The organism is Undibacterium sp. SXout7W (assembly GCF_049339385.1).
GTDB lineage: Bacteria > Pseudomonadota > Gammaproteobacteria > Burkholderiales > Burkholderiaceae_D > Undibacterium.
The window spans coordinates 1-115,343 of record NZ_JBMPPF010000004.1 but is presented as its reverse complement, the minus strand read 5'-3'; the positions used below and the strand labels follow the sequence as shown (position 1 = coordinate 115,343).

Sequence of the window (115,343 nt, the reverse complement as noted above, 5' to 3'; positions counted from 1 at the left end):
GTCCAACTTCAACAATTTTGCATAGGAACGGACAAATCCTCTCACTATCACCATTGCTGGCAAATCATCAAACTGACTTGACTCTATTGCCGCCACCTGACGCTGCGAAAGCTTCAATTGATCAGCTACTTGCTGAATACTCAAACCAGAACGAATACGCGCTGCCGCCAATTGAGCACCTGCGGCAGAGGCGAGTAAAGACATATCAGAACTATCCTCAACATCAACAGCCGCAGCCGCAGCCGCATCAACAGAACTCAAACCAGATTCACTCATTAAATTCCCCTCGCTGAAATAGGGAATACTCTCTTGAACTAGGATGACGACGGCGCAATTGTGTAGCTAACCCATTGACCGCTGCTTCATCCCCCATTTTCTTTTCTATCTTGATCGCCAGCCACAACACGTCCGCTGCCATTACTTCAAATTTATTAACAACACGGTTGATATAAAACCTAGCCTGCACATAATCTCCGCGGTCATACATAATCTTAGCCAGATTCGCATTGACCGCAGGATTCGCCGGATCCGCACGAAAACCCAACATAAAATATCGCTCAGAAGAGGCGACATCTTTCATGCGCAAACTGCATAACCCAGCATTATTCAGCACCTTACCGGGCGACTGATATGCAGGATCCTTCAATACTTTTTCCAGATAACTTAAACCTTGCTTTTCGCGTCCGTTTTGACACAAAAACCAACCATAGTTATTGGAAACATCAGAGTTATTCGGCGCCAGCTTCAACGCATGCAAAAAGTTATCTTCCGCCAACTGCTTCTCACCCATATCCATAAAAATCAGGGCACGAACAGCATAAGCATCGACCAAATCCGGAGATACCAGTATGGCCTGACGAATTTCCTCAAGCGCAACCTTATACTGTCCTTGTTGATAATAACCAATAGCAAGCTGCATACGGATGGATGCACGTTTTTGCACCTCCACCACTTCAGTCGTACCAGAACCCTCAGTTCGCTCCCCCTCCAGTCGTTTGGATGCACAAGCAGAGAGAACAAAAATCAGGGGTAGTATTACGCCAATTCCAAACCGCAAGTGCACGCCAAAAATTTTCACTGATTGATCTCCACGATCTTGCCAAAATTTTCACCAAACTTCTTTTGATACTCCGTCATTTTCTGCATCCGCTCTTGCACACGGGTACGATCCTGAACCTCACCTGCAAGCTGACCGCATGCAGCATCTATATCATCACCCCGAGTTTTTCGGGTTGTCGTCACTATACCTGCATCTAACAATATTTGAGCAAATGCCTTGATGCGCGGATTAGCGGAGCGTTTCAAGCCGGACTCAGGGAAAGGGTTAAATGGAATCAAATTAAACTTACAAGGAACATCCTTAACCAACTGTATCAACTCTCTCGCATGCGCATCGGTGTCATTCACCCCATCAAGCATGCAATATTCAAAAGTAATAAAATCACGCGGCGCAAATTCAAGATAACGCTTGCAAGCGGCCTTTAATTCAACCAAAGGGTATTTCTTATTCAGAGGGATCAGACCATCCCGCAACACATCATTTGACGCATGCAAAGACACCGCCAAAGCCACAGGACACTCCTGCGACAGCTTATCAATCATGGGAACGACACCACTTGTTGATACCGTCACGCGACGACGTGATAAGCCGTAAGCATTATCATCAAGCATCAATCTAAGCGCGGTCACCGTTGGTTCAAAATTCAGTAACGGCTCACCCATCCCCATCATCACAACATTCGTAATTTGACGCTCGCCTTTAGGACCAGGCACAATGCCTTTTGTTTTACGAAGCTCAAACTCAGCCATCCACAACTGACCAACAATCTCACTCACGCTCAAATTGCGATTAAAGCCCTGCTTCCCAGTCGAGCAAAATCTACAATTGACGGCACAACCTGCCTGCGTCGATATGCACAAAGTGCCGCGATTTTCTTCAGGAATAAATACCGTCTCAACAGCATTTCCTTGCCCGACATCAACCAACCACTTCCGCGTACCATCTGACGACGTGTGATCACTAATCACTGCCGGAGCCACAATCACCGCACGAGTAGATAGTTTTTCACGCAAAGATTTTGCAAGATCACTCATATCCTCGAATGAGCTTGCGCCAAACTGATGTATCCACCGCTGCAACTGCTTAGCACGAAACGGCTTCTCACCCAACTCGCCACAATATGCAACAAGCTGCGCTGGATCCAAATCCAATAAATTAGTGAGTACCGTCATTTACTTCTCTCTCGCACTCCATGCAACCACACGGCAACATGGAGCGATAATGTATTACTTTGATTACTTTACAATGAAACTCTGCGTTAATTAACGAGAGTAAACATTCAATGCAGGGAAGAAGTAAGCAATTTCAACAGCTGCAGTTTCAGCCGCATCGGAACCGTGAACTGCGTTTGCATCGATAGATTCTGCGAAATCAGCGCGAATCGTGCCTTTTTCTGCTTTTTTAGGATCTGTCGCACCCATCAGATCACGATTTTTCAAAATCGCGCCTTCGCCTTCCAGAACTTGTACAAATACTGGGCCAGAGATCATGAAATCAACCAGATCCTTAAAGAAAGGACGTGCTGCGTGAACCGCATAAAAACCTTCTGCTTCAGCGCGGGACAATTGTGTCAAACGAGCAGCAACAACTTTCAAGCCTGCTGTTTCAAAACGACTGACGATTTGACCAATGACGTTTTTTGCAACTGCGTCAGGCTTAATAATAGACAATGTACGTTCGATAGCCATCTAAAAACTCCAATAAAAAGAAAGGGTTAAACAAAAAATCAATAATTCGCCTAACCCTAGATTTTAGCATGAAATGGAATGCCCAGACATGTCTATCAAGAAATACAATAAAGATCAGCCAGACAAAATCAAAGTAAGTCAAACACCGCCATTGACTCCACATGTGACGTATGGGGAAACATATTCACCACACCCGCATAACTCAACCGATAGCCTGCCTGATTCACCAACATACCCGCATCACGTGCAAGCGTGGACGGACTACAGGAAACGTAGACCAATCTTTTTGGCTTGAACTCTGGAGCAACATCCCCCAAGTCAATCAACGCCTGACACAGCGCCATCGCACCATCTCGCGGAGGATCAATCAAAAACCGATCAAAACGCCCTAACTTTTTCAAGTCATCTGCAGTAATTTCAAACAGATTGCGCGTACTAAACGAAGTTTTATCACTCAAACCATTGCAACGCGCATTCTCGAGAGCGCGATCAGTTAAAGCTGAGCTCCCCTCAATTCCCACAACCTCTTTGGCAATGGTAGCAATCGGCAACGTGAAATTCCCGAGACCGCAGAACAGATCGGCAATACGCTCATTCGCCTGCACATCCAATAGCCGCAATGCCCTCGCTACCAAAACACGATTGATATGATGATTCACCTGAGTAAAATCAGTCGGCTTAAATGGCATCTTGATGTCGAACTCAGGCAACAAATAATGCAGGTCACTGACTGATGGATAATAAGGCTCTGCCGAATCCGGCCCCTTCGTCTGCAACCACCATTGCACCTGATACTGATCTGCAAATGCCTTTAATTTCACCTCATCATCAGCACTTAGTGGCTGCATGATGCGCAACACCATGGCAGTCACTCCTTCACCAATGGCCAATTCAATTTGGGGTAACGCCTCAATAATAGACAGAGATGCAATTAAGTCACGCAAAGGCAATAACATGGCAGACACATGCGCCGGCAGTATCTGGCAAGTCTCCATATTGGCAACATAGCGGGATTTTTTTTCATGAAATCCCACCAACACCGTACCTTTTTTTATCACGTGCCTCACAGACAGACGGGCACGATATCGATAACCCCAAGTTGGCCCGTAAATCGGCCGCATCATGGTGTCAGCCTTTACTTTACCAATATGCCAAAGGTTATCCTCAAGAATGCGCTGCTTCATTGCCACCTGCGCTTCAGGCTGCAAATGCTGCATAGAACAGCCTCCACAAGTGCCAAAGAACTCACATTTTGGCTTTACCCGCTGCGATGACTCACGATATACACCAGTCATCGTCGCCACTTCCCAACTGGTTTTTTTCTTGTACGTACTAAAGCCAACCAACTCACCAGGCAATGCACCCTCAACAAAAACAACCTTACCCTGCGTACCATCTTCATTTGCAAGATGCCCGATACCGCGCGCATCCATATCGAAAGAACGAATTTCTAATTTATTCATAAGAACGACAGGGCAACAGTTTAGCTACCCTGATTAAAGATTGAAAAAAACGGAATTATAAAAGAAGTGCGATGCGCCACCATCATCCAGAATATAACAGGACGAAATACTCTCAAATCAAGGAGTCTTTACCAACACCACGGGATATGAATGAGCGCTTCAATTTAATTAATGCTTCTTGCTGTATCTGACGGACACGCTCGCGGGTGATGCCCATTTCATCCGCCAGCATCTCCAGGGTCGCAGGATCATCGTTATCAAGTCCAAAGCGCCGGACAATCACGATCCTCTGCTTATCTGGCAACTTAGATAACCAATCACGTACCAGCACTGTCATTTCATGATGCTCAGCCAACAAATCAGGGGCATCATCACCATCACTTGGTAGCATATCCATCAGACTGGACTGCGGGTCATTGTCGAGCGGAGTATCAAGAGAAGTTGCATGTTCAGATAACGCCAGAATATCCTGCACCTCATCCACTGGCCGATCAACCAATAACGCAATATCTTCAACGGCAGCATCCCTACCATCCCGCCGCTGCGATTCCAGATGATATTTAGCACGAAGAATCTGATTCAACTCCCTGACCATATGCACAGGCAAACGTATCGTTCTGGCCTGATTCATGATGGAGCGTTCTATGCTCTGTCGTATCCACCACGTAGCGTAAGTAGAAAAGCGAAATCCACGCTCTGGTTCAAATTTATCAATCGCATGCATCAGACCAAGATTACCTTCCTCTATCATATCCAGCAAAGCAACACCTCTATTGATGTAGTGCTTGGCGATGGACACAACAAGACGAAGATTGTGCTCAATCATTTTTTGTCTGGCATCAAAATTCCCTTGCTTTGCAAGAGTCGCGTAATGCAACTCCTCAGCCAGATTAAACAAAGGCCTGGTACCAATTTGATTCAGATAAAACTGCGTGGTGTCAGTCGATAATTCTGCTGCAAGAACCGTTTTCAGCTCATCAATAGGCGCAATAACAGTGGTAGGCGAATCAACATCCTGAGCAACTGCATCAGTAGCAACATCTTCCCTATCATCCTGCACCCCATCCGACAAACCATCTACCAACGCATCAGCGTCGCCATCAGCGAGATCCGATACAGAGTCAGCCCGGCGATCGGTAGCAGAGGCATCCAGTTCGTATCGATTCAAATTGTTACTCATGGTCTGTGCTTCTGCCTGTTGGGACTACGTAAAATGTGAACACTGGCATGCGTTATACGCTGACGAGTGGCGCTTATCGTTTCAAAGATACATCCAATCTGCGAGCAAACCAATTTAACGTGAAGGCAAATATTTTGATGGATCAACCGGCTTACCTTGCAATCTGATTTCAAAATGCAACTTCACTGCATCACTATCAGAATTACCCATTTCCGCAATCTTCTGCCCCTTTGTGATCGACTGACCCTCTTTGACAAGTATTGTTTTGTTGTGCGCATAAGCAGATAACAGAGCACTTGTATGCTTGATAATCACAAGATTACCATAGCCACGAATACCACTACCTGCATACATCACCTTACCTGAGCCAGCCGCAAAGATATCCTGCCCCATTTTGCCGCCAATATCCAAACCTTTATTTTTAGCATCATCAAATGAAGCAACAACCCTACCATCAACTGGCCACATCCACTCAACTCCATCACTCTCTACAGGGGCATCATGGGGCTTTTCTGCAGGTTTAGCGACCGGAACAACATCAGTTTTAACCGGAGCAGCAGGAACAACTGCTGCTCCGACCATATCTGGCTTTTGCAGCTCGTTCAAATTTGCTTCTGAATAAGAGCGCTTATCCCCTCTTGGAGCATTTTTATTGACCGGGGCACTGGCAACGATAGGCTTTACCTCGATCGCAGATTGCGTCACCGTCGAGGTCTGCGCGACGGCGCCTGAACCAGACTCTGGCGGAGCAACGCGCAATACCTGATCAACTTTGATGTCATTCGGATTTTTCAAACTATTCCACGCAACGATGTCGCTATAGCTCTGCCCATGATCAAGCGCAATCCGGTACAGCGTATCACCACGTTTAACAACGTAGGTGCCACGACTGCTTTCTGGCGCTTTCACCACTGGTTTCGCTGGCGCGACATGACTTGATTCAGGTTGAGTACGATCGACGCCACGCTCCACCACCGGCGCTTTATTTGGAGTAGTGCTACAAGCCGATATACCGACAACGACCACTCCCATCAACATGACATTCAAATGCTGCTGTATTTTTTTCATTCTCATTACTAAACTAAATTGGTATTAAATTCTGAGGCACCCGGCAATCAGATAACGCCTGAGTGCAAGGGGACGAAATGGCAGTCTTCTATAACGACACTACTCCACTCGTGATTGGACATACGCTCAACCAGTTGTAACACCTGATGCCGCCCACCGACTGGCGCAACGAGTCTTCCGCCAATGCGCAGTTGCTGCAGTAGCGCCTGAGGCACCTCCATCCCAGCAGCAGCCAGTATGATACCGTCAAACGGTGCGACCTGAGGCAATCCCAGCATCCCATCACCATAATGCAAGCGGATATTCGCAATGCGCATTGGACGCAAATTATTTTTAGCCAACTCATGCAAGGCCTTGATGCGCTCAATAGAGTAGACCTCTTTCGCCACCAAAGACAACACTGCCGCCTGATAACCACAACCAGTGCCGATCTCCAGGACGCGTGACATGCTGGAGCCATTCCTCATGATCTCCACCATTCTTGCGACAATGTAAGGCTGAGAAATCGTCTGATGATGCCCAATCGGCAGAGAGGCATCAACATATGCCTGACCAGACAAGCCAGAATCCAGGAACAAGTGACGTTGCACCGCTTCCATTGCAGCCAATACCAACTCATCAGCGACCCCTTGCTGACGAACTCTCGCGACCATTGCTTTGCGTACAGCATCTGGCACCAAAGGTTGCGTATAAGTGGATGATGGAGACTGAAAAGGCGATTGCGTCTGCACTGGCACGTTGAACATTAACGCTGTTTTAGGCTTAGAAGATCCAGAATCCCTAACCGGCGATGCAGACTTATTTACCGTATCAAAAGTAACGTTTTTCATCGCGGTTTGTGGTGTAACAGTACGCTGAATATGCTGTCTGTTTACACCATCCTTCTGATCAACGACAGAAGACAAATTTAATGGAAAACGCTTCTCTTTTGAATTCATGCAAAATCCAGGTTTAACTGCGTTAATTGCGATATATTGGTCAAGTCAATCTGTAGCGGTGTCACCGAAATATAGCCCTTAGATACCGCATCAAAATCAGTACCAGCACTCGCGTCTTTTACCGCTCCGGGAGGACCTATCCAGTAGATATTCCTCCCATGCGGATCAAGCATATGTATCACCGGCTCCGATGCATGGCGCTTTCCGAGTCGCGTTTTTCGCAAACCCTTCAGTTCCGTATACGGCAAATTGGGAATATTCACGTTCAACAAAAATGGTGCTGGCAATTCTTTAAATCCGTTCACGATCATGTCACGAGCCATTTGCGCTGCGACATCAACATACTCCCATCCTTTTTCGACCTGAGAGAACGCTATCGCAGGTATGCCAAACAAAAATCCCTCCGTCGCCGCCGCAACCGTACCAGAATACAGAGTATCGTCACCCATGTTTTGCCCCTGATTGATGCCAGATACAATCAGATCAGGCTTATCCTTCATGATCGCAGTCAGTGCAATATGTACGCAATCGGAGGGAGTGCCATTCACAAAATAAAATCCGTTTTCAGCACGCTGCACCGACAACGGCCTATCGAGCGTTAAGGCATTCGAGGCACCAGAGCGATTACTATCGGGCGCCACCACTATTACTTCCGCGATCGGCGCCAATGCAGCGGCTAAAGCAACTATGCCGGGAGCAAGATAACCATCGTCGTTACTGATCAGGATTTTCATACCGATCATTCTACATGATGCTGAAATATAAATTTCTACCGCAGATACTTTTTTACGGCATAATTACAAAAACTAACGGTCGTACTATTTATAAAAAAGGAGACAAAATATGAAAGCTGTACTTTGCAAAGCGTGGGGTCTGCCAGACACCTTAGTCGTCGAAGAATGTCCTGATTTATCGCCTGCACTGGGTCAAGTCGTCATTGATGTAAAAGCAGCCGGCGTCAACTTTCCGGACGTACTGATCATTCAGAACAAATATCAATTCAAACCAGAATTGCCATTCACACCCGGCAGTGAGCTGTCAGGTATTGTCACAGCGGTCGGAGAAGGCGTCTCTAACGTCAAGATAGGCGACAAAGTTATCGCTTTTATCGGCAATGGTGCATTTGCCCAGCAAGTCGCAGTTCCCGCAAACGCCATCATGCCTATGCCTCCGGGCATGGATTTCGATACTGCTGCGGCAATTACATTGACCTATGGTACATCCCACCATGCGGTTGTTGATCGTGCGGGACTGAAGGCTGGAGAGACCATGCTGGTACTTGGCGCTGCTGGTGGAGTCGGTCTGGCTGCAATTGAGATTGGCAAAGCGCTAGGCGCTCGCGTGATTGCCGCTGCTTCCTCTGATGAAAAATTAGATATCTGCAAACAGCATGGCGCTGATCTGACGATTAACTACAGCACTGAAGATTTGCGCGAAGCAATCAAAAAAGCAACCGACGGTAAAGGACCGGACGTCATTTACGATCCAGTCGGTGGTGTGTACGCAGAACCCGCTTTCCGTTCTATTGCATGGCGCGGTCGCTATCTGGTGATTGGCTTTGCAAATGGCGAAATACCTAAATTACCATTGAATCTGACTTTATTAAAAGGCGCATCTCTGGTGGGAGTCTTCTGGGGTGAGTTTGCAAAACGTGAACCGAAAGCCAATCTGGCTGCAATGCGTGAGCTGATTGGCTGGCTGGCAGAAGGTAAAATAAAACCGCATATTTCAGGACGATATGCACTAGAAGATACGGCAAAAGCCCTGAACGACATCGCAGCCCGCAAAGTTACCGGAAAAGTCGTGATTCAGCCTGGCAAATAAGTAACCTGGCTCTCGCTATATGAGATCGGCATAACACCCAATAAAAAAGCTCTGTAACGTACAGAGCTTTTTTATACATACTCAGCAACATGAGTGGCGCAACGCCATTTAACTCGCGGGCGCTGCTTCTCCCAGCCAATAACGATTAATATCCTTTAATCCCCATTTCGCCGCATCTTCACGCGTGACAATCTTGTCTCTGATGCCTGGTGCAGCCAAATCAATCAGATCAGGTACGATGTACACCATTGATTTGATAGAGAAGAATACCCTGACCTTCGGTAGCAATAATGATTTCCCAACCTGCTGCTCAACCACAACACCAAGCTTTCCAGACTCCAGACGAACTAATGTGCCAACGGGATAAATACCAATACTTTTGACAAATGCCTGAAATACTTTTTCGTCAAAATGTCCGTTACTCCATTCCGCCATTTTGCGCAGCGACTCGGCAGGACACCAGCCTTGCTTATAAGGACGATTAGAAGTAATTGCGTCATAGACATCGCATACCGCTCCCATGCGTGCGTACAAACTGATCTGCTCACCCTTGAGGCGATTGGGATAGCCTGAACCGTCCATTTTCTCATGATGATGCAAGCAGACATCCAGTGCCACTTTGCTGACATCTTTAGATTCGAGCAACATCTTGTAACCTGCAGCAGGATGCGCCTTGACAGAAACAAACTCATCGTCGGTCAATTTGCCTGGCTTATTCAAAATTTCGTCGGACACCATCATTTTGCCAATATCGTGCAACAAACCGGCCAAACCAGCTTCTCTGGTCTGCTCATCATTGAGTCCGAGTTGCTTAGACAACGCCACCATCAATGCACAAACAGCAACAGAATGCATATAAGTGTAATCATCTTTGGTTTTCAGTCGCGCCAAGCCAATTAATGCCCCTGGATTTCGCATCACAGAGTCAGCAATTTCTTCCACCATTTCCTGGGCATTACCAACATCAACAGCACGTCCCATGCGTGCTTCGTTGAACATACTGAACACTGCTTCTTTGGATTTATTCACTATCCGCGAAGCACGTCCCAATTCTTCATCCATAGAAACGGCGGCAATTTCACGTACTGCAGGCTTTGGCGGTTCAACGACAGGAACCGGTTCAGGAGCTGCGGCGGGCACATTTTCTTTTATCAATACATCCAGTCCTTTAGATGTATCAATCCAGACCTCGCGGATTTTTGCTTCTTTGATCTTCTGTAAAACATCCATTTCAGACAACATAAAAGATTTTTGCCAGAAGGGAGAGTCCATCCACGAACTGCACAACTCTTGTATGTACATACCAACTCTGAGCTGGTCAATTTCAATTTTTTTTAGCATAACAATGACATAGGTATTCCGACCTGTACGCAGCAGCACCAGGCAATCTTTGATTATTCTACAAAGTAAGGCTTACAGCCACAGAATATATGGAATTCTTACAAAAATTTTCTTTGTGGAAATTTTTTCAGTAACTCCATCGGTCTGAAAAAATCCTGCATGTGCTGATTCGCAATAAAAGACAAATTATACGGGTGCTCTGCTGCTATATGAGGAAACAATCCAGTTGCGGGAATCTGCTTCAGTTGTTCTGCGATTTTCCCCCACAACACCAGCAGCGCCATGCTTTGTTGTCGTCGCTGTTGGTACTCCTGCAACTCGGCAAAAATGACTTGCAAGAATGGCTGCCACGCCCGTGCATCTTTGATGGGAGCCACCTCTTGACGAAAAACGGGAGATGCATTCAGCAGTAAAAAACCTTTTGCCAGCATATTGGACTGCAACTCCGACAAACTGGTAATGTAATCCAAGTCCGATTGGCGTACTTTTTCTGCCACACCTGACAATGCCGCCACACCGGTGTCTTCTATACTCAGATCTCTTGATGCTACCAACAACATTTTCATGAAATTGCGCAAGGAAGTTGCCCGATTCACTTTTTTCGACAAACCTCCACCGGATTCGTCCGACCATAAGCTCTGCACGGCACCATCCATAAAACAATAACCCGTTGCACTTTCCTCACGTGGATAAGGACCTTCGCCAACCAGCACAAAACGTACATCATCCATAGGCAACGAGAAGGCGGCAAATAAACGATCCTGCGTTGGTAAAAACTCGGTTTTGACCAAAGAATTCAGATAATGAGCATCCGCCTGCTGTACCGCCCTGATCGCGGCATTTAATGCAGCATGCCATGATGGATGTGCACGCTGCACCGCGTTTTCAATCTCTGTCGGCAAACTCATGAAGGTGTTCCTGTGATCGTTGCCGGCAATGAAGCGGCAGGCAAACCCGGCGTCACCATTGGCGGCGCTGGTGGAACTGGTGAACCAGAAGGAACAGGTGCTGCCTGATGCGCAGGAAATGCGACAGGTGCAATCTGTGGCGCTATCCGGCCATCGCCCGGGGCATTGACTTTGATCATATTACCCGCGACAACTGCCGGAAGCTCAACACGCCGTATGACTCCCGCTTCGGAAATAAGCACATACTGCTCATGCACTTCTTTTAAAACAACTCCACTGGCAATCGACCGATTGATCGCAATGGCATTTGCCGGTTTCCCATTGGTACTGATGATTGCCAGACTCTCGTCGGATCGTTTGGCGAGCACTACACCTTGCAACTGGTAATTACTGGCAACTTGTACTGCCTGTGCATTGCCAAACAAAGCTCCCCAGCCTCCGGCCGATGGCTCTGGCTGCTGAATTGCAGGCATGGAAACAGCCCTTGCCGCCGGCTTAAACAAATGCAGTCCCCAAAAACTCAGGGACATGCATAACAAAATAAACGTCAATACACTCAACAATATAGGCAAACGCTTCATTTCATTCCTTATCAACGTACCAGCTGATTAATTTCAATAATTGGCATCAATACTGCCAATACAATCAGCAACACCACTACACCCATGGCCAGAATCAAGGCTGGTTCAAGCAAACCTGCGATCGTCAGTGCCCTACGCTCAAGATCCTGCTCCTGCGCATTCGATGCTCTCTCCAGCATGGCGGGTAATTCACCGGTCACTTCACCGGCACGTATCATGTGAATCAACATCGGTGGAAAGTGCTTATGTGCCGATAATGCTCTTGCCAGCGCGACACCTTCACGTACACTGGCCGTTGCATCTTCTACTTGCGCCCGCATCGCTACATTCGACAATGTCTCCCGACTTGTCTGTAAGGCACGCAAAATAGGAACACCGGAACCTGTGGTAATCGCTAATGTGCTGGCGAATCTGGCGGTATTCAGGCTGCGCTCGAATTTGCCATACAGCGGTGCCGTTAACAACCAGGTATGCCAACGCATTTTAATCTGGGGATTCTTCAGCGCTGAACGCCATACAAAAAAAACACTGAGCAAAACAAGTGCAAGCAAGATGCCGTAATTGCGCACAAAGTCGGAAATCGCCAGCATCATCACTGTCAATAATGGCAATTTTTGTTTTGTATTGGCAAACACGGAGACAATTTGCGGAACCACATACGTCAGTAAAAATATGACGATGGCAAATGCCACTACGGTGACAATAGCGGGATAGGTAAATGCCAGTTTCACTTTTTGAACCAAAGCATTGCGCCGTTCAATATAGTCTGCAAGGCGTGACAATACACGTGACAAATGTCCAATTTGCTCGCCAGAAGCAACCAAGGCGCAGTAAATATCGGCGAAGTCATTCGGATGCTGTTTCAGCGCATCCGACAAGGCAATGCCTGCGGTCACTTCAGAACGAATGGAAGCAATCAGATCGCGAATAAACGGACGCTCAGACTGCTCCAGCAATGCGGACAGGGATTGCTCCAGCGGCAAACCCGCCTCCAGCAAACTGGCCAGCTGTCTGGTAAACAGAGCCAGCTCAACCGTCGACAACTTATCCCCAAACAAGCCGCGAGATTTTTTCTTACCAGCCGCGTCCATTTGCGTACTGATCACATCAACGCTGACTGGCACCAATCCCTGCGCACGCAGCTCGCTACGCGCAGCTCTGGCACTATCGGCACTCAATACGCCTCTGGTGGCAAGACCTGAGGTGTCAATGGCTTCATATCGAAATGCTGGCACGATGCTTATTCCTTCGTCACACGCAGGAGTTCTTCAGCCGTCGTCACGCCCGAAGCAAGCCAGCGTTCACCATCTTCACGCATCGTTCTCATTCCGTTATGTTGAGCCGCATGGCGAATCTCTGCCTCGGCTGCCTGATGATGAATTTGCGCGCGGATTTCTTCCGTGGTCAGCAAGAGCTCATATACACCAACCCTCCCCTGATAGCCAGTATGACCACAATGCTCACACCCTACCGCATGCCAGCGTCCACGCTCTTCGCGTCGACAATGTGTGCACAATTTACGTACCAGCCGCTGTGCCACGACACCAAGCAACGAGGAAGACAGCAGAAATGGCTCGATACCCATGTCCAGCAAACGGGTGACTGCTGCGGCAGAATCATTGGTATGCAAGGTTGCGAGCACCAGATGTCCGGTCAGCGATGCTTGCACCGCGATCTGTGCCGTTTCGAGATCACGGATTTCACCAATCATAATGACATCAGGGTCCTGCCGCAAAATAGCACGCAGTGCTTTGGCAAACGTCATATCAATCCGTGGATTCACCTGAGTCTGCCCCACACCTGCGAGTTCATACTCAATCGGATCTTCGACTGTCAGAATATTGGTTGTTCCTGCGTTCACTCTTGATAGTGCGGCATACAACGTCGTGGTTTTACCTGAACCTGTCGGCCCAGTTACCAGCACAATGCCGTGCGGTTGAGAAATCAACTGATCAAACTGCTCCAGCACATCATCGCTCATCCCCAACTTCGCCAAATCCAGTCTGCCAGCCTCCTTATCCAGCAAGCGCAATACGGCGCGCTCACCATGCCCTGTTGGCAAGGTCGATACACGCACATCAACAGGCTTGCCACCGATACGTAAAGTAATACGACCATCCTGCGGTAGACGTTTTTCAGCGATGTCGAGTTGTGCCATGATTTTGATACGCGAAATCAAGGATGCGTGAATCGCTTTTTTAGGCCTGACCACATCCCGCAAGGAACCGTCGACACGAAAACGCACAACAGAAATCTGCTCAAACGGTTCGATATGGATATCCGAAGCACCGTCGCGCAATGCCTGCGTCAGCAAGGCATTAATCATGCGAATGACCGGAGCATCATCAGCAGACTCCAGCAAATCCTCGACGGCCGGCATGTCCAGCATCAGTTTTGCCAGATCGAGATCCGATTCAACCTCGCCGACGACATCTGCCGCATCACCACCGGAACCAGCATAGGCGCGTGCAATAGCCTGATCCAGGTCATCTGGCTTCATCAATTTCAAACTGACTTTACCAAAACGACGACCTACTTCGGCAATCGCCGCCGGTGTCGTCTTCGCAGAGATACTCAGTTCAACGCCAGCATGCTCTTTGCTTGTATCACGGCTTGCCAGTACCAGAAAATCACGGGCAAAGCCGTAAGGCAGTAAACGGTTTTCAAGCATGTTTTATTTGCCTTCTTTTCCAGCTGGATTCTGTCTTTCCGCTGTTTTTTCTTTTTCTGACGGAATGGTCAATGGCGTCGTCATCAATTTGCCTTTTTCCATGGTAGGCAGCAGACTCTGGGCTCCAGCGTCCTTGCCAGGCACAATCTGGGTACGCATGTAATCATAACGGTCGACCGATAAGGTATTACTCTGATCAGGATTGCGAATCACCGTCGGACGCAGGAACACCATCAGATTCGTCTTGCCGCGTTTGCTGTTCTGATATTTAAACAAGTTACCAATCACAGGTAAATCGCCAAGACCCGTGACTTTTTCAACGCCATCCGATGTACTGTCCTCCATCAAACCACCAAGTGCAATGATTTGCCCGTCATCCACCAGTACGTTGGTAGAAATGGAGCGCTGTTTAGTAATAATGCCGGAAACATTCGTCGCGTCATCAACACTCGAACTTTCCTGATAAATCGCTAACTTGACTGTGCCACCTTCAGAAATCTGTGGTTTGACTGTGAGCTTCAAACCCACGTCCTTACGCTCTATCGTCTGGAAAGGATTAACGCTGGCGGTGCTGCTGGTACCGGTAGAAGTAAATTGCCCGGTAATGAAAGGCACATTTTTACCGACAATAATTTTTGCTTCTTCATTATCAAGCGTGACCAGATTTGGCATAGACAAAATGTTGGCATTGCCACCTGTTTCCAGGACATGTGCGAGCGCCCCTAACCCCAGTTGCCCATTAATCTGGCGGAAAATACCGATCGACAAACCATTGCCAGGCAACACAGCGCCTGTCGTTGTGGCATTACCTGCAGCAAGACTCAGCAGATTATTTCCGGCGGTAGAAAATGAAGTACCACCACCTACGCGATAATTACTGTTCTGATTGCCAGATAAGCCCATCCACTGAATACCAAATTCGTTTGCCTTATCCGCAGTAACCTCGACGATCAGCGCTTCAACGTATACTTGTGCACGACGTGCATCCAACTGATCAATCACCGCCCGCAAATTGCGGTACACGGTTTCACTGGCGGTAATAATCAGAGTATTCGTAGCCGCATCCGCTTGTATAAATCCTGCTGCGCCACCACCTGCATTTGAACTGCTCAGACTGGAAGAGCTGGCATTTTGAGTCGCAGTATTATTACTGGCATTGGAGGTCACGGGATTATTCGTCCCATTGGCGCTATTGCCGATGTTTGATAATCCCGTACTTGGTGTCGCTGCCGATGTTTCACCGGTAATGATGGAACGCAAGGTCGCTGCCAACTTCACTGCTTCTGCATTTTTCAGATACACCACATGCACATTGCCTTTGGCAGAAGTTGGCTGATCCAGTTTGGCGATCAGCGATTTCATGAGGTTGGCACGAGCGACGGATGGTGCTCTGAGCAAAAGGGAATTGGTGCGCGGATCAGACATCAATACTGCACGACTGGGATCATTGGCTCCGCCGCCACTGTCCGTCAGCTTAGTCACCATCGCGGCCACATCCGCAGCGATAGCATATTTGACCGGAATAACATCCATGTCCATCGATGCGGGTACATCGAGCGCAGCAATGATTTTGTTCAGACGTTTAATGTTGTCTGCATAATCGGTAATCACGACCGTACTGTTACCCGGATTACCATTAATCGTATTATTCGGTGAGATCAACGGACGCAATATCGTGACGACATTGGCAGGTGATTCGTAGTTCAGCTTGTAGACCTGCGTCACAATCTGATCACCTTTGGTTGCCAGCGTTTTGTCTTGCGTGACCGATTGCGTTGGCCCCGGCTGTAATTTAGCGTCAGCCTCAGGCACCACTTTTGCGTACCCGTCAGCAGTCACCACCGCATACCCTTGCAGGCGCAAGGACGAAGTCAGTAATTTAAATGCCTGATCTTTGGTCAAGGGCTTTTCAGACACCAGATTAATCTGACCTTTGACGCGGGGATCAATGATAAAAGTCGTGCCCGTATAATGACCAATCGCCTTGACGACAGATTCTATGTCCGCACCGACAAAATTCAGTTCTGCTGTGTTTTGTGCCGGTGTCTGCGCAATACTGACCGGTGCCAGCAGGCAGCCTGCTGTCACGAGTGCCGCACCCGTCATGGCTGACAAATGCTGCATCGGCTTGCGTAAAGAAGTGCTGATCATAGCTGCCTTGTATTTTGATGGATATGTTTTCATTTGAACTCTAACGCGATTACGTCTTTATCACCGCCCTTGCTACTTTCTTTGCGGCGTTGTCCCAGTAAATTCAATAAATTAGCCAGTTTATCTTCCTGCCCCTGCTGCGCTCGGGCCGTTCCGGAAAATTGAAACCGTCCCTGATGTATTTGCCCTGTTCCGCCCAGCATCATCGGTCCTTGTAAGGTATTCAATTGCATGTCTGCATCGCTTCCGTGCAGATGGAAAATCATCTGATAACTGCCTAAAGGCTTAATGGGGGATAACCTCGATGCCATTTCTGTCAGATCAAAGAAAACCTGACCCTGTACATTCACCTTGCTTTGTTCACGCGTCATTTGCAGATTGTTCCAGGACAAGCGGCATTCGCCCGTCGGCCCTATCGTATTCAACGGTGCGCCCAATCCCTCAAGACGCTCAGGAGGCAAACTCAGCCTGGCAGGACTGACATTCCACTGCGATAAATTGCCAGTGATATTCACTGCGGGCGTCAACGATGCCGGATTATCCAGCTTCACGTCCAGTTGTCCAAGCAACAGCAAAGGGGAAATCTTCCACGAAAAACGGCCTGCAAACAAAGGGGTAAGGGGCCCATTCATATCGGCGGCAACACCCACAAAAGCAGAGCCATTCCAGAAACTTCCTTGTACGTCACCAAGACTGAGACGTCCCCGACTCTGCTTTTCCAGCGCAAAGGCAAGCCAGCTGGCCGGTAAAAATACAAGAATGGTCAGCATGACACTGGCCAATGCGAGTATTCCCCAACTCAGTTTACTAGACAAAAACTTCGGCATCATTGTCCATTTTTCTGCTGTTTTAACGTCAGGCTGGCGCTGACCATCCCCACTTCAGGCAATGCTGCAAGACGTGCTTCTTCCACTGTCAGGCGGGATGCTTTTTGCCATTCTGTCAGCAACTCCATCAGGGACTGATAAGCAACGGTCGATATCTGCAAACGCACAGTGCCATCGGTAACCGCAAGTGACTGTGCCTTCACACCTCGACGAGCTAAGGCAAGCTCCAGCTGTTCTTTACTGATTGCCGGAACCTGTTCAGCCAAGCCTGCTGCCAGTGCCGCCTGCTGGCTGCTCAATAGGTTCATTTGTGCGAGTTGCTGCCGTAGCTGCGGTATTTTTTCTTGCAACTGCGCTCGTCCAGATAAAGCTGGATTGAGCAGCAACAGATATATCAGCATCAATGCCAGCGCCAGACCACCTGCGATCAAGGTTTTACGTTCACGCGGCTCTCGTTGCTGCCAAAACAGCATCCACTGTGCGAGAAGTAGTTGCATCAGCGTTTACCTCCATTGCTACTCACCTGTATCTGTAACACACCATCCGCCGATGATGACATCATCAGCGACTGCGCACTCAGTGCTGCGCGTAATTGTTCTAAAGGAATATCAGATGACGATCTGGGCTTCACGTACAAACTTCTTTCTTTATAATCGATGGACATCACGGTCCCGGCTTTACCTGCCATGACTCCATCCCAGACCTGCGCAAAACGCGAAGTCAGCATAATAAAATCGTTCGGCGCCAACTGACCGGCCATGCGTTGCGACAATGCTACTTTTTGCTGCATTTGCGCCAGAGGGTCGAGAATAATGGTTTCGCCCGGATAAGTACTACGGTATATCTGCGTCAGGGAATCATTCAGATTTTTAGCTTCTCGCTTCAAGCTGAACCACTGAATATTCAATCCCAGCACATTCACCAACACCAGCATGACTACCAGACGTAAAGGCCAGCGCCACGGTCCCCACTCAAAACTGGCTTTATGAACAGACCCCAGCCCTTCCATCAAATCCAATGCTGCCTTATTCAGTCCCGAGTGCCCCAGTCCAGCAACACGATTCTGCCAACTGACAGGCAGCAGGCGAATGCGTTCACTCAATTTTTGCTGGTCCAGTGCGCGCTGCCAATCCTCTTGACCATTGCCGGGAACATGCAACTCTACATTGCGACCATCGGTCAGTACCGCCAGCATTTGCAGGAACTGACTCTTGTCAGACTGATCTAGCTGATCCAGTACCAACCCGAGACCAGCATAAGCTCCCGTGCGTAATACCAGCTCCTGTGTGGCATGGTACTGTTCTGCCAATGCCACAACGAAGGACTCTTCAGCGTTTTCTGATTCTTTAACACCAGAATCAGACACAGGGATTACCAAGCCTAATTGCGCGGGAAATGCCGCAATTTTTTTGACCGGAAAATCCTTCACCTGCTTTGCCAGCGCCTCCAGCCATACCCGATCGGCTACAGCAACAGTCGCCTCGCCGTTCACCACGGCTGTTGCCACCATCACGACATCCGCCGGATCACAGGCAATTTGCTCTTCAAATAAATTGGGCAAAGCTGTTTTGAATTTTGCCGCAGACATCGGCGGCACTTTGCTGGTCAGCAAGCTGATGTCGCTGGCAGCTAACAGCAAACTGAGCTGACGGGCATTCATGGCGATTTCTCTGAGCTCACTGAGACGCCGCTGTCCTTGCTGCTGGACATGCCCTTCCTCTGACATCAACGCAAATGGCAATACCTGAGACGACCAATCTGCATTCGCCGGAATGGTTGCCCTGGGTGGAATAGAAATATACAGTGTGCTTGCCATATCATATGTAGTTAAACAGAAACGACTGCTGGCAACCTGATGCCGGCAACGATTTCTTTAATTCTCTCTGATCCACAATACCGATGTGGATGCATCTTCAGCCCGCTCCAACAGCGCACTGACATCCAGCGCAGATCGTTGCATCTTGACCTTGCCATTCACCAAAAAAAAATGGGTAGCAACAGACAAATCCTTATCAGCAACCGTCGTTGCTTTATCCTGAAACCGATGTTTAAAATCTGTCAGGCTTAAAAAATACGCACGCTCACGGCTGGCAATCATCATTGCAGCATCACCCATACTCACACCGTCAATCCTTGCCGATAACACTTCCGGCGATGCAGTATTGACATTGATTTCAGTCTTACGCGGCAAGACCGTGACAAAATTCTTTAACCGCAACAACATTTCAGGTGTAAAACCGTTCACTGCGAGCAAGTCATCTGTCTGGATGAAGCGCAGAAATTGTACTGTATCAGCACTGACTTCCGTTGCAGAATTTGCAGAATTAGCATCACTTTGCGACGCTGCAGCATCAGTAGCAGAAGCGACAGAACCAGAAGATACCGTGGCTGCGCCAGGCGAGCTGCTTACCACCGTTTTTACTTTTGCCTGAGACTTGGCAATCATGGTCGCGGTGGATTCTGCCAGCTCCGGAGGCATACGCAAATTACTCAGCAACCTTGAAAATACGGCAACTTCGCGTGGATCCGGCACACCGTTTGTCGCCAGATTCGTCAGGTTGTACAGGGATTGCGCATCGACAATCTGACCAGACAACGTAGCATTGGCTTCATCCCCTTCTGCTTTGCCATTCTCAACATACTGATCCAGTTGGGTATCTGCCAGACGAACTGCCCACGGCTCGCCGAGATGATCTACATTACGGGTCAGTCTGGCATCTTCCCGCAAAATCAGTCTGGCCCAGTCGATAGCGCCACGTAAAATCCACTGCTTTTGCAATTGCATACGTTGATTTTCAATGGACCGCACCTGCACCTGCTGCTGCCAGAACAGACTGGCAACGATGGTGATCGCCAGCGTCGTCAGCAGCAGTGCCGTAATGACCGCCACGCCCCCTTGCGTCTTGCGCCTGATAACTCTCATCATCAGACCGCCCCTAACAAAAACACTTTGGTCATTGCCTGAGCACGTCCTTGCAATTGCAGCGACATCTCCAGACCTGTTCTTTTGGCGAGCCTGATCTGTGCCGCAATACCAGTGGTAGGACTCTCCGTCCCGCCAATGCGCCAGCCGGATTCACCATTGGTCCAGGTGCGCAAAGACAGACCACTGACGCCGGTTTGCAAGGTAATTGCTCCTGCGATAATTGGATTACTGGCGGCGGTTTGCCAGTCACTATCAAGCACAGATAAGTCGCGTGTCGCAACGGACTGATAGCGCGTCAGAACACCATCATTGACACGATATGTCACCACCTGCAAACGGGTTGGCTGGTTTTCATCAAAAACGGTACGGATCAATAACACCTGACTACCAACCGCCTGCAGCGACTCACGCCCGGCCAGCATGGTTGTATCCGCCAGATGCGCGCAATCATTCTCAATCTGGGCAAAGGCAAGCTGGATGCCGCGCGTCTGTTCCATTTCCGCAGTCAAGGCAACTCTTGAGCGGATAATGCTATCCAGACCACGCCAGCCAAGCACGGCAATTACACCGAGAATGGTGATGGCAACTAATAGTTCAATCAGCGTAAATCCGACAGCGCGCGCGTGAAGTCCGAAAGAGCCGCTTTTAATTGAAGGTCGTCTGACGAGCTGACTTCGGGTTGAGTCATGTGCACGATCAAAGCGCATTGGGCACCACCTGCGTCAGTTTGATAATACGGCGTTCGGGATTATCCACTTCATAGACAAACACTTCGACACGACGAAATGAAGGATTTGGGGTGGCAATCACATGTTCTTCGCAGATCAGTTGCAAATCCCCCTGAGGGCAAGCGAAAGTACGGTCGCCAAAGGCTGGCCATTCGTGTGCAAGACGAATCTGCGCCAGACGGTTTTCAGCCGACCAGGTTGCCATCATCGACGTACGTAATTGCTGGCTGTTTTGGGTCAGACTACCCACTGCCCGCAAACTGGCGCCAAGTGCGGTGCCCACAATCACCAGTGCGACAAGTACTTCGAGTAAGGTAAAACCCGCATTCCGGGAGCGACATGAATCCATCTTATTCAACATCGAAATGCCCGATGCCATCGGCACTCAGGCGCACAGCCTGATCCGCTGCCCGCAAGGTGAGTACAAAAGGTTTATCAACCGGTTCACGGCCAAACACAATGCGTATCTGCGCGTCGGCGGCAACATTGACTAATGCTGGCTCAACTTCCAACTGCACAGGCGACAGCTGGAACCCGCGCTCGCGCAACATGTCGTCTTTGATCGGCGTCCATACCCTGTCTTCTCTGACCAGAAAACGATAGCCAGTCTGATCCGCTTCAAAAGCCACCGGCAGGTTGCGGACAATCGCTTCTTCTCTTGCCAATTGCAGCAACAGCGCAATCCGGCGGCTGTCATTTTGCAGGCGCTGCAAGTCGCTTGGCATGGCGTTCAAACTGATCGCACCCAGCATCAGACCGACAATGACCAGCACCACCAGCAACTCCAGCAAGGTAAAGCCGCGCTGATTACGCATTTGCATCATCGGAGCGCTTATAAATCCCAGGAACCGATATCGGCATCGTTCCCAGCGCCGCCCGGCTGCCCATCCGCACCCAGCGAAAATACATCGACCTCACCCTTAATACCGGGAGAAAGATACTGGTACGCATTGCCCCAAGGATCTTTTGGCAGTTTTTCAATATATCCACCTGTCTTCCAGCCATTGGCTACCGGACCGGTTGCTGGCTTGACGATCAATGCCTGCAATCCTTGTTCTGTGGTCGGATAACGTTGATTATCAAGACGATATAGTTTCAGTGCTTGCATTAAGGTAGAGATATCCTGCTTGGCAGCAGCAATCCGCGCATCATCTGTTCTACCCATTAATTTGGGAACAACCAGCGCAGCAAGAATTCCCATGATCACGACCACGACCATAATTTCGATCAATGTAAAGCCACGGGAACGGCGAGAGTCACGATTTATTAAGCGAGTAGGCAGCATAAAATATTTCTAAATAAAATTTCTTAAAATCTGGTGTGCGGTATCTGGCACCTGATCAGGTCCAATGCCAGAACAACCATTTACGACAGTGTGGCAGTATAAAGCGGGATAGTATTTTCATGAATATTTTTGGTATCTGAATGTCACCGGCTCAAGTCTTACACCCTCACAAGGGTTTCATCAACGTCACTTAAACACATACTCCCCCGATAATTTCAGAAAACTACCCTGGCGTCCATATAACTAAAGCACGCTTCAAAGATACTACCACCAGTATATTTACAGCATATGTCAGCTTTGTTTCAATGTTCACGCCAATGTCAGTGGCAGACTGCGTAAGCGCTGCCCGGTCAGTGCAAAGACAGCATTTGCCACAGCAGGAGCTATCGGCGGCACACCAGGTTCACCAATACCCTCAGGATGTTCAGCGCTCTTGATAATCACCGTTTCTACCACCGGCGCCTCATTCATTCTCAGCACAGGATAATCATGGAAATTCGTCTGCTGTACTTTGCCGTCCTTGATCGTAATTTCTCCATACAAAGCAGCACTCAGACCGAAAATCACCGCTGACTCCATTTGCTGGGTAATGATGTTCGGATTCACAGCAATCCCACAGTCCACCGCACACACCACTTTATGCACACGGATATGCCCATCCTTTACCGACACTTCGGCCACCTGCGCCACGATACTGCCAAATGACTGGTGCAAGGCAAGACCATGTGCACGCCCTGCGGGGGCTTTACCGGCCTTATTCATGGCGGCATCCAGTACCGCCAGATGACGAGGGTGACGACCGAGCAAATCACGCCGGAAATCTGCTGGTGATTTGCCGGCAGCATGCGCCAGCTCATCAATGAAGCTCTCTTTAAAAAATGCATTATGCGAATGTCCGACCGAACGCCAGTTACCAAGCGGCACCGGCGTTGGCACAATCACATGTGCGGTGTGCTGATGCTCAAATTCATAGGACATATCAAACTCGCCCTCGGCAGTGGTCTTGTCTGGTCCTGCACCCGGCAACCCCAGTAAGCGCTTTAAAAACTGATGCGCAACAGAACCAGATGCCGATTTATTATCATAGGCCAACACTTTACCGCTGGCATCAAGACCCGCTGTGAAACGCGCCAGTGCTGCGGGGCGGTAAACATCATGGGTTGTATCTTCCTCACGACTCCAGACCAGTTTGACAGGCAAGCCTTTGGTCTGCATCGCGATCAGCACCGCCTGCACTACCATGTCAGACTCCAGACGACGACCAAAGCCTCCGCCCAGGTAAGACATATGCAAGTTGACTTGCTCGACATTGATTTTCGCCGTCTTTGCTGCGGTACTGACAGCGACATCCGGTACTTGCGTAGATACCCAAAGATCGAGCTTGTCATCTTTGAGTTGCGCGGTGCAATTGATCGGCTCCATCGCCGCATGCGCCAGAAATGGCGCCCGATATTCTGCTTTAACGGTCTTAACGACTGCCTGATTACCCATCATCGCCTCAGGGTCGCCATGCTTGTAATAGGTAAAACCCGGTTCGGTATTAAGCTTATCTGCCAACTCCTTGAATACCGACGCCGTTGACAATCCAGCATGTGGGCCGACATCCCAATCAATATTCAAAGCTGCACTTGCTTTCTTTGCGAGCCAGTAACTATCCGCTACCACCGCTACGCCGGACACACCTTCTTTCGCAGAAATATCGACGACATGGCGAACGCCCTTCATCTGCAATACCGCCTGGCTGTCTATTTTTTTGATACGTCCACCAATCGTCGGACTCTGCCGGATGGCGGCATACAACAAGCCATCGGGCCTGGCATCCAACCCGAACTCGGCACTGCCATTCACTTTTGCAGCGGAATCTGTTCTCGCTGCGGGCGTACCGATCAGACTGAATTCATGCGGTTTCTTGAGTCGAATATCCGCAGGATGCGCCGTTACTGCATAGGCAGCAAGCTCGCCATAACTCATTTTCTTACCGGAATGATGGGTGACCATGCCATCTTGCGCCTTGCACTCACTGAAGGCGACATTCCAACGTCTGGCCGCTGCCGCAACCAGCATGGCTCTGGCGGTGGCGCCGGCCTCGCGCATCGGCAGCCAGGCGTCTTTGACACTGGAAGACCCACCGGTAATCTGCAAACCAAGCTCACGGGCCGCCTTCATCACCAGCCACTGCGCAGTGTGTTTAACAACACCATCGTCATCAGGATGGAACGGCAATCCATCTGCCAATACGCTGACATTGCCATAAATCTTATCGATAGGTGCATGAATAGGACGCACCATATATAACGGCACATCCAGTTCTTCCGCAACGATCATTTGCAACGCAGTATGTATTCCCTGCCCCATTTCACTTCTGTGCATCACGATGCCAACCTGACCGTCCTTGGCAATCGTAATCCAGCCATTCAGGGCAACATCTCCGGCATTCATCGGCAAGGCATGGTCTACCGTAAGACGCTGGCGCGGCGGCGTAAAACCCCAGCCAACAATCAAGGCACCCGCCACACCAAGTCCACCCAGCAAGAAACGGCGCCGGGGTTTTTGTACAGTATTTACCATGCTCATTGCGATGTCTCCGGATTTTTATATAGTAAGAATGCGCGCAATATTGACAGAATTAACACAATTAGTCAGCTCTCCGAACCGAGGCTTCAGCTGTTTCTACGTGGATATCCTTCTGCCAAAATCCTTGTCCAGACGACTTCTTTTTGATCTTCGTTCATGAATACCCATTCAGCCACTTCGGCGACTGTGCGCCCGCAGCCACGACAAACATCATCAAATGTTGTCGAGCAAACAGCAACACAAGGTGTATCAGGACGTTCTTTTTTTTCAGTCATATTGGAACAAAATTGGGAAATTATGAAGGGCAGACGATCATGATGGGCATGATGGACATGCAGCACCCTTCTCAAACTTGCGTAATAGTAAGCTATTCCAGCCAAGCCCGCGTGGTACGAACAGTCTAATCAGATTATTTCCCGCCAGGCGGAACGTCAGGTTGACATTATTGCAGCCGAGGCAGCAGAATTGACTGTTTATATCCTTACCTAGTCCCCTATTGCATCAAAGGCATATCATGAAAGTAGCATTAGTTTTATCAGGTTGCGGCGTTTTTGACGGCACCGAAATTCACGAAGCAGTACTGACGCTGCTGGCACTGGTACGTGCTGGCGCCGAAGTCGAGTTTCTGGCTCCCGACATCAATCAGAGCCGCGTGATCAATCATGTTACCGGTCAAGTCAGCGAGGGCGAGACACGCAATGTTCTGGTGGAAGCCGCCAGAATCGCCCGCGGAAAGGTCAAAAATATCGCCGAGGCAGTCAGCAGTGACTATGCGGCTATATTTTTCCCGGGTGGATTTGGTGCCGCCACCAATCTGTCTGATTTTGCCAGCAAAGGTGCTGATTGCCGTATTCAGGAAGATGTGATGCGATTTGCAAAAAGTGCTGCAGACGCCAGCATCCCGGCATGCTATATCTGCATTGCTCCAACAATGATTCCCCTTGTTTACGGGCCTGCGACCAGAGTAACAATAGGCACGGACGAAGATACTGCCAATGCCATCACCTCCATGGGCGGCTTGCATGTTCCCTGCCCTGTGAATGACTATGTCATAGATGAAGTCAGAAAAGTCGTCAGCACACCCGCCTATATGCTGGCGCAACATATCGCAGAAGCAGCAACAGGTATCGATGCTGCCGTTGCGGCCACGCTGGCGCTGATCAGATAACATCGGATAACGTCAGCAGACATCTTTCCGGCGCTTTCTGCCGATCACATCTAACAACTATCTACATGACACAAGATTTTTTCCAGTCACTGATCCTGCTGATTCTGGTGACAGATCCGTTTGGCAATGTTCCGATTTTCGTCAGCGCTCTGGCGCATGTATCTCCGGAGCGACGCTGGCGAGTGGTCGTGCGTGAATGTGCGATTGCGTTTGGCTTGCTGTTGCTTTTCATGTTCTTTGGCAAGCACTTCCTGACGGCATTGCAGCTATCTGAGGTTTCTCTCAGAATAGGAGGAGGCGTAATTTTGTTCCTGATTGCTTTACGGATGGTATTTCCTCAGGAAGGTGGCATATTTGGCGACGTGGAAGATGGGCATGAACCCTTCATCGTTCCGCTGGCCATCCCTGCGTTGGCGGGTCCTTCCGCACTGGCAACCGTGTTACTGTTTTCATCAGATAACAAACAGGATATGGCGATTCATCTCGCAGCACTGACATCCGTTGCTGTCGTGTGGCTGATCGTGCTGTTAAGCGCAGAACGTATGCAACGGGTACTTGGCGTGCGCGTGATGACGGCTTTTGAACGTTTGATGGGGTTGATATTGACGGCAATGTCAGTCGAGATGTTGCTGGCTGGCATACGTGATTATTTGAAAACTTTAGGCTGAATACCGCCAGTGCTCGCTTTTTGCATCACTTTAAGAGTGGTATCGGACAACATCATATCTACATTCGGTTAATGTAATGTTGATATGATTGACGATACCAGCCGACTGATTAGCTAAATACTGAATTCTCAGCTGGTGCCAGCTTCGCCGCATCGTACACGACGAGCTGCGGTGTCGACATACTGATCGCCGCCACAGAATCTCCAGCAAATATGCTTCGATTAAAACTGAAATATCCCAATAAAAACAAAACCAGGGCAATCAGGAACTGTTTTAAAAATGAACGGTTCATCGCTATCTCCTATTTCACATCTATTCAGATGATTTTGTTATTTTCCATTTGCGCAATATCTTCGGCGCTATAACCCAAGTCGAGTAACACCTCATGATTATGCTGCCCCAGCGTTGGCCCCAGCCATTGCGTGCCGCCCGGCGTTTCAGACATTTTAGGGCTGACCGCAGGAAGTTTGACAGGCGTTCCATCAGCAAACTGATGCTGTTCAAACATCTGGCGTGCCAGAAATTGCGGGTCGCTCATCATGTCCCGTACCGAATAAATTTTGCCCACCGGCACATCGGCCTGTTTGAGTTTATCCAATGCGGTATCAATCGTTTGCGTAGTGCACCATGCCTGAATCGCAGCATCAATTTCTGCAGTGCGTGGAACACGTCCGTCATTTCTGGTTAACTCTGCATCAGCAGCAAGATCATCGCGATCAATCGCCTTCATCAGACGATGAAAAATGGCATCACCATTACCCGCAATGACAATATTTTCCCCATCGCCTGTCGTGTAGGTATTCGAGGGTACGATACCGGGCAAGGCACCGCCGGTTCTTTCTCTGATCACACCAGCATGATCGTATTCTGGCACCAGCGACTCCATCAGGTTAAAGACGGACTCATACAAAGCCACGTCCACCATTTGCCCCTGCCCGCCGCTGCTGGCAGCACCAACTTGACCATTCCAGCGCCCGCCAGTCACGTCCCGATGGCGCAACGCCATCATCGCACCGATCACACCATGCAAAGCAGCGACTGAATCCCCTATAGAAATACCGACACGTACCGGCGGGCGGTCAGGATGCCCTGACACATAACGCAATCCGCCCATAGACTCGCCGATAGCGCCAAATCCAGGCAATTCTTTCATCGGACCACTCTGACCATAACCAGACAAGCGCACCATGATCGTTGAAGGATTCAGCGCCTTCAACTCCTGATATCCGAGCTGCCATTTTTCGAGCACACCAGGACGATAATTTTCAATGATAACGTCGGCCTCCAACGCCAGACGACGCGCAACATCTCTGGCTTGCGGCTCTTTCATATTCAACGTGATGCTTTTTTTATTACGTGCCTGTACGCTCCACCAAAGCGAGGTACCGTCTTTCAACACACGCCATTGACGCAGTGGGTCACCGCCATCAGGGGACTCCACCTTGATGACTTCTGCGCCAAATTCAGCAAACATACGGGAACAGAAAGGGCCGGCGATCAGCGTCCCGAGTTCCAGCACTTTGATACCAGCAAGTGGGCCGGGCTTTTTTTCTTGTGTCGTCATATGATCAATATATCGCGATGGTTATTCAAGTCGCCCTCGCTACGTGATGCTCAGGTAGTACGCCTGTCAAGCATAGCACGGGCAATCGTACCGGCATCCACATACTCCAGCTCACCGCCCACCGGCACCCCGCGTGCGAGGCGACTGACTCTGAGTCCACGGGCTTTTAATGTCTCGCTGATGTAATGCGCTGTTGCTTCGCCTTCATTCGTGAAATTGGTCGCCAGCACCACTTCCTGCACCACACCGTCTGTTGCACGGGCAATCAGCTTTTCTAAATGGATGTCTTTTGGACCTATCCCATCAAGCGGAGACAAACGCCCCATTAAGACAAAGTACAACCCCTTGAAGGTCAAGGTCTGCTCTATCATTAACTGATCGGAAGGCGTTTCCACGACGCACAACAAACTTCTGTCGCGCGCCGTATCTGCACAGGTTTCACACACCTGCGTTTCGGTAAAGGTATTGCAAGAAGTGCAGTGCTGAATCAACTCAACAGCATTCAATAAGGCATCCCCAAGAATGGTGGCTCCTTCCCTGTCATGCTGCAACAAGTGATAAGCAATACGCTGCGCCGACTTTGGCCCGACACCGGGCAAGCGGCGCAGTGCTTCTGCCAGCGACTCCAGACTGCCTGGTTTTTTCACACTCAGAATGGCATCTTAAAGCCTGGTGGCAAAGGCATGCCAGCAGTCAGACCAGCCATTTTTTCTTGCGAAGTCGCTTCTGCTTTACGCACAGCATCATTAAATGCTGCGGCAACCAGATCTTCCAACATGTCTTTATCGTCTGCCAATAAGGACGGATCAATGGTAACGCGCTTAACATCGTTTTTACATGTCATTACTACCTTCACCATGCCAGCACCGGACTGCCCTTCCACTTCAATCAAGGCCAGTTGATCCTGGGCTTTTTTCATATTGTCTTGCATTGCCTGTGCCTGCTTCATCAGGCCAGCGATTTGGTTTTTCATCATAAGAATTACTCCGGAAAATAAAGGAATGAAATATAAATTAAAGAATTAATCATAGAGGCAAAAGCATCAGTACGTGATGACTGCCAGATCAGACTGGACGCACACTGCCGGTAATAATGCTGGCACCAAAATCACGTATCAGAGTCTGGACAAAGTGATCATCCTGTATCGACTGTTCAGCTCTGCGTTGAAGCAACTCTCGCTCAGCAATTGCTTGTGCATTTGCCGTTTGTTCCACGGCACCAATTTTGGCATCGACGCGAATCATTCGTCCGAATTTCTCAGACAACGCCGTCTGCAATTTATCCACACTGCCAGCAGATAATAGCGTCGTCAAAGGAACGCGCAATTCGAATAAAAAAACATTTCCATCGGGACGACAATGAATCAACTCGCTTTGCTGGGCCAATTGCTGCGCAACACCGCGCACTGGCAAACCAGACGCTAAAGTAGGCCACTGCCCATCCCAGTTGAGTTCAGGTACGGGTGCACTCCAGATAGTTCTGTCTGCCTGCGGTGATGAGGCTACCGTGACGGATGCAAGCGTTGTCGCTGATAGTGACAATGCTGCTGGTGCAGCTAATTCTGACGTTCCCGCCACAAGAGCAGTCGCCTCTTTACCCCTGCCAGATGAGGGAGTTTGTATCGCAGGTAAGTCTCTTTTAGTTGGTTCATCAACAAGTGCAGGCATACCTGCCGGTAATGAAGACATTAATATATCGTCATCCCAAGGCGGTGGCATATCGTCCATACCGGCAGGGACAGACTGCATTTCTGGTGGTAACTGTACAGGCGAAATGGCTCTTGCAGTGGGCACAGCCTTCGGCGTCGGTGCCGTAACTGGCGCTGATGCCAATGGCATGGGTGGCACTGACGAGGATACTGGCGAAGGTGCTGGTGCTGGTGCTGGTGCTGGTGCTGGTGCTGCGGTTGTAGCAGACTCAGAAGCAGATCGGGTAATGGCAGGTGATTTTTTATCACTGGCAGCCCGGGCTGCGGCTAATGCCGCCATTGCCGGACTGATACGCGTTGCAGGTGCTGCTGAAACAGTATCCTTTACAGGAGCAGAAATCGGACTGACAGACACCTGAGCATCGGGCGTTGCAGCCAAACTTGCATTGCTACGATGAGAGACGTTAGCAACATTAGCGGCAGGGTTCTGCGCCGATCTTTCAACACCAGTCACTGATGGTGTTGATGCAGGTGACGGCGGCACGCCCCGCCCCGCCGGAGATGGCAAACGCACAGGAGCAGATGCGGCCCGAGTCAAGTCATTATCATCAAGGGGGCGAAATGCCAGCATGCGCAATAGCGTCATGCTAAACCCTGCATATTCATCAGGTGCCAGCGCCAGTTCATTGCGGCCATGTACGGCAATCTGATAAAACAACTGTACTTCTTCTTTACCAAAATCGTTAGCCAATCGCATGATCTGCTCGCGTTCAGGCAAATCATCGGCAACTGCATCAGGAACCAGCTGCGCAACCGCAATCTGGTGCAATAGGGTTCCTAAATCCTGCAAGGCAGATTTGTATGACAGACTGCGGGCGGCCATCTCATCGGCCACGTCCAGCAAGGCTTTACCGTTACGGGCAAGCAACGCGTCAAGTAAACGGATCAGATAGGATTGATCCAGCGCCCCCAGCATTCCTTGCACAGCGTCCAGAGTTACTTTACCTGCGGCATAGGCAATCGCCTGATCTGTCAATGACAAAGCATCGCGCATGGAACCATGCGCTCCTTGTGCCAGCAAACGCAAAGCCAGGGTTTCAAATTCTATCTGTTCTTGTCCGAGAATATTTTCCAGATGCCCAATGATATGTCCTGGGGGCATCTGCTTCAGATTAAACTGCAAACAACGCGATAACACAGTAACAGGAATTTTTTGAGGATCTGTGGTTGCCAGAATAAACTTCACATGCTCCGGTGGTTCTTCCAGCGTTTTTAACATGGCGTTAAACGCATGATTGGTCAGCATGTGCACCTCGTCGATCATATACACTTTAAAGCGTGCATTCGACGGCGCATAAATCGCCTGCTCCAGCAAAGATGCCATTTCATCTACACCACGATTCGATGCAGCATCCATTTCTATGTAATCAACAAAACGACCAGCATCAATGGCGGTACAAGTATTGCAAACGCCACATGGCTTTGCCGTGATACCTGTTTCGCAATTAAACGACTTGGCTAAGATGCGCGACAGCGTCGTTTTACCGACACCGCGAGTACCGGTGAACAGATAGGCGTGATGCAACCTCTGCTGTTCGAGAGCATGGGATAAGGCACGGACAACGTGCTCCTGACCGACAAGTGTTTCAAAACTTTTCGGGCGATATTTACGGGCGAGAACTTGATAGGACATCCTGCGATTTTACCTTATTCAGACAGCATCATTTGCATTGATCCGCGGGGAGTTGCAAATATCCCAGCACCAGAGTTTTGACATTTTGTTGAAATTCTTCATCCGACAAGCTGTGCGGCAACAACATCAGTCGCTGATATAACAAGCCATACACAGCAGCGTGGACGACTTCGGCGCTCTTGCCTGCATATAATGCCGCATCACACCCTGCTTCAATTGCCTGCCCCCAGATACTCACAATATGCGCATACAGGCTGCGGTAAGACTGTATATCCGAAATCTGTCGCTCTAATAAGATCAATGCGGACCATTCTTCTGCCTCCCTGGCATGCAGCCCAATGATGCGATCGATCAGAATGTCAGTCATCTGAATGACTGGCAACCCACGCAATTCCTCAATCCACATCTGCATGGAGGTGCCAATGTTTTTGAATCGCTCATGTATGCAGTGTGCAGCAATTGATTTTTTACCCGGAAAATACTCGTACAAAGTACCCAGACCGACTCCGGCAACCAATGCAATATCCCGCATTGTCAATTTTGTATAAGTTTTTTCTACCAAAAGCCGAACAAAGGCATCCAGAATCGATGCCTGCGTCATTTTCGAACGTTGCTGTACCGGCTTGCGCCTCAGCTTCAATGGACTATCACTCTTCATCATCCGCTTATTATCTCATGCGGCAAAAGCGAACACCTGATGTTCCGCGTGGCACTACACTGTTTGAACCCCTATTCATTCCTCGGAGACACGCATGCAATGGATTACCCACGAGATTCTCAATCAGGTACCAGATTTATATAATTACAATATTTTTTCCAGCGACATTGCGCTCATGGAAGCGATAAGCGCTCACGGCGCTGAGTGGCACTCGGACACACTGCAAAAATCAGGAGAAATGCTGGGCAGTAAAGATATCTTGCAGCTCGGCGAGCTAGCCAACCATCACCTACCTGAACTACAGACGCATGACCGCGTTGGCCGCAGGATTGATCAGGTTCATTTCCATCCCAGTTGGCACCAGTTATTATCGCTACTGAGAAAAGAAGGTTTGCAGGCCATGCCCTGGATGGAGCCGCGTCCGGGAGCGCATGTCGCCAGAGCAGCGGGATATTTTTTACAATCACAGGTGGAATCAGGCTCTCTTTGCCCTACCACAATGACATTTGCTTCTATTCCCGTACTGGCAAACGAACCGGCTTTATTCTCACAAATCAAAACAGCACTTTTTTCAAGAGAACACGACCCTCGCGATCTACCTATAGCACAAAAAAAATCCATCATGATAGGGATGGGAATGACGGAAAAACAAGGTGGCTCCGATGTTCGTACCAACACGACCATCGCACGACCAATCGAGAATGAGGGGCGAGGTGAAGCCTACTCCCTGACGGGTCATAAATGGTTTTTTTCCGCCCCAATGTGCGATGCACATCTGGTACTGGCAAAAACAAAAGTGGGATTATCCTGCTTTTTTGTACCCCGCTGGAAACCGGACGGTATCAAAAATACTATATTAGTACAAAGGCTCAAGGACAAACTGGGCAATAAATCAAACTCCAGTAGCGAAGTCGAATTTCAGGACGCTTACGGGATTATGGTCGGTGAAGAAGGCCGGGGCATCCCTACCATTATTGATATGGCGAACCTGACAAGGCTGGATTGCGTCATCGGCAGCGCCGCATTGATGCGACAAGGATTAGTGCAAGCAGTACATCACGCCAAGAACAGGCATGCTTTTGGCACCACCCTCGATAAACAGCCTCTGATGTGCAATGTTCTCGCAGATCTGGCACTGGAAAGCGAGGCAGCAACGCATCTGATGCTCAAACTTGCTGCAACGCTGGACGCACCAGAAGATCCTTTGCAAAAAGCATGGAAACGTATCATCACACCTGCAGCAAAATTCTGGATTTGCAAGCGGGCATTGGAGTTCACAGGCGAATGCATGGAAGTATGGGGTGGCAACGGCTATGTAGAAAATGGCCCTATGGCACGTCTGTATCGCGAAGCACCCGTGAATTCCATCTGGGAAGGCTCAGGTAATGTGATGTGCCTTGACGTACTCAGAGCCATTGACCGCGACCCATCCGGTACAAAGCTACTGCTGAAACAGCTATCAGGATCACGTTCCGCAACAGTACGGAAAATGACTGCTGAATTGGAGCTGGCATTACAGGCATCCACCGCCAACCAAGAAGCTGGCGCACGTCGTTTTGTGCAAAAATTGGTGCTGGTAGTGCAAGGTTTTCTAATGCAAGAACATGCACCTGAAGAGATAGCCAATGCTTTTATCAGCAGCAGATTAGATGCAGACCACGGTCGTGTTTATGGCACATTGGAAAATATGATTGAGACAGAACTGCAACAACGAATTATTTCGCGCTGTTTCCAGTCATAAGTAATCAGGAAAAAGGGAAATCAAAAGGCGTAATCCATAAAATATAGTGATATTGATTATGCCTGCTCTTCTTTCGTTTTATTTCTGAGCATGAGTTCCTTCTCCATTTGTACAAATAATTTTTCGCGACTACGCAATTCCTCGCGTAATGCCGACACCTCTCTGGTCAGAGAGCGAATGTCGGCATGTAATTCACGTTCAAACATTTCCTCCTCCTCCCCCACAAATAAAGCAGCAATATTCGCCGTTACTATCGAAAACATGGCGTAACCGAGCAATACGATAAACACAGCGAATATTTTTGATGCAGGCGTTGAAGGCACGATATCACCATAACCCACGGTAGCAATAGTCGTAAATGCGAGCCAAACGCCGTTCGGATAATTTGTCACGTTCGGCTCCAGCCAATAAAATCCAGCACCGGCGGCGCTGAGCATTAACAAAGCGAGTCCAATTATCTGCACCAAATGACTGGGCTTCATGTGCTGCAAAACCAAGGTGGCGATTCTCATCAAAATGGCAGCACACAATCCCAACCTGAGCAACCATTCCAAAGCCCCCCACTCTGCAGCCGAAGGAAAACTGCTGGCAAGCGAACCTACGATGATCAAAATATCCAGCAACATTTTTCCACTACGTCGCTTCTGGTAACGATTAATACGCCAATGCAGATAAGTATCGAGAGCAATAGTCAAGGCCGCCAGCAAGTACAAAAGGTGTCCGGCACGACGAACGTTGTCTGTATTTCCGCTCAATAAAAAGTAAAAAGCCGGGATCGTCAGCACAAGGCCAGATAACAACAGTGGACGCGATAACCATGCAAAGAAACGCTGGGTAATCGGATAAATACCAGAACCAGACTTGTTCTGACGATGCCTTTTTTTAGTCACATTTATTCCTTATATCTGGTTTTGTGATGCCATATCTGACGTATCACATACACATCACCATTCAACCTGGTGAGCAGCACAGACTTACATTGTCATATGGGAACAACCGGAGAATCAAGTGATATACCATTTTTCAACATCACAAAACAAAAGCCATTCCCGTTTTACGTGGAATGGCTTTGAGAGAAGCAACAGTAAAATATTACAAAGACAACAATTGGAAAATATTATTTATAAGCACCGCAACCGACAAAGTAGTTATCAACTTTTTCAAGATACGTCGATTTTGTTTCCAGTACTTTTGTCACTGGATTAGGCCATTGATAATCAACCCAACCTTTACCCTTAGTGCTTGCCAAGGCAATCATGTCTTTGACAACAAATTTATCACCGACCTTCAGATCAATGAGATTTTTGCCATTCATTTTAGGGTTATTGCCATGACTCAGATTCACACCATTTAAGTCATAGACAAACAGATACAAATCACGATCATGAAAATCTTTATTGGAAATATTAGCAAATTCAGCAAACGCTTTTTCTTTGCCATGCTCTTTAATATAAGCGATACCTTTTTTTACCATTGCAGTCGCCTGCTCCGTAGTTCCGCGATCATCAGCAGCAAAACCAAATGGGATTAATCCCCACATCAGTACACTTGCGATCAACCATTTTTTCATTGTATTCATGTTCATCTCCTTATTATTCATCGTTATTCATGCACATCGGATATCTGACGCCAAAGTAGTACAGCGACAATAGATATTGTTGCATAGAGTATTTGAAGTAAATGTGAAATAAGTTACCGCTGCATGCAAAATAATATTCACGTTTATGCGCGAACAATGCAGAAAAACTTGGAAGTTGGAGTGAAGATAAATACTGGAAGGAAGTTGGCGAGCCTGATCTGCGGCACTTGCAGGAAATGACTGTGGCTGCTTCGTTCCCGACCTGACCAGATTGGCCATGCCGCAATGCGCAGGGGCCCGCCAACGAACATTATAGCAGGATCATAAATACTGCGCAGACATTTATCCTGGCCTCTGCATGAGATTGATATTTCAGGCAAAAATAACCTAATAAAACAATGACAATCCGACTGAGTACCAGCACCCTGTCATTATGCATAAGATAAAATCAATATTTCTATTTTCTATATTTGAAGGTGTAATGTGACACTCAGCCCGGAACAACTCGTCAGCTTTTTGTTTGCAGCAGTCCTGATTACGGCATCGCCCGGCCCAGATAATCTGATGGTGCTGGGAGTGGGGATTTCAAAAGGCAGGAAACAAGGCGTAGCATTTGGATTAGGCTGCGCGTTAGGCTGCATTAGCCACACAATATTAGCCAGCCTTGGTATCAGTGCGTTAATTGCAGCCTCACCTATGGCATTTACTGCATTAAAACTCAGCGGCGGTCTGTATTTGATTTATCTCGGAGTTAATGCCCTGCGCAGCAGCGGCAACACACAGATCAGCGGCAATGCACTGCCAGATCAATCACTGAAAACCTTATTCGCCAAAGGCTTGTTTGCTAACAGTATCAATCCTAAGGTAGTACTCTTCTTTCTGTCTTTTTTGCCACAATTTGTGATCGCAGAGCATGGCGCAGTGCAGTGGCAAACAGCACAACTAGGCTTGGTTTTCACTTTGCAAGCAGCCATTCTATTCGGCTTACTTGGCTACTTCTCTGGTAGCGCCGGAAGCTGGCTTAATCGCAATCCACGCACAGGATTATGGCTTGACCGTATTGCTGGCAGCATTTTTATTGGCCTGGGTACGAAACTGATCATCACTCGTTGATTGAAAATATCAATCAATAATGTCAAACCCACGTTCAACCATCAGCAAGCATTTCCATGCTCTGTTAAACCTCAGATTCATACTGACATACTGACTATCTGAATCAGGCACGGAGCATGGACTTGTCACAAAATGGATGTTCACAAACGACATATAAACATTACAAACTATATATTTAAGCGACAAGCACGTTCACAGAACTGACGCAAAACCACCCCAAGACGTTTTAGTTTCCTGTAATGCAGCCACCTACAAGCACATGTACTACCTTCGTTGTCATGCCTTGCCGGAACAATATTGCATCAGTCCTGATTCATATAAGAACGCCGCTGAACAATGACATTGATCCTGATTAGTTTCTTGCGGCGCTTATTTCTGCATTACCGCCTCAAACAGTTCTGAAGTCAGAATTTCACTCAACCAGGAGTGTAGCAATGGAAATGGTGCGGAATTAAACCACTCCATATCGACCCCGGCGCACTGGCGCACAAAAGAAACCAGTGCCAGATCAGCAATACCAATCTGTTCACCACATAAATAACGATGGCGAGCAAGCCGCTCATTCAGATCGCGCAACTGCAGACGAATCTGCTCTTGATAATATTCACGGCCGGCATCCGGATATCGCTCCGGATATTTATATTGATCCAGCGCTTTTTTAAACACGGTGTCATTGTGAACGATCAGTGCATGTGCCTCACTGTCAAGACGACCATCCGCTGTGAACCAGGCTACATCAGGCATCTGACGTAAAGCCCAGCACATAATGTCAAGACTTTGGTCAATCACACGTCCTTCCGGCAATACCAAAACAGGTACAGTACCTTTAGGTGAAGCTTCGAGCATCGCCGGTGGTTTATTTCTTAAACTAACCTCCTGCAACTCCACATCAACCCCCACCAGCCATATCGCCAATCTGGCTCTGATCGCGTAAGGGCAACGGCGAAAGCTGTAGAGTAAGGGACGAACTGCTTGAGTATGAGTTTTTCTACTCAACCGCGGTGGCAACTTCAAACTGATCATTCGATACCCAATTCTTTCCAGATACCGTCAACGCGCTGCACCACATCAGCAGACATACTTATAGTAGTCCCCCACTCACGATTAGTTTCGCCAGGCCACTTGTTCGTTGCATCGATCCCCATTTTGCTTCCGAGTCCACTGACAGGTGAGGCAAAATCGAGATAATCAATCGGCGTGTTATCAACCAAGGTCGTATCCCGCAAAGGATCAACTCTGGTCGTGATAGCCCAGATCACTTCTTTCCAGTCACGGACATTCACATCCTCATCCACCACAACGATGAATTTGGTATACATAAATTGCCGCAAAAAGCTCCACACCCCAAACATCACGCGCTTTGCATGACCTGCATAAGATTTTTTCATCTGCACAACGGCCATACGATAACTACAACCTTCCGGTGGCAAATAAAAATCCGTAATTTCACTGAACTGTTTTTGCAGAAGTGGAATAAAGACCTCATTTAAAGCAACTCCAAGTACCGCAGGCTCATCCGGTGGTTTGCCGGTATACGTTGAGTGATAAATAGGATCACGACGCATCGTGATCCTGTCGATCGTGAAAACCGGAAACCAGTCTTGCTCATTGTAATAGCCTGTATGATCGCCATACGGACCTTCGAGCGCATGCTCGTAACCACTGGCGTGCGATTCGTCCGGATAAATATGCCCTTCCAATACGATTTCTGCCGATGCAGGCACCCGCAACTCGCTACCGATGGCCTTTACCAACTCTGTTCGACTACCGCGCAACAGTCCTGCAAACTGATATTCAGACAAACTGTCCGGAACTGGCGTAACCGCACCTAAAATAGTGGCTGGATCTGCCCCCAGCGCCACAGCGACCGGATAGGGCTTACCTTTATTAACAATGCCATGCTCGCGAAAATCCAGAGCCCCTCCCCTATGCGCCAGCCAACGCATAATGACTTTGTTCCGACCAAGAACCTGCTGACGATAAATGCCAAGATTTTGACGTTTTTTATTTGGCCCCTTGGTAATCACCAGTCCCCACGTAATCAAAGGAGCGACATCACCTGGCCAACAATGCTGGATAGGCAAACGCGCCAGATCGACATCATTTCCTTCCCAAACGATCTCCTGGCATTTCGCACCACGAACCTCTTTGGGAGCCATATCCCATACCGCTTTCACCAGCGATCCCATACCCATCAGATCCTTAAAACCTTTTGGTGGCTCTGGTTCTTTTAATGCAGAAAGCACATGGCCGATTTGCCGTAACTCACTCACATCATTCGCGCCCATGCCCAGCGCCACACGGCGAGGAGTACCAAACAAATTACCCAATACCGGAATCTGGTGCCCTGTCGGCTGATTGAATAAAAGTGCCGGGCCTGCTGATCTGAGAGTACGGTCACAGATTTCCGTCATTTCTAAATGAGGCGACACCTGAATGTCAATCTGTTTTAATTCATTTATTTGTTGCAATTGAGAAATAAAGTCTCTCAAATCGGAATATTTAATCATTTTTCTCTTTTTTGTATCTCTGAACTAGTTAGTCAAGCAAAATATGATAAGTACTTGATTTTATTCATTTTTGCTGCAATGCAGCAGTTTTCTTTATATTCAAAAGTTATCAAAATCAATTTTGATAGTATTGACTTGATATAAAACCGCCCCTACAATTCGCCCAACTTGATGAAGAAGTAAAACTTCCGCCGCTTTTGAAACATCGAAAGCCTCGCCTTAACGGTAACATCATTCACGGGGATCGGGCCCCATATAACATTGTAAGGATTGTTTTCGAAAGGCGTCTGCCTTCTCCCGAAAAAAGTTGTTTGTCACTGGATGCTCCATGACCAAGTCTGACGGACTTGAATTGACAAACAACTCCGGCGTCTTTGGATCGCAACTTGCGACGAAGGCGATGTTTCTGATTCGCGGAAGTATTGATTGTTACGCTATCAGCTTGATATTGAGCATGGATAGCTTCGCGAAGATTCAGGAGGTAATATGATTCAACGTTTTATTTTAGCTGTACAAGAAAGTAATTTTTCCGACTCTGCCAAGCACAATGTGCTGAGTTCTGTAGCACGAGATACCACCAGTGGCTTTCTCACTACAGCAAAACACCTGTTTGTAATCTCTGGCCTGATCGCCATGACTATTCTGGCACTGATGTTTATCAAACCAGAACTGACAGATAAATTCAGAGACTTATCTCCGTTTGCCGAACAGGAAGAAGCTTCACAGGAAGAAGTTGCTCCACCAAGCCTGGCAACGTTAATGCAGGCACCAGGACAAGTCAGCACAAACAACACCGCCAACAACGCGGCTCCGTCTGATGAAGAGATCAAGATGCTGGGAAATCAACGCCAGCAACAATGGGTTACCCACTGGCTCGCCAAACGCTATCGCGTTGCGAGTGATGCAACAAATATGCTGGTCTCTGCAGCTTATCTGACAGCAAAAGAAATTAAACTTGATCCACTGTTGATTTTATCCGTCATGGCGATTGAATCAGGACTGAATCCATTTGCTGAAAGTCCGGTTGGCGCACAGGGTCTGATGCAGGTGATGTCCAAGGTACATCATGATAAATTTCAGGAGTTGGGAGGCGTCAAAGCAGCATTGAATCCTGTCGCCAATATCAAAGTAGGCGCACTGATTCTGAAAGACTATGTATCACGTGCTGGTTCTGTTGAAGCGGGATTAAAGTTGTATGTAGGCGCAGCCGCATTTGACAATGACTCTGGCTACGGCTCGCGCGTCATGAGTGAATACAAACGCCTGAAAGATGTGTCTGCCGGTAAAAATGTACCGACCTTCTTTACAGCGCCGCCAGCACCAGCGTCAGTCAAGCCAGTTGAAGCAGCCACTTCGCATAAAACAGACAGCAATGAAGCAAAAACTGTCCCTGTAGATGCAAAGAAAGAACAGGTTGCCGCACTGTAACAAGAACCACATCTGAAAAAAACCGCCTCAGTTCACAAACTCGGGCGGTTTTTTATTTTTATGCTTGCAGCAACTTCCTTAATCTGGACATCGCTTCCTGTAAATTTTCCAGCGAATTGGCATAAGAAATTCTGACATAAGTCTTCGCAGTTGCAGGTCCAAAATCCAAACCTGGCACGATCACGACACCAGCTTCATTCAACACCGTTTTTGCAAACATATCGGCATCATCAGAAAAACGAGAACAATCGGCATAGACATAAAATGCGCCGTCCGGCGTCACTGGAACGCCAAAACCCAATTCGCGTAATGCAGGCACAATATAATCCCGGCGTCTGCGGAACTCTGCTTTACGCTGCTCATAAATCGCTATCGTTTCTGGGTCAAAGCACGCTAACGCTGCATGTTGCGCAACCGAGGAGGCACAAATGAATAAATTTTGCGCCAGTTTTTCTAATTGAGGAACGATCCGTTCAGGCACAACCAGCCACCCCAGACGCCATCCTGTCATATTGAAATATTTGCTGAAACTATTGATCACGACAACATCATCATCTAACGACAACGCTGAAAATGGCGCCTGGTCGTAAGTCAATCCCTGATAAATTTCATCGACAATCGTAAAACCGCCGCGCTCTTTGACTTTAGCAATAATTCCGGATAACTCATCCGGCGAAATCGACGTACCAGTAGGATTTGAGGGGGAAGCGAGTAAAACCCCTATAGTATCTTCGTCCCATTGCTGCGCCACCATTTCTGTCGTTAATTGAAAACGATGCTCAGGCCCACTCGCAATCAGCGTCGCCTTCCCTTCAAATGCGGCCACAAAATGGCGATTGCATGGATAGCAGGGATCAGGCATCAGTACTTTCTTACCAGGAGTCACCAGTGCAGCGCATGCCAGCAATAACGCCGCAGATGCTCCTGCGGTTACAACGATACGCGAAGAGGGAATGTGCAATCCATACGTTTGCTGATAATAATCAGAGATCGCCTGACGTAATGCGGGCACACCTAATGCCGAAGTGTACTGCAGGCGACCATCCGCCATTGCCCTGGTTGCGGCATCAATCACGGGTTGTGGCGCAGTAAAATCTGGCTCTCCAATACCCATATGAATCAGATGACGCCCTTGGGACTCCAGATTGGCAGCCATTTTCATCAGTTCCATCACATGAAATGGTGCGATATGATCCAGCCGACTTGCGAGATTATGTTCCATAGCTAACCTAAAAAAAAAACGCCTTATTTTCCTTTTGGGAAATAAGGCGAAAGAATGTATTTGAATCTGTTTAAACCTGTTTAAATTTGTTTAAATCTGTATCAACTATCTATCAATCAATTACTATTTACCAGCAGCGATCTCAGTCGTCCGCAATTTTGCAGCCAGTTTATCCAGCACGCCATTCACATATTTATGTCCATCCAGACCACCGAATGATTTCGTCAGCTCTACCGCCTCGTTAATCACGACACGGTATGGAATTTCGATATGATTTTTCAGCTCGAAAGTACCAATCAATAAAGCAGCGTGCTCAATTGGCGATAATTCTGCAATGGTACGATCAATGAAGGGAGCAATTTCTTCACGCAAAGCAATCGAGTCCCTGATGCTGCCGTGTAATAACGCATCAAAATGAGCCTGATCTGCCTTATCAAAACCATGCGCCTGACGAATATGTGCATCAATCACACCAGAATCTTCGTTATTCAATAGCCATTGATACAGTCCCTGCAAAGCGAATTCACGGGCACGATGGCGCGGAGAGCGGTTTTTGCTTGGATTGGCGTGTTGTGGTTTGTTATTCATTATTTTCTCTTACCTGATCGTGCTCGATCTTACTTGGTTCTTGCTGGGTACTTATTTGGTGTCTGCTTGATACTTTTCTGGCATTGACTGATTTCGCCCTCTGACAACAAGGGCATTCAAACCTGATCAGGCGTCGTAATGCACGTCTTCGGTTGCTTCCGCTAACTCTTCCAGTGCCAACGTCAGATTTGCCATTTCCACAGCGACTCTGGCAGCATCTGCGCCTTTTTCCTGCATGCGGACTTCGGCCTGTTCATCATTCTCAGTGGTGAGTATAGCGTTAGCGATCGGAATGCCCGCATCCAGACCAACGCGCGTAATGCCAGCACCTGATTCGTTCGATACCAACTCGAAATGGTAAGTTTCTCCGCGAATAACAGCACCTAACGCGATCAACGCATCAAACTGATTCGTTTCAGCCAGTTTTTGCAATGCCAGCGGCACTTCCAATGCGCCCGGAACGGTGACGTGCAAAATATCTTCGTTCATTACACCCAGGCGGCTCAGCTCTGCCAGGCAAGCAGACAATAAACCATTGCCAACCCTGTCATTAAAACGCGCCTGAACGATACCAATTCTTACACCGGCACCATCTAAATTTGATTCGTAATGTCCTACAGTCATGATGTTCTTTCTTGCGCTTGGCGCCTGAATAATGTTGTTCGACGGTTTGTCAGATCTGCTGCCGCAATTATTTGTCAGTACAAGGCTTATCGAGATAACCGACGACTTCGAGGTCAAAACCAGTCATAGACGGCATCTTTCTTGGGCTTGCCAGTAATTTCATTTTACCAACGCCGACATCTTTCAGAATCTGTGCACCAATACCGTAATTGCGTAAATCCATACGTGCAGCGCGCCCGACGGGACGGGCTCCTGTTGTTTGCAAAGCCTTGAACTGATCAAACATCTGCTCCGCAGTTTCTTCACAATTCAACAATACGATGACACCAGAATCGGATGCCTTGACTGTAGACATCGCTGCAGCAATGTTCCATGTATGCGTTGTCGCCTTGCTTTCCAGCAAATCGAGAATCGACACAGGCTGATGTACACGCACCAGCGCTTCTTTACTCTTGTCCAGCTCACCATGTATCAACGCCAGATGGGCGGAACCGCTTGGCTTGTCGCGATAAACAACCGCCTGGAAACTGCCATGCACTGTATGCATTTCACGCTCAGCAACACGCTCAACAATACTCTCCGTCTGACTGCGGTAATGAATCAAATCTGCAATGGTACCGATTTTCAGCTGATGTTCTTTGGCGAACTCAAATAAATCCGGAAGACGCGCCATCGTGCCGTCGTCTTTCATGATTTCGCAGATAACAGAAGCCGGTGTGAGGCCAGCCAGTTCTGCCAGATCACAGCCAGCTTCCGTATGACCGGCACGCATCAGTACGCCGCCCTTCTGAGCCTTCAGGGGAAATATATGACCAGGCTGGACAATATCATGTGCTGTCGAGTTTTTATCAACGGCCACCTGTACGGTACGCGCGCGGTCGGCAGCTGAAATACCCGTTGTCACGCCTTCAGCCGCTTCAATAGATACCGTAAAATTCGTGCCGAATGAAGTACCATTGCGACTGGTCATCATCGCCAGATTCAAATGATCGCAACGCTCTTCTGTCAGCGTCAGGCAAATCAGGCCACGGCCAAACTTTGCCATAAAATTAATTGCTTCTGGCGTCACAAACTCTGCCGCCATAATCAAATCGCCTTCGTTTTCGCGATCTTCCTCGTCAACCAAAATTACCATGCGACCAGCGCGTAATTCTTCGACGATTTCCAGGGTAGTAGACATGCTCATATGGAATATCCTATGCGGGCATTTTCGCCATGAGGCGAAAGACCCACAAGCTGCTTTTGAATGAAGCCGCTATTTTAAAGGATTTACGCCGACTCTTCCCGTGCTTTCTACGGAAAGCTGGTCAATTTATCTAAATTGACCAGTCAGCCTGCCGATTCAATGTTTACTGTGATGTTAATTAGATGTCCATTTGGACTCAGGACATCGTCATGATCCTGCATTCACTGCGGTTAAAGGTGGTGAAATACGATGCCGCATAAGCAATCACGACTGACAGCATTCCGAATGCTCATCCTCTGCCACTGAGGCACGAAGTAATTTTGCAGCCTCAACCATGTGCTTCAACGCGGCGATCGTTTCTGGCCAGTCACGCGTTTTCAGACCGCAGTCGGGATTCACCCACAAACGACGATCCGGAATCACGCTCCGTGCTTTTTGTAGTAGTTTTTGCATTTCACTTACCCTGGGTATGCGCGGAGAATGAATGTCGTAAACACCGGGACCAATCTGATTAGGATAAGCAAAATCGCCAAATCCATCCAGCAGCTTCATATCCGAACGTGATGTTTCTATTGTGATGACATCGGCATCCATCGCTGCAATCCAGGGCAAAATATCGTTAAACTCGGAATAACACATATGTGTGTGAATTTGCGTCTGATCCTGCACACCCGCTGAACTGAGCTTAAACGCATGCACTGCCCAATCAAGATATTCAGCCCATTGGCTGCGCTTGAGTGGCAACCCCTCCCTGAACGCCGGTTCGTCTATCTGTATCATCCCGATGCCTGCCTTTTCAAGATCGCCAACCTCGTCCCGAAGCGCCAACGAAATTTGCAATGCCGTCGTCGCACGAGGCTGATCATCGCGCACAAACGACCATTGCAACATCGTCACTGGCCCGGTCAGCATTCCTTTCATGGGTCTATCCGTCAGACTTTGTGCATAACAACTCCAGCTGACAGTCATTTCTTCGGGACGATAGACATCTCCATAAATAAAGGGCGGCTTCACACAGCGTGAACCATAGCTCTGCACCCATCCATACTCAGTAAAACCATAGCCCCACAACTGCTCACCAAAATACTCAACCATGTCGTTACGCTCCGGCTCGCCATGTACTAGCACATCAATATCCAGCGCCAGTTGCTGATCGACCACATGCCGTATTTCTGAACGCATCGCCTCCAGATACTCCAGATGTGGAAGTTCGCCACGTTTATAGGCAGCGCGCGCCTGCCGTATGGCCATCGTCTGTGGAAATGATCCTATGCTGGTCGTTGGAAACAATGGCAACTGAAAGCGCTGTTGCTGTTGTACGATGCGCTGGGAAAACACATGGCTACGTTGCGCATCAGCTGCCGTCGTTTGCGCCAGACGCTTCTGAACCAAAGGATTATGGATGCGGGATGATAAGCGGCGATCACGAATTGCCTTATCTGCGGCATCAAATTGGGAAGCTATCGCCTGCCTGTCACCATCCAAGGCTTTCTTTAAAGCATTAATTTCTGCCATTTTCTGTACCGCAAATGCAAGCCAATCCTTGATCTCTGCATCCATCAGGCATTCAGATGCAAGATCAACCGGCACATGGAGCAAAGAACAACTGGCAGACACCCACAGTCGATCACCCAACGATACGTGAGCCACCTGCACCGATTCCAACAATGAAGACAAATCGGCACGCCAGATATTCCGGCCGTCAATCAATCCTGCGGACAAAACACGATTGATTGGCCAGTCTTTCAATAGTGCAGGAAGCTGTTGCGGCGCACGCACCAGATCGATATGCACACCCGCAACCGGTAGCGCATGCAACAACGCAGCACGCTCCTGAACCGACTCAAAATACGTTGCCAGTAAGATGTCCGGTGCCTGAGATGCCAATCTGGTATAGACAGGAACAAATGCTTCTAACCACTCTTGCTCCAAATCCAAGGCCAATATGGGCTCATCTATCTGCACCCACGCCACCCCAGCTGCCTGCAAACGCTGCAACACCGCCTGATAAGCAGGAAGCAACTTCTCCAACAGCTCCAGTTTATGTTGCAAACCCTGCTTCGCCTTACCTAGATATAACAAACTCAAAGGTCCGAGCAATACCACTTTCGCTATGTACCCTGCCGATTGCGCTTCTGACAACTCATCGAATAACCAGTCTATTCCTCCATCAAACCGCGTGGTGTTCGTCCATTCCGGCACCAAATAATGGTAGTTGGTATCAAACCACTTCGTCATCTCCATAGCTACATGTTGAGTGCTTCCACGTGCAGCGGTAAAGTAATCATTGAGACTCAGATGCTTGGCATCAAACCCGAATCTTTCGGGCAGCGCTCCCAATAGTGCGAGAGTATTCAGCACCTGATCGTACCAGGCAAAATCACCGACCGTGACCATATCTAACCCTGCCGCAGCTTGTTGTTGCCAGTGGCAGGCGCGTAATTCCTTGCCTGTCTCCTGCAATGTCCCGGCACTCACATCACCTCGCCAGTAAGCCTCTTGTGCAAATTTTAATTCGCGTTGCGCTCCGATGCGCGGAAATCCCAAAATATGTGCTTTTGTCATGTTGTTCTCTATGATGATTCTTCGTACTTCCATCATGAAAGAAACTAGACTATTATTCAAACGACATATTTTAAGAATTAACTTGAATTTAACTCATAATGCAATCCATCCTTGAACTTCGTCATCTGAAAACTCTTTTAGCATTGAGAGAAGCAGGCAATCTGCTGCGGGCAGCGACCTTGCTGAACGTTACTCAATCCGCCCTATCGCATCAAATTAAGTTACTGGAAGATCATCATGGCGTTGCCTTATTCGAGCGAAAATCAACACCAATACGTTTCACACCTGCCGGTGAACGTTTATTACAACTCGCAGATTACGTACTTCCGCAGGTAGCAACGACAGAGCGCGATCTGGCACGATTAGCACAAGGTGTGGCCGGGCAATTACGGATTGCCGTTGAATGTCACACCTGTTTTGACTGGTTGATGCCAGCAATGGATGTATTCCGTCAACGCTGGCCAGAAGTGGAGCTCGATATCGTGTCAGGCTTTCAAGCAGATCCGGTCGGCTTGCTGTATCAACACAAAGCAGATGTCGCCATTGTGTCTGATATCGACCATGCTGAAAGCGTCGCCTATCATCCACTATTCCGCTTTGAGATCGTGGCATTGCTTGCAAAAGACCATGCTTTAGCACAAAAAGACTATCTACAAGCGGAAGACTTTGCCACCGAGACGCTGATTACTTATCCGGTGCCGGATGACATGCTGGATGTTGTGCGTCAGGTTCTGAAACCAGCTGGTATCAACGCAGCGGCACGGCGCACCACGGAGCTAACCGTCGCCATGTTGCAGTTAGTCGCCAGCAAACGTGGCATCGCCACCCTGCCCGTCTGGGCGGCACAGAATTACCTGAACCGGAATTATGTCGTCAGCAAACGAATTACATCAGAAGGATTAACTGGCAGACTATATGCTGCCTGCCAGCCAGAATTATCAGAAAAAGCCTATCTCACTGACTTTGTTGAGACCATACGTCAAAGCAGCTATCTGAATCTGCAAAGTATCGAACTGCTCTAAGAGCGGATATCAAATGGATATAAACCAGATACAAAACACACAACACAGGCATCAGGATTGATGCAGGGCTGTTTTAGCGACGACAACGCCATCGGCATCAGCATAGACCCAGTCTCCTGGTGCGATACGGACATTGGCAATCGAAATGATCAGATCGCGCTCACCACCGCCACGCTTAATGCTCTTGACAGGCATCGTTGCCAATGCGCGAACACCGATATGACAATCATTGATTTCTTCAATATCCCGGATACAACCGTGTACGACAATACCGGACCAGCCATTCTTTTCGGCCAGCACAGCAAGATTGCCGCCCACTAAAGCACAACGCAGACTGCCTCCGCCATCAATCACCAGCACATGTCCGTTGCCCGATGTTTCCAGCACGGCTCTTACCATGCCATTATCTTCAAATACTTTTAATGTCGTTGCCGGCCCACTGAACTTCTCTACTCCGCCAAACTGCCTGAAAATTGGTGGCAATGCCGCCATTTCACCGGAAATTAATTTATCTTCGTGAGCATCGCAAAGATCACAAGTTGCAAATGACATCGTGTTTCCTTATTCAGTAAGAGTGAAAAATGGTGAGCAGAGATTGAAAGGTGAGAAAAATCTTACTCACCTGACAAGATGAAAGCCCCATTTTAACGGCCAAATCTCACGCCGCCAACGCCCTTGTCTTTGTACCGACATTCACCGCAGTCAAAATCGCCAATACCTGAAAAAATCCGACGCAGACAAATAACCACGCTGGATGATGCGCATCCATGATGGCACCAAACAGCAACGGCGCCAAAGCGAGCCCGGAATCCAGTCCGGAATACACCACACCATAGACGCGGCCTGTCGCATTTTTAGGGGCAGCTGCGCGAATCAGCAAATCCCGCGATGGCCCGGCAACACCAGAGCCAAATCCAATCGCTGCCATTAATATAATTGCCACGGGTGCAGTTGCCCATCCAGCTGCCAGTAACAAAGAAAAGACGCCTGCAAAACTGAAAGCCAGCGTAATGGTACGGTCGTGATTGCTGGTTTTCGAGGCCAGATACCCGCCCCACAGCATTCCCCCTGCCGAGGCCAGCATATACATCGTGTAAGCCATCGTTGCCGACGACAATGACATGCCGTACAAATCACGCAGGCTGGCAGAAGAAAAACTCTGTATGCCACCCAGTGCCATGGAAATCATAAAAAAGAAACCAAAACACATCCAAACGGCAGGGATTTTCATGAAATCCATAGAGCCTTCTGCTGGCTTATCCGCATGATCAGTGCCATGTGCAGGATGCACTTCGGTCTGCAACACGTCGCGATAGATGAACAAAATCAGCAATACGATCAATGGCAAAAAAGCGGCACAAAATAAAGCCGTGCGCCAGCTGGCCAGTTGCGCAATGGTCACCAAAAACACCGGTGCGGCTGCCCAGCCTAGATTACCGCTAATGCCATGAACAGAAAAAGCATAGCCCAGTCTTTGCATCGACACTCGCTTGTTTAATAAGGTGTAGTCAGATGGATGAAACACGCTATTGCCCACGCCTGCCAATGCAGAACCAGACAACAACATGACATAATTTTGCGCCATGGAAAGCGTCAGTGCCGATATGCCAAGACAGGCGATACCAAAAAACAAGACCGTACGCGCGCCCAGCTTATCCACGATAAAGCCAGACAAAGCCTGACCGATGCCAGAAATAACAAAAAATACGGTCATTAACAAACCCAGTTCTGCATACGATAATTCGAAAGCATCCTTAATCCATGGGAATAGCGGTGCCAGAATCATATGAAAAAAATGTGAGATGCCATGTGCCACACCAACCAGACTGATGACCATCACATCTTGTTTAAAATTCGCCGGCGTGGCGTTCATTGTCGTCATACAGACTCCCGTTCGTGTCAGTTATGTAAATTGATCGCATCATCAGCTGCATCAAATAGATGTTGTCATCTGATGATAGTGTATGAAAAATCAGTAAGTCAGTTTTAAGATAATGGGACAATATTTATCTCCGTTACGCCATTTCATTCATTAACCGACGAGATGCTATGCCAGTACACATTTGTCATCACACAAATCCTCATCCACCCGAAAGCGACCCGACACCCGCCAGACCCATACGGCTGGTCGCGCGCAATTTGCAGTTGGCACAAAATCTGATTCCACATGAACACGATTGGGGGCAGCTGACCTATACCCCGCAGGGCATGCTGCAAGTAGTCGCAGAGGGCTCCATCTGGTTTGTTCCTCCTATGCGGGCAATATGGATACCGCCCAATGTCACGCACGAAGTCAGAACTCTGGCTGACTCTCAGCTACGCGTCATTCACATTCATGCGGACCGCAATCCTTTTAGCGGGAAACACTGCCTGGTTCTTGAAGTCTCCAGACTGCTAAAGGAGTTAATTGCCAGTCTTGAAATACTGGACACGCCAGGCCCAAGAGAAAACCATATGACGCAGGTCATCATTGATGAGCTACAAACAGCCAAGACCTTGCCAATTCACCTGCCCATGCCGACAGATAAACGATTAAAGGGACTTTGTGAAATTTTGCTGGCAAATCCAGCATCGAATGACACGCTGGATGTACTTGCCAAACAAGTGGGGGCATCGTCCAGAACATTAACCAGGCTGTTTGAACAAGATCTGAATATGAGTTTTGGCACATGGCGACAACAAATGCGCCTGGCAAGAGTGACTCCATTGATATCACGTGGACTACCACTATCTCAGGTAGCGACCGAACTGGGCTATGCCAGCCAATCAGCATTCTCTGCCATGTTTAAAAAAACCTTCGGCGAATCTCCCTCCGCATTTTTCTCAAAAAAATAGCCTCTGAAATGCAAAATGCCGTTCAATTCACATTGAACGGCATTGATTCCTGAAGAAGACCTTTATTTCTATCAATAAAGATCAAAAACAGTCAAAAGCTTAGAAGTTCCAAAGAACTGAGACAGATGATTGTTTATTAAACTCTTTTAGCCCCCGCTAAACCCTGACCGGCTTTATCGGTTCTTATCATCTGCCTCTGACCCTGTTAAACCTTATCAAACACAAGCGCTCCGTCTTTTGCATCAATCACGATCGTGTCTTTCGGTCCGAATCTACCTTGCAAAATTTGCTTGGACAACACGTTTTCTATCTCTTGCTGAATAGCCCGTTTCAAGGGGCGCGCACCGTAGACAGGATCAAAACCCGCTTCTGCAATTTTCAGCAATGCTGCATCACTGACCTGCAAGCCCATATCCATTTGCTGCAAACGTTGCTCCAGCGTTTTAAGCTGTATCTTCGCAATTGCACCAATGTTTTTGGCATCCAGCGCATGGAACACAACGATCTCGTCAATACGATTGATAAACTCAGGACGGAAATGCGTTTTGACTTCCCCCATCACTGCCATCTTGATCACACTCGGATCACTACCCTCCATTGCCTGAATCTGATGTGAACCAAGATTGGAAGTCATGACAATCACGGTATTTTTAAAATCAACAGTACGCCCCTGACCATCCGTCATGCGGCCATCGTCCAGCACTTGCAGTAATACGTTAAACACGTCGTGATGCGCTTTCTCCACCTCATCAAGCAAGATCACACTATACGGTTTGCGGCGCACGGCTTCTGTCAGATATCCGCCTTCTTCATAGCCAACATAACCCGGAGGCGCACCAATCAGGCGGGCCACACTGTGTTTTTCCATAAATTCACTCATGTCGATACGAATCAGTGACTCTTCTGTATCGAACATAAAGCCAGCAAGGGCTTTGCACAATTCGGTTTTACCCACACCGGTTGGTCCCAAAAACAGGAAGGAGCCATAAGGACGACCAGGGTCCCCCAAACCCGCCCGCGAACGACGGATCGCATCGGACACGGCAACGATCGCCTCGTGTTGTCCTACCACACGCTCATGCAATGCCTCTTCCATGTGCAACAACTTCTCGCGCTCGCCCTGCATCATTCTGGAGACCGGGATACCCGTTGCACGAGATACAATCTCTGCAATTTCTTCAGCGCCTACCTGCGTGCGCAACAGTTTATTTTTAGGTGCACCTTCTTGTTCGGCGGAAGCAGCATCGGCTTGCTTTAGCTGCGCTTCAAGTTCGGGCAAGCGACCGTACTGTAACTGAGACATCGTCTGCCAGTCGCCTTTACGTTTGGCATCCTCCATTTGCAGGCGAATTTTTTCGATTTCCTCTTTGATATGGGTGCTTCCCTGAACAGTCGCCTTTTCTGCCTTCCAAATTTCTTCCAGATCGGCGTATTCACGTGACAGTTTTTCGATTTCCTCCTCAATCAGTCCCAAGCGCTTGTGTGATGCCTCATCTTTCTCGCGCTTAACTGCTTCGCGCTCGATTTTCAACTGGATCAGGCGCCTGTCTAATTTATCCATCACCTCTGGCTTAGAGTCGATTTCAATTTTAATTTTCGCCGCAGCTTCATCAATCAGATCAATTGCCTTGTCGGGCAAAAACCGGTCAGTGATATAGCGATGCGATAGCTCGGCCGCTGCGACAATCGCAGGATCCGTGATATCGACGCCGTGATGCACTTCGTATTTTTCCTGCAAGCCGCGCAAAATTGCAATCGTTGCTTCCACACTAGGTTCATCGACGATAATTTTCTGGAAGCGACGCTCCAGTGCAGCATCTTTCTCGATGTATTTGCGGTACTCATCCAGTGTAGTGGCTCCAACGCAATGCAACTCGCCGCGTGCCAACGCTGGCTTGAGCATATTACCGGCATCCATTGCGCCTTCGGCTTTACCTGCACCGACCATCGTGTGCAACTCATCGATGAATACGATGGTTTGACCTTCATCCATCGCGATTTCCTTCAGAACAGCCTTCAGGCGCTCTTCAAACTCGCCCCGGAACTTGGCTCCCGCCAGTAACGCCGCCATATCCAGCGACAATACACGTTTGGATTTCAGACTATCTGGCACCTCGCCATTGACGATACGTTGTGCCAATCCCTCAACAATCGCTGTTTTACCAACGCCAGGCTCACCAATCAGTACCGGATTGTTTTTACTACGACGCTGCAATACCTGTATAGCACGGCGAATTTCATCATCGCGACCGATTACGGGATCAAGCTTACCCAAACGTGCACGTTCCGTCAGGTCCAGCGTATATTTTTTCAGTGCCTCACGTTGTCCTTCTGCATCCTGAGAGTCCACGTTACCACCACCACGCACAGCAGAAATAGCGGCTTCCAAGGCTTTGCGTGTCAAACCATTTTCACGCGCAAGCTTACCTGCTTCAGACTTATCGTCCGTCAACGCCAGCAGGATCATTTCGCTGGCAAGGAACTGGTCGCCACGTTTCTGCGACTCTTTGTCGGCCAGATTGAGCAAGCCCGTTAATTCACGTCCAATCTGGACTTGGCCATCAGTGCCGCTGACTTTAGGCAAGCGGTCTAAGGCGCTTTTCAGACCATTGAGCAACGCATTAACGTTGACACCTGCACGTTGCAACAATGAACGGCTACTGCCATCCTCCTGATGAATCAAGGCCAACAAAACGTGCACAGGTTCTATGTATTGGTTATCATTGCCGACTGCTTGACTTTGAGCATCCGCCAGAGCTTCCTGCAATTTGGTAGTCAGTTTATCGAGACGCATGTCTTACTCCTGAATGTTTAATTACGTATTCAATTTGGGGCAACGAGATTGATTTCAAGAATATAAAAAACGCTGATGACAATTAGTTTGCGTTATATCAAAACAACCATGGATTTACATCAAATACAAATTTCATACCAGGATTATGAAGACCGTTTGCTGGTCAAGTTCTCTTTTGCCGAACCCAACAACAATGATGCAAAACAAGAAATTAAAGTCTGGTTTACACGACGGCTGGCATTGATGTTCTGGCCCGCCATACTGGAAGCATTGGCAAAACAAGTCAGCCTGAATAAACCAGAAGCAGCGCACGCCAGCGCAGATATTCTGCAGATGGAGCATGAAGCGTCTCTTTCCAAAGTTAAAGAAGCGGGAGGATTCAATGCCCACTACGATACGAAAGCACTCAGTTGGCCAATGGGAGAAGCGCCACTATTGCCAAACAATATTCAATTTCATTTTAGTACGAATCAACCAATGACGATTGAATTTGCGCTCAGTAATGGCAAAGGATTTGAAGTAGGTATGGCACAAAACGTTGTGCACAGTTTTTGCAAACTGTTTCAGGATGCTGTTGAAAAAGCTGATTGGGGATTTATGCTGGAAATGCCGGGAACTAAACAAGAATCTGTCCCGGCACATTTGCTGAATTAATCAGCGCTGAGTACTGAAATCAATCCTAAGAGTGACATAGTCACTATTCGACAATCAATCAGTAATTACTCAGTAATCAATTGAAGCAACGCAATTGCTTAAACTGCTCTGTGGCCTCTACCAAACAACTAGCAATCCCTGGCTCCATCGCTGCATGGCCTGCATCACCAACCATATGGAATGCGGCTTCTGGCCACGCCTGATGCAAACGATAGGCGGACACCGGCGGACAGATCACATCGTAGCGCCCTTGCACGATGACAGCAGGCAAATGACGGATTTTACCGATGTTACTGATCAGTTGATCTTCTTCCATGAAAGCACCATTCAGCATGTAGTGCGCTTCCAGCCTGCCAATTCCCAGACTGACGGTATCAGATTCAAAGTTTTCTATTGCGTCAGCCTGAGGCTTCAGAAAAAGACAAGAACCCTCATAGCGACTCCAGTGACGGGCTGCCTCGGTATAGATTGCCGGATCATCACAAAATAATCGTTTTACATAGGCTTGTAACAAGTTTCCACGCTCTGCTTCTGGCACACCTTCGGCAAAACGTTGATGCACTTCAGGATAAAACCATTTCATGCCGTTAACGAACCACTCAACCTCAGACTTTGTACACAAAAAAATTCCGCGCAACACAAACCCAAGACAATGTTCGGGAAAGGCCTGTCCGTAGGCCAGCGCCAGCGTTGATCCCCAGGACCCGCCAAAGACCAACCATTGATCGATTGCCAACATAGTACGAATTTTTTCTATATCGTCGATCAGCAATTGTGTCGTGTTCTGACGATATTCACCTAACGGCGTCGACTTACCGGCGCCACGCTGATCAAATAGTACGATGCGATAATGCGCCGGATCAAAAAACCGACGATGTAAAGGAGAGGTTCCGCCGCCAGGGCCGCCATGCAGAAACAGAACAGGCTGTCCCTCAGGATTGCCAGACTCTTCCCAATACAAAGTGTGGAGATCGTCTACCTCCAACATTCCACTACGATACGGTTCAATAGCGGGAAATAATGAATTCATGTTCATAGTCATCGACGAGATGCCTGCATGGTTAAATGATTGAGAAATTAATTGAAAAACAAGAAAGTGAAGAAGTTGATGGCAGTGGCAGATAAGCGTCTGCTCTTTAAACTTGATGGCACGACTACCTACCAAGCCCTAACCCCAACATCCATAACCAAGCGGGCTGGCATGCCAACCATGAACACGCCACATCATCACCAATAGCAGACGCAGCTCAGACAATCCGAGAGGTAAGTGCATTACTATGATGAATACCCCATTTTTGTAAGGCCACATCGTCTGCTTCACGCGCATCTACCCAGCGAGCACCTTCCGGTGTTTGCTCTTTTTTCCAAAAAGGTGCCTGCGTCTTCAGATAGTCCATGATGAACTCACAGGCAGCAAATGCATCTCCGCGATGACGAGACGCAACCGCTACCAGTACAATTTGATCCAATGGCAAAAGAGGGCCGACACGATGAATGACCAATGTATTCTGTAAAGCCCAGCGCTCAGTGGCTTGATGCACAATATCTTCCAGTGCATGCTCAGTCATACCAGGATAGTGCTCCAGCTCCATTCCACTGATGCTCTGTCCATCATTGATATCTCGGACCTGACCAACAAAGCTAACGACAGCACCGATAGCAGGGTCGCTCAGACGCATCGTTGTTACTTCCACGCCGACATCAAAGTCCTCTGTCTGTACACGGATCGCCATGACTTATCCTCCGGTAACCGGGGGGAAAAATGCGACTTCCACACCTTCCCGGAGTTGGGTATCTGCATCACACATTTGTTGCTGACATGCCGTACGCAGAGCACGTCCTTCCGCCAGCACTTCAGCCCATACTTCGCCGCGCCCGGTCAACCACTGACGCAAAGCGCCTACAGTCTGAATTTGCTCAGGAACGGATACTATCAGCTCCGTCACACCCAGTTTTTCACGCACACTGGCAAAAAAACGTAATTGAATATTCATCATGCCATCAAACCACTAAAAGGAATAAAACGAACCAACTCACCTGCCTGTATCGTCTGCCCAGGTGCAACATCTACCACGCCATCACCCCAAACGGTCGACGTCAATACACCGGAACTCTGGTTTGGAAACAGATCGAGCCCGCCTCGTTCGTTCAAACGCACGCGCAAGAACTCATTGCGCCGGTCTGGCTTGCTCCATGCGAAGTCAGCACGAACCTCAAATACTTCAGGAGCGACTTTAGAAACACCTTGCAGACGCAATAAAAATGGGCGGACAAATAATAAGAAAGTAATAAAACTGGATACAGGATTGCCTGGCAATCCAAAAAAATAGGCGTTTCCTACTTCACCAAAAGCAAGGGGCTTACCTGGTTTCATGGCAATTTGCCACATATTCAAACGCCCTTCCGCCTCCACTGCAGGCTTGATATGGTCTTCTTCCCCTACCGACACACCACCCGAAGTAATAATCAGATCATGGTTCTGCCCTGCCAGCCTCAGCGTATCCCGCGTAGCCTGCAAACTGTCGGGAACAATACCGTAATCGGTAATTTCACAGCCCATATCCTGCAACAGACCTGTCAACGTAAAGCGATTGGAATTATAAATAGCGCCGGGCTTTAATGCTTCACCCGGCATCGTCAATTCATCACCGGTAAAAAACACCGCTACACGAAGTTTGCGCAATATCGGCAAAGTTGCCAGTCCCACAGACGCCGCCAAACCTAATTCCTGCCCTCGTAAACGGGTACCAGCATCCAAAATCACAGAACCTGCCTGAATATCTTCGCCCTGACGTCGAATCCACTCGCCTTCGGCAGGTACGTGATCAATCGTCACCTCATCACCGTCTACCCGACATTGCTCCTGCATGACAACGGCATCTGCGCCGGGTGGTATCATCGCCCCTGTAAAAATGCGTGCCGCAGTCCCCGCCTCCAGAGGTTGTCCTACGTGACCTGCAGGAATACGCTGCGCAACCCTGAGACGCGCTCCGGTGCTACGACAATCAGCAGCGCGCACTGCATAGCCATCCATCTGCGTATTATCCATCGGCGGTACATGCAACAACGATGATTGCGCCTGAGCCAACCAGCGCCCATTCGCCTGCAAGGTAGGAATGATTTCAAAAGCAGTAACGGGACGCACTGCTGACAATAAAAAATTGAGCGCCTCAACGACGCTCAACATAGGTTTTTTTTCAGCCATATGATGTGTAAGGTAAAAATCTGAACGCATCTGCATAACAGATGCCGCATGAAATAAGTATGCGGCTATTGTATAACGGCTGAAGCAGGCAAATCATGGCTCCTCACAGAACCAATACTCAGGGCACCAATACCAATTGTCCTTGCTGGAAACCAACACGTATCTGGTCGCCCATACGATAATAACTTCCACTATCAACCAGCAAGGTGCGCTGCTCACCATTTTGCATACGCACTGTGAGTTCTGTTTTGTTTTTCGGCGCTGAATTGCGCTCAACTTCATTCCCCACTAACCCACCAGCGATTGCACCGCCTATGGTTGCCAGATCACGCCCTGTGCCTTTACCAACCTGATGTCCTACCACGCCACCCAATAACGCTCCGACGACCGCGCCTGCGCCAGAACCGTTGTTACCGGCACCTGCGACTTCACGCATACCAACAATCACCACAGTTTCTACATAATTGTTCTGATATTGTCCCTGATATTGATTAGGATATTGATTTTGATATTGCCCGGGATACTGCGATGGATACTGGTTAGGATAATTTGACTGCCCTTGCGCGGGATACTGTCCCGGATATTGGTTAGGGTATTGATTAGGATAGCGCTGCGTCGCGCAAGCTGTCATTAAGCCAGCAGCTATTACCACAGCCAGGATTGAATATTGTCGCATTACATACTCCAGAAAAATGAACTTAGTACTTCAACGCAGCAGTCTGCCTGATGTTGACCTGCACAGGACAAAAAATATGCAACGTAACAATCTCTCACATTGAAAAATTGCTGTGGGAGCAATACCCCATCTACAATCATATACTTATTACTTTCATGAGTATGATAATCATCCCATCGTCTTGCATCTTGAGGCTAAACAAAAAGAAAGCTCGGCCCTCAATGCGGGCCGACACCATAGATATATAATCATTCGTACAAAGTTCATTCACGAGGTTCAGATGACATTCAGCATTCTACGCTCTCGCGCTATTCACGCTCTCTCTGTCGCTATCACACTGATTGCTAGCGTATTCAGCACGATGCCTGCTGTTGCCGAGTCAAATACCTACCAGTTTTCGCCAGTCAATCAATATGATATTAATCTGACAGCAGCTTACTGGAATCCGATTATTGACTATGTTTCAGAAAAAAGTGGCGTCAAGCTGAATTTAAAAATTGGCAGGACATCCGCCGACACGACCAGTTTTGTTATCGCAAAAGAAGTAGAAATTGCTTTCACCAATCATTTGTTCAGTCCCGAACGCGAAAAATTGGGCTGGAAAGTCTTTGGCAGACGCGAACTCCCACCGGTTCACGGCCAAATTGTTGTACCAGCTGATTCCAGCATCACGGATATCGCCCAGTTACAAGGCCAGGATGTCGCTTTTCCAGGGCCAGAAGCACATATCGCTTACAAAGTGCCAATGGCGCAGCTACTGAACAAGGGAGTGAATGTGAATGTCGTTTATGGAGGCAATCAAAATGCAGCCCTGGCGCAATTATTTGCCGGAAAAGTCAAAGCTGTTGGTGGCAATTCGCAGCTGATAGAAGCATATTCGGTCCGCGAAAAGAGAAAACTACGCATACTCTGGACCTCTGAGCCTTACTACGATCTGGCGCTGATGGCTTCGCCAAAAGTCACCCCAGCAGACTTGAAAGCAATTTCTGCCGCATTTTTCAGCATGCGCACTGATCCTCGTGGAAAAGAAGTACTGCATCAGGCGTCACTCAAAGTGGGGCTGACAGGTAACGCTTACTTCATTCCATCCGATGGAAGCGAATATGCAAGCTACCGCAAGTTTTATCAGATTGCACCACCAAGTTTAAGATAACCCATAAGAAACGTATTCTGGAGAATTTATGCGCATGTTGAGATACCTGTTACCTCGCTCTTTGGTATTGCGTATCTATGCCCTATATTCAGTGACTTGGATTGCCTTCATGTGCATCGGAGGTCTGTTGTTTTATGAAACCCGCTTTACTCAGGAAATTGCCGACGCACAGGATTCTGCCGAAGCGATGCTGGAAGTCAGCTCACGAGTAGTTGCCGATAGTGCGGTGATTGGTGACTATGACACCATCAAACGTACCCTTGATGCGATTGTAGTCAGTGCCAATTTATCGACAGCCAAATTTATTCCGCTGGAGCCTGGTATTGTCACGAGCCATGACACCAATATCATCAGAAGCGCAGACATTCCAAAATGGCTGATAGACCGGATTGCACTGAAACTATATGACGTTAACCGCATCATCAAAGTGGGTGGTAAAGATTATGGTGTACTAAGACTCAGTTTTGATGCAATTACAATTGCCGACAGAATGTGGCAAGTTCTCAAGGCCGCACTGGGACTGGCGATTGCGAGTCTGGCCGGCGGTCTTTTACTCATCTGGTTTCCGTTAAAACGTTGGCTGGGAAGTCTGCAACACAGCAACGTGCTTGAAATAGGCAGAATTGACGGCAGAGATACCGAAAATCAATATCTGATCGACAGTGCTCCACTCGAAGTCCGGCAGACCTTATTAGCATTGCAGGATTCAGCGACGCAACTGCGCACCGAACTGAACAAACGCGAAAACACGCTGATCTCTCTAAAAGGTATTTTGGTACATCTGTTGCCGGAGAGTCACGATAATGCCATCGAAGAACAAGATATTGCCATCATCATCAACACCATAGAACGCTTGGTGAATGAAGGAGAATTATCGCGCCTTGAACTGCTGCGCGCAAAAGACGCTGCAGAAGCAGCCAACCGTGCAAAAAGTGCCTTTCTGGCCAATATGAGCCATGAAATCAGAACACCGATGAATGGCATTATTGGCATGTTGGATCTGACACTGGATAGCGAACTCGATCGCGACCAAAAAGAATTCCTTACTCTGGCTCGTTCTTCGGCTGATAGTCTACTGGTGATTATCAATGACATCCTCGACTTCAGTAAAATCGAAGCCGAAAAAATTGATATAGAAAATATCAGTATTCATTTTTCAGGCTTGATGAACGAAGTGGTCAAACCTTTCGAATTTGCAGCACACAAAAAATCACTGGAATTGATACTGAATATTGATGAAAAAATCCCTGAATTCATCTCTGGTGACCCCGTACGCATACGTCAGGTATTAAACAATCTGATCAACAACGCCATCAAATTCACAGACAAAGGCACAGTGACTGTTGTTGCGAAAAAAGGCAAATCCGCCATAGGTACACCTGAACTATGCATTACCGTGTCGGACACCGGCATCGGTATTCCAGAAACTGATCAGGCAAATGTATTTAATGCATTCTCTCAACAAGATGCGTCTACCACACGACGTTTTGGGGGAACAGGATTGGGTCTCACAATTTCCAGACGGTTGATTCAACTGATGGGCGGGACCATTAGCCTCGACAGCAAACTGCATCAAGGCAGCGTATTCCGTATATGCCTGCCGCTGCAAGAGGTAAAAGCGCCAACGCTCAATGCACCGACAAGGCCGATGGAATACGACAATGCGGAATCCAGATTACATATTCTGGTGGCAGAAGATAATCTGGTTAACCAGACACTGATTCTCAATTTACTGGGACGCAAAGGTCACGATGTAATTTTAGCAACCAATGGACGGGAAGCGGTAGACAATTGGGAAACGCATCACTTCGATATGATTTTGATGGATATGCAAATGCCTGTCATGGGAGGCATGGATGCAACACAGATGATCCGGCGTTTAGAAAATCAACGCAGGCACGCAAAACATACGCCTATTTATGCACTGACGGCATCGGCAATGGCTGAAGAACAAAAAGAAGCAATGCAAGCAGGAATGGATGGCTATCTGACCAAACCCATCGACAGAAAAACCCTGTTCAGCATTCTGGATGATGTCGCGCATCAAAAATCTCTGGATGCGGAGTGACGTAAAAAATCATATATTTTATCGACAAGTTTTCTTGTTAAAAAAGGGCATATTCCGCAAAGAATCTGCCCTTTTTTTTTAATTCACATACGGCTTTACATGTTTGTTATGCACCTGTCAGCACCGATCAACGGCTGTCAGTACGTATAGATAGTTTTACCAGAATTTCAATGAAGGCTATAACCATATGTCAAAGATGGCCATAGTCATCGTCATATTTCAAAATTTCATTATTTACGATAAATGCCTACACCCAGCCATGTATTGTCATCCACTTTTTCTACATACGATGCCTTAGGTTCGATTACTTTGGTCACAGGATTGACCCACTGATACTCGATCCAACCGCTTCCTTTGATCTTGGCTAAGGTTGCCATGTCTTTAGAGAAAAATTTACCATCAACATCTTTGAGACTGGATAAGTCCTTGCCATTCAATTTTGCGTTGGTTCCATGGCAAATCATTTTTGCCTGCATATCTTGTACAAAGACGTACAGTTCTCCCTGAATAAACCCCGCACCAGGATCAGCAAAATCCTTGCAAGCGGTTTCTATTCCATTTTTCTTCACATGTGAGACCGCTTTTTGTGCCAGCGCCACAGCAAATTCTTTATACGAAGTCACAGCATGAACAGAACTTGTTGCTACTAGCAACGTAAAAGATGCACCGACGAATGTTGATAGTTTCAATTTGGTCTCCTCATTTTTAGTATGATCAATAGGAAAGACATGATGTGTAATGCCTATCCCATCACGTCTTTCAGCATAAGTTATAAGCCAGACAGAGCGTAAATTCAATCTATTTTATTGCTGACAAGATATATATATTATCTGGCAAATCATTTCGCTCTGCTTATTTCACTCTGTTTTTCACTCTCTTTATTTTGGTCTGCTTATTTTCACCTGATTATGCGGGAGCCGTTTGTGCCACCTGAATATGACCGCCGCGCCCAGACAAAGAGATCGCGATGCAAGCAATGGCTCCTGGAATGGCAAATACATAAAAATTAAACTCTAGCGGCAAATTCATACTCAACAAAGAACCACCCAGAATCGGCCCGAGAATAGCGCCACTACGTCCCACGCCGGATGCCCAGCCAATACCGGTAGAACGGATACGCAATGGGTAGTATTGAGCCACATAAGCGTATAGCAAAATTTGTGAACCAATGGTTGTGGCGCCGGCAATAGCGACAAGCAAGTTCAATATCAATGTATTACTTTTGATTCCCAACAAACTGATTGAGCATGCGGCAATCACGAAGAAAATTCCTAAAATACGACGAGGTGGGAACTTATCTGCCAACCAACCACCGCCAATCGCACCAAAGATCGCGCCGATGTTCAGTACCATCAGGAACATCAGACTAGAACCCAAAGGATAGCCCGCTTTGTTCATCAATTTTGGCAGCCATGAACCCAGCGCATAGACCATTAACAGGCACATGAAAAAAGAGAGCCAGAACATGAATGTAGTCATCATGCGACCATCTTTAAACAAGGCCAGCAAAGGTGCCTGCGCTGATGTGTTTCCTGTTGCATACGTATATTGTGCGTTTGGCTCTGCGAGGTAAGAAGGCTCAATACGTTGCAGTAACTTGCCCATTTTCTCGTTACCATTGGAGCGCAGCAAGAATGCTGGAGAATCCGGTAAGAAATATAAAATCAACGGCAATAACAGAAACGGAATAATCGCGACAAAAAATACTGCAGACCAACCATATGAAGGTATCAGCCAGATACCCAAACCAGCAGACATCATGCCGCCCACCGAATAGCCACTGAACATAATCGTCACCAACAGGCTCCGGATTTTTTTAGGAGAATATTCAGTCATCAGGGCAACCACATTCGGCATCACACCACCGATACCCAAGCCTGCGATAAAGCGACAAACACCGAACTCCATGACATTGCTGGCAAAGCCGTTAATAAAAGTAAATAAACTAAATAGTGTGACGCAAATTGCGATCACTTTTTTACGGCCGATCTTGTCTGACAAAGGTCCAAAGAACATTGCTCCAAACATCATTCCGAATAAGGCATAACTTCCCAAAGCCCCCGCCTGCAAAGGCGATAAAGACCACTCAGCCATGAGTTTTGGCAACACCACACCATAAATCACCAGATCATAACCATCAAAAATGATAACCAGTGCGCACCAGAACAGCAGTGTCCAATGGAAGCGTGTGAACTTCGCTTCGTCTATCAGTTTGTGAACATCCGTTTGTTTCATCATTTGTGTCTCCTTGTGTGTACATCGTTTATTTAATTTTTTTTAAAGTGCAGAAAACCCACCGCCATGATCAACATGGCGGTTGTTTTTTTAATTATTTCTTAGGTAGCCTGAACGGTAATCAGGCGGTTAAGAATGTTGACAAAGCCTGAGTAAAGGATTGTTCATCTTCGATATTGGAAATATGCGAAGCAGAAAACAGCACAATATGTGAGCCTGCTATTTGTTGCTGCATAAAACGTGCGTCAGCTTCTGTCGTTACAAGATCATCCTGCGCCGCAATAATCAGGGTTGGAATCTGTATTCTGGAAATCTGCTCACGCAAATCTGCTTCTGCCAGTGCTTCGCAACAGCTGGCATAACCTTCGCGACTCTCATGACGCAAATGTTCTGAGAGTACAGCAACCTTCTCCGGGCAAGCCTTGATAAATGCCGGTGTAAACCATCGAGCAGCCGCCGTATCAGCAATACTATCCAGACCGTCCGCACGCACGGTAGCAGCCCTGCTCAGCCAGCCATCGCTGGTACCGACTCTGGCAGCCGTATTCGCAATCACCAGTTTATGCAGACGCTGTCCTGCATGTATACCCAACCATTGTCCGGTTACGCCTCCCATCGACAAACCACAAAAATATGCTTTCTGAATACCCAGAAAATCCAGCAAGGCAAGCACATCCTGCCCCAGTTGCGATAACTGATAAGGACCGGAGGGGCTGGCGGATTGACCATGACCACGAGTATCGTAGCGAATCACATAAAATTCTTTGCTCAATACCTGTGCCTGGGCTTGCCACATGCGATGGTCAGTACCAAGCGAATTAGAAAATACAATGGCAGGGTGTTCCGGATTTCCCTCGGCAACATAAAATAGATCCGTACCGTTGATGTGAGCGATAGGCATATGATTCCTTTAGTTTAGGTATGCAATGACGGCATATGTTCAGATGACAGCGTAAATAGAGATACAAAAAGTCAGGTCAGACACGCTCAATAATCATCGCAATTCCCTGCCCGACGCCGATGCACATGCTGCACAAGGCGTAGCGTCCCTGAGTACGATGCAGCTGATACATCGCCGTTGTCACCAAGCGTGCACCAGACGCACCCAATGGATGACCCAATGCGATGGCGCCGCCGTTAGGATTGACGTGTGCCGCATCATCCGGCAAGCCGAGATCACGCATCACCGCCAGCGCCTGCGCGGCAAAGGCTTCATTGAGCTCGATCACATCCATCTGATTCAGCGTCAGATTTGCTTTCGCCAGCACTTTACGAATTGCCGGTGCCGGGCCAAAACCCATGATGCGCGGTGCCACACCGGCAGCCGCCACTGCAACGATGCGTGCTTTAGGCGTGAGCCCAAATTGCGCAATGCCAGTATCCGAAGCCAGCAACAACGCACACGAGCCATCATTCACGCCCGAAGCATTACCCGCAGTCACGGAGCCATCGGCGCGCACGACCCCTTTCAGTTTTGCCAAGGCTTCCAGACTGGTCACGCGTGGATGCTCGTCCTGACTGAACACGACAGGATCACCTTTACGTTGCGGCAATGTAACCGGAATAATTTCATCGTGAAACACGCCCTCTTTCTGCGCGCGTAATGTACGTAACTGGCTCGATAACGCAAACTGATCCTGATCGGCGCGTGAAATGCCAAACTCCACGGCGACGTTTTCAGCTGTTTCTGGCATCGAGTCAACGCCATGTAAGGATTTCATTAAAGGATTAATAAAGCGCCAGCCGATCGTCGTATCTTCTATTTTTGCTGCGCGGGAAAAAGCGCTGTCTGCTTTGCCCATCACGAAGGGCGCACGGGACATGCTTTCTACGCCGCCGGCGATCATCAGATCGCAACTGCCGCTCTTCAATGCATTCGCTGCCACACCCAGAGCATCCAGACTGGAACCGCATAAACGGTTAATCGTGCTGCCCGGCACTTCCACCGGCAAACCCGCTAACAAGCTCGCCATACGGGCAACATTCCGATTGTCTTCACCCGCCTGATTCGCGCAGCCATAGATCACATCATCCACCCTGCTCCAATCCAAGGACGGATGACGACTGATCAGCGCCTTGATCGGCAACGCCGCCAGATCATCTGTTCTGACACCGGATAAAGCCCCCCCATAACGGCCAAACGGGGTACGTACTGCATCGCAAATAAACGCGTTTTTCATCATCTCTCCATCACGCCTGAAACCTGCCAGGTGGTTTGTATTTATATGTTTATTGATCGGTGTTATGCGTGGATGCCATTAATCAACACTGCCGATGTCAGTTTTTGCAACTCTTCAAATAGCAGCCCCGCAACGACTTCACGCACGACCAGACCGTCGCTAGTCACGTCAATGACCGCAAGGTCTGAATAAATCCGGTCAACGCAGCCTATCCCGGTCAAGGGATAACTACAGCGCTCGACAATTTTGGATTCGCCGGATTTAGTCAGATGTTCCATCGTCACAAACACTTTCTTTGCCCCGATAGCCAGATCCATTGCACCACCGACTGCAGGAATCGCATCCGGCTCGCCGGTATGCCAGTTCGCCAGATCACCGTTCGCGGCAACCTGAAATGCACCCAGCACGCAAATGTCGATATGCCCACCGCGCATCATCGTGAATGAATCCCCGTGATGAAAAAAGCAGCCACCTGTGAGTAGGGTGACATATTCTTTACCGGCATTGATCAGCTCTGGGTCACGGTCTTCCGGTGCTGGCGCTGGCCCCATACCGAGCACACCATTCTCGCTGTGCAGGAAAATTTCTTTGTCTTTTTCGAGATAATTGGCAATCTTGGTCGGCAAACCAATCCCAAGATTAACGTAAGCACCTTCTGGAATATCCTTTGCGACACGTTGCGCAATCTGATCTCTGGTTAAGCGTTGGTAAGTCATAAAATCATTCCTTGATCAAAGAGTTCATTGCATTACAAGGTGTTAAACAAACGTGTTGAATAAAAATACCCGGGGTAATAATATTTTCCGGATCCAGCTCCCCCAGCGGGACGACCTTGCTTACCTGCGCAATGGTGCAGGTCGCTGCCATTGCCATGATAGGGCCAAAGTTACGCGCGCTTTTGCGATACACCAGATTACCCCAGCGGTCACCCATGTGTGCCTTGATCAGGGCAACATCGGCAAAAATCGGATATTCGAGCACATAGTCTTTGCCATTGATGTGACGTGTTTCCTTGCCCTCTGCCAGTAAAGTGCCATAACCGGTCGGTGTGAAAATCGCCCCCAGCCCTGATCCTGCTGCCTGTATGCGGGCAGCCAGATTTCCTTGCGGCACCAGCTCCAGTTCTATCTTTTTGGCGTGATACAGTTTGTCGAATTCGTAAGAATCGGATTGCCGCGGAAAAGAGCAGATGATTTTTTTCACGCGACCAGCTTTCAGTAATGCGGCCAGACCTATGTCGCCATTGCCCGCATTGTTGTTGACGATGGTCAGCTCTTTTGCGCCATGTGCGATCAATGCGTCAATCAGTTCAGCGGGCTGACCTGCGGTTCCGAAGCCGCCGATCATGATGGTTGCGCCATCCTGTATACCGGCGATGGCATCTGCCATCGAAGTAGACGTCTTATCTATCATGCTCATACCTTTGCAGAAATTGTCATTATTGTGATTCAGGAAGTAATTGACTGGCGCTTCTGATTGAGTACCAGATAAGCAAAAGCACCAATAACGATGCCCCAGAAAGCCGAACCAAGCCCTAAGAATGTCATGCCGGAAGCTGTTGCCAGAAACGTGAGCATCGATGCTTCCCGATGTTCTTCTTCCTGCACAACAGCCAGTACATTCGTTGTGATCGCGCCCAGCAGCGCAAGCCCTGCCAGTACAGCCACAAATTCTTTTGGCAAGCTGGTGAACAGCGCGACGATAGTGCCTGCCATGATTCCGCCGATCAGATAGAAAATACCATTCGCGATACCGGCGATATAGCGCTTGTCTGCATCTTCATGCGCGTCTTTTCCGGTACACAAGGCCGCAGTAATTGCGGCAATCACAATCGTGATTCCACCGAAAAAAGCAACCAAGAGCGAAGCGATGCCCGTCACTGCCAGTATGGGTTTGGCAGGTGTCTGGTAACCGGATAATTGAAGAATCGCCATGCCTGGTAAAAATTGTCCTGTCAGACTGACGATCATTAAGGGGACCGCAAAGCTTAGCGTCGATTGCCAGGTCCATTCTGGCGCAGTCCACACCGGCGTTGCTATATGCAGCTGTACGGCACTCAGATTGACCAGACCAGTCAACGTTGCCATCAGCGCGCCAACGAGCAGCACAAGCACGATGGCATAGCGCGGTAATATTTTGCGAAAGACGATATACGTCACTATCATCACGACAGACAGTAAAGGCACGGCTGCAATCGATTTGAAGGTATTCACGCCAAACTGAAACAAGATGCCCGCCATCATGCCCGCCGCAATACCCTTAGGAATATGACGTATTAATTTATCAAAATAGCCGGATATGCCGATCAAAAAGAGAACGACTGCGGATGTCAGATAAGCCGCAATCGCCTGACTCAGTGGCATGGCCGGAAACAATGTGACCAGCAATGCCGTGCCAGGTGCAGACCAGGCTGTGACAATCGGCACTTTCAGCCACCAGCTCAATACAATTCCGGAGACGCCGGCACCGATGGAAATTGCCCATACCCAGGATGCAATCATTGTCGGGGAAGCGTGCGCCGCCGTTGCTGCCTGAAAAAAAATCACCAGCGGGCCGGAATAAGAAATCAGGACGGCAAGAAACCCGGCAACTGTTGCCGAAAACGACCAGTCATCCAATATTGCGCGCTTAGTCATGAGGCACCATCATCATTTCGCCTATCATTTCTGATAACGGGAATAGAAATCGTTGATCACGTACATCAGCCCAGATCACCGCCGCCAACAGGCAATACAGTTCCGGTAATATACGATGCCTCATCGGACGCCAGAAACAGTATCGCGTTGACCTGCTCTGTAATCGTTCCATAACGATGCATCAGACTCGATGCCACGGTCTGATCAATAATATCCTGATACCAGACCTCTTCCTGTTCGCTCAATTTTTTCGGGTTGCGTGGAATTTTTCTTGGCGGTGCTTCGGTACCGCCAGTCGCCACTGCATTCACACGGATACCATCGGCGGCATGCTCCATCGCCAGGCTGGCAGTCATGGTATTCACACCGCCCTTGGCCGCGGCATAAGGAATGCGATGAATGCTGCGGGTGGCAATCGAAGACACATTCACAATTACGCCCTGCTGACGCTCCATCATGCCCGGCAAGACGGCACGACAGCACCACAATGTCGGGAACAGCGAGCGACGGATTTCTGCCTCGATCTGCGCTTCTTCATATTCCTGGTACGGTTTGGCCCAGATCGTACCACCGACGTTATTGATCAGGATATCGACACGACCAAATCGCGCGATGGCTGCTGCAATCATCGCGCTGGCTCCGGCATAGGTTTCCAGATCCACATTGGTGACGATCGCTTCCGCGCCCAGCGCGGCAACCTCTTCGGCAACACCATCGATCAGATCCGAACGGTCTGCCAGCACCAGTTGCCCGCCTTCTTCGGCGATCGCCAAAGCAACGCCCTGCCCTATGCCTTGTGCGGCGCCAGTAACTACCACCACCTTGTTTTTGAATCGTTGAGTATCACGCATATCACGCATCATCATTTCCTCGGCTGCACTGGTTCAATTACTGGCTGAAAATTTTTCGTAAAGGAAGTTCGCCGGTTTGACGGCAACTTCATCCAGCCATTTTTTTACCGCATCCACCATGGCAACCGGACCGCACAGATACATATCGACATCGCCCGCATTCAGCCATTCAGGCTCAATATGCTGGGTAACATAACCTTTGCGAGTATGCTGACTGTCAGCTGCGGCAACGCAGGTGCGATAGGTAAATTGCGGATGTTGTGCGGCGATAGTATCGAGTTTTTCCAATGCAACCAGATCCATATCGTTAGTCACACCGAAGACCAGACGCACGGGCTGGCTAAAGCCATGGGCAGCCAATACATCCAGCATAGCCAGGAACGGCGCAATGCCTGTGCCGCCTGCCAGCATCAGGACGGGGCGCTTCACCTCACGCAAGTAGAAGCTGCCATAAGGGCCGGTGAAACTCATCGCATCACCTATCCTGGCTTGCTTACTCAGAAATTCGCTCATACGTCCGTTCGGCACATTACGTACCACAAACGACGCTTGTGCGGCACCGGGCGCCGAGCTGAAAGAATACGAGCGTGTCAGTGAAGTGCCCGGAATCGATACGTTCACATATTGACCCGGCAAAAAATCTAATGCATCAGGATTGTCCAGTTGCAGCGAAAAACTGATCGTCGAATCAGACACTGTCTGCACTTCTGCGATGGTCGTCTTGTATTCCGATACGGCAATCTTGCATGACGCAGAACTTGCCGGAATCTGCACAACGCAATCGGATGTCGGTTTCATCTGGCACGCCAGAATGTAACCTTTGGCGGCATCTGCCGGTTCCAGTGCATCTTCGATATAGCTCGATTCCGGCATATCGTATTTGCCAGATTCACAAAATCCACGACAAGTTCCGCAAGCACCATCGCGGCAATCGAGAGGGATATTAATTTTCTGACGGTAGGCCGCGTCGGACAATTTTTCATTGTCGTTACATGAAATGAAGCGGGTAATGCCGTCTTCGAATTGCAGTGCGATGTTGTAGCTCATCGACTTGTCTCCTGAATTTTATAAATGAATAACGATCTGATGCGGATGAATGCTTTGCCGCATCAGATCCAACAGCAACATCTCCAACATCAGCAGCATCAGATGTGATAAATATCGATCACCTGATTAATGTAGTCATTTTTCAGCACCACATATTTGTTCAGAATTTTCGGGCTGTCGCCTGAAAAGTCGATCACGTAGCGCGACATGCCAAAATAGCTGTAATTGGTTTTGTAGCGATGGCTCAGCGTATGCCAGTTAAAGCGTACCGTCACCACATCGCCTTCTTGTTTTTCCAGCTCAATATTCGCAAGATTGTGGCTGGTACGTGTATCCGGCATGGTGGCGCTGGAACGCTCGGTCTTGATCCGGAATACGCGGTCTTCCAGCCCTTGACGGGTCGGATAAAAGATCAGTGATATTTCACGTTGTGGATCAGTAATCAGCTTGTCGTCGTCATCCCAGGATGGCATCCAGAATTGGGCATTGTTGTCATAGCATTCCAGCCAGTCATCCCATTGCTCATCGTCGAGCAAGCGGCATTCACGGTATAAAAAACTGCTGATGTCCTGCAGGCTGATGTTTTTCATGACTGTGCTCCTTCTTTTGCCATGGCCTTTTTCATCACATCAAGCCAGTAGCGATGCTGTATGGTGTACAAGCCTTCATCTTCTGTTTTCACGCCGCTCATGACTGGTTGCAGTCCAATTTCTTTGGCGGCATCGTCAGCACCATCTATCCAGTGCTCAGAACCACGGCACATATCATTCCATTCCAGAGCGATACCTTTGAATCCTTGCTGACAGGCGCGGAACTCTTCCAGATCATCCGGCGTTGCCATGCCGCTGACATTAAAGAAATCTTCGTACTGGCGAATGCGGCGTGAACGTGCTTCATCCGACTCCCCTTTTGGCGCGATGCAGTAAATCGTGACTTCGGTTTTATCGACAGAGATCGGACGTAACAGGCGGATTTGCGAACCAAACTGATCCATCAGATACACATTCGGATACAAGCAGAGATTGCGTGAACGCTCTATCATCCAGTCCGCAGTCGGCTTGCCGAATTTTTCTGAGAACTCAGCGTGACGCGGGTAATTTGGCCTGTCTTCAGGATTTGCCCACTTAGTCCACAACACCAGATGACCGTGTTCAAACGCATAAAAGCCGCCGCCCTGCTTGCCCCACTTACCGGCGTCCATCGCGCGGATATTGTCGGCACGCATCGCTTCCTGCTCTTTGCGATGATTGGTGGTCGCAGCATAATTCCAATGCACAGCGGACACGTGATAACCATCCGCACCATTCTCGGCCTGTAATTTCCAGTTACCTTCAAAGGTATAGGTCGATGCACCGCGTAGCACTTCGAGACCATCTGCAGATTGATTGACGATCATATCGATGATCTTGCCTGCTTCACCTAAAAACTCAGGCAGCGGCAACACATCATCATTCAGGCTGCCAAACAAAAAACCTTTGTAGTTTTCAAAACGGGTGACCTTTTTCAGATCATGTGAACCTTCTTTATTGAAGCATTCGGGATAACCCGCCTCTTCCGGGTCTTTGACTTTCAGCAACTTGCCGCTGTTGTTGAAGGTCCAGCCGTGGAATGGGCATGTGTACGTCGCCTTGTTGCCGCGCTTGTGACGGCACAACATGGCACCGCGATGGCTGCAGGCATTGATAAAGGCATTCAATTCACCCTGACGATTTCGCGCAATAAAAATCGGCTGACGACCGATATGCGTCGTGTAGTAATCATTATTGTTCGGGATCTGGCTTTCGTGAGCAAGATAGATCCAGTTGCCCTCAAAGATGTGCTTCATTTCGAGTTCGAATAAAGCCTCATCGGTAAAGGCGCTGCGATGCAGACGGTAGTCGCCTTTTGCTTTATCTTCGATCAGGTAGTCGTCCAGGCTTTTCAGCTTTGGCGTATTGTCAGGATGAATCGGAATCATGATTTCTCTCTCGGATTTTCTATTTGAAAACCAGGCGGCATGGATGAATATCCGCCAGGTTTTCAGTTCATACAGTGCGTGACAGCGAAAGTGGCTTTAAGCAGCAGCGCGGTTGCGCTCAACTTCTGCCGAAGGCGCTTTTGCTGTATCAGCGTAGAGATGGAAATCAAAGTCGATTGAGGCGAAAGGCGCATTCAGGTCTTTGGCAGAAATCTGATCGGGAGCAGAAATACGTGTGACGGCCGGTACCAGACCTTCACGGCTGGCAAATGCGAAGTCATCCCACAGATATTCGTCGCCATCAATATTGATCTGCGTCGTTAATTTACGATGTCCGTCGGCTGTGACGAAGAAATGGATATGCGCAGGGCGGCGTCCATGGCGACCGAGTAAATCCAGCAGTTGCTGAGTGGTGCCATCCGGAGGACAGCCGTATCCCATAGGCATGATGCTGCGGAACTGATAACGACCATTTTCGTCTGTGATGATGGAACGACGCAGATTGAAAGAGGACTGTGTCTGGTCAAAGAAGGAATAATTACCCAGCAAATTGGCATGCCACACTTCTACCTTGGTATTTGGCAATGGCTTCCCATCTGCACCGTAGACTGTTCCCTGCATGAACAAGACTTCCGCCTTATCACTTTCAGAGCCGTCATCCAAACGCGCAAAGCCTTTGCTTTCGGGGGCGCCAGCAACATACAACGGGCCTTCAATCGTGCGAGGGGTACCGCCGGCCAGACCTGCTTTTGCTTCGGCTTCGTCAGCACGGATGTCGATAAAGCGTTCCAGACCCAGGCCTGGTGTGAGCAGACCAAGTTCATTACGGGCACCTGCAGCAGACAAATATTCCAGACCTTTCCAGAATTCAGACGCCTGAATGTCCAGGTCTTCTATCGCTTTACACAAATCACTCACGAGGCGCAGTACAACCTGTTGCACGCGAGGGTTAGCTGGACGTGTAGCGGAATCAATAATCCAGCTTTTTACAAGGGAATCAATTTCTGTATGTGTCATTTCTGTCTCCAAAAGGAATAGGTCTATATTGAAACAATCGTTACTACGGATTTCTATCAATGCAGCGTCATCGGGATCACCTGCATCATCTGTGCGCGCTCGTGCCGACTCGCTGAACTGCCATCAAACTTTTAGCGATCGTCATCCCGGATCGATGATGGATGACGGCATAAAGGCATGATCTGGATTTGCATATAAGGAAACAGTGGCAGCGTAGAAATCAGGGTATGCAGTTCATCCACACTCTCAACATCAAATACACTGATATTGGCGTACTGCCCTGCGATACGCCATAAGTGACGCCACTTGCCACTTTGCTGCAATGCCTGAGCAATTTCTTTTTCTGTTTTTTTCAACTCAGCTGCCTGTGCTTCTGGCATCGTGACCGGCAAACTGACATCCATTCTTACGTGAAACAACATGCTGCTCTCCTCGATTAACTCTGTTTCGTGATTTTTAACGGGGCTTATTGACGACGCATGAACTGTAATTTTTCCAGATCAATTTCTACGCCCAGACCAGGTTTTTTCGGCACTTCCAGCATGAAATCTTTGTAGACCAGGGGTTCGCGCAAGACTTCTTCTGTCAGCAGTAATGGCCCGAATAATTCTGTGCCAAACGATAAATCGGTAAAGGTAGAGAACACGTGGGCTGACGCAGCAGTTCCGACCGCACCTTCAAGCATGGTGCCGCCATACAGGCTGACGCCGGACAATTGCGCCACGGTTGCGACCTGTAATGCGGGTATCAGGCCACCGGATTGGGTAATCTTGACCGCGAATACATCTGCCGCGTTTTGCATTGCCACCTGATAGGCATCTTGCGGCCCATGCAATGCTTCATCCGCCATGATGGCGACAGAAAAGCGCTGAGTCAGACGTGCCATGGCGGCCATATTTTCTGCACGAACAGGCTGCTCAATCAGATCAATACCGCCAGCCTCAAGAGCCGCGATCCCATTGACTGCATCCATTTCACTCCATGCCTGATTCACATCAACACGAACACTGACCTGATCACCCAGCGCTTTTTTAATCGCCAGAACATGCGCCACGTCATCGGCAACAGAACGTAAGCCAATCTTGAGTTTGAAAATACGGTGACGGCGCAGCTCCAGCATTTTTTCTGCCTCAGCGATGTCTTTCACGGTATCGCCACTGGCGAGAGTCCAGGCAACGGGTAAGGTGTCGCGGACACGACCACCAAGCAACTCGCTGAGAGGAATATTCAGGCGACGTGCCTGAGCGTCCAGCAATGCAGTTTCAATCGCACATTTAGCAAAGCGATTGTCTTGTATGATTTTCCGAATCTTCATCATCGCTTTGGCGACTTGCGATGCGTCCATACCGATCAACAAAGGTGCGATGTGCGTATCAATATTGGTTTTGATACTTTCAGGGCTTTCACCACCGTAGTTCAAACCACCAATCGTTGTGGCCTCACCCCATCCCTCAATGCCATCGGCACAACGCACACGAACCAGCACCAGCGTTTGCGTATTCATGGTTGCAACAGACAGCTTGTGTGGCCGTATTGTGGGCACGTCAACAAGGATGGTTTCTATGCTCTGGATCATATTCAATTTATATAATTTGTTGGATGAAAGGACTATATCCCGATCAAAATAAGGAATCCAACACTGATTTAGTATGATTTCAATACCTTAAAAGTATAAATATTCTTAATAAAATACAATTAAATTTCATCCTGACAACATCAAAATCAAGCTTTAGCAGACATCAAAAAACGAAACGAACGAAGTGACTACAGCACATCACAGCAGACAAGGCAGCGCCATGAAAATGGTGCATAGAGGAGATTTGACATGCAAAACCGGGGGAGTGCCGATTAAATCGGTGAACCGAGATTGAAAGCGAGAGAGAGATCAGCGAAAAATGATCATTCGCAGTAAAAAAGTAGCTAAAACAGCTGGGAAGAAGTGCTGTAAAAGAGAAAAATGAAGAACCCTACACGCGAAGAGTCACTATCGACACATCTCTTTATCGCATAGTTGGCAAGTAAAGAAGCTATAGATCTTCTTTGATATGAGGGATGTTTTCTGCATCGTAAATGGCATAAATCAACTGTAGCAAACTAGATAGCTCGTCGGATTTGTCCATCAGTCTGGCACTGAAAATCACGGGAGAAACCGTATGACGCTCATCCAACTCTACATACAGAACATCATCCCTTTTCATTCTTTGCACACTGGCAGGAACAATCGCGATTCCTTCGCCTGCGGCAACGAGGCCGATTGCAATCTGCAGCTCACGCACTTCCAGAATTTTATTGGGTTGTATCGCACGATCAATAAAAGCGCCAAGTACCTGATCAGCAAAACTGGGGCGGGGAGATTTCGGAAAAATAATCAGTGTTTCCGTCACAAGATCCTTCAGTTTGACTGAGGATGCCAACTCTGACAAAGGATGCCCGACTGGAAAGGCAACCATCATCCGCTCTTCTCTCAATACGATCCGGCGAATGTAAGGATCTTCGTGTTTGATGCGCCCAAAACCAACATCAATCTTGCCTTCTTTCAGTGCCTTAATCTGCTCCATCGTCGTCATTTCATGTAACGTGAGTTCAATATTTTTATGCTCAAGACGAAAGCGACGGATGATTGTGGGCAACTTGCCGTATAAAGTCGACGCGACAAATCCTATCGACAAGGTGCGTTCGATATTACCCACACGCTGTGTCATTGTTTTCAGATCTGCGGCTTTGCCCAATAGTTGCTGGGCATGTGCATAGAAAAACCGACCGGCCTCGGTTAACTTCAATGGTCGTGATCCACGCTCAAACAAAGACACGCCCAGTTCCTCTTCGAGTTGCTGTATCTGGCGACTCAACGGTGGCTGAGCAATAAACAGTCGCTCAGATGCACGGGTAAAATTTCGCTCCTCGGCAACAGCGACAAAATATCTGAGATGACGGAGTTCCATGAAGTGTAGATCACTGCCTTAGATTGCTGATGGGATGATGTTGATAGGCACAACAAAAGAATACATGAGGCGACTGCCTGAGCTTTAACTGGCTGCTCTGTAGTGTCCTTCAAATTACATTAACGATAAACAATAAACAGGCATCTTTTGATTGACATGCACACCAGCTGCCAGCGGCTCGAACAAAGTTTCGTCGCATGCTATAGTTATCGGCAGAGACAGCCTTGCACGTTATACGCTTATTGAAAGAAAAACTCCAGATACGACGCTGCATCATCGTTGTGCGGCACATTACATTCACAAAGATGAAAATAAAAAATGCACGCACAAACGCTATTCATCATGCTTTGCGCGTATCTGTAATACTTCGTCCCATGTCGAGAAAAAAGCTTGTACACATGCGGGGTCAAAGTGCGTACCTGAACTATCTCTGATCAAATCACAAGCACGGTCAATATCCCATGCCGGTTTATAGGGACGTGATGAAGTCAGGGCATCAAAGACATCTGCAACAGCAACGATCCGACCAAACAAAGGGATATCATCGCCCTTCAGACCACGAGGATATCCACTACCATCATATTTCTCATGATGACTTAATGCGATTTCAGTCGCCGCCTTTAACAGCACCGACTCACTGCCATCAAGAATTTCTGCACCGATTGCGGCATGTGTTTTCATGATCGTCATTTCTTCGTCAGTCAACCTGCCTGGCTTTAATAAAATCTGATCAGGAATACCCATTTTCCCGACATCATGCATGGGAGCCGCATGCAATATCAACTCCTGATCTTTGGCTGATAGGCCGAGATTCTTCGCAATCATTTTTGAATAGTGCGCCATCCGTAAAATATGCGCACCGGTTTCGGGATCACGATACTCAGAGGCGCGCGACAAGCGGTGAATAATTTCTTTTTCCTGCAACACCATCGCTGCTGTCGCCTTACGTACCTCTTCCGCGAGCCAGTCAGCACGATTGACTTGCTCAAGCTGGAACTGCCGCAAGCTCAGCATATTCGACACGCGCGCCCGCAGTTCAAATTTATTGACCGGTTTAGTCAGGAAATCATTGGCACTCATTTCCAGCGCTTTATAACGCACGTCGTTATCAGCGTCCGCCGTCGCCATAATCAGCGGAATACTGGCCTTGCCCGGTATTTCTCTGAATGAGGCGATAAACTCCAGACCATCCATTTCCGGCATCATATAATCAACCAGAACCAGATCGGGCTCATTCACTTCCGACCATTGCAAGGCATCACGCGCTCGTTCAAAGCAAATGACTTCCACATCTGGAATCGCTTTGAGCAAATAGGAAAAAAATTTCAGATTAGTCGGATCATCATCGATGATCAGGATGTTCATTTTCCTAATTTGCGTCATGAAGTCACCTGTAAAGTAGACGAAAGTACCGACGTTACTGACGGTAAAAACATCGGTGTTTAAAAACCTAAATCTGCCAATAAATCATCAACATCGGTTTGTTCCAGCGCCACGCTGCCGGGAGCACCAGGGCCCGCCATAATCTCTTCTTTTTTCACCACGGACATCGTGCCCGGAGGTGCAGCATCAATCAGCAGACGCAACAAATCATTTTCTGTACGCGTCAGCAAGCCGACGACTTTTTTGATCAATTGCCCAGTCAAATCCTGAAAATCCTGTGCCATCATAATATCGGACAATGCGGCATACGTTGTGTCGCAATGTAATTGCGTCGCTGAGAGCATCAGACTGGTTGCTGCTTTTAATTCAGCAAAACCAGTTGCGTCCAGAGTATCAAAATCGACCGCATCCCACTTCTGCTGCACATCGTTCGCCTGACGGGACAAACGTTGCTGCATAGGACTGGTTTCTTCTACTTTGGTCAATACCTTGTTTGCAGCATTTTCGGTCAGGCTAGCAATATGGACTAACCGTTCACGTGCTGATGGAAATTCGCTGACGGCCTCTGCAAGTACGTGTCCGGCGCCAATTTCGTTCAATGCATCATGCAGCGAGCGTACGATCCCACCCAGACGACCAAACACCTCTACTTCTGGCGCCACGGCCAGCTCTTCGATTGAGATATCGTTCATGCTGCTATTCCTTTCTTACTCATGATTTTCTCCAGCTTATCACTCAACGTACCGGCATTAAACGGTTTCACGATATAACCATCAGCACCTGCTTGTGCCGCTGCAATGATGTTCTCTTTTTTTGCTTCCGCAGTCACCATCAGCACGGGCAAATGTGACAAGTCCGGCTCCTTGCGAATATTCTTCAACAAATCCAGACCATCCATCTTTGGCATATTCCAATCGGATATAACAAAATCAATAGAGTTCAGTATATCGTTATTTTTTAATAACTTTAATGCCTGTTCACCATCTTCTGCCTCGGTAATTTTGGTATATCCCAGTTCTTTGAGTAAATTGGCGACAATTCGTCGCATCGTAGAAAAATCGTCTACAAGTAAAAAATGAAGTGATGAGCTCATCGTCTATACCTCAATGTATTTGATTATTTTTTTTAAAAAAGTTGTTCGTTACTCGATGCCATCGCCCCCCCTTGTCTGATAGTCCTTAATCTGCTGATCAGCAGCATGGTGGCTTGGTCTGCGACCACTAACACCTAGCAGCTCACATTGCTCTGAAACACAATGAAAGCTTGGCAATGCCACTTACAATCAAAATGAAATCACACTTACGCCTTCGGTTACCCTGATTTCTACTCAGTTTAAAAAAGGAAAATCAGTTGATATCGCGACAACGCGCAATATGAATCAGGTACTATTCAGGCGGCGGATCGGGGCCGGTGAAGCATCAACGGTACGGTTGATTAACCGTTTTTCGTCGATGATATCTGGCGAATCACTTCAGTGACGGGGGAAGGGTCACCGGGTTTGGTAGCGCTGAAGACTATCTGATGGCCAGATAAATAAGATGGTACATCAATATTTCCCCGAGGAAATTAAATGAAACAAAGTTTAACACTCAGCTAAAAACAATCATTCGCATGGTTTGTTGCTATCATCGATTAATATCAACAGGATTGACACAAAACTCCCCAGCAGCGTTTGAGTAGGCATACCATCCCAGTGCAGACTGCGTTGTCTTCGTCGCCATTACCTGTCGGGACAATTTTGCGTAAGTTCAAATCAAATCAAAAAATAGCGTATTGGCAATCGCCCTACTCTGATTATTAGCTGAAAAAGGAAATGAATATGGTTTGGGATTATCCAAACGCATTTACACTGCGCGTCACCCCAGGAATTGCAGATATTGACGGATTAAATCATACCAATAACGCTGTATATGTCCGCTGGTGTGAAAACATAGGCTGGACACATTCTGAAAGTTTGGGATTGAGTCTGGAGGATTACCACAGACTGGATAGGGCTATGGCGATACGGCAAGCTTCTTATGATTATTTGCTGCCAACCATATTGAATGAAGAGTTGCTGCTCGCCACCTGGCTGGTAGCGAGCGATGGAAAAATCACGATGGAACGACGCTTTCAACTGATTCGTGAAAAAGACAAGGCCGTCGTCATGCGTGGCCATTGGAATTTGGTGTGCATAGAAGTGAGCAGCGGAAAAGTACGCAGAATGCCAGCTGAGTTCAGCGATCTCTACCTACCGGCCATCGTGACACACAATACCAACCTGAAAGCCCCATGAAGTTGATGAGCGGCTCACAATTCATCGCTGATTGCTAATCGCTTACGCAGGCGGCCAATTTTTCAGCTGATAACGGCCTATCTTCACCGTACCAGTGGCTGAGTTTGACCTGCAACCAAAGATGGCTTGCTGATCAAACGCCTAATATTGACCGCATCCAAAAAGCGCGATGAACTGGCTTGTGCGTTCAACAAAACTAAGGTGGCATTTTTTCCTCCATGTTTAAACCGCATGATCAAACATTTGCCAGCTTCATTGGTAAAGCCCGTTTTTGACAACAAAATATCCCAGCCCTTTTTACCCACCAGCTGATTGGTATTGCGAAACTTCACTTGCCGATGATTAATCTGTATCAGATCTGAACTATCGGTCGTGATATCAGCAATTTCAGGATAGCGCGCAGCCGCAGTCGCCATCCTGACCAGATCACTCGCGGTAGAGGTGTTATGTGGAGAAAGGCCGGTCGGTTCTTCTATCACTGTATGGCGCATACCGAGCACTTTGGCTTTTTCCTGCACTGCCCGTAAAAACGCAGTGATTCCCCCCGGATATGTGCGTGCCAGGGAGGCAGCGGCACGGTTGTCAGAGGACATCAATGCCAATTGCAGCACTTCGTGACGCGGCAATTCAGCACCAACCGGGACATGAGAAACGCTATGCTTCAGATTATCGACATCGGCAGCATCAATCGCAATTTTCTCATTCATATCTTGCTTACGATCCAGAATGACCATCGCTGTCATCAGTTTGGTCAGCGATGCTATCGGTGCGACGACATCCGCATTTTTTTCATAGAGCACTTTATTACTACCATCTTCCACCACCATCGCGTATCTTGAGTTCAGCGAAAATGCAGAAGCACTGCCAATACAAAAAAATGAGATACAAAATACAAACTTATTCAACATCGGTGTAGTCATCAAAAATAATTATGTCGCTAAAAATACTGCTGAACGGTGCGTGCCAGAGAGTATCAAATTCAAGAGTATTTCCTCAGAACGAATATGTCTCAACATCTGAAGTATTAACTAGGTGAAAGACTCTATCGGAAATACATCATATGCACGCTGATTTTGGGTTCTTTATAAAGAGCGCTGGGAGCCATGTTACCTTCCCAGATGCAGACTAAGGGCAGGATTGTACCTGTTGACACTAGTATCGCTGATGTTTTAATGAAGAAAATTTCACAGACTGACATAACAAGCTGACATTAGCGTCTGCCCAGATTTTGCAATGAGATAGATCCAACTTGGGCTAAAGTAGTCCGATTAGATCAAAATCTGATGTGATAGGTGCAGATGGAAGTATTTTTGACGTTATTGCAGCAGAATATCATCACGGACAAGAACCACTACATAACGGAATTACAGCCGACGAAGCTCTGCGAGTCGCTACGATTACCTCCAAAAAAATGCCTGCACTATTGATTAAGATGATCAATAGTGCAGGCACGACTACAAAATAAAAAAGGAGTTCGGCTACTCAAGTAAATCAAACTGACTCATCCATCCGCGCAGGAGCAAAGGGAGGATCTGCCTGGCAACAACTGCATGATATCTTTTAACAAAGTTTTTCAAATTTGGCAGAAAAGCTGACCAAAACCGATTTACTCTCTGATCAGCACTCGGGAATTTTCCTGAATCGCAATATCAACTCAACTCATCTTCAATATACGCCCGGATAATGCTGGCAAAATCCTTATCAGCAGATAACCCCATTGATACAGCACGGCTGGCATTCCAGGCAGCAGGCCAACTTTTAACGATACGTTCAATGGCCGGATCAATCTCAAAACTGATACGAGCAGCAGCATCCGCTCCAGATACCTGCTCAAGTGCCGCAATCATTTGCCCGACACTCACGGATAAACCCGGCAAATTGAGTGTTCGCTGGCTTCCCAGAGTTTCAGCAGAAAGCTCATGCCCTGCAATGAGAGCATCAACCGCTCGACGTGGTGACAGCAACCACAAGTTCAGATCAGTGGACACCGGACAAACTGCGTCAAGACCATTCAACGGCTCACGGATAATGCCACTGGCAAACGAAGAGGCCGCCTTGTTCGGCTTGCCGGGACGTACACTGATAGTTGGCAAGCGCAACACACGACCATCAATGTAGCCTTTGCGGCTATAGTCGTTGAGCAGCAATTCGCCGATCGCTTTTTGCGCACCGTATGAAGACTGTGGATTGAGTGCAGTCGTATCCTGCACCACATCAGGCAATTGGCCGCCATACACAGCGACGGAGCTGGTAAACACCACCTTGGGCTTGTGCCCTAGTTCGCGGCAAATATCCAGCAACAGACGCGGAGCATCCAGATTAATGCGCATCCCCAAATCAAAGTCTGCTTCCGCCTGACCACTGACGATCGCGGCCAGATGAAAAATAGAACTCGTCGCATGATCAAGGACCTGACGCATTAATCCGTCATCGGCAATATCACCAGTAATAACGCGTACTCGTTGATCCGAAAAATCATGCGCTGCGACAACGTCGAGCAACACCAGCTCGCTGATGTCTTGTAACTGACCATGGCTATCGCGAAGTTGACCGAGCGTAAGCAATTGCCTCGCCAGCCGCTGTCCGAGGAAACCAGCGCCACCTGTAATAAGAATTTTCATGCCTTGACTCCTTGTTCTGTAGCCGCCTTCAACCATCCCAAGCCATCTTCTGTACGACCACGTGGCCGGTATTCGCATCCTACCCAACCGTCGTAGCCTGATTCATCAAGTAATTTAAATAAGTAAGGATAATTAATCTCACCATCATCGGGTTCGTTGCGGCTTGGGACACTGGCAATCTGCACATGGCCTATCCCGTCAGCATATTTTCGGAAGCACATCGCCAGATCGCCTTCAACGATCTGCGCATGATAAAAATCCATTTGCACCTTGACGTTGGCCTCTCCTGACTCTTCCCGCAACGCGTGCGCCTGTGACTGGGAATTCAAAAAATAACCTGGCATGTCACGACCATTGATGGGTTCAATCAACAAACTGATGCCATGTGCTGCCAATGCACGGGCAGCGTATTGCAAGTTGGCGAGGTACTGCGCACGATATAACGACAGATCAGCGTCGGCAGGTACCAGACCAGCCATCATATGCACTCGCTTAGTACCAAGTGCAATTGCATATTCGATACCGCGCGCTACTCCAGCCTGAAACTCTGAGGCACGTCCAGGTAAGGAAGCAATGCCCCGCTCACCCGCAGCCCAATCGCCCGGCGGCAAATTGAATAAAACATTTTCTAATTGATTCTGATGTAACCATGAGGCTACTTCTTGCGGACTATTGTCATAAGGAAAAAGAAATTCGACAGCGCTAAAACCCGCTGCTGCTGCCGCAGCAAAGCGTTGGGGAAAAGCGAGCTCATTGAACATCATTGTCAAATTGGCGGCAAATTTTGGCACAGTGACACTCCAGTTTTAATATATGGTGTTTTGGTGACGGATTGAATGAACAATCTAAATATCAAGCTTAAAGTTCGTTTTAAGATCATCAATTTGCTGCGCATCCAGCGGTCGGACTGGTACATCCCGCAACAATAAGAATAATTTCGCGGTTTCTTCCAGTTCTTCAGCTGCATATACGGCAGCTTCAATTGAACTGCCCGATACGACGGGCCCATGATTGGCTAACAGTACTGCAGAATGTTTGCAGGCCAGCGCACCGATGGCTTCTGCCAATTCAGGATCACCGGGACGATGGTAAGGCAACAGAGGAAGTCGTCCTATCTTCATCACAAAGTAAGGGGTGAGAGGCGGGATACAATCATCATGATTCAATCCGCACATGCAAGAGACTGCTGCAGAATAAGTCGAGTGTAAATGAACAATCGCGCTGGCCTTGTCACGCTGTTGATACATTGCGCGGTGCAGGAATGCTTCCTTGGAAGGCTGTTCGCCACTGATCAACCGCCCATCCCAATCCAGTTTGGCCAATGTCGCCGGATTCAACTTTCCGAGACTGGCATTGGTTGGCGTAAGTAGCCAGCCATCCTCCAGACGCACGCTGAGATTGCCGCTGCTGCCCGAAGTAAGGCCACGTTCAAACAGAGAAAGGCCGAAAGCGGCGATCTGCTCGCGCTGACGCATTTCCTCGGGCTGCGTATGTATCGCCGTAGTCATGGTAAATACTTCCATGCTTTCAGAAAGAAATCTTCACTGCCAAAATTGCCTGACTTGAGCGCCAATGCCAATGGCGGCAATGAATGAGACGAAAGTGACGAAGTATCATCACAACGCTGCTCCGGTATTGCACTAGTCCAGGGTACACCCGGGTCAATTTCCGGCCCTATACGCAAACCAGATACGCCCAGCGCCTTGACTACGGCACCCGAAGTTTCGCCACCAGCGACAATCAATTGCCCGACACCTAATTTCACCAGTCCGAGCGCAATCGCCGCCAAGGTATGCTCCACCAGACTACCTGCCTGCTCGACGCCCAGTTTTGCCTGCACTGACTTTACTGTTTCAGGAGTAGCAGTGGCATAAAATAAGATGGGAACATTACCCAGATGCAGAGCCGCCCATTTCAACGCGGAACCGACGACATCCACATGCTCTGCCAGCAATAATGGATCAACATGAAATGCTGCAGACTGCGCACGCATCACGTCGACCTGGCGTTGTGTTGCCACTGAACAGCTACCGGAAATGACAGCACGCAATCCGCCGACTGCCGGCAATTGATGAGCAAGCGTCTTGTTGTGAGTATCCGCAGAAAGCAAGCCGCGCCGCCGAAAATTTTCTGGCAAACCGAGTGCAATACCCGATCCCCCTGTGACTAATTGCATATCAGCGCAAGCCAATCCAATTTCCAGCAAATCACGGTTGGACACAGCGTCAACAATGGCAAATTTTTTGCCTTCTTCACGCAATGAATGAAAGTGATGGGCAATCGCGGCGCTGCCCTGCTCGACGATTGCATAGTCGGTCAGACCAACCTTGCCACTCACCTGTTGTTGCAACACTCTGACCAGATTCGCATCCGTCATTGGAGTTAAGGGGTGATTGCGCATACCCGACTCATTCAGCAACTCTTTGCCTACGAATAAATTGCCTTGATAAATGGTACGTCCGTTTGCTGGAAAAGCAGGACAAGCAATCGTAAAGTCGGTATTCAACGCCTGCATCAAAGCTTCAGCCACAGGACCAATATTCCCCTGCGGAGTGGAATCAAAGGTCGAGCAATATTTAAAATAATATTGCTGACAATCCGCCTGCTGAAGCCAGTGTAACGCCGCGAGCGATTCTGCCACCGCCTCAGATGGTGAAGTCGTGCGTGATTTAAGTGCAATCACCACTGCATCAACATCTTCAAAGTATTGAGCATCAAAGGGCGTAGCCGGAACACCGATTAATTGTACGGTGCGCATGCCCGCTTTTACCAGCATGCCTGCCAGATCTGTTCCACCCGTAAAATCGTCGGCGATGCATCCAAGTAAAACTGCCATATGATTATCCTCAGAGCGTTTTATTGACTGGCAAGGTTATTCCCGGGAATACCTTGACGACAGCAGAATCATCTTGTGTACCGTAACCAGCCGCTGAGGCCTGCATGAACATCTGATGCGCGGTAGCGGACAGCGGCAAAGGAAACACATTTTTTTTCGCATAATCCAGCACGATACCGAGATCTTTAACGAAAATATTAACGGCAGACAGCGGCGTATAATCGCCCTTCAGAATATGTGGTACACGATTCTGAAACATCCATGAGCTGCCAGCGCTATTGGAAATAACTTCATAGAGCGCATCAGGATCACAACCTGCCCTCAAACCCAATGCCATTGCTTCTGCTGCGGCGGCAATATGCACACCGGCCAACAATTGATTAATCATTTTTACTTTTGAGCCTTGTCCGGGACGATCGCCAAGCCGATACAATTTGGCACAGATAGCCTTAAACAAATCAGCGCATACAGTGAAAGTCTCTGGATCGCCTGCCGCCATGACCGACATTTCACCGCTGGCAGCTTTGGCGGCGCCACCAGAAATCGGCGCATCAATAAAACGCAACCCCACAGCAGACAAACGAACGCCAAGCTCCTCAGCAAACTCCGGCGCCACTGTCGCGCTGGCAATGACCACGGTCCCTGGCGTCAGATGAGCAGCCGCTCCGTGCTCACCAAACAATACCTGCTCAGTTTGTTGAGCATTGACGACGACGATCAGTAAGGCATCGACTTTATCGCCAAATTCTGCAGGAGAAGCTGCTGCATGTGCACCCGCATCAACCAGTTTTTGTACTGCCTCTGGTCTCATGTCACAGGCATGCACTTCAAAACCTGCTCGTAATAAGGATTGAGCGATACCCATACCCATTGCGCCAAGGCCGATTACCCCAACGCGTTTGATTTGCTCTGTCATTTAATTTACTCCGGTTTCAGAAAGTACGGGAATTTCCCGCTCCCCATCCGGTAAAGCTGAACGCAACCGGACAGGGACGTAGTGATTATTTGGTGATTATTGAGTGACTAAATACATCTCGCGAGTACCTGCCTGAAAGTTGGCTGACTTGAAGGCGGCCATCTCCAGCACAAGTACTACAGAAATCCCATTACCGATTCACCAGGCGCGCCGGTACAGTCAGCACTACAGCAGCGCCAGCCAAAAGTACGGCCGCCAATACGTAGAGTGCGATGTCAGTTGATTGCGTCATATCCTTGATCGCACCGATGAGGAAGGGACTGACAAAACCAGCCAGATTACCAATGGAATTAATCGCTGCAATACCTGCCGCAGCAGCTACGCCGCTCAGAAACGAAGTTGGCAAACTCCAGAACAAGGGGGCTGACGACAAGACTCCAGCTGCGGCAATCGTCAGGAACATGATCGCGATTCCGGTATTCGTTGTACCAGCCAGTGCGCTACCGACTAGGCCGACTGCGCCGAGCAACATAGGAATGACCAAGTGCCAACGACGTTCCAGGTACTTGTCTGAGCTGCGCCCCAATACCAGCATTGCAACGACTGCTGCAGAATACGGAATGGCAGTGAACAGACCAATATTCAATACGCCTTTAATACCCGCCGTCTTAATCAATGTTGGCATCCAGAAGGTCAATCCATATTGGCCCATGACACAACAAAAATAAATCAGAGCCATGATCCAGACACGGGAATCACTAAACATGGCGCGCAATGACGGATGCTCCACTTTACTTTTTGCATCTTGCTCAATACGCTGCTCGAGCAAATCTTTCTCGGCGGTAGTCAGCCATTTCGCTGAGCGTATACCGTCGTCCAGATAGATCAATACGGCCAGACCGAGAACAATTGCTGGTATCGCTTCGATGACAAACATCCATTGCCAACCAGTTAAACCATTCACGCCAGCAAACGACTCCATAATCCAGCCCGACAAAGGGCCACCGATGACACCCGCCAGCGGAATCGCAGTCATGAAGGTACACACCATGCGCGAACGACGTGCCGCCGGATACCAGTATGTCAGGTACAAAATAATTCCCGGGAAAAATCCTGCCTCCGCCAAACCCAGGAAAAAGCGCATCACATAGAAAGTGAATGGCGTACTAACGAACATGAAAGCGCCAGAAATGACTGCCCACGTGAGCATAATGCGGGCAATCCAGACCCTCGCGCCCACCTTGTGCAAGATGACGTTACTAGGAACTTCAAATAAAAAATAACCAAAGAAAAAAACTCCGGCGCCAAGACCAAATACAGTATCACTGAACTTCAGGTCAGATAACATTTGCAATTTAGCAAATCCCACATTAACCCGGTCAAGATAGGCAACGATATAGCAAAGCATCAGGAACGGCACGATGCGCCAGGTGACTTTACGATAAATGGAGACCTCATCCAGCGAGGTCTGGGCAAACGCGGAACTGCGATCCCCGTTAGTAAACGTTTCAGAAAGTTGCATTGCTGTCTCCTGTTACTGGTTATCAATAATACTTGCCTGATTTTTAGTAGCCACAAGGTATGGCTGGCAAGTTGTTCTTTATTTGTTTGGTTGTATATTATTTGTCTAATTAATGTATGTCAAGCTGTATATTTGTATAATGCAACTGCGACATTCAGCACATTTTCAGCAAGGAAGTACCGTATGGACAACACCATCTCATTCACCATGCCAGAACCAGATTTAGAGCACGGAGGCTTCACTACTGGCACCCTGGCCTCACGCGTTGCAGATAAATTGCTGCAAAAAATTCGTAGTGACAAACTGGAGCCAGGTACTCGCCTGCCCTCAGAGCAATCAATGGCGTTGCACTTTGCTGTCAGCCGTACCGTGCTGCGCGAAGCGATTGCCTTGCTGAAGGCTGACGGCGTTCTGAATACGCGCAAAGGTAGTGGAACTTTTGTCTGCGCTTCCGAGAACGACACTGGTGATGAAATGACTGAGCAATCGGTACAGTCGCTGCTCAACCTGATCGAGGTGAGGCGCGGCCTTGAATCGGAAACGGCTGCGCTAGCCGCAGTACGCCGGACACCCGGACAACTGGCAGAAATCGAACATGCGCTGCGGCGCATTGAGGAATCTGTCGCCACTGGAATTGACGGGGTAGAAGAGGACGTGCGTTTTCACCTTTGCATTGCGGCAGCTACTGGCAATCCCTATTGGGAAAAATTTGTGGAAATGTTCGCTCAGCCTATCCGCGCGGCAGTCAAGGTAACCCGTGCTAACGAAGCGCGGCGACTCGATTTTTCTAAGCAGGTACAACAGGAGCATGAAAAAATCGTTAGCGCCATTGCCGCCGGCAATCCAGAACTGGCACGCATTGCTGCCACCGAACACATGGTTCACGCAGCAGAGCGCGTACGGCAGGCGGACAGGGAATTCTGGAGCGGGAATGGTGGTGAATTAGCACGCCACCTGAGTAGTGACCCTATTATGCAAAAATCGGATAAGTGAATTTCAGACAGGATAGACAAACGACATTGGTCAGTCGGTCAGATACAGACAAAGTGAATCTGTTCAAATCTGTCGCATACCGTCATGACAAACCTATATTCCGATGCCGCGAGCGTACTGGGAGCACACTCGTCATAGCAGCATCATTGTGAAGATAGAATGCCTGCGGCAAAGTTACTACAACGCTCTGGAATTATGGTACCCAGCATTCAGAGGGTGCCATCCAGTCAACATCAAATAAAACAATTGGCGATTACTTCGAAAAAACTTTAAGTAAAAATTTTCGACCTCACACTAACTTACGATCTTCTGATCGCAATTATCTTCTTCATCATGCCGGAATCAACTTATTCAGAGGGTGATTAATCAGCCCATTTTTTTTGAATTTCTCTGAATACGTCCTGTATCTGAATAAATTTTTCAACCGGCACAGGATCAAGTGGTCGATTTATTTGCAGCAACAGAACCGATAAATATGTTTTCTTAAAAAATTAATTTTTCCTGGCCGCCCAGAATACCGCTCCCTCGTGACCATATTTTTCGCTGTGCATGATGTTCCGTGGCACCTTGAATGCATCACCTGTCTTTAAGTGTCGTATCTGACCACCCATTGTGAGCCAGTATTCACCTTGCACCACCACGGCATCCGTGTCAAAAGGGTGTGAGTGCATTTTGTTCTCTGTATCCGGCTCCCAATGGCGAACCAACACTTCATCAAAACCCAGTCTGAGCTTTTCATCTTTGAAAGTTTCAAAATCTTTCATAAATCCTCTCTTGATTTATGTGGATTGGATATGGTTGGGGAACAGCAGGCTTTCACTGCTCATCCTCCGTCTTAGCTGACAAAAATCCAGTGAAGATAATTCATCGTCGATGAACCATCATGCTTTCAAGCTATCAGTAGCTTGTTGCAGATGATCCATCATTGGTTTTTCTTTGCTGGCGATAAGTAAAAAATACAGGCAAATTTACTTCACATCGAAACGATCAAGATTCATCACCTTGGTCCACGCGGCAACGAAGTCTCGCACGAATTTGCCAGCGTTATCGCTTTGTGCATAGACCTCAGCAATAGCACGCAACTGCGAATTCGAACCAAAAGCCAGATCAACGCGGGAAGCTGTCCATTTCAATGCACCGGTCTTACGATCACGACCTTCGTAAACGTTGTCATCAATAGGTTTCCAGGCAGTAGACATATCAACCAGGTGAGTAAAGAAGTCTGTCGTCAATTGCCCCACACGTTCGGTAAATACACCTTGCTGACTACCTCCATGATTGGCACCAAGCACACGCAGACCTCCGACCAGGACGGCCATCTCAGGGGCGGACAGAGTCAGCAATTGCGCCTTGTCTATCAACATTTCTTCGGGGGACACGCGAAAAGCCTGTTTGCGATAGTTGCGGAATCCATCCGCTTGCGGCTCAAGTACAGCAAACGATTCTGCATCTGTTTGCTCTGCCAAGGCATCAGTACGACCTGGCGTAAAAGGCACCTCTACGACGTGACCAGCGGCTTTGGCTGCAGCTTCGACACCAGCGTTACCCGCCAGAACGATCAAATCGGCCATAGAAATTTGCTTTGCTTCAGACTGGTTTGAGTTGAAGCTGTCGCGGATAGTTGCCAGCGTAGCCAGAACCCGCACCAATTGTTCAGGCTGGTTTGATTCCCAATCTTTCTGAGGTGCGAGGCGAATACGTCCACCATTTGCGCCACCACGTTTGTCGCTGTTTCGGTAAGTCGATGCCGAAGCCCAAGCAGTAGAGACCAGCTCCGCCACGGAGAGGCCACTGGCCAATACCTTTGCTTTGATCTGGATTGCGTCCCGATCATCAACCAAAGGGTGTGTGACCGCAGGCAATGGGTCTTGCCAGATCAAATCTTCAACGGGTACCTCGGGACCAAGGTACAGGCATTTGGGTCCCATATCACGATGAGTCAGCTTGAACCAGGCACGAGCATAGGCATCGGCAAACTCTTCGGGATGGTCATGAAAGTGGCGGGCAATTTTTTCATAATCAGGATCGAAACGCAGCGAAAGATCAGCTGTGGTCATCTGTGGCGGATGCTTTTTATCGGGATCGTGGGCATCAGGAATCATGTCTTCGTTTGCCACGTCTTTAGCTCGCCACTGGATGGCACCGGCTGGGCTCTTGATCTGTTCCCACTCATACTTGAACAGCACGCGAAGATAACCCATATCCCATTGGGTCGGGTTAGGTTTCCATGCACCTTCGAAACCACTCGTTGTGGTATCGCCAGCCTTTCCGCTTCCGTACTGATTGATCCAGCCAAAACCCATTTCCTCGATCGGAGCGGCTTCCGGCTCGGGACCAACAAGGGAGGGATCGCCTGCACCATGCATCTTGCCAAACGTATGGCCACCAGCCACCAATGCGACAGTTTCGTAATCATTCATCGCCATACGCGCAAAGGTCTCGCGTACATCGCGGCCAGAGGCAACGGGATCAGGCTTGCCATCGGGACCTTGTGGATTCACATAAATCAGGCCCATCTGTACGGCAGCAAGGGGATTTTCGAGTGCACGATCCCCACTGTAGCGACTATTGGGTTTGTCGCTGGTGGCCAGCCATTCCTGCTCTGCCCCCCAATAAATATCCTCTTCGGGTGCCCAGATATCAACACGACCACCACCGAAGCCAAAAGTCTTAAAGCCCATTGATTCCATTGCCACATTGCCAGCGAGAATGAACAAGTCAGCCCAAGAAATCGCATTGCCATATTTTTGCTTAATCGGCCACAACAAGCGCCGTGCTTTGTCGAGATTGCCATTGTCCGGCCAACTATTGAGAGGAGCGAAACGCTGGTTACCGGTGTTTGCACCGCCACGTCCATCTGCGGTGCGATAGGTACCTGCAACGTGCCAGGCCATACGAATCATCAAACCGCCGTAATGTCCCCAGTCGGCTGGCCACCAGTCCTGGCTATCGGTCATCAAGTTCGTCAAATCCTGCTTAAGCGCGTTGAAATCGAGTTTCTTGAAAGCCTCGGCATAGCTAAAATCTGGATCCATCGGGCTGGATTGTGGCTGATGCTGATGCAGAATAGACAGATTAAGCTGATTCGGCCACCAATCTGCATTGGACTGCGCGCCCTGTTGTGCGCGTGTGCCACCAGCGTCATGGAACGGACATTTGGCAGTTGCGGGAATTTGATTCATGTTTGATCTCCGTGTTCAATTAAAAATTGGCCAAACTATTCAATACATTTCAAAGACGCCCCCCCAAAGCGGCAGGCATTTCTTATCAATGCAACGTCGACAAAAAAGTGTTCACTTAACACTGATGTTAAATCATAGAAACTTTACATAAACTTCATGTACTTTACTTGAGCATTAATTTTCGTTCAGCTAATCAATTATGTCCAAGCGATTGTTTTAATCTATCAAATAGCGAACCGCTATCAAGAACAAATGTGTCGCCGCTACAAACATACACACCGATAACCGTACTGAGTTTGCCGGAAAAGTGCTGGATGCACGAGCCTATGAAAAAGATTTAAAGTTCCACTTTATCGAGCTGGGCAAGCTACAGCAAAATGCCTGCATTGAGCGTTTCAATGGCAAATTCAGGAATGAATGTTTAAATGAGCGTTGGTTTATATCGATGTGGTATGCCAAGGTAATCGTAGGAGAATGGCATCAGGACTACAATGAACAATGACCGTACAACGCAATTGGCTATCTGACGCCGCATCAATTTGCAGACAGTTTTTTAACCGCGGACTCTGATTTGGTTTCGTATTAATTTTTGGGGGGCAGGTCAGAGTGACATCAAATATAAGACATACCTATTTCACTCATATCTTTGTTAAAAATTTGCGCACTCTATACATCAACAGATGTTGATTCTTTATTTTGTCAGAAGTTGCTATGGGCAAGCCGCTCGGTGAAGCAGAAAACCCAACGTCGTAACTCGCAAATTATTAAGCTATACAGTAGGAATCTATCTGCGTCAGGAAGGGATGACGTTCATTAAAATCTATGTTCGTCGACAAGATGTTTGTTGAAACTGTATTTACTACCACCTTGCAGAATATCAACTAATTTTTTAGGATTGGAGGCAGAGATAAAGACATCGGCAACACCATCTTTAACCCGAAATTTAGTTGCAGGACTCAGGATTGAATTCGCCTTAATCGTTAAATGTCGAATAATTTTTGCCTTTTCACTACAGATCAGAAAGTGGATCTCTTTCTTGAAGTAAGCCAATGGTATGTTCAACCACCAGCCTTCGTCACTGACATAGCGAACGACATGAGAAAACTGCGTATTACCTTCGTTGAGTAAATTGACGCGTAAAGATTCGTTCGCAATTTGTATGGCTTCGGATTTATTCATTATGAACTTTTAGGAAATATCCATGGTTTTAGTGTGTAGACATGCTCAAAATAATTGCTTATCTACGTAATCATGATCCCTGTATGTGGATTACGAGTTGCAAAAATATTCTCAAGTCTAATCGCGCACTCATGAATTGGACATGAATTTTTGTGTGCCAAATTTACGGCCCACAAAATGGCACGAATTATTTTTCGCGCCATTTTATTTGGCGCCATGATAGCCCAATCAGTCATCAATAGAGAAGAAAATACGCAAACCAAGCTTACTTCAAGAGTCACAACTTATGACACGAAGGCGTTGGCATGAATGCACCTTACAAGCCATCAGCAGTTAAATACCACGGCGCACCTTGTAACGAAGGCAGGCCTTACTTATTAAGCAAGGTCGTACAGACTTACGGGTAAAGCGGGATTTAACGTTATTTGAGCATCCCGCGAACTATTTTATGGAAGATAAAACTTCGATATATTTTCAATGTCGAGATATACATATCTGATACCACTGATACCAGTCAATCGCGTTGCGTCGACAACAGAGCCGCTATCTGATCCGCATTCATTCTGGCGATAGACCTGAATCCCTCGCTGATACGCATATCACTTGCCGCTCTCTGCCAAAACACCACAGCAGCTTCTGCCGCACGTATCCAGGCAGTACGCTCTCTGGGTACAGGTAAAGCAGGCGTAAATTTACGTTCGACCAACGCAACCCCTCGTTGCGGGGCATATAGCATGGGAAGCATGTCATAAGCTGGTGCCAGGCTAAGACCGGGAAGGAAAGCGAGATTACCGTCATGCATACCTGTATTGGCAATTAAGCGCCCAAAATGTTCCAGAAGATGAATCTCCAGCCAAAAAAATAAAAATGCCAAGGGCTGTTGACTTTATTGAAGCTGTTTTATAAATCATTCGCACCACCCGGCCATAACAGGATGTATGGACAGAATTGAGCAATTGGCACACGACGTAGCCTGATGCAAACAATGGGACGAAGTAGGTATCTTGCAAAGAATAGTTGAAGCAATTAATTATGACGGTCGTGATAGAGACGCTGGTTACGCCCTACCCCACCACGACCGTTTAGCGTCTACTGTCGATCTATTTAATTTCGCCTTATTTAAAGCAGAGAAATGACACAAGCCGTTCGGATATCCGAACGCTGATGGAAGTCAATCTCCGGAAAACCGACCACCACCTACTCCGACAAAATTAAATTATATTTAAAAATCAATAGCTTATCGATTTTTATGGGGATTTTTTGCATTGGCATGGTCTGTGCTCTAGAAACATTAGCCTCGTACTCGCGTGGTCAACAAATAAATAACGGAGACAAACCCATGAGTGCAGTTAGAACTCGCATGGAACACGATCAGCCCGGTGACAGAAAAGTCCCAGCCGCTATCTGTTACAGCATCCAAACGCCGCATGCGCTGGAGAATCCCGATATCACAGTCATCAGTGTCCGTGGTGCCGGAGAAATCGTGCTCAAACACAAACTGATGAGCCTTGAGCAACGTGCAGAAGCTCAACGCTCCGAAGTGCTGATCAAGCCACCAATGATCCTGAATCAGATCGCCTGAAGCTCACTTCACGTCAACACAATAAGGAAGCCATTATGAAATTGAACAAATTAACGACGCTGATCATGGTTGCCATGGTACTCGGCATCATTGTCGGTTATGCGTGTAACACTCTCGCTACCAGTCCGGCGCAAGCCAAGGAGATTGCCTCTTACTTCAGCATACTGACCGATATTTTTCTACGCCTGATCAAGATGATCATTGCCCCGTTGATTTTCGCTACTCTGGTTTCCGGTCTGGCAGGCATGGGCGATTCAAAGGAAGTTGGCCGTATCGGCGCTAAAGCTATGGCCTGGTTTGTCGGCGCATCACTTTGCTCTCTGGCGCTGGGTCTGGTGTTCGCCAATCTCTTGCATCCAGGTACGAATTTGGGTATCCCTTTACCGGAAGTTGGCAGTTCCGTTGGCTTGAAGACCAGCGCACTCAATCTGAAAGATTTCATTACCCACGTTTTCCCTAAGAATATTTTTGAAGCGATGGCAGCGAACGAAATTCTGCAAATCCTTGTATTTGCGGTGTTCTTCGGCGTGGCACTTGGACATATTCATAATCAGTCCGCCCGTAGCCTGGTCAAAACACTGGAAGAGGTCGGGCATGTCATGCTCAAAGTCACAGACTACGTGATGCGTTTCGCTCCTGTCGGCGTCTTTGGTGCCGTTGCTGGCATTATTACAACTCAGGGCGTTGGCATGTTGATGGTCTTTGGAAAGCTGCTGATCAGTTTTTACATTACCCTCGCCGCCCTCTGGCTGACGCTGATTCTGGCGGGTTACTTCGTCATGGGCAAGCAAGTGTTCCGTCTGATTAAACTCATTCGCAGCCCGATGCTGCTGGGTTTTTCCACCGCCAGTAGCGAATCAGCTTATCCGAAGCTGATGGAACAACTCGAGAAATTCGGCATCCGCGACCGCATCACTGGTTTCGTGCTCCCGCTCGGTTACTCCTTTAACCTCGATGGTTCAATGATTTACACGACTTTCGCGGCGCTGTTCGTTGCCCAGGCTTACGGTATTGAGCTGAGTCTGACCACACAGATCGCCATGCTGTTGGTACTGATGATCTCCAGCAAGGGCATCGCCGGCGTACCGCGCGCCTCGCTGGTTGTGGTCGCCGCCGTGCTGCCGATGTTCAACCTGCCGGAAGCGGGATTGCTGCTGGTTCTTGGCATTGACCACTTCCTCGACATGGGACGTACTGCCACCAACGTGTTGGGCAATGCGATTGCCACCGCCGTCGTTGCCAAGTGGGAGAACGCAATCGACACAGTAGATAATGCTCTCGCTGAAGCGGACGAAGCGTTACCAATCAAGGATGATGATCTGGTGATGGCTAAAGCATCCTGATCTTTATCTGCTCAATGGTTCAGTGCGGCCTCGCGCTGAACCATTTTCCGACTTCCAGCGTCTCGTGATACCAGTTTTGTAGCATTGAGCGGTGATTGATTAACACATCCCTGCCTCCATCAGCCTCTACAACATAGTCATTAGCCTGCGAGCATTAAGAAAAATGGTGTCGGGATTTCGTTTCACCATACAGCCAATCACCAAGCCAATACCAGCCATAGAGAGCAGGCCGGTTGTCAAACAAGGTCGCGAATTCCTCTATAATAGGCCGCCGAAACCCCGCCACCATGTCTAATCATCGCCCTCTACGCTACCTGCCGATCCTGCTACTCCTCATCATCCTGATGGTGATGAGCGGATTCACCGCGTACCGCGTTGTCCAGCAACTGGGTTTGGCCGACTTGCAAACCACCGGGTTGCACCGCCTTGATCTGTACACCGCCAGCCTGGAGCGCGAAATCGGTAAGTACGCATTTCTGCCTGGCACGCTGGGTCTGGAACGTGACGTACTGACGTTGTTAGAAAAAAGTGACCGTGACAAGTCAGCTAAGCTGGTTCCACAGGTCAATGCCTACCTTGAACAACTCAACGAGCGTGCCGGTACGCTTTCCATCTACCTCATCGATACTGGAGGCCATGTCGTTGCCTCCAGCAACTGGCGTCGTGCCGACAGCTTCGTCGGCGAAGAACTCGCGTTCCGCCCCTATTTCCGCGAGGCGATGGATAGCGGCCACGGCCGCTTCTTCGGCATCGGTACAACTCGCGGCGAGCCCGGTTATTATCTGGCCTCGAAGCTGACCGACGATAACAAGACGCTGGGCGTCGCCGTTATTAAGGTCAGTCTGGAACAACTTGAAAAATCATGGACCACGGTCGAAACCCCCGCCATGGTCAGCGATGAAAATGGCGTCGTCATCCTCGGTTCGGTTGCCAACTGGAAATTCACCACTCTGCGTCCATTGGAAGAAAAAACCCGCACTGCCTTCGACCAGACGCAGCAATACAACCGGCGCGCCCTAAAGCCCTTAGGTTTGAAAGAATTACGCGAACTCGATCACGGAGCACGACTGGTCAGCATTGAGAAAGATAGTCCAGAGATCGCTTCAGTATTCCCGGTGAATGGTCGCTTCCTTGCGCAATCGCGACCATTGCCCGGTACACCATGGACACTGACCGTACTCTCGCATCTGAAACAGGTCGACGATATTGCGCAGAGCCGTGCCGCCGTTGCGGTTGTTGTCACAGCACTGCTCTTTATGTTCGGCCTGATGGCCAACGAACGTCGTCGTCACCTGAAGGACCGTCTGGCCGCCCGCGAGGCGCTGCAACAAGCACACGACGAGCTGGAACGTAAGGTAGGTGAACGCACCGCCGATTTATCCACTGCCAACCTGCAGTTACAAGACGAAATTACGGAACGTATCCGCGCAGAGCGTACATTGCGTGCCGCACAGGACGAACTGGTGCAGGCTGGAAAACTGGCGGTGATCGGTCAGCTATCGACCGGCATCGCACATGAACTCAATCAACCACTGGCCGCCCTGCGCACACTCTCGGGCAATGGCGTGCGCTTTCTTGATCGCGGTGACCTCAATACGGTGCGTTCTAATCTCGAACGGATTGCCCAACTGACTGATCGCATGGGTCTGATTACTGGCCAATTGCGCACCTTTGCCCGCAAGTCCAGCGGTCAGTTACAAGCGGTTCCACTATGTCACGCGCTCGACAATTCACTGGCACTACTAGAGCAACGCCTGATTCAGGCGAATGCCGAGGTTCGCCGCTACTGCCCGCTGCCCGAGCCAGTCGCGCTGTGTGATGTCAACCGGCTGGAGCAAGTATTGATCAACCTTATCGGTAACGCGCTTGATGCTATGGAAGGCCAGGCAACGCCTATTATTGAGCTGGGCTGCGAAGCGATAGATCAACAAGCCCGTCTGACAGTGCGCGACCACGGACCGGGGCTGGACGATACAGCAATCAGTCATTTGTTTGAGGCGTTTTTCACGACCAAGCAAGCTGGTGGCGGACTGGGGCTTGGTTTAACGATTTCTGCCGATATCATCCGCGATTTTGGTGGCACCCTGACTGGCACCAACCATCCCGAGGGCGGCGCCCTATTTACATTGGAAATCCCCCTCTTCATCCCCCTCGTTAACAAGGCCGAGCATCATGAGTGAAGTGTTGAAAGTACTGATCATCGAGGATGACCCAGACGTTGCGCTCGGTTGTGAGCAGGCGCTGCAACTCGAAGGCATTACCGTCGAATGCGTCAGCAGCGCCGAACAGGCTCGTCGCCGACTGGGGCGTGACTTTCGCGGTGTCGTCGTCAGCGACATTCGATTGCCGAAGATGGATGGTATGAGCTTCCTACGCGAGACGCTCAACATCGATCCGGAATTGCCGGTGGTGCTGATCACTGGACATGGCGATATTTTAATGGCCGTGCAGGCGATGAAGGATGGGGCACACGATTTCATCCAGAAACCTTTCGCACCGGAATACCTGGTCGAAGTCGTACGCCGGGCGCTGGAAAAGCGCCGTCTCGTACTGGAAGTACGCGACCTGCGCCGTCAACTCGATCAACGCGATCTGCTTGAAGGCAAAATGATAGGCCGCGCACCATCGATGCAAAAAATTCGCGATATGGTGGCCCGTCTCGCTGACAGCGCCGCCGACGTGCTGATTCACGGTGAAACCGGCACTGGTAAAGAGCTGGTCGCCCGCTGCCTGCATGAAGCCAGTTCCCGCCGCAACGGCAACTTCGTCGCCATTAATTGCGGTGGGCTGCCGGAAACCCTGTTTGACAGCGAAATTTTCGGCCACGAAGCAGGCGCATATACCGGTGCCGCAAAAAAACGCATCGGTAAAATTGAGCACGCCAGCGGCGGCACGCTGTTTCTCGATGAAATTGAAAGCATGCCGCTTGCCATGCAGATCAAATTACTCCGGGTATTGCAGGAACGTACCTTGGAGCGACTTGGCTCAAACACGCCGATTGCCATCGACTGCCGAGTCATTGCCGCGACCAAAACAGACTTAGTCGAACTGGCCGCTACGGGCAGTTTCCGTAACGATCTGTATTACCGTCTCAGCGTCGCCACCTTGGATCTGCCGCCACTACGCGAACGGCGTGAAGATATCCCGCTGCTGTTTGAGCATTTCCTGCTTCTGGGGGCGGCACGTCATCAACGCCCGGTACCAGAAACAACAGCCAGCCGCATCCGCCAATTGGTCGGCTACAGCTGGCCGGGTAACATCCGCGAACTCCGGAATGTCGCTGACCGTTGCGTACTTGGAATAGAGAGCGGATCGCCACCTTTTGGACAGCCACAGACAGAAGGCACAATACCGCTTGCAGAAACGGTCGAAGCTTTCGAACGAGCACTGATCGCCGATGCCCTGCAGCGCCACCGCAGCCTCGCACGCACGGCTGAAGCGCTAGGCGTCGCTAAAACGACACTACACGACAAGATCAAAAAATACGGGCTGGACGCAAACTAAAACTTGATGCAAAAACACATGGACTCAACGAAAGACAAGTTATGCTGATGGGCTATATCTGTCTTAAAATTTGCACCTAACAAAAATCCCGGCTTCTGGTCACCAGCTCCCCCAACAGATGGGACAAGTCTACGAGCCGCATCGTCATCAGATGCTTCACATTATTCTGGCTCTGCCAGCTTCCGTATACGCCGTCAGTGAAGCATCATAAATCTCGCAACGGAACCTGCTCCACAATATCTGACCAGCACATCAGCACGCGCCTTGTATGATTTAGCAGCGCAATCTGATCGCACCGATCCTGTCACTGGCAGAACATAAACCATACCGACCACAGGTTCACTCGGTGGTACATATAACGCTGGAGCTTACAATACTGCGGTTCCTGCAGCACAAGATCATGAACGAAATGATAATTTGCATATTTCAGTATCTTACTGAGACTGGAGAAGCAAATGCTAATACCCGGCACAACGTGGCATCTTTTTTCAAATGCAACTCTCTGATAATCGTGTGCGATGATTAAGAAAATTGAGAAATATGGATAAGTTATATTTAATGACTGTGTTTATCGCCGTAGCAGAGGAAGAAAGTTTTGCTGGCGCGGCACGAAAACTCGACATGTCGCCCCCGGCAGTGACCAGAGCTATCGCGTCTCTGGAAGGTCGCCTTGGTGTGAAACTACTGCACAGAACAACACGATACGTCAGAGTCACCGATGCAGGTCAACGGTATCTGGATGATGCCCGTCGAATTGTGATGGAAGTGGATGAGGCCGATGAAGTTGCTCAAGGAATTAATGCCGCGCCACGAGGCCATCTTGCGGTGACAGCACCTGTACTATTTGGAAAAATGTTTGTACTCCCCGGAGTAATCGAATTTTTACAGTGTTACCCGGAGATGCAAGTATCGACCGTATTTCTGGATCGCGTCGTTCATTTGCTGGAGGAAGGATTTGATGTTGGAATTCGTATCGGCGAATTACCCGATTCAACAATGAAAGCAAAACATGTCGGCTATGTCAGACGTGTGGTATGTGCATCAGATTCGTATCTGGCAAAAAATGGCCAGCCATTACTTCCAGCAGAATTAATACACCATACGGTTATCGCGGCAGGGTCAGTCAGTCCCTCAATCGAGTGGAAATTTGGTACTGAGAAGCGAGCCAGCATGGTTCTGGTAAAGCCCAGGCTAACCGTTTCTAATAATGATGCGGCAATTGAAGCAGCCGTTCAAGGGTTTGGTATTACACGGCTACTTTCTTACCAAATCGGACCTCATATTTCGACAGGAAAATTAAAAGTCATTTTGAGCGAATTTGAAGACGATCCTATACCTGTTCACGTCATTCATCGTGAGGGCCGCTACGCTTCAGGTAAAGTCCGCTCGTTTGTCGATTTAATGACTGAAAAACTGAAACACGATCTTGAAGAAATAGATACTCAATGCGGTGATGAAGGATGAAACGTATTTTTTATATTGTTGATGAGGTAGGTAACAGCGGCAGCTATGAGCTACCGCTCTCACAACATCGAACGTAATAGCAATTATTTTACAAATGGCGTCACAATCGGAAAATCAATCTCCGTCTGCGCCACTTCGTTAATATAGTTTGTCAATGTAGTTAATGCCACATGCAAGACAATCTCTACTATTTCAGCATCATTAAAGCCTGCCAATTTAACTGCTTGAACATCAACGTCAGATACATGACCACGAGCATGCACTACTTTCGCAGCAAAGCGAACAGCAGCATCCGCTTTCGTATCGCCTGACGTACCAGCACGATTGGCCAAGATTTCAGTATCATCGAGTTTGGCAATATGTTGTCCCAGATAGGTATGGGCTGACAGGCAATAACCGCAACTATTAATTTCAGAAACCGCAAGGGCAATACGCTCGCTGGTTTTGACACCAATCACCCCTTTAGCCAGTGCACCACTTAAACTTAAATATCCTTCCAATGCTACGGGACTGTTACCAACCAGTTTCATTAAATTAGGCGTCATACCTAATTGTTTTTGTACTGCCGCCAACAAAGGTAACGAAGCGTTGGGGGTTGATTCAGTAGATGGTATAGAGATACGGTTCATAGCAATTGGCTTTCAAATAAAGTGAAGGAAGTATTCGCAACACTATGTGCCCTGCGAATGAACATCACTTTATTCAATTCTATTGAACAATAGAATCATCATTGATTGGAATTTATTCTTTCAATTAATGGAATAATCATAGTTTCCCTGAAAATCGCTGCCTGATATAGTTGCCCTCATCGTATTGACTATTTGTCGTGTGTAACACCCCACTTTAATGCCAGTGATGCACCGGCAATGCGGTTCATCCCCATGGGTATGGGGAACACAATGCGTCAGGCATATACCGCTGCGCCAAAGACGGTTCATCCCCATGGGCATGGGGAACACATAGATATCAGCGTCAGCATTATCGGTGGGGGCGGTTCATCCCCATGGGCATGGGGAACACAATTGTGAGCCGTTGGCGCTGGTGACGACCACCGGTTCATCCCCATGGGCATGGGGAACACCACGTGGGCGCGTCCTTTAAAAACTGATAGCGCGGTTCATCCCCATGGGCATGGGGAACACCACGTGGGCGCGTCCTTTAAAAACTGATAGCGCGGTTCATCCCCATGGGCATGGGGAACACAGGCGAGAGAAACACAGATTTGTTAGAATTTACGGTTCATCCCCATGGGCATGGGGAACACATCACAAATCAGACTGAAAGAGAAATTGGCCACGGTTCATCCCCATGGGCATGGGGAACACGATGGAACTTGTATCGACGGCTATATGTGGGACGGTTCATCCCCATGGGCATGGGGAACACTTTTCCTGAACAGACTGAATTTTCTTATCGATCGGTTCATCCCCATGGGCATGGGGAACACCCGCTGAACGAGCTATACAGCGGAAAAATATCCGGTTCATCCCCATGGGCATGGGGAACACGCTGTCGTATGTCTGACCATTTTCGAGCATGCCGGTTCATCCCCATGGGCATGGGGAACACTACCTTGCCGTTCGACTCCATTAAAATATCGACGGTTCATCCCCATGGGCATGGGGAACACTTCACCAGCTTTACTCGGTTTTCTTGTGCCCCCGGTTCATCCCCATGGGCATGGGGAACACGATCTGTTAGACGCATCATTGAAATTGGTTGACGGTTCATCCCCATGGGCATGGGGAACACTGACATTGCTAACGCAATACACACCGCACGGCCGGTTCATCCCCATGGGCATGGGGAACACAGCGATAGCACGTAGCTCAATACGGACAGTTTCGGTTCATCCCCATGGGCATGGGGAACACGGATTACAGTGCTGCGCGAATCCATTTAAATACGGTTCATCCCCATGGGCATGGGGAACACCGTGTCATAAGACTGACCGTTGTCGAGTGTGCCGGTTCATCCCCATGGGCATGGGGAACACAACTATTACACGTGCTGGGGTGATGGTGCCGTCGGTTCATCCCCATGGGCATGGGGAACACGCCAATGCGCCCCGACATGATTAAGCCCCTGCCGGTTCATCCCCATGGGCATGGGGAACACCTGTGGCGAGTGCTGAAAACACCGCCTGAAAGCGGTTCATCCCCATGGGCATGGGGAACACGAACAACGATCACCTATGGCAAATACCCCGATCGGTTCATCCCCATGGGCATGGGGAACACAATGACCAAGAGAATCAGTCAGCACAACCATACGGTTCATCCCCATGGGCATGGGGAACACAGTGCAACATGAAACCTCAGTCGAAATCATGACGGTTCATCCCCATGGGCATGGGGAACACTTTTCCGGCGCCAAGGCGATATTTCAAACGAGCGGTTCATCCCCATGGGCATGGGGAACACATTCTGCAACTCCAATCACTCCGGCCACGCAGCGGTTCATCCCCATGGGCATGGGGAACACCAAATAAGAGCAGCCCGATAACGCAAAAAACACGGTTCATCCCCATGGGCATGGGGAACACCATTAGTTTCCCTGTTTTCTATTCTGCGATTCCGGTTCATCCCCATGGGCATGGGGAACACTTTTAAAAAACTCAATACAACGTCAAATTTGACGGTTCATCCCCATGGGCATGGGGAACACGGTGATGTGTTTGAAGGGCGCGCTATTTCATCCGGTTCATCCCCATGGGCATGGGGAACACTTCTTGATCTGTCAGTGTGCTGGCGCGGACTGCGGTTCATCCCCATGGGCATGGGGAACACAGAGACTGGCCATTCGATCGTCTCATCGATTTCGGTTCATCCCCATGGGCATGGGGAACACGGCGAGGGCTATGCAACGTGTGCGTCTGTGCTGCGGTTCATCCCCATGGGCATGGGGAACACAGTAGGGAGTCCTTTAGCGAATGGTACTGGATCGGTTCATCCCCATGGGCATGGGGAACACGATTGGGCGGCTGAGCGTTGGGCAGAGCGCGGCGGTTCATCCCCATGGGCATGGGGAACACTAGATAGAGCGGAACGATCAGGTCAAAAATCGCGGTTCATCCCCATGGGCATGGGGAACACTTCTGCAATACCATCACCAGCGCCCCGGAATACGGTTCATCCCCATGGGCATGGGGAACACTCATAAAACCTTGGGAATGAAACGATAAGGGACGGTTCATCCCCATGGGCATGGGGAACACTGGATCGTTAGATGCAAAACCACGGGAAATAGCGGTTCATCCCCATGGGCATGGGGAACACAGCTGCGCACTGGCGAGGTTGTTGAATGACGCCGGTTCATCCCCATGGGCATGGGGAACACGCCAGTGGATAACCCAAACACTAAAAGCATATCGGTTCATCCCCATGGGCATGGGGAACACGAGACAAATCACCGTTTATCGACTGCTGTTCGTGGTTCATCCCCATGGGCATGGGGAACACCCCCACACTAAAGCTAACCTCGGCTTTAAACTCGGTTCATCCCCATGGGCATGGGGAACACCAAGGTGCAGAAATAAGCGGCTATGTCGCCGCCGGTTCATCCCCATGGGCATGGGGAACACTGTTGGGCGCGCATTAATGGCGCTCGGCATGGCGGTTCATCCCCATGGGCATGGGGAACACTTTTGTGCCGCGATAAGTGGTTTGCTGACTGGCGGTTCATCCCCATGGGCATGGGGAACACTGTTTTTTATAGGGTGGCCGTTATGTGCCACCCGGTTCATCCCCATGGGCATGGGGAACACGATGGCAGCTACACGCCAGGCAAATCAATTTGCGGTTCATCCCCATGGGCATGGGGAACACTCTTCACCAGATTTAACTAAATCTGCGCCGAGCGGTTCATCCCCATGGGCATGGGGAACACGTCTTTGAGGAATGGGATCATTGCTGCGCCCTCGGTTCATCCCCATGGGCATGGGGAACACAGCAGCATCGACGGTGATCTGTGCCGTTTTGGTGGTTCATCCCCATGGGCATGGGGAACACACGATGATTGAATTTGCGGGGCAGTCGTACCACGGTTCATCCCCATGGGCATGGGGAACACTCACCAGAAATTGAAATGGTATAGTCACCCAGCGGTTCATCCCCATGGGCATGGGGAACACAATCAAATGGCTGGGTAATAGCATCGATATAACGGTTCATCCCCATGGGCATGGGGAACACTTCATGACGCAAGGCGGCGCAAATTTTATCGTCGGTTCATCCCCATGGGCATGGGGAACACAATCAAATGGCTGGGTAATAGCATCGATATAACGGTTCATCCCCATGGGCATGGGGAACACGTAAACGGGACGATTCTGGCGCTCTGACCATTCGGTTCATCCCCATGGGCATGGGGAACACGGAGCTACTGCCAGTGGTGCGGGTGCTACTTTAGGTTCATCCCCATGGGCATGGGGAACACACCAAATATAATCGATTGATTATTAAGGATAAAAAAGACCTCCGCAATTCTACCGAATTTTTTCTGCGTTTTTCTGAATTTTTAAAGATCGCTGACTTACTTAATTTTGACGATTTACGTCACTAAGTTCAGGTAAAAATGAAACGAGTTTCGCACCATCCATTTCGACAGGAATTCGTCTGTTGCTACCAATTGTGACAAAATCGAATCCAGCTTCATTGTTAGTACGCCATGCCATCACCGCATTCCCTTCTTCGATTCCTTCGGTGACCTGATCCCAGATGTGTTCGCGAAGACGTCGGGAGTAATTGCCAACATAGACACCGGCACGAATTTCCAGCAACCAGATAGCAAGTCTGCCACGCAAACGTGGCGGCACATTTTCAAGAACGATGACCAACATCGCCGATACTCTCTGGGTTAGGGATTGCAGGAGGAATGGATTCTTCGGGTAATTCTGGTGGAGTAAGCCCACCCGCAGAAAGAATGGTTTCTATATCAGGAATAATGCGTTCGAGTAGCCTGCTTTGTCGAAATGCATCGCGGCAACGTATCCTCACCTCACGCTCAAGATTCTGACTGGGCTTGGCAGCGACGCTAAATGCGATCGGAACTACCGTATCAAATTTATATAAATCTGCAATGTCGTAGACAAAAGAGAGTGGTTTTCCGCTATGGATAAAGCCAATTGCAGGTGCATAACCGGCAGCAAGAACCGCTGCTTCTGTCACGCCATATAAACACGAAGTCGCAGCAGAAAGGCAGCGATTGGGTATATCTGCCGCATCCCAATCCTGGCGGTCATAATTGCGTGCTTTCCAATCTACCCCATACTGCTGGGCAAGCAGTTGATACGATGCCCTTACTCTGGCACCTTCGATGCCACGCAGTTGTTCTACGCTGCGTCGTTGTGGGGGCTCTTCACCAAAACGTAATTTGTACATCGCTCTGACTACTTTCAGGCGCGCATCATCATCCAACGCTAGTTTCGCCTGATACAGCAAACGATCGGCACGTGCACCACCCGGCTGCCCCGATGAATAGACCCTGACACCCCCTTCCCCTATCCATACCAATAAGGTGCCAACACGTGCAGCCAGCGCACAGGCTGAGTGGGATACGCGGACACCAGGCTCCAGCATCAGGCAGGCAACGCCACCAACCGGGATATGCATACGCACACCGGTAACATCTACCGCCACGAAGGCTCCGTCGAGTACGTCGAGCTGACATTTTTCGACGTACAGTACAGATAGTCGCTCTTTAATCGGAATGGGCTTTAATGGAGGAAGCATCAATCAGCTTTCAGATCTTTTCACGAGAAGCAAACCACAGCCAAACGCTTTGGTATGCCCAATGCCGTTAAAAAGCGTGTGCCGAAACAATTCACTGTCAGTCACGATTAATTCCCCGGAAAAATCCACGGTGCTAAAACGGATCTCTGGCTTATCCGCCCTGCGCTGCTTATCCGCCCTGTGCTGCTGGTAAGCATCAACATTCGCCGCGACGATGCTGAAGCCGAGGCGATCTGAACGACTTTGCAACCAATCGAGACAAGTCTGTTGTGTCAAATCGTACAGCAGAGGCTTATCTTCGTCTCGCTTCAAATCTCGCCACGTCGCATCTTCAGTCAGTCCGTGTTCAAGCAAAAGACGCTTCTTGGCGTCCATGACAACATCATGACGCTGAGGTTTACCTTTGTCGTTTGTTTTGGTGATAACAGGATTAGCACGTAATTGAAACGATAAATGCTGGCCATCTGATAATTGCGGAGCGTAAGGCTGGCTCTGCACCTGCCATATGCCACTAAACGCGACAGGCTCACGCTTTGAGACGATATAAAAGCGGGGCATCACTTCCTGATCATAGCGACGAAAAATAAAATCGCGTTGCTGCTCCTGACTGCTGGGAAAAAATTTCCATAGCCATTGATGTTCAGCGTAGGCTGCTGACTGCGCCATTTCATGCGCAGCCTGTCGCAAGTTCACCGGGGTAATTACACTAAAATACATGGGGCTCATTCCTTCATTAAGGCGATGTGTTCGCTTCTGTCTGCAAATAGCCAGCCCTGGCGGGTGATCAACTGATCTTTGCGGGTGATACTGAAATCACGCAACACCCCCATCGTCGCTAAATCATCCGTACCAAAATCATCCCCCCAGACAATTTTTTGGATAATGGTCTCATTGCCCGCAGGGGGTGTTACTGAAGTTTTCTGCCACAGTGCCATCAGTTGTTGCTGATAAGTGGATAAAGCAGTTGCAACCGTTGACGCGTCTAAAATACAAGGATGCAGGGGGGCGGCAACAGGACAGGATTTGCGTCCCAGATACAGGATAAATCTGGGCTTCTTCAATGCTTCCGCCAACTGAACTAATGTGTAAGGGGCGTCTGCGTATGCCTGCACGGCAACCAGGACAGAAGCATCCTGACGATAATCACGGGTGGACAAAATCGTGTTGAGATCTTGTTTGGGCAACGACAATTCATCACGACGCGTGGCATGTGGCCGCTTTTTCAGATCGGTGCGACCAGGTACTTGCGCGGTATGGTAATCGCGCAATAAACGACCGGTACTCACTACACCAATCGCGATACGATAACTGTTACACAAGGCCATGTGCGCCGCATGATCATCCCGGTCTATGCCTAACGCGGCAGCCAGCAATCCATCAATAGCGGATTGACCTGGGTAATCAGCGCTGGGGCGATATTCGCCGACAGCCACTTCCCCCCAGGCCGCCATGGTACCTTGCAGTTGAAAAATCAAGGTCTCCATAATTTACTCAACAATAAATTCAGCAACTTCGCTCAGGCTGCCTGTTCCTGCTTCCACATTGAATTCCTGCACGGCATCAGCACAGTCGCCGTACACGGTATTAAAGTTATTACGCTGCCTGTTCAATTCAGTCACCGCACGGTTTAAGGTATCAGTGTCGTTCACTGGCTTGAGAAATGCCTGCGCCAGTGTGCGTGGCTGTTGATCACCTTTTTCAGCGAGTACATACCCGGCATAAGCTCTTGAGGCAAAACTATTCTGTTTGCCAGTCGGTGATACTTTGGTGACAGCATGCAGCAATGCCTTGAGTGCCTGCTTTGTCAATTCTGTATCGCCTCCCAGATTTTTCAATAGCAAGGCGCGGTCAATGCAGAGGTATAAATAAAACACCCCTGCGCCAAATCCGGTTTCACCGATATGCGCAGCGCCTTGATCTGTCTCGCCCTTATTCAGATCATCAACAGCCGTAAAATAATCATCCTCAACGGCTGCTTTGTGTACGGTAACCGCATGGGCGACTTGCACCGCTGCCTCTGTATTAAAGGCTGGCGAGGAAGCCAGCATACGACCGAACATGGCGATATCAGCGGCGCTATGCTGCTTGCGCAATAATTTCAGATCTTCGTCGGTGGGCGCTTCCTGCGTTGCCACCAGTTGATTGACTAAAGCGGCTATCGCCTGTTCCTCCTCAGGATTGAAGTGCACCAGTTGCTCAACATGCAGGTCTTCGCCACCTTCATTTTTTTTGTCCGATTTTAATTTTCCGAATTGGCTGGCTATGGTTTTTGCCCATTCGCGCGCATTTTTTTCACTAACACCTTGCTTTGTGAGATTCTGATAGACATGCACACCCATTTCTTTGGTGCGGGTACCGATATGCCCTTTCAAGACAGACTCAAAAATATCCGAAGTACGCCAGGCACGCTTGAGGCTTTGCGAAGAAATACGCAGACGTTCAGAACCACCAACTACGGCTGTTTTTGGGCGACCGGTGTCATCACGGTTCAGATTTGACGGTGGGTAGCTGGTCAGGATATGTAATTGAATATAACGGGGCATGTTTTTTCCTTGATATTGATATGTTGTTCTCAAATAACTTCGGGGATTAAGTATTCTGTTTGACAGGCCAGCGGTAGTCATATGCCCACCGTTTTTTTGTGATGTCATTCCACCAGTAGATATCGTGAGCCAACTGATAAACATTCACCTGATTTTTGATCAGTGGAAGCGTACGGCGCAAACTGACGAATAAATCATCCATATCGTCAATTTTCAACAAGCCCCGGAAACGAAGTTCTGAAACCAACGGCTTATCGCCTGCCAATACTGACATCCTTACCGCAACGGCGTCCTGATCATCTGTTATCACATGCGCCAATAAACTCGCAATAACAGCTAATTTATCTTTTTGCGTGTTTGTCGATTCAGCAGGCCAGCGATGTGCGAGCATGAAACGATAAAAACGCTGATAAGCCGGATTCAGACTCACTTCATCTAATGTGGAACAACGACGCAGCATGGCACGGCTGGCACGGTCATCTTTCAGATCAACCCACCATTGATGCAACGTCTGCCCTAAATGACTCTCAGGACTGAAACTGATTTTTTCTTGCATAGTTGATGCTCCTGCAAACACGATTCCGCTTTAAAGCTGGTCAATAATTCAGCACTGATCAAACCAAAGCACGTCACTGTCATTCACTTTCAATTGGTATAAACGGTGCTGCCTGATATTCACTATCTGCTTACCTGTTACTTCTTTGTTTTTGGATTTTTTTTCACGCTGCCTGATTTGCCCTGCTTGCCCGGACCTTCTGATTGATTCGCTATTGGAATCTGCAGAATTGTTTTGATCGTTTTACCAGACAAATTTCTTTCCAGACCTTTATAAGCTTCTGCAATTCGCCGCGGATTTTGTTGTGCGATGGAGCCTGCACCAACAATATCAACGTCAAATAAGTGCAAAGATTTTTTAGCTAACACGCTAAGCCACGCCTCTCCAAAACTGAGAAGGAAATGACTGTCGTCCTCATTGATACCAGTTTCAGAATGTGCTTGTCGGATCAATCCTTCCAGACAGCGATAAAAATGTAGTTCAGTACTATCCCAAAAAGCTTTATCTACGAAACTTAAATCACCCCGCAAATCGCTGTCCCCAAACCAGGCCTGCTTGACCGCCTGACGTAAGTAAAAAATAGCTTGCTCTGCTGATTCAATCAGGCGTTTGACGAAATCCTGAAAGTTCTTCTGGGTAGCGCGGTCACAATCCGTAAGCTGATATAAAGGAAACCGGGTTTCATACCAGCAGCGGGGTTTCATGTTGTCCATGTCATAGCCAAACACCCATAAACGCAAGGCTCCCGCTTTATTCCGGCGCTGCCCTTCAACATAATTCACGATGCTTGCCGCCTGCACATTTTTTTTATTGTGCGAACTGCCCATCACCCAGGACAACCAATGTTTATAGCTGAATCCATCGGGTTGCGGATGCACCGGCAACCAGCCTTCCTTCGTCTCGTAATAAGGCGAAAATGGATGGCGCCATGGGCCTTTGTAATTCAAGCCCTGCGGCCTGGTCAGATAGCGATGAATCAATTGCGTCGATTCGCGCTTGCATATATCGCACTGTCCCGTCTGGACGCTCGCAAAATCAAGGCGAATGCGGCGAGGCATGGCCCAGAACACATGATGGGGATGCGTTTGCAGCGGCTGGGTCTCGCCACCTGCGGTCTGAATTTTGGCAATATCAGCCAGCCATGGAAATGTGAAGTGAGCTGCAGTTTTCTGTGCATCGCCGCCCTGCTCCAGAAACAGGCGTTGCGGCTTTACGTTCAGCCACAGGTCGTGCCACAGGCTGCGCGAGGGCGTTGCCACCACCAGCGTGGTTAATGGGCCACCGCCGCGTAAGCTGGTACGGTTTCCCGCACCACCTGCCGGGGCATTGGTTTGCAAGGTCATCAAGGCAGTTGCAGCACAATGCGGGCACATCGTTTTAATGATGCCACGCTTAACAAAGTGATCGGTATTTTTATCAATCGTCGAGCCACCCGCTGCATCAATCAACAGTGCGTCTATCGTACATTCGGTTCCCGCTGTCAGACTGAAATCCTGCATAAAGCGTGCGCCATCACTATCCAGGATAAAGGCATCAGCAAAGGGAGCAAACCATTTTTGCAGCAACTCAGTCGTTGGTGGCGAATCGATGTACTCCTCCCAATCTCCCTCAGTATTTACGGGTGAAGTTGTCTGCAGCAGGCCAACCATCATCTGTGCAAGCGCACCATTAAAATCAGGGCGGTTAGCAGCAAAGGCAAGGATATCGTCCTCAACTATCTGACAAGGCGCAATCCAGTCAATGCGGCCAGTCTTGCGGCGAACTGGCAGCCATTTTTCTTCCAACAAATTCATTCGTCTATTTCTCCTTGTTGAACTTTATCTACCCGCAATCCAAAATTTTCGTCATACAACCAGGTCAGCAGCTCTGGTTTTTTTCCCGACTTTTCATTTGCCGCTGTCCATGTCTTCCCTTGCCAGACACCATCTGCCCGTCGCGACAAAGGCAATAAGCCGCACCACTTTCCTTCACCCGGCAATGTTTTATGCAATCTGTCATAAGCTATGCGCGCTGCAGGTTCTGAAGGCGGGTCGATCCGCGCCAAAAAGCGTGCAGCAACCTTCACCATACTGTATGACCAGACGCCACTCGCCCACGGCTCCAGATTGTCGCCTGCCCATTTTGCCAACATGATCTCTGTCGTTTCTTCGCCAAGACGGGAAGGTGTTTTCGCTTCGCTCCACCAATCACCAATATCTCCGCGCTGGTAACCTGCCGCTATTTTGAGGGTGTTTTGCTGAGCCAGACTGGCTTCGGACATATCCTGGCCTTGCGCCTTCAAGGAACTCACCGTCAGTGACGTGGGCAATACGGCATCTTTCGAAAAAACCTGCTCAATCATCGTCCGCGCATCAGTTGGCATCGTAAAACAGCCTTTCTGTAACGCCTGTGCACTGAGCCACAATTGCCCATGGTTTTTGTAGACGTATTGCCCGGTTTTAAATACAGCGCCATACCAGTCTGCTTTGGGCTGCACTGTCCATGCAGGCGCAAATACCCATAAGCATGCAGCGGGGCGACCATCCTTTGCATCCACCTCGCTGATGCGCCTGCCCTGCGTATCACGTACATGACGTTGCAAGCGCCCTGCTCGTTGAAGTACGCGGTCTATCGGTGCAAGGTCAGTGATGAGAACATCGAAATCCACATCCAGCGACTGTTCTGCGACCTGAGTTGCTATCATCAGGCGACCTTGCCTGTCTTCAGGTGTACTTTTCCCGCCAAAAGACTGCAATACCTGGGCTTCTTTATTCAGCCTGTCCTGTAAAGAAAAGCGAGCATGAAATAAGGTAATTTTGTCTGCCGGAACGCTGACTGAAAACCGCTCGTAAGCTGCCATTGCATCAGCGACCGTATTACGAATCCATCCTACACATTGCCCTTGTTTTAAAGCAGCATCAATATGTGCGCAGACTGCGTCGATATCTGATTCGTAATGTACCTGCACTGTCCGGGAAACATTCGCCCGCGAGGAAAGCGCGGTTTCACTGAGCCTCGCCTGACCGTCATGCCAACAAGTCGCTAATGGATAGTCGATGGAGTTGACAAGCGGAATGCTTGTTTGATTACGCCCTCTGGCATAAGCGCTGATCAAACTCTGCTTCATGTCTGCAGGCAAAGTGGCGGAAAGCAAAATCACAGAACCATTCGTCCGAGCATGGAAATTCAGCAGCACTTCCAATACGCCTTGCATATAGGCGTCGCAGGCGTGAACCTCGTCGACAATCAATACTTTGTTATACAAACCGAGTAAACGCAAAGACTGGTGCTTGCTATGGAGAACAGCAAGCAATGCCTGATCGATAGTGCCAACACCTGCTGATGCAAGTAAAGCCCGCTTGGTGTGATCTGCCAGCCATGCCGTACAGCGAGTTGTCGCCGTTTCATCTGACTGCGCAGAATCATGCTCAGGTTCGTCGTCAGGTAAAATGGAAATGGCAAATTTATCGACCAGCGTTTTGAAGCCATGTGCCAGCGTTAAATTCGCATTTCCCTCAAAGAGCTTCCTGTAGACATCCGCTATCCGATGATACATGGCGTTCGCTGTTGCCATCGTCGGCAATCCAATGAAGAATCCCTCTGCCGCGCCTTGCGCCATTAAGCGATAAGCCAGCATAAGCGCTGCCTCTGTTTTACCTGCACCAGTGACGTCTTCTAATAAATAAATCTGTGGAGACTGCGGGATGTCTGCCGTTGCTGCCCAGTGCTGTAACGGCGATGGCTCATCGATATACGTGAAAAAGTCTCGGATCTTTTTCCCCTGCTTGACCGGTACAGGTAACACACCGGAATGTGCCAGTGCGCTGTCAGCATTCCTCTTTGCTGCATGCCAGTATGCATCCAAGTCTTGCACTTGCTGCTGGTAAGGAAAGAAATTCGTATTGGACCCAAGCCAATCAGCTAATACGGTCACGCCAGCAAACCACCATGACAGCATTTGACTATTCGTTTCAAAATCAGCCCCTGTTTGAGTCGGAATACGCTTTGATTCTTCGCTTAATAGTAAGCTTGCCATTGCCCGCACAAACTGACCGGCAACCTGCTTATCGCTCCTGAGAAAAAACGAATTGACCTGGCCATTTGCTTTTGGTGGCATGCCATGATGCCCAGTGACTGCCTGCATCCAACTGCGCAATCCTCTCTGGGTGCGCGATGAATTGTCGATGCCAATTTTGAGTAAAATGTCTTCTTCGACCAGATCGTCATCCCATAACCAGAAACCCAATGAGTCATGACGCTCGGAATATAACTTACCTGGGTTAGGAAGCCGATGCTGCAAGATCGATATCAAGTCTTCACGTTGTGACTGAAACGCTTCACTGAATTTACCCAGATCATGTAAAGCAAGCAGAAATGCTGTCCATTCTAAAAAAGCGGCCTCTGAACAGTTCAATAATTGACTAGCTGCTTTAAGAAGATTTTGAGAGTCTTTCAGGTAGCTGACACCTACCGCCGCTACGTCCAATGAATGAAAAACTAACAAATGATATTTGTAGGCACTCTCTGATGAGGGTTTAGCTTTGCCCCAATATTGGAAATACTGACCAGATGCATCCGTCATTTAACTAAACTCTATCAAGTTGTGTTTTATATCCTTATTAGCCCTTACTTATTTAAAATAAGAACAACTAATTTATCCCCTCAAATCTAATTGCAATAATGACATTTGTCAATATTGAATTAATTACTGATTCTCCTGTTAATTGAAGTTCCAATTTTTAGATAGAAAAATTTATTTCGTTTCCTCGGTAGTTAAATGCCATCTACTAACTCATATAACTAACGGCTCTCTCACAAAGTTTGGTACAAAGAATGTAAGCTGCCGGAAAAAGCTAGTGAGACGAGCATAAAACGAGATATATAAAAAAGTGATGAGATATTTTCTAAATCCTCTGACCAATGCACAATCGTAAAACCGACGTGATTCAACTACTTTCTTAGTGTTCTATGCCGCGTCCCCGTTTGGTTTTGTGGCACGCTCATTGAATAGCCCTTATTCCCACATGGAACCTACTACGAAACAAAGATGGTAAATTCCTCAAAGTAGCAATCAAAACGCTACATGCAAATGTGCGAGGCCGATGGACCATAGTAAGTCCAGCCTGAGTTGGTGGTTAAAGGTTTTCAAACCAAACGTCAGAACGCTAGAACTCATTTCATAAATAGGGTCTGTTAACTTTTTTCGGATTATGTTAACTTTGGAGCATGACACGAAGAGAAGAATTAACCGAAGATCAATGGAGCATATTGTCTCCCTTAATTCCAGAATCGA

The 115,343-nt window shown here is 48.7% G+C and carries 105 protein-coding genes, 1 other RNA gene and 1 CRISPR repeat array (1 of these 107 running past the window's edge); of the genes, 19 read left to right on the top strand and 87 right to left on the bottom strand.

From position 1 onward, the window contains the following. The 9 genes from ACO0LB_RS05800 to surE form a co-directional block, all read right to left on the bottom strand. Positions 1-276, bottom strand: the 5' portion of a protein-coding gene (locus ACO0LB_RS05800; RefSeq protein ID WP_423047408.1) for a helix-turn-helix domain-containing protein. 744 nt of this gene lie to the left of the window's left edge; 276 of the gene's 1,020 nt are visible here — the first part of the coding sequence; its start codon is at positions 274-276; its stop codon lies beyond the left edge, outside the window. Next, positions 269-1,078 carry a type IV pilus biogenesis/stability protein PilW gene (pilW, locus tag ACO0LB_RS05795; RefSeq protein ID WP_423047406.1) on the bottom strand — a complete coding sequence of 270 codons (810 nt, stop codon included), beginning with the start codon at positions 1,076-1,078 and terminating at the stop codon, positions 269-271. The genes ACO0LB_RS05800 and pilW overlap by 8 nt, the downstream gene beginning before the upstream one ends. After that, positions 1,075-2,232 carry a 23S rRNA (adenine(2503)-C(2))-methyltransferase RlmN gene (gene rlmN / locus ACO0LB_RS05790; RefSeq protein WP_423047405.1) on the bottom strand — a complete coding sequence of 386 codons (1,158 nt, stop codon included), beginning with the start codon at positions 2,230-2,232 and terminating at the stop codon, positions 1,075-1,077. Before rlmN ends, pilW begins: the two co-directional genes overlap by 4 nt. A 90-nt stretch (positions 2,233-2,322) precedes the next feature. Continuing rightward, the gene (gene ndk, locus ACO0LB_RS05785) at positions 2,323-2,748 is read right to left on the bottom strand and encodes a nucleoside-diphosphate kinase (protein WP_422995788.1); all 426 of its coding nucleotides are present in this window, start codon (positions 2,746-2,748) and stop codon (positions 2,323-2,325) included. 128 nt (positions 2,749-2,876) lie between these two features. Continuing rightward, the gene (gene rlmD, locus ACO0LB_RS05780) at positions 2,877-4,211 is read right to left on the bottom strand and encodes a 23S rRNA (uracil(1939)-C(5))-methyltransferase RlmD (protein ID WP_423047403.1); all 1,335 of its coding nucleotides are present in this window, start codon (positions 4,209-4,211) and stop codon (positions 2,877-2,879) included. A gap of 112 nt (positions 4,212-4,323) precedes the next feature. Beyond that, a complete protein-coding gene (gene rpoS / locus ACO0LB_RS05775; protein ID WP_423047400.1) occupies positions 4,324-5,391 on the bottom strand; it encodes an RNA polymerase sigma factor RpoS in 1,068 nt (355 codons plus the stop codon). A 114-nt stretch (positions 5,392-5,505) separates the two neighbouring features. Then, positions 5,506-6,459, bottom strand: a complete 954-nt coding sequence (locus tag ACO0LB_RS05770; RefSeq protein ID WP_423047398.1) for a peptidoglycan DD-metalloendopeptidase family protein — start codon at positions 6,457-6,459, stop codon at positions 5,506-5,508. Between the two features lie 47 nt (positions 6,460-6,506). Beyond that, positions 6,507-7,397 (bottom strand): protein-L-isoaspartate(D-aspartate) O-methyltransferase, encoded by an 891-nt coding sequence (locus ACO0LB_RS05765; RefSeq protein ID WP_423047396.1) that lies wholly within the window; start codon positions 7,395-7,397, stop codon positions 6,507-6,509. Beyond that, positions 7,394-8,131 (bottom strand): 5'/3'-nucleotidase SurE, encoded by a 738-nt coding sequence (gene surE / locus ACO0LB_RS05760; RefSeq protein WP_423047394.1) that lies wholly within the window; start codon positions 8,129-8,131, stop codon positions 7,394-7,396. The genes ACO0LB_RS05765 and surE overlap by 4 nt, the downstream gene beginning before the upstream one ends. Positions 8,132-8,240: 109 nt before the next feature. Between surE and ACO0LB_RS05755 the strand changes: the two genes are divergently transcribed. Further along, positions 8,241-9,221: an NADPH:quinone oxidoreductase family protein gene (locus ACO0LB_RS05755; RefSeq protein ID WP_423047392.1), complete on the top strand. Its 981-nt coding sequence runs from the start codon at positions 8,241-8,243 to the stop codon at positions 9,219-9,221. A 108-nt stretch (positions 9,222-9,329) separates the two neighbouring features. Here the strand turns inward: ACO0LB_RS05755 and ACO0LB_RS05750 are convergent, their stop codons facing one another. The 16 genes from ACO0LB_RS05750 to ACO0LB_RS05675 form a co-directional block, all read right to left on the bottom strand. Next, entirely contained in the window at positions 9,330-10,562 is a 1,233-nt protein-coding gene (locus tag ACO0LB_RS05750; RefSeq protein ID WP_423047390.1) for an HD-GYP domain-containing protein, read from the bottom strand. A 98-nt stretch (positions 10,563-10,660) separates the two neighbouring features. Then, positions 10,661-11,470, bottom strand: a complete 810-nt coding sequence (locus ACO0LB_RS05745) for a uracil-DNA glycosylase (RefSeq protein WP_423047388.1) — start codon at positions 11,468-11,470, stop codon at positions 10,661-10,663. After that, entirely contained in the window at positions 11,467-12,051 is a 585-nt protein-coding gene (locus ACO0LB_RS05740) for a type II secretion system protein N (RefSeq protein ID WP_423047386.1), read from the bottom strand. Before ACO0LB_RS05740 ends, ACO0LB_RS05745 begins: the two co-directional genes overlap by 4 nt. 11 nt (positions 12,052-12,062) lie before the next feature. Then, positions 12,063-13,286 carry a type II secretion system inner membrane protein GspF gene (gene gspF, locus ACO0LB_RS05735; protein ID WP_423047384.1) on the bottom strand — a complete coding sequence of 408 codons (1,224 nt, stop codon included), beginning with the start codon at positions 13,284-13,286 and terminating at the stop codon, positions 12,063-12,065. A gap of 5 nt (positions 13,287-13,291) precedes the next feature. After that, complete coding sequence (gspE, locus tag ACO0LB_RS05730) at positions 13,292-14,722, bottom strand: type II secretion system ATPase GspE (protein WP_423047382.1); 1,431 nt, start codon at positions 14,720-14,722, stop codon at positions 13,292-13,294. Between the two features lie 3 nt (positions 14,723-14,725). Beyond that, a complete protein-coding gene (gspD, locus tag ACO0LB_RS05725; protein WP_423047380.1) occupies positions 14,726-16,906 on the bottom strand; it encodes a type II secretion system secretin GspD in 2,181 nt (726 codons plus the stop codon). Then, on the bottom strand, positions 16,903-17,703 hold the full coding sequence (locus tag ACO0LB_RS05720; RefSeq protein WP_423047378.1) for a type II secretion system protein N: 801 nt from the start codon (positions 17,701-17,703) through the stop codon (positions 16,903-16,905). The genes gspD and ACO0LB_RS05720 overlap by 4 nt, the downstream gene beginning before the upstream one ends. Next, positions 17,700-18,197, bottom strand: coding sequence for a type II secretion system protein GspM (gene gspM / locus ACO0LB_RS05715; protein WP_423047376.1), 498 nt, complete (start codon positions 18,195-18,197; stop codon positions 17,700-17,702). Before gspM ends, ACO0LB_RS05720 begins: the two co-directional genes overlap by 4 nt. Then, complete coding sequence (gene gspL, locus ACO0LB_RS05710; protein ID WP_423047374.1) at positions 18,197-19,516, bottom strand: type II secretion system protein GspL; 1,320 nt, start codon at positions 19,514-19,516, stop codon at positions 18,197-18,199. Before gspL ends, gspM begins: the two co-directional genes overlap by 1 nt. Positions 19,517-19,573: 57 nt before the next feature. Next, on the bottom strand, positions 19,574-20,626 hold the full coding sequence (gene gspK / locus ACO0LB_RS05705) for a type II secretion system minor pseudopilin GspK (RefSeq protein WP_423047372.1): 1,053 nt from the start codon (positions 20,624-20,626) through the stop codon (positions 19,574-19,576). Next, the gene (locus ACO0LB_RS05700; RefSeq protein ID WP_423047370.1) at positions 20,626-21,333 is read right to left on the bottom strand and encodes a PulJ/GspJ family protein; all 708 of its coding nucleotides are present in this window, start codon (positions 21,331-21,333) and stop codon (positions 20,626-20,628) included. The genes gspK and ACO0LB_RS05700 overlap by 1 nt, the downstream gene beginning before the upstream one ends. Continuing rightward, entirely contained in the window at positions 21,323-21,703 is a 381-nt protein-coding gene (gene gspI / locus ACO0LB_RS05695; protein ID WP_423047368.1) for a type II secretion system minor pseudopilin GspI, read from the bottom strand. Before gspI ends, ACO0LB_RS05700 begins: the two co-directional genes overlap by 11 nt. 1 nt (position 21,704) lies before the next feature. Next, positions 21,705-22,175 carry a type II secretion system minor pseudopilin GspH gene (gene gspH, locus ACO0LB_RS05690; RefSeq protein ID WP_423047676.1) on the bottom strand — a complete coding sequence of 157 codons (471 nt, stop codon included), beginning with the start codon at positions 22,173-22,175 and terminating at the stop codon, positions 21,705-21,707. An 11-nt stretch (positions 22,176-22,186) separates the two neighbouring features. Further along, positions 22,187-22,639, bottom strand: coding sequence for a type II secretion system major pseudopilin GspG (gene gspG / locus ACO0LB_RS05685; protein WP_423047366.1), 453 nt, complete (start codon positions 22,637-22,639; stop codon positions 22,187-22,189). A gap of 309 nt (positions 22,640-22,948) precedes the next feature. Beyond that, complete coding sequence (locus ACO0LB_RS05680; RefSeq protein WP_423047364.1) at positions 22,949-25,213, bottom strand: molybdopterin cofactor-binding domain-containing protein; 2,265 nt, start codon at positions 25,211-25,213, stop codon at positions 22,949-22,951. Between the two features lie 86 nt (positions 25,214-25,299). Continuing rightward, a complete protein-coding gene (locus ACO0LB_RS05675; RefSeq protein WP_423047362.1) occupies positions 25,300-25,488 on the bottom strand; it encodes a DUF1289 domain-containing protein in 189 nt (62 codons plus the stop codon). A gap of 239 nt (positions 25,489-25,727) precedes the next feature. Here ACO0LB_RS05675 and elbB point away from each other — a divergent pair, with 239 nt between their 5' ends. Both elbB and ACO0LB_RS05665 read left to right on the top strand, forming a co-directional pair. Beyond that, the gene (gene elbB, locus ACO0LB_RS05670; RefSeq protein WP_423047360.1) at positions 25,728-26,381 is read left to right on the top strand and encodes an isoprenoid biosynthesis glyoxalase ElbB; all 654 of its coding nucleotides are present in this window, start codon (positions 25,728-25,730) and stop codon (positions 26,379-26,381) included. A 65-nt stretch (positions 26,382-26,446) separates the two neighbouring features. After that, positions 26,447-27,049, top strand: a complete 603-nt coding sequence (locus tag ACO0LB_RS05665; RefSeq protein WP_423047358.1) for a MarC family protein — start codon at positions 26,447-26,449, stop codon at positions 27,047-27,049. 109 nt (positions 27,050-27,158) lie between these two features. On the opposite strand, the gene ACO0LB_RS05660 is transcribed toward ACO0LB_RS05665, so the two are convergent. The 6 genes from ACO0LB_RS05660 to ACO0LB_RS05635 form a co-directional block, all read right to left on the bottom strand. Beyond that, the gene (locus ACO0LB_RS05660) at positions 27,159-27,341 is read right to left on the bottom strand and encodes a hypothetical protein (protein WP_423047356.1); all 183 of its coding nucleotides are present in this window, start codon (positions 27,339-27,341) and stop codon (positions 27,159-27,161) included. A gap of 24 nt (positions 27,342-27,365) precedes the next feature. Then, positions 27,366-28,613, bottom strand: a complete 1,248-nt coding sequence (locus ACO0LB_RS05655) for a CaiB/BaiF CoA transferase family protein (protein ID WP_423047355.1) — start codon at positions 28,611-28,613, stop codon at positions 27,366-27,368. Between the two features lie 50 nt (positions 28,614-28,663). Further along, entirely contained in the window at positions 28,664-29,260 is a 597-nt protein-coding gene (recR, locus tag ACO0LB_RS05650; protein ID WP_423047353.1) for a recombination mediator RecR, read from the bottom strand. Between the two features lie 2 nt (positions 29,261-29,262). Further along, a complete protein-coding gene (locus ACO0LB_RS05645; protein ID WP_423047351.1) occupies positions 29,263-29,589 on the bottom strand; it encodes a YbaB/EbfC family nucleoid-associated protein in 327 nt (108 codons plus the stop codon). A gap of 88 nt (positions 29,590-29,677) precedes the next feature. Next, the gene (locus tag ACO0LB_RS05640; protein WP_423047349.1) at positions 29,678-31,954 is read right to left on the bottom strand and encodes a DNA polymerase III subunit gamma/tau; all 2,277 of its coding nucleotides are present in this window, start codon (positions 31,952-31,954) and stop codon (positions 29,678-29,680) included. A 28-nt stretch (positions 31,955-31,982) separates the two neighbouring features. Next, entirely contained in the window at positions 31,983-32,615 is a 633-nt protein-coding gene (locus tag ACO0LB_RS05635) for a TetR/AcrR family transcriptional regulator (protein WP_423047347.1), read from the bottom strand. A gap of 91 nt (positions 32,616-32,706) precedes the next feature. On the opposite strand from ACO0LB_RS05635, the gene ACO0LB_RS05630 reads away from it, so the two are divergent. Then, positions 32,707-34,353, top strand: a complete 1,647-nt coding sequence (locus ACO0LB_RS05630; RefSeq protein ID WP_423047345.1) for an isovaleryl-CoA dehydrogenase — start codon at positions 32,707-32,709, stop codon at positions 34,351-34,353. 56 nt (positions 34,354-34,409) lie between these two features. On the opposite strand, the gene ACO0LB_RS05625 is transcribed toward ACO0LB_RS05630, so the two are convergent. From ACO0LB_RS05625 to ffs, 3 genes are all read right to left on the bottom strand, one after another. After that, entirely contained in the window at positions 34,410-35,243 is an 834-nt protein-coding gene (locus ACO0LB_RS05625; RefSeq protein ID WP_423047343.1) for a potassium channel family protein, read from the bottom strand. Positions 35,244-35,470: 227 nt separating this feature from the next. Continuing rightward, a complete protein-coding gene (locus ACO0LB_RS05620; protein ID WP_423047341.1) occupies positions 35,471-35,932 on the bottom strand; it encodes a cache domain-containing protein in 462 nt (153 codons plus the stop codon). 203 nt (positions 35,933-36,135) lie between these two features. Then, positions 36,136-36,234: signal recognition particle sRNA small type (gene ffs, locus ACO0LB_RS05615), an RNA gene on the bottom strand. A 181-nt stretch (positions 36,235-36,415) separates the two neighbouring features. Between ffs and ACO0LB_RS05610 the strand changes: the two genes are divergently transcribed. Further along, positions 36,416-37,045, top strand: a complete 630-nt coding sequence (locus ACO0LB_RS05610; protein WP_423047339.1) for a LysE family translocator — start codon at positions 36,416-36,418, stop codon at positions 37,043-37,045. A 369-nt stretch (positions 37,046-37,414) separates the two neighbouring features. Here the strand turns inward: ACO0LB_RS05610 and ACO0LB_RS05605 are convergent, their stop codons facing one another. Together ACO0LB_RS05605 and ubiD are read right to left on the bottom strand one after the other, a co-directional pair. Further along, entirely contained in the window at positions 37,415-38,041 is a 627-nt protein-coding gene (locus tag ACO0LB_RS05605) for a glutathione S-transferase (RefSeq protein WP_423047337.1), read from the bottom strand. Between the two features lie 23 nt (positions 38,042-38,064). Beyond that, complete coding sequence (gene ubiD / locus ACO0LB_RS05600) at positions 38,065-39,552, bottom strand: 4-hydroxy-3-polyprenylbenzoate decarboxylase (RefSeq protein WP_423047674.1); 1,488 nt, start codon at positions 39,550-39,552, stop codon at positions 38,065-38,067. 489 nt (positions 39,553-40,041) lie between these two features. On the opposite strand from ubiD, the gene ACO0LB_RS05595 reads away from it, so the two are divergent. After that, complete coding sequence (locus tag ACO0LB_RS05595; protein WP_423047335.1) at positions 40,042-40,983, top strand: transglycosylase SLT domain-containing protein; 942 nt, start codon at positions 40,042-40,044, stop codon at positions 40,981-40,983. A gap of 58 nt (positions 40,984-41,041) precedes the next feature. On the opposite strand, the gene ACO0LB_RS05590 is transcribed toward ACO0LB_RS05595, so the two are convergent. From ACO0LB_RS05590 to metE, 5 genes are all read right to left on the bottom strand, one after another. Next, entirely contained in the window at positions 41,042-42,205 is a 1,164-nt protein-coding gene (locus ACO0LB_RS05590; RefSeq protein WP_423047333.1) for a pyridoxal phosphate-dependent aminotransferase, read from the bottom strand. Between the two features lie 123 nt (positions 42,206-42,328). Continuing rightward, positions 42,329-42,793 (bottom strand): transcription antitermination factor NusB, encoded by a 465-nt coding sequence (gene nusB, locus ACO0LB_RS05585; protein WP_423047331.1) that lies wholly within the window; start codon positions 42,791-42,793, stop codon positions 42,329-42,331. A 126-nt stretch (positions 42,794-42,919) separates the two neighbouring features. Next, positions 42,920-43,417, bottom strand: coding sequence for a 6,7-dimethyl-8-ribityllumazine synthase (gene ribH, locus ACO0LB_RS05580; RefSeq protein WP_423047329.1), 498 nt, complete (start codon positions 43,415-43,417; stop codon positions 42,920-42,922). A gap of 67 nt (positions 43,418-43,484) precedes the next feature. Then, positions 43,485-44,603, bottom strand: a complete 1,119-nt coding sequence (ribBA, locus tag ACO0LB_RS05575; protein WP_423047327.1) for a bifunctional 3,4-dihydroxy-2-butanone-4-phosphate synthase/GTP cyclohydrolase II — start codon at positions 44,601-44,603, stop codon at positions 43,485-43,487. A gap of 264 nt (positions 44,604-44,867) precedes the next feature. After that, a complete protein-coding gene (gene metE, locus ACO0LB_RS05570) occupies positions 44,868-47,168 on the bottom strand; it encodes a 5-methyltetrahydropteroyltriglutamate--homocysteine S-methyltransferase (protein ID WP_423047325.1) in 2,301 nt (766 codons plus the stop codon). Positions 47,169-47,266: 98 nt separating this feature from the next. On the opposite strand from metE, the gene ACO0LB_RS05565 reads away from it, so the two are divergent. Further along, positions 47,267-48,190 carry a LysR substrate-binding domain-containing protein gene (locus tag ACO0LB_RS05565; RefSeq protein WP_423047324.1) on the top strand — a complete coding sequence of 308 codons (924 nt, stop codon included), beginning with the start codon at positions 47,267-47,269 and terminating at the stop codon, positions 48,188-48,190. Positions 48,191-48,241: 51 nt separating this feature from the next. Here the strand turns inward: ACO0LB_RS05565 and rraA are convergent, their stop codons facing one another. Beyond that, complete coding sequence (gene rraA, locus ACO0LB_RS05560; protein WP_423047322.1) at positions 48,242-48,742, bottom strand: ribonuclease E activity regulator RraA; 501 nt, start codon at positions 48,740-48,742, stop codon at positions 48,242-48,244. Between the two features lie 106 nt (positions 48,743-48,848). Continuing rightward, entirely contained in the window at positions 48,849-50,072 is a 1,224-nt protein-coding gene (locus tag ACO0LB_RS05555) for an MFS transporter (RefSeq protein WP_423047320.1), read from the bottom strand. 167 nt (positions 50,073-50,239) lie between these two features. Here ACO0LB_RS05555 and ACO0LB_RS05550 point away from each other — a divergent pair, with 167 nt between their 5' ends. Continuing rightward, positions 50,240-51,025 (top strand): AraC family transcriptional regulator, encoded by a 786-nt coding sequence (locus ACO0LB_RS05550; RefSeq protein WP_423047318.1) that lies wholly within the window; start codon positions 50,240-50,242, stop codon positions 51,023-51,025. Positions 51,026-51,230: 205 nt separating this feature from the next. On the opposite strand, the gene clpB is transcribed toward ACO0LB_RS05550, so the two are convergent. Next, the gene (gene clpB / locus ACO0LB_RS05545) at positions 51,231-53,819 is read right to left on the bottom strand and encodes an ATP-dependent chaperone ClpB (RefSeq protein WP_423047316.1); all 2,589 of its coding nucleotides are present in this window, start codon (positions 53,817-53,819) and stop codon (positions 51,231-51,233) included. Between the two features lie 108 nt (positions 53,820-53,927). Between clpB and ACO0LB_RS05540 the strand changes: the two genes are divergently transcribed. After that, entirely contained in the window at positions 53,928-54,473 is a 546-nt protein-coding gene (locus ACO0LB_RS05540; protein WP_423047314.1) for a hypothetical protein, read from the top strand. Between the two features lie 76 nt (positions 54,474-54,549). Here the strand turns inward: ACO0LB_RS05540 and pip are convergent, their stop codons facing one another. The 5 genes from pip to ACO0LB_RS05515 all read right to left on the bottom strand — a co-directional run bounded on the left by pip (position 54,550) and on the right by ACO0LB_RS05515 (position 58,354). Next, positions 54,550-55,503, bottom strand: a complete 954-nt coding sequence (gene pip / locus ACO0LB_RS05535) for a prolyl aminopeptidase (RefSeq protein WP_423047312.1) — start codon at positions 55,501-55,503, stop codon at positions 54,550-54,552. Between the two features lie 217 nt (positions 55,504-55,720). Then, positions 55,721-56,206 carry a molybdopterin synthase catalytic subunit MoaE gene (moaE, locus tag ACO0LB_RS05530; RefSeq protein WP_423047310.1) on the bottom strand — a complete coding sequence of 162 codons (486 nt, stop codon included), beginning with the start codon at positions 56,204-56,206 and terminating at the stop codon, positions 55,721-55,723. A 3-nt stretch (positions 56,207-56,209) separates the two neighbouring features. Further along, positions 56,210-56,467 carry a molybdopterin converting factor subunit 1 gene (gene moaD, locus ACO0LB_RS05525; RefSeq protein ID WP_423047672.1) on the bottom strand — a complete coding sequence of 86 codons (258 nt, stop codon included), beginning with the start codon at positions 56,465-56,467 and terminating at the stop codon, positions 56,210-56,212. Beyond that, the gene (gene glp, locus ACO0LB_RS05520) at positions 56,467-57,678 is read right to left on the bottom strand and encodes a gephyrin-like molybdotransferase Glp (protein ID WP_423047308.1); all 1,212 of its coding nucleotides are present in this window, start codon (positions 57,676-57,678) and stop codon (positions 56,467-56,469) included. Before glp ends, moaD begins: the two co-directional genes overlap by 1 nt. Before the next feature lie 118 nt (positions 57,679-57,796). Next, a complete protein-coding gene (locus ACO0LB_RS05515) occupies positions 57,797-58,354 on the bottom strand; it encodes a glycine zipper 2TM domain-containing protein (protein WP_423047306.1) in 558 nt (185 codons plus the stop codon). 280 nt (positions 58,355-58,634) lie between these two features. On the opposite strand from ACO0LB_RS05515, the gene ACO0LB_RS05510 reads away from it, so the two are divergent. After that, complete coding sequence (locus ACO0LB_RS05510; protein ID WP_423047304.1) at positions 58,635-59,507, top strand: phosphate/phosphite/phosphonate ABC transporter substrate-binding protein; 873 nt, start codon at positions 58,635-58,637, stop codon at positions 59,505-59,507. Between the two features lie 28 nt (positions 59,508-59,535). Next, entirely contained in the window at positions 59,536-61,575 is a 2,040-nt protein-coding gene (locus tag ACO0LB_RS05505; RefSeq protein WP_423047302.1) for an ATP-binding protein, read from the top strand. 230 nt (positions 61,576-61,805) lie between these two features. Here the strand turns inward: ACO0LB_RS05505 and ACO0LB_RS05500 are convergent, their stop codons facing one another. The 18 genes from ACO0LB_RS05500 to cheY all read right to left on the bottom strand — a co-directional run bounded on the left by ACO0LB_RS05500 (position 61,806) and on the right by cheY (position 78,916). Then, a complete protein-coding gene (locus tag ACO0LB_RS05500) occupies positions 61,806-62,372 on the bottom strand; it encodes a cache domain-containing protein (protein ID WP_423047300.1) in 567 nt (188 codons plus the stop codon). 109 nt (positions 62,373-62,481) lie between these two features. Further along, the gene (locus tag ACO0LB_RS05495; protein ID WP_423047298.1) at positions 62,482-63,813 is read right to left on the bottom strand and encodes an MFS transporter; all 1,332 of its coding nucleotides are present in this window, start codon (positions 63,811-63,813) and stop codon (positions 62,482-62,484) included. 118 nt (positions 63,814-63,931) lie between these two features. Next, positions 63,932-64,711, bottom strand: coding sequence for a 3-oxoadipate enol-lactonase (gene pcaD, locus ACO0LB_RS05490; RefSeq protein ID WP_423047296.1), 780 nt, complete (start codon positions 64,709-64,711; stop codon positions 63,932-63,934). Positions 64,712-64,787: 76 nt separating this feature from the next. Continuing rightward, entirely contained in the window at positions 64,788-65,990 is a 1,203-nt protein-coding gene (pcaF, locus tag ACO0LB_RS05485; protein WP_423047294.1) for a 3-oxoadipyl-CoA thiolase, read from the bottom strand. Positions 65,991-66,052: 62 nt separating this feature from the next. Next, complete coding sequence (locus ACO0LB_RS05480) at positions 66,053-66,706, bottom strand: 3-oxoacid CoA-transferase subunit B (protein WP_423047292.1); 654 nt, start codon at positions 66,704-66,706, stop codon at positions 66,053-66,055. Between the two features lie 4 nt (positions 66,707-66,710). After that, on the bottom strand, positions 66,711-67,403 hold the full coding sequence (locus ACO0LB_RS05475; protein WP_423047290.1) for a 3-oxoacid CoA-transferase subunit A: 693 nt from the start codon (positions 67,401-67,403) through the stop codon (positions 66,711-66,713). A gap of 35 nt (positions 67,404-67,438) precedes the next feature. Beyond that, entirely contained in the window at positions 67,439-68,626 is a 1,188-nt protein-coding gene (locus ACO0LB_RS05470; protein WP_423047288.1) for a benzoate/H(+) symporter BenE family transporter, read from the bottom strand. A 65-nt stretch (positions 68,627-68,691) separates the two neighbouring features. Then, the gene (locus tag ACO0LB_RS05465; protein WP_423047670.1) at positions 68,692-69,477 is read right to left on the bottom strand and encodes a 1,6-dihydroxycyclohexa-2,4-diene-1-carboxylate dehydrogenase; all 786 of its coding nucleotides are present in this window, start codon (positions 69,475-69,477) and stop codon (positions 68,692-68,694) included. A gap of 33 nt (positions 69,478-69,510) precedes the next feature. Further along, positions 69,511-70,524 (bottom strand): benzoate 1,2-dioxygenase electron transfer component BenC, encoded by a 1,014-nt coding sequence (gene benC / locus ACO0LB_RS05460; RefSeq protein WP_423047285.1) that lies wholly within the window; start codon positions 70,522-70,524, stop codon positions 69,511-69,513. Between the two features lie 98 nt (positions 70,525-70,622). Continuing rightward, entirely contained in the window at positions 70,623-71,114 is a 492-nt protein-coding gene (gene benB, locus ACO0LB_RS05455) for a benzoate 1,2-dioxygenase small subunit (protein ID WP_423047283.1), read from the bottom strand. Further along, positions 71,111-72,481: a benzoate 1,2-dioxygenase large subunit gene (gene benA / locus ACO0LB_RS05450; protein ID WP_423047281.1), complete on the bottom strand. Its 1,371-nt coding sequence runs from the start codon at positions 72,479-72,481 to the stop codon at positions 71,111-71,113. Before benA ends, benB begins: the two co-directional genes overlap by 4 nt. A 96-nt stretch (positions 72,482-72,577) precedes the next feature. After that, positions 72,578-73,498 carry a catechol 1,2-dioxygenase gene (gene catA, locus ACO0LB_RS05445; RefSeq protein WP_423047279.1) on the bottom strand — a complete coding sequence of 307 codons (921 nt, stop codon included), beginning with the start codon at positions 73,496-73,498 and terminating at the stop codon, positions 72,578-72,580. 131 nt (positions 73,499-73,629) lie between these two features. Further along, on the bottom strand, positions 73,630-73,920 hold the full coding sequence (gene catC, locus ACO0LB_RS05440) for a muconolactone Delta-isomerase (protein WP_423047277.1): 291 nt from the start codon (positions 73,918-73,920) through the stop codon (positions 73,630-73,632). Positions 73,921-73,964: 44 nt separating this feature from the next. After that, positions 73,965-75,074, bottom strand: a complete 1,110-nt coding sequence (locus ACO0LB_RS05435; RefSeq protein WP_423047275.1) for a muconate/chloromuconate family cycloisomerase — start codon at positions 75,072-75,074, stop codon at positions 73,965-73,967. 451 nt (positions 75,075-75,525) lie between these two features. Then, a complete protein-coding gene (locus ACO0LB_RS05430) occupies positions 75,526-76,440 on the bottom strand; it encodes a LysR family transcriptional regulator (RefSeq protein ID WP_423047273.1) in 915 nt (304 codons plus the stop codon). 333 nt (positions 76,441-76,773) lie between these two features. Continuing rightward, positions 76,774-77,823, bottom strand: a complete 1,050-nt coding sequence (locus ACO0LB_RS05425; RefSeq protein ID WP_423047271.1) for an HD domain-containing phosphohydrolase — start codon at positions 77,821-77,823, stop codon at positions 76,774-76,776. Positions 77,824-77,882: 59 nt separating this feature from the next. Next, on the bottom strand, positions 77,883-78,515 hold the full coding sequence (locus tag ACO0LB_RS05420; protein WP_423047269.1) for a protein phosphatase CheZ: 633 nt from the start codon (positions 78,513-78,515) through the stop codon (positions 77,883-77,885). Next, the gene (gene cheY, locus ACO0LB_RS05415) at positions 78,512-78,916 is read right to left on the bottom strand and encodes a chemotaxis response regulator CheY (RefSeq protein ID WP_423047268.1); all 405 of its coding nucleotides are present in this window, start codon (positions 78,914-78,916) and stop codon (positions 78,512-78,514) included. Before cheY ends, ACO0LB_RS05420 begins: the two co-directional genes overlap by 4 nt. A 720-nt stretch (positions 78,917-79,636) precedes the next feature. On the opposite strand from cheY, the gene ACO0LB_RS05410 reads away from it, so the two are divergent. Then, entirely contained in the window at positions 79,637-80,098 is a 462-nt protein-coding gene (locus ACO0LB_RS05410; RefSeq protein ID WP_423047266.1) for an acyl-CoA thioesterase, read from the top strand. A gap of 83 nt (positions 80,099-80,181) precedes the next feature. On the opposite strand, the gene ACO0LB_RS05405 is transcribed toward ACO0LB_RS05410, so the two are convergent. From ACO0LB_RS05405 to ACO0LB_RS05375, 7 genes are all read right to left on the bottom strand, one after another. Next, positions 80,182-81,006, bottom strand: a complete 825-nt coding sequence (locus ACO0LB_RS05405; protein WP_423047264.1) for a serine hydrolase — start codon at positions 81,004-81,006, stop codon at positions 80,182-80,184. A gap of 741 nt (positions 81,007-81,747) precedes the next feature. Continuing rightward, positions 81,748-82,719, bottom strand: coding sequence for a D-erythronate dehydrogenase (denD, locus tag ACO0LB_RS05400; protein ID WP_423047262.1), 972 nt, complete (start codon positions 82,717-82,719; stop codon positions 81,748-81,750). Next, positions 82,716-83,510, bottom strand: a complete 795-nt coding sequence (gene otnI, locus ACO0LB_RS05395) for a 2-oxo-tetronate isomerase (protein WP_423047260.1) — start codon at positions 83,508-83,510, stop codon at positions 82,716-82,718. Before otnI ends, denD begins: the two co-directional genes overlap by 4 nt. A gap of 54 nt (positions 83,511-83,564) precedes the next feature. Next, positions 83,565-84,242, bottom strand: a complete 678-nt coding sequence (gene otnC, locus ACO0LB_RS05390) for a 3-oxo-tetronate 4-phosphate decarboxylase (protein WP_423047258.1) — start codon at positions 84,240-84,242, stop codon at positions 83,565-83,567. Beyond that, the gene (gene otnK / locus ACO0LB_RS05385; RefSeq protein ID WP_423047256.1) at positions 84,224-85,555 is read right to left on the bottom strand and encodes a 3-oxo-tetronate kinase; all 1,332 of its coding nucleotides are present in this window, start codon (positions 85,553-85,555) and stop codon (positions 84,224-84,226) included. The genes otnC and otnK overlap by 19 nt, the downstream gene beginning before the upstream one ends. 10 nt (positions 85,556-85,565) lie before the next feature. Beyond that, on the bottom strand, positions 85,566-86,471 hold the full coding sequence (ltnD, locus tag ACO0LB_RS05380; RefSeq protein WP_423047254.1) for an L-threonate dehydrogenase: 906 nt from the start codon (positions 86,469-86,471) through the stop codon (positions 85,566-85,568). A gap of 190 nt (positions 86,472-86,661) precedes the next feature. Then, the gene (locus tag ACO0LB_RS05375; RefSeq protein WP_423047252.1) at positions 86,662-87,993 is read right to left on the bottom strand and encodes an MFS transporter; all 1,332 of its coding nucleotides are present in this window, start codon (positions 87,991-87,993) and stop codon (positions 86,662-86,664) included. A gap of 183 nt (positions 87,994-88,176) precedes the next feature. On the opposite strand from ACO0LB_RS05375, the gene ACO0LB_RS05370 reads away from it, so the two are divergent. Beyond that, on the top strand, positions 88,177-88,986 hold the full coding sequence (locus ACO0LB_RS05370) for a FadR/GntR family transcriptional regulator (protein ID WP_423047250.1): 810 nt from the start codon (positions 88,177-88,179) through the stop codon (positions 88,984-88,986). Positions 88,987-89,477: 491 nt separating this feature from the next. Here ACO0LB_RS05370 and ACO0LB_RS05365 read toward each other — a convergent pair whose 3' ends face one another. Then, positions 89,478-89,750 carry a cupin domain-containing protein gene (locus ACO0LB_RS05365; protein WP_423047248.1) on the bottom strand — a complete coding sequence of 91 codons (273 nt, stop codon included), beginning with the start codon at positions 89,748-89,750 and terminating at the stop codon, positions 89,478-89,480. Between the two features lie 204 nt (positions 89,751-89,954). Continuing rightward, a complete protein-coding gene (gene katG / locus ACO0LB_RS05360) occupies positions 89,955-92,168 on the bottom strand; it encodes a catalase/peroxidase HPI (protein ID WP_423047246.1) in 2,214 nt (737 codons plus the stop codon). 307 nt (positions 92,169-92,475) lie between these two features. On the opposite strand from katG, the gene ACO0LB_RS05355 reads away from it, so the two are divergent. Beyond that, complete coding sequence (locus ACO0LB_RS05355) at positions 92,476-92,670, top strand: integrase core domain-containing protein (RefSeq protein ID WP_423047244.1); 195 nt, start codon at positions 92,476-92,478, stop codon at positions 92,668-92,670. 311 nt (positions 92,671-92,981) lie between these two features. On the opposite strand, the gene ACO0LB_RS05350 is transcribed toward ACO0LB_RS05355, so the two are convergent. Together ACO0LB_RS05350 and ACO0LB_RS05345 are read right to left on the bottom strand one after the other, a co-directional pair. Next, positions 92,982-93,347, bottom strand: a complete 366-nt coding sequence (locus ACO0LB_RS05350) for a hypothetical protein (RefSeq protein ID WP_423047242.1) — start codon at positions 93,345-93,347, stop codon at positions 92,982-92,984. A gap of 514 nt (positions 93,348-93,861) precedes the next feature. Continuing rightward, positions 93,862-94,221, bottom strand: a complete 360-nt coding sequence (locus ACO0LB_RS05345) for a hypothetical protein (RefSeq protein ID WP_423047240.1) — start codon at positions 94,219-94,221, stop codon at positions 93,862-93,864. Positions 94,222-94,686: 465 nt separating this feature from the next. On the opposite strand from ACO0LB_RS05345, the gene ACO0LB_RS05340 reads away from it, so the two are divergent. The 5 genes from ACO0LB_RS05340 (at position 94,687) to ACO0LB_RS05320 (ending at position 101,240) form a co-directional block, all read left to right on the top strand. Then, on the top strand, positions 94,687-94,929 hold the full coding sequence (locus ACO0LB_RS05340) for a hypothetical protein (protein WP_423047238.1): 243 nt from the start codon (positions 94,687-94,689) through the stop codon (positions 94,927-94,929). 35 nt (positions 94,930-94,964) lie between these two features. Continuing rightward, the gene (locus ACO0LB_RS05335; protein WP_423047236.1) at positions 94,965-96,272 is read left to right on the top strand and encodes a dicarboxylate/amino acid:cation symporter; all 1,308 of its coding nucleotides are present in this window, start codon (positions 94,965-94,967) and stop codon (positions 96,270-96,272) included. Positions 96,273-96,559: 287 nt separating this feature from the next. Continuing rightward, complete coding sequence (locus ACO0LB_RS05330; RefSeq protein WP_423047234.1) at positions 96,560-98,452, top strand: sensor histidine kinase; 1,893 nt, start codon at positions 96,560-96,562, stop codon at positions 98,450-98,452. Beyond that, a complete protein-coding gene (locus ACO0LB_RS05325; protein WP_423047232.1) occupies positions 98,445-99,776 on the top strand; it encodes a sigma-54-dependent transcriptional regulator in 1,332 nt (443 codons plus the stop codon). Before ACO0LB_RS05330 ends, ACO0LB_RS05325 begins: the two co-directional genes overlap by 8 nt. A 540-nt stretch (positions 99,777-100,316) precedes the next feature. Continuing rightward, positions 100,317-101,240: a LysR family transcriptional regulator gene (locus ACO0LB_RS05320; protein WP_423047230.1), complete on the top strand. Its 924-nt coding sequence runs from the start codon at positions 100,317-100,319 to the stop codon at positions 101,238-101,240. Positions 101,241-101,323: 83 nt separating this feature from the next. On the opposite strand, the gene ACO0LB_RS05315 is transcribed toward ACO0LB_RS05320, so the two are convergent. From ACO0LB_RS05315 to cas3, 9 genes are all read right to left on the bottom strand, one after another. After that, on the bottom strand, positions 101,324-101,869 hold the full coding sequence (locus tag ACO0LB_RS05315; protein WP_423047228.1) for a carboxymuconolactone decarboxylase family protein: 546 nt from the start codon (positions 101,867-101,869) through the stop codon (positions 101,324-101,326). A 240-nt stretch (positions 101,870-102,109) separates the two neighbouring features. After that, positions 102,110-105,677: a CRISPR direct-repeat array (repeat unit 29 nt; unit sequence CGGTTCATCCCCATGGGCATGGGGAACAC). A 100-nt stretch (positions 105,678-105,777) separates the two neighbouring features. Beyond that, positions 105,778-106,080 (bottom strand): type I-E CRISPR-associated endoribonuclease Cas2e, encoded by a 303-nt coding sequence (gene cas2e / locus ACO0LB_RS05310; RefSeq protein ID WP_423047226.1) that lies wholly within the window; start codon positions 106,078-106,080, stop codon positions 105,778-105,780. After that, positions 106,061-106,972, bottom strand: a complete 912-nt coding sequence (gene cas1e, locus ACO0LB_RS05305) for a type I-E CRISPR-associated endonuclease Cas1e (protein WP_423047224.1) — start codon at positions 106,970-106,972, stop codon at positions 106,061-106,063. The genes cas2e and cas1e overlap by 20 nt, the downstream gene beginning before the upstream one ends. Positions 106,973-106,975: 3 nt before the next feature. Further along, positions 106,976-107,689: a type I-E CRISPR-associated protein Cas6/Cse3/CasE gene (cas6e, locus tag ACO0LB_RS05300; protein ID WP_423047222.1), complete on the bottom strand. Its 714-nt coding sequence runs from the start codon at positions 107,687-107,689 to the stop codon at positions 106,976-106,978. Between the two features lie 5 nt (positions 107,690-107,694). Next, positions 107,695-108,456: a type I-E CRISPR-associated protein Cas5/CasD gene (gene cas5e, locus ACO0LB_RS05295; protein ID WP_423047220.1), complete on the bottom strand. Its 762-nt coding sequence runs from the start codon at positions 108,454-108,456 to the stop codon at positions 107,695-107,697. A 3-nt stretch (positions 108,457-108,459) separates the two neighbouring features. Beyond that, a complete protein-coding gene (gene cas7e / locus ACO0LB_RS05290) occupies positions 108,460-109,515 on the bottom strand; it encodes a type I-E CRISPR-associated protein Cas7/Cse4/CasC (protein ID WP_423047218.1) in 1,056 nt (351 codons plus the stop codon). A gap of 46 nt (positions 109,516-109,561) precedes the next feature. Beyond that, positions 109,562-110,071: a type I-E CRISPR-associated protein Cse2/CasB gene (gene casB / locus ACO0LB_RS05285; protein WP_423047216.1), complete on the bottom strand. Its 510-nt coding sequence runs from the start codon at positions 110,069-110,071 to the stop codon at positions 109,562-109,564. Between the two features lie 137 nt (positions 110,072-110,208). Continuing rightward, the gene (gene casA, locus ACO0LB_RS05280; protein ID WP_423047214.1) at positions 110,209-111,864 is read right to left on the bottom strand and encodes a type I-E CRISPR-associated protein Cse1/CasA; all 1,656 of its coding nucleotides are present in this window, start codon (positions 111,862-111,864) and stop codon (positions 110,209-110,211) included. After that, the gene (cas3, locus tag ACO0LB_RS05275) at positions 111,861-114,632 is read right to left on the bottom strand and encodes a CRISPR-associated helicase Cas3' (protein WP_423047212.1); all 2,772 of its coding nucleotides are present in this window, start codon (positions 114,630-114,632) and stop codon (positions 111,861-111,863) included. Before cas3 ends, casA begins: the two co-directional genes overlap by 4 nt. Positions 114,633-115,343 lie beyond the last annotated feature (711 nt).

Excerpts from the sequence above, each read along its gene's own strand:
- ribBA (WP_423047327.1), bottom strand. The coding sequence starts at position 44,603 with ATGAGCATGTCTACTACCCTGGAAATCGTCGAAGAATTACGCGCTGGT.
- ACO0LB_RS05430 (WP_423047273.1), bottom strand. The coding sequence starts at position 76,440 with ATGGAACTCCGTCATCTCAGATATTTTGTCGCTGTTGCCGAGGAGCGA.
- ACO0LB_RS05630 (WP_423047345.1), top strand. The coding sequence starts at position 32,707 with ATGCAATGGATTACCCACGAGATTCTCAATCAGGTACCAGATTTATAT.
- ACO0LB_RS05565 (WP_423047324.1), top strand. The coding sequence starts at position 47,267 with ATGCAATCCATCCTTGAACTTCGTCATCTGAAAACTCTTTTAGCATTG.
- pcaF (WP_423047294.1), bottom strand. The coding sequence starts at position 65,990 with ATGAAAAACGCGTTTATTTGCGATGCAGTACGTACCCCGTTTGGCCGT.
- ACO0LB_RS05555 (WP_423047320.1), bottom strand. The coding sequence starts at position 50,072 with ATGACGACAATGAACGCCACGCCGGCGAATTTTAAACAAGATGTGATG.
- moaD (WP_423047672.1), bottom strand. The coding sequence starts at position 56,467 with ATGAATATTCAATTACGTTTTTTTGCCAGTGTGCGTGAAAAACTGGGT.
- cas7e (WP_423047218.1), bottom strand. The coding sequence starts at position 109,515 with ATGCCCCGTTATATTCAATTACATATCCTGACCAGCTACCCACCGTCA.
- pcaD (WP_423047296.1), bottom strand. The coding sequence starts at position 64,711 with ATGCCTATCGCTCACATCAACGGTACGGATCTATTTTATGTTGCCGAG.
- ACO0LB_RS05550 (WP_423047318.1), top strand. The coding sequence starts at position 50,240 with ATGCCAGTACACATTTGTCATCACACAAATCCTCATCCACCCGAAAGC.
- otnC (WP_423047258.1), bottom strand. The coding sequence starts at position 84,242 with ATGGAAGTATTTACCATGACTACGGCGATACATACGCAGCCCGAGGAA.
- ACO0LB_RS05510 (WP_423047304.1), top strand. The coding sequence starts at position 58,635 with ATGACATTCAGCATTCTACGCTCTCGCGCTATTCACGCTCTCTCTGTC.
- glp (WP_423047308.1), bottom strand. The coding sequence starts at position 57,678 with ATGGCTGAAAAAAAACCTATGTTGAGCGTCGTTGAGGCGCTCAATTTT.
- ACO0LB_RS05590 (WP_423047333.1), bottom strand. The coding sequence starts at position 42,205 with ATGGAACATAATCTCGCAAGTCGGCTGGATCATATCGCACCATTTCAT.
- benC (WP_423047285.1), bottom strand. The coding sequence starts at position 70,524 with ATGAGCTACAACATCGCACTGCAATTCGAAGACGGCATTACCCGCTTC.
- benA (WP_423047281.1), bottom strand. The coding sequence starts at position 72,481 with ATGATTCCGATTCATCCTGACAATACGCCAAAGCTGAAAAGCCTGGAC.
- ACO0LB_RS05745 (WP_423047388.1), bottom strand. The coding sequence starts at position 11,470 with ATGAGTTTGCCGACAGAGATTGAAAACGCGGTGCAGCGTGCACATCCA.
- moaE (WP_423047310.1), bottom strand. The coding sequence starts at position 56,206 with ATGGCGATCCGTGTACAGACAGAGGACTTTGATGTCGGCGTGGAAGTA.
- cas6e (WP_423047222.1), bottom strand. The coding sequence starts at position 107,689 with ATGTATTTTAGTGTAATTACCCCGGTGAACTTGCGACAGGCTGCGCAT.
- rraA (WP_423047322.1), bottom strand. The coding sequence starts at position 48,742 with ATGTCATTTGCAACTTGTGATCTTTGCGATGCTCACGAAGATAAATTA.
- ACO0LB_RS05720 (WP_423047378.1), bottom strand. The coding sequence starts at position 17,703 with ATGATGCCGAAGTTTTTGTCTAGTAAACTGAGTTGGGGAATACTCGCA.
- rlmD (WP_423047403.1), bottom strand. The coding sequence starts at position 4,211 with ATGAATAAATTAGAAATTCGTTCTTTCGATATGGATGCGCGCGGTATC.
- ndk (WP_422995788.1), bottom strand. The coding sequence starts at position 2,748 with ATGGCTATCGAACGTACATTGTCTATTATTAAGCCTGACGCAGTTGCA.
- ACO0LB_RS05420 (WP_423047269.1), bottom strand. The coding sequence starts at position 78,515 with ATGAACGATATCTCAATCGAAGAGCTGGCCGTGGCGCCAGAAGTAGAG.
- ACO0LB_RS05340 (WP_423047238.1), top strand. The coding sequence starts at position 94,687 with ATGAGTGCAGTTAGAACTCGCATGGAACACGATCAGCCCGGTGACAGA.
- ACO0LB_RS05405 (WP_423047264.1), bottom strand. The coding sequence starts at position 81,006 with ATGTTGAATAAGTTTGTATTTTGTATCTCATTTTTTTGTATTGGCAGT.
- ACO0LB_RS05435 (WP_423047275.1), bottom strand. The coding sequence starts at position 75,074 with ATGATCCAGAGCATAGAAACCATCCTTGTTGACGTGCCCACAATACGG.
- ACO0LB_RS05365 (WP_423047248.1), bottom strand. The coding sequence starts at position 89,750 with ATGAAAGATTTTGAAACTTTCAAAGATGAAAAGCTCAGACTGGGTTTT.
- ACO0LB_RS05680 (WP_423047364.1), bottom strand. The coding sequence starts at position 25,213 with ATGAGCATGGTAAATACTGTACAAAAACCCCGGCGCCGTTTCTTGCTG.
- cas1e (WP_423047224.1), bottom strand. The coding sequence starts at position 106,972 with ATGCTTCCTCCATTAAAGCCCATTCCGATTAAAGAGCGACTATCTGTA.
- cas5e (WP_423047220.1), bottom strand. The coding sequence starts at position 108,456 with ATGGAGACCTTGATTTTTCAACTGCAAGGTACCATGGCGGCCTGGGGG.
- katG (WP_423047246.1), bottom strand. The coding sequence starts at position 92,168 with ATGAATCAAATTCCCGCAACTGCCAAATGTCCGTTCCATGACGCTGGT.
- ACO0LB_RS05465 (WP_423047670.1), bottom strand. The coding sequence starts at position 69,477 with ATGCGTGATACTCAACGATTCAAAAACAAGGTGGTGGTAGTTACTGGC.
- gspL (WP_423047374.1), bottom strand. The coding sequence starts at position 19,516 with ATGGCAAGCACACTGTATATTTCTATTCCACCCAGGGCAACCATTCCG.
- benB (WP_423047283.1), bottom strand. The coding sequence starts at position 71,114 with ATGAAAAACATCAGCCTGCAGGACATCAGCAGTTTTTTATACCGTGAA.
- ACO0LB_RS05675 (WP_423047362.1), bottom strand. The coding sequence starts at position 25,488 with ATGACTGAAAAAAAAGAACGTCCTGATACACCTTGTGTTGCTGTTTGC.
- ACO0LB_RS05660 (WP_423047356.1), bottom strand. The coding sequence starts at position 27,341 with ATGAACCGTTCATTTTTAAAACAGTTCCTGATTGCCCTGGTTTTGTTT.
- ACO0LB_RS05495 (WP_423047298.1), bottom strand. The coding sequence starts at position 63,813 with ATGATGAAACAAACGGATGTTCACAAACTGATAGACGAAGCGAAGTTC.
- casA (WP_423047214.1), bottom strand. The coding sequence starts at position 111,864 with ATGAATTTGTTGGAAGAAAAATGGCTGCCAGTTCGCCGCAAGACTGGC.
- ACO0LB_RS05765 (WP_423047396.1), bottom strand. The coding sequence starts at position 7,397 with ATGAATTCAAAAGAGAAGCGTTTTCCATTAAATTTGTCTTCTGTCGTT.
- rlmN (WP_423047405.1), bottom strand. The coding sequence starts at position 2,232 with ATGACGGTACTCACTAATTTATTGGATTTGGATCCAGCGCAGCTTGTT.
- cheY (WP_423047268.1), bottom strand. The coding sequence starts at position 78,916 with ATGAGCTCATCACTTCATTTTTTACTTGTAGACGATTTTTCTACGATG.
- ACO0LB_RS05655 (WP_423047355.1), bottom strand. The coding sequence starts at position 28,613 with ATGACGACACAAGAAAAAAAGCCCGGCCCACTTGCTGGTATCAAAGTG.
- ACO0LB_RS05505 (WP_423047302.1), top strand. The coding sequence starts at position 59,536 with ATGCGCATGTTGAGATACCTGTTACCTCGCTCTTTGGTATTGCGTATC.
- ACO0LB_RS05595 (WP_423047335.1), top strand. The coding sequence starts at position 40,042 with ATGATTCAACGTTTTATTTTAGCTGTACAAGAAAGTAATTTTTCCGAC.
- gspH (WP_423047676.1), bottom strand. The coding sequence starts at position 22,175 with ATGCAAATGCGTAATCAGCGCGGCTTTACCTTGCTGGAGTTGCTGGTG.
- gspE (WP_423047382.1), bottom strand. The coding sequence starts at position 14,722 with ATGCTTGAAAACCGTTTACTGCCTTACGGCTTTGCCCGTGATTTTCTG.
- ACO0LB_RS05515 (WP_423047306.1), bottom strand. The coding sequence starts at position 58,354 with ATGCGACAATATTCAATCCTGGCTGTGGTAATAGCTGCTGGCTTAATG.
- ACO0LB_RS05470 (WP_423047288.1), bottom strand. The coding sequence starts at position 68,626 with ATGACTAAGCGCGCAATATTGGATGACTGGTCGTTTTCGGCAACAGTT.
- pip (WP_423047312.1), bottom strand. The coding sequence starts at position 55,503 with ATGAATTCATTATTTCCCGCTATTGAACCGTATCGTAGTGGAATGTTG.
- ACO0LB_RS05410 (WP_423047266.1), top strand. The coding sequence starts at position 79,637 with ATGAATATGGTTTGGGATTATCCAAACGCATTTACACTGCGCGTCACC.
- ACO0LB_RS05335 (WP_423047236.1), top strand. The coding sequence starts at position 94,965 with ATGAAATTGAACAAATTAACGACGCTGATCATGGTTGCCATGGTACTC.
- gspM (WP_423047376.1), bottom strand. The coding sequence starts at position 18,197 with ATGCAACTACTTCTCGCACAGTGGATGCTGTTTTGGCAGCAACGAGAG.
- ACO0LB_RS05350 (WP_423047242.1), bottom strand. The coding sequence starts at position 93,347 with ATGAATAAATCCGAAGCCATACAAATTGCGAACGAATCTTTACGCGTC.
- ACO0LB_RS05315 (WP_423047228.1), bottom strand. The coding sequence starts at position 101,869 with ATGAACCGTATCTCTATACCATCTACTGAATCAACCCCCAACGCTTCG.
- ACO0LB_RS05750 (WP_423047390.1), bottom strand. The coding sequence starts at position 10,562 with ATGCTAAAAAAAATTGAAATTGACCAGCTCAGAGTTGGTATGTACATA.
- cas3 (WP_423047212.1), bottom strand. The coding sequence starts at position 114,632 with ATGACGGATGCATCTGGTCAGTATTTCCAATATTGGGGCAAAGCTAAA.
- ACO0LB_RS05640 (WP_423047349.1), bottom strand. The coding sequence starts at position 31,954 with ATGTCCTATCAAGTTCTCGCCCGTAAATATCGCCCGAAAAGTTTTGAA.
- ACO0LB_RS05770 (WP_423047398.1), bottom strand. The coding sequence starts at position 6,459 with ATGAAAAAAATACAGCAGCATTTGAATGTCATGTTGATGGGAGTGGTC.
- ACO0LB_RS05330 (WP_423047234.1), top strand. The coding sequence starts at position 96,560 with ATGTCTAATCATCGCCCTCTACGCTACCTGCCGATCCTGCTACTCCTC.
- ACO0LB_RS05475 (WP_423047290.1), bottom strand. The coding sequence starts at position 67,403 with ATGATAGATAAGACGTCTACTTCGATGGCAGATGCCATCGCCGGTATA.
- ACO0LB_RS05480 (WP_423047292.1), bottom strand. The coding sequence starts at position 66,706 with ATGACTTACCAACGCTTAACCAGAGATCAGATTGCGCAACGTGTCGCA.
- ACO0LB_RS05620 (WP_423047341.1), bottom strand. The coding sequence starts at position 35,932 with ATGAATACAATGAAAAAATGGTTGATCGCAAGTGTACTGATGTGGGGA.
- ACO0LB_RS05325 (WP_423047232.1), top strand. The coding sequence starts at position 98,445 with ATGAGTGAAGTGTTGAAAGTACTGATCATCGAGGATGACCCAGACGTT.
- ltnD (WP_423047254.1), bottom strand. The coding sequence starts at position 86,471 with ATGACAGAGCAAATCAAACGCGTTGGGGTAATCGGCCTTGGCGCAATG.
- ACO0LB_RS05375 (WP_423047252.1), bottom strand. The coding sequence starts at position 87,993 with ATGCAACTTTCTGAAACGTTTACTAACGGGGATCGCAGTTCCGCGTTT.
- clpB (WP_423047316.1), bottom strand. The coding sequence starts at position 53,819 with ATGCGTCTCGATAAACTGACTACCAAATTGCAGGAAGCTCTGGCGGAT.
- ACO0LB_RS05370 (WP_423047250.1), top strand. The coding sequence starts at position 88,177 with ATGGACAACACCATCTCATTCACCATGCCAGAACCAGATTTAGAGCAC.
- ACO0LB_RS05755 (WP_423047392.1), top strand. The coding sequence starts at position 8,241 with ATGAAAGCTGTACTTTGCAAAGCGTGGGGTCTGCCAGACACCTTAGTC.
- ACO0LB_RS05700 (WP_423047370.1), bottom strand. The coding sequence starts at position 21,333 with ATGCGCTTTGATCGTGCACATGACTCAACCCGAAGTCAGCTCGTCAGA.
- surE (WP_423047394.1), bottom strand. The coding sequence starts at position 8,131 with ATGAAAATCCTGATCAGTAACGACGATGGTTATCTTGCTCCCGGCATA.
- gspD (WP_423047380.1), bottom strand. The coding sequence starts at position 16,906 with ATGAAAACATATCCATCAAAATACAAGGCAGCTATGATCAGCACTTCT.
- catC (WP_423047277.1), bottom strand. The coding sequence starts at position 73,920 with ATGTTGTTTCACGTAAGAATGGATGTCAGTTTGCCGGTCACGATGCCA.
- ACO0LB_RS05665 (WP_423047358.1), top strand. The coding sequence starts at position 26,447 with ATGACACAAGATTTTTTCCAGTCACTGATCCTGCTGATTCTGGTGACA.
- catA (WP_423047279.1), bottom strand. The coding sequence starts at position 73,498 with ATGACACATACAGAAATTGATTCCCTTGTAAAAAGCTGGATTATTGAT.
- gspK (WP_423047372.1), bottom strand. The coding sequence starts at position 20,626 with ATGATGAGAGTTATCAGGCGCAAGACGCAAGGGGGCGTGGCGGTCATT.
- casB (WP_423047216.1), bottom strand. The coding sequence starts at position 110,071 with ATGCAAGAAAAAATCAGTTTCAGTCCTGAGAGTCATTTAGGGCAGACG.
- cas2e (WP_423047226.1), bottom strand. The coding sequence starts at position 106,080 with ATGTTGGTCATCGTTCTTGAAAATGTGCCGCCACGTTTGCGTGGCAGA.
- ACO0LB_RS05425 (WP_423047271.1), bottom strand. The coding sequence starts at position 77,823 with ATGACGCAAATTAGGAAAATGAACATCCTGATCATCGATGATGATCCG.
- rpoS (WP_423047400.1), bottom strand. The coding sequence starts at position 5,391 with ATGAGTAACAATTTGAATCGATACGAACTGGATGCCTCTGCTACCGAT.
- metE (WP_423047325.1), bottom strand. The coding sequence starts at position 47,168 with ATGACAAAAGCACATATTTTGGGATTTCCGCGCATCGGAGCGCAACGC.
- ACO0LB_RS05540 (WP_423047314.1), top strand. The coding sequence starts at position 53,928 with ATGGATTTACATCAAATACAAATTTCATACCAGGATTATGAAGACCGT.
- ACO0LB_RS05645 (WP_423047351.1), bottom strand. The coding sequence starts at position 29,589 with ATGATGAAAAACCAAATCGCTGGCCTGATGAAGCAGGCACAGGCAATG.
- otnK (WP_423047256.1), bottom strand. The coding sequence starts at position 85,555 with ATGGCAGTTTTACTTGGATGCATCGCCGACGATTTTACGGGTGGAACA.
- denD (WP_423047262.1), bottom strand. The coding sequence starts at position 82,719 with ATGAAAATTCTTATTACAGGTGGCGCTGGTTTCCTCGGACAGCGGCTG.
- ribH (WP_423047329.1), bottom strand. The coding sequence starts at position 43,417 with ATGACTGTAGGACATTACGAATCAAATTTAGATGGTGCCGGTGTAAGA.
- nusB (WP_423047331.1), bottom strand. The coding sequence starts at position 42,793 with ATGAATAACAAACCACAACACGCCAATCCAAGCAAAAACCGCTCTCCG.
- ACO0LB_RS05740 (WP_423047386.1), bottom strand. The coding sequence starts at position 12,051 with ATGAAGCGTTTGCCTATATTGTTGAGTGTATTGACGTTTATTTTGTTA.
- gspG (WP_423047366.1), bottom strand. The coding sequence starts at position 22,639 with ATGCTGCCTACTCGCTTAATAAATCGTGACTCTCGCCGTTCCCGTGGC.
- gspI (WP_423047368.1), bottom strand. The coding sequence starts at position 21,703 with ATGGATTCATGTCGCTCCCGGAATGCGGGTTTTACCTTACTCGAAGTA.
- ACO0LB_RS05320 (WP_423047230.1), top strand. The coding sequence starts at position 100,317 with ATGGATAAGTTATATTTAATGACTGTGTTTATCGCCGTAGCAGAGGAA.
- elbB (WP_423047360.1), top strand. The coding sequence starts at position 25,728 with ATGAAAGTAGCATTAGTTTTATCAGGTTGCGGCGTTTTTGACGGCACC.
- ACO0LB_RS05635 (WP_423047347.1), bottom strand. The coding sequence starts at position 32,615 with ATGATGAAGAGTGATAGTCCATTGAAGCTGAGGCGCAAGCCGGTACAG.